The 112,733-nt window shown below is 54.9% G+C and carries 113 protein-coding genes and 1 tRNA gene (2 of these 114 running past the window's edge); 58 read left to right on the top strand and 56 right to left on the bottom strand.

The genetic code is table 11. The features are described 5' to 3' along the window. Positions 1-47, bottom strand: the 5' end (the start) of a protein-coding gene (locus MY069_RS01445; protein WP_482795297.1) for a class I adenylate-forming enzyme family protein. 1,645 nt of this gene lie to the left of the window's left edge; the window shows 47 of its 1,692 coding nt (coding positions 1-47); the start codon lies at positions 45-47; its stop codon lies off the left edge, out of view. A 125-nt stretch (positions 48-172) separates the two neighbouring features. Continuing rightward, a complete protein-coding gene (locus tag MY069_RS01440; RefSeq protein ID WP_482795296.1) occupies positions 173-2,077 on the bottom strand; it encodes a DUF3604 domain-containing protein in 1,905 nt (634 codons plus the stop codon). A gap of 205 nt (positions 2,078-2,282) precedes the next feature. On the opposite strand from MY069_RS01440, the gene MY069_RS01435 reads away from it, so the two are divergent. After that, a complete protein-coding gene (locus MY069_RS01435) occupies positions 2,283-3,494 on the top strand; it encodes an acyl-CoA dehydrogenase family protein (RefSeq protein WP_482796738.1) in 1,212 nt (403 codons plus the stop codon). Between the two features lie 68 nt (positions 3,495-3,562). Here the strand turns inward: MY069_RS01435 and MY069_RS01430 are convergent, their stop codons facing one another. Further along, entirely contained in the window at positions 3,563-4,795 is a 1,233-nt protein-coding gene (locus MY069_RS01430) for a lipase family protein (protein WP_482795295.1), read from the bottom strand. 136 nt (positions 4,796-4,931) lie between these two features. Continuing rightward, positions 4,932-5,324, bottom strand: coding sequence for a hypothetical protein (locus tag MY069_RS01425; protein WP_482795294.1), 393 nt, complete (start codon positions 5,322-5,324; stop codon positions 4,932-4,934). A 210-nt stretch (positions 5,325-5,534) separates the two neighbouring features. Here MY069_RS01425 and MY069_RS01420 point away from each other — a divergent pair, with 210 nt between their 5' ends. Together MY069_RS01420 and MY069_RS01415 are read left to right on the top strand one after the other, a co-directional pair. Continuing rightward, complete coding sequence (locus MY069_RS01420) at positions 5,535-5,762, top strand: tautomerase family protein (RefSeq protein ID WP_482795293.1); 228 nt, start codon at positions 5,535-5,537, stop codon at positions 5,760-5,762. Positions 5,763-5,809: 47 nt separating this feature from the next. After that, a complete protein-coding gene (locus MY069_RS01415) occupies positions 5,810-6,532 on the top strand; it encodes a methyltransferase family protein (RefSeq protein ID WP_482795292.1) in 723 nt (240 codons plus the stop codon). A 61-nt stretch (positions 6,533-6,593) separates the two neighbouring features. On the opposite strand, the gene MY069_RS01410 is transcribed toward MY069_RS01415, so the two are convergent. Together MY069_RS01410 and MY069_RS01405 are read right to left on the bottom strand one after the other, a co-directional pair. After that, the gene (locus MY069_RS01410; protein ID WP_482795291.1) at positions 6,594-7,325 is read right to left on the bottom strand and encodes a response regulator; all 732 of its coding nucleotides are present in this window, start codon (positions 7,323-7,325) and stop codon (positions 6,594-6,596) included. Further along, positions 7,325-9,181, bottom strand: a complete 1,857-nt coding sequence (locus MY069_RS01405; RefSeq protein ID WP_482795290.1) for a hybrid sensor histidine kinase/response regulator — start codon at positions 9,179-9,181, stop codon at positions 7,325-7,327. The genes MY069_RS01410 and MY069_RS01405 overlap by 1 nt, the downstream gene beginning before the upstream one ends. A gap of 138 nt (positions 9,182-9,319) precedes the next feature. Here MY069_RS01405 and MY069_RS01400 point away from each other — a divergent pair, with 138 nt between their 5' ends. Continuing rightward, positions 9,320-9,676: a group I truncated hemoglobin gene (locus MY069_RS01400; protein WP_482795289.1), complete on the top strand. Its 357-nt coding sequence runs from the start codon at positions 9,320-9,322 to the stop codon at positions 9,674-9,676. 3 nt (positions 9,677-9,679) lie between these two features. Then, entirely contained in the window at positions 9,680-10,681 is a 1,002-nt protein-coding gene (locus MY069_RS01395) for an adenylate/guanylate cyclase domain-containing protein (protein ID WP_482795288.1), read from the top strand. Between the two features lie 85 nt (positions 10,682-10,766). Here the strand turns inward: MY069_RS01395 and MY069_RS01390 are convergent, their stop codons facing one another. Together MY069_RS01390 and MY069_RS01385 are read right to left on the bottom strand one after the other, a co-directional pair. Then, positions 10,767-10,955 (bottom strand): hypothetical protein, encoded by a 189-nt coding sequence (locus tag MY069_RS01390; protein WP_482795287.1) that lies wholly within the window; start codon positions 10,953-10,955, stop codon positions 10,767-10,769. Positions 10,956-11,108: 153 nt separating this feature from the next. After that, on the bottom strand, positions 11,109-12,095 hold the full coding sequence (locus tag MY069_RS01385; RefSeq protein ID WP_482796737.1) for an agmatine deiminase family protein: 987 nt from the start codon (positions 12,093-12,095) through the stop codon (positions 11,109-11,111). A 310-nt stretch (positions 12,096-12,405) separates the two neighbouring features. Between MY069_RS01385 and MY069_RS01380 the strand changes: the two genes are divergently transcribed. From MY069_RS01380 to MY069_RS01360, 5 genes are all read left to right on the top strand, one after another. Next, positions 12,406-13,995: an MFS transporter gene (locus tag MY069_RS01380; protein ID WP_482795286.1), complete on the top strand. Its 1,590-nt coding sequence runs from the start codon at positions 12,406-12,408 to the stop codon at positions 13,993-13,995. Beyond that, a complete protein-coding gene (locus tag MY069_RS01375; RefSeq protein ID WP_482795285.1) occupies positions 13,992-14,873 on the top strand; it encodes an SDR family oxidoreductase in 882 nt (293 codons plus the stop codon). Before MY069_RS01380 ends, MY069_RS01375 begins: the two co-directional genes overlap by 4 nt. A 125-nt stretch (positions 14,874-14,998) precedes the next feature. After that, entirely contained in the window at positions 14,999-16,693 is a 1,695-nt protein-coding gene (locus MY069_RS01370) for a thiamine pyrophosphate-dependent enzyme (RefSeq protein WP_482795284.1), read from the top strand. Between the two features lie 10 nt (positions 16,694-16,703). Next, a complete protein-coding gene (gene hisC / locus MY069_RS01365) occupies positions 16,704-17,828 on the top strand; it encodes a histidinol-phosphate transaminase (protein ID WP_482795283.1) in 1,125 nt (374 codons plus the stop codon). Positions 17,829-17,839: 11 nt separating this feature from the next. Beyond that, complete coding sequence (locus MY069_RS01360) at positions 17,840-19,360, top strand: aldehyde dehydrogenase family protein (RefSeq protein WP_482795282.1); 1,521 nt, start codon at positions 17,840-17,842, stop codon at positions 19,358-19,360. On the opposite strand, the gene gcvA is transcribed toward MY069_RS01360, so the two are convergent. Beyond that, complete coding sequence (gene gcvA, locus MY069_RS01355) at positions 19,357-20,268, bottom strand: transcriptional regulator GcvA (protein ID WP_482795281.1); 912 nt, start codon at positions 20,266-20,268, stop codon at positions 19,357-19,359. The two genes, MY069_RS01360 and gcvA, sit on opposite strands and share 4 nt — an antisense overlap. 241 nt (positions 20,269-20,509) lie before the next feature. Between gcvA and manD the strand changes: the two genes are divergently transcribed. The 8 genes from manD (at position 20,510) to MY069_RS01315 (ending at position 33,412) form a co-directional block, all read left to right on the top strand. After that, positions 20,510-21,718, top strand: coding sequence for a D-mannonate dehydratase ManD (gene manD, locus MY069_RS01350; RefSeq protein WP_482795280.1), 1,209 nt, complete (start codon positions 20,510-20,512; stop codon positions 21,716-21,718). Between the two features lie 57 nt (positions 21,719-21,775). Continuing rightward, positions 21,776-22,927 (top strand): DUF819 family protein, encoded by a 1,152-nt coding sequence (locus MY069_RS01345; protein ID WP_482795279.1) that lies wholly within the window; start codon positions 21,776-21,778, stop codon positions 22,925-22,927. A 172-nt stretch (positions 22,928-23,099) separates the two neighbouring features. Then, on the top strand, positions 23,100-25,592 hold the full coding sequence (locus tag MY069_RS01340) for a TonB-dependent receptor (RefSeq protein WP_482795278.1): 2,493 nt from the start codon (positions 23,100-23,102) through the stop codon (positions 25,590-25,592). A 91-nt stretch (positions 25,593-25,683) separates the two neighbouring features. After that, positions 25,684-28,890, top strand: coding sequence for a S41 family peptidase (locus tag MY069_RS01335; RefSeq protein ID WP_482795277.1), 3,207 nt, complete (start codon positions 25,684-25,686; stop codon positions 28,888-28,890). A gap of 38 nt (positions 28,891-28,928) precedes the next feature. Further along, the gene (locus MY069_RS01330) at positions 28,929-30,227 is read left to right on the top strand and encodes an amidohydrolase family protein (RefSeq protein WP_482795276.1); all 1,299 of its coding nucleotides are present in this window, start codon (positions 28,929-28,931) and stop codon (positions 30,225-30,227) included. 134 nt (positions 30,228-30,361) lie between these two features. Beyond that, positions 30,362-31,936 (top strand): phytoene desaturase family protein, encoded by a 1,575-nt coding sequence (locus tag MY069_RS01325; RefSeq protein ID WP_482795275.1) that lies wholly within the window; start codon positions 30,362-30,364, stop codon positions 31,934-31,936. Positions 31,937-31,969: 33 nt separating this feature from the next. Next, positions 31,970-33,121: a nitrilase-related carbon-nitrogen hydrolase gene (locus MY069_RS01320; protein WP_482795274.1), complete on the top strand. Its 1,152-nt coding sequence runs from the start codon at positions 31,970-31,972 to the stop codon at positions 33,119-33,121. Between the two features lie 3 nt (positions 33,122-33,124). After that, positions 33,125-33,412 carry a hypothetical protein gene (locus tag MY069_RS01315; protein ID WP_482795273.1) on the top strand — a complete coding sequence of 96 codons (288 nt, stop codon included), beginning with the start codon at positions 33,125-33,127 and terminating at the stop codon, positions 33,410-33,412. Here the strand turns inward: MY069_RS01315 and MY069_RS01310 are convergent. From MY069_RS01310 to MY069_RS01300, 3 genes are all read right to left on the bottom strand, one after another. Continuing rightward, positions 33,409-34,341 carry a sugar kinase gene (locus tag MY069_RS01310; protein WP_482795272.1) on the bottom strand — a complete coding sequence of 311 codons (933 nt, stop codon included), beginning with the start codon at positions 34,339-34,341 and terminating at the stop codon, positions 33,409-33,411. The two genes, MY069_RS01315 and MY069_RS01310, sit on opposite strands and share 4 nt — an antisense overlap. Positions 34,342-34,343: 2 nt before the next feature. After that, the gene (locus MY069_RS01305) at positions 34,344-35,600 is read right to left on the bottom strand and encodes a flavin-containing monooxygenase (protein ID WP_482795271.1); all 1,257 of its coding nucleotides are present in this window, start codon (positions 35,598-35,600) and stop codon (positions 34,344-34,346) included. Between the two features lie 259 nt (positions 35,601-35,859). Next, positions 35,860-36,792, bottom strand: coding sequence for a LysR family transcriptional regulator (locus MY069_RS01300; RefSeq protein WP_482795270.1), 933 nt, complete (start codon positions 36,790-36,792; stop codon positions 35,860-35,862). A gap of 120 nt (positions 36,793-36,912) precedes the next feature. Here MY069_RS01300 and MY069_RS01295 point away from each other — a divergent pair, with 120 nt between their 5' ends. From MY069_RS01295 to dmpG, 10 genes are all read left to right on the top strand, one after another. Continuing rightward, a complete protein-coding gene (locus MY069_RS01295) occupies positions 36,913-37,317 on the top strand; it encodes a cupin domain-containing protein (protein ID WP_482795269.1) in 405 nt (134 codons plus the stop codon). Between the two features lie 5 nt (positions 37,318-37,322). Next, positions 37,323-38,141, top strand: coding sequence for an alpha/beta fold hydrolase (locus tag MY069_RS01290; RefSeq protein WP_482796736.1), 819 nt, complete (start codon positions 37,323-37,325; stop codon positions 38,139-38,141). After that, complete coding sequence (locus MY069_RS01285) at positions 38,138-39,343, top strand: Rieske 2Fe-2S domain-containing protein (protein WP_482795268.1); 1,206 nt, start codon at positions 38,138-38,140, stop codon at positions 39,341-39,343. The genes MY069_RS01290 and MY069_RS01285 overlap by 4 nt, the downstream gene beginning before the upstream one ends. After that, on the top strand, positions 39,336-40,211 hold the full coding sequence (locus MY069_RS01280) for an alpha/beta fold hydrolase (protein ID WP_482795267.1): 876 nt from the start codon (positions 39,336-39,338) through the stop codon (positions 40,209-40,211). Before MY069_RS01285 ends, MY069_RS01280 begins: the two co-directional genes overlap by 8 nt. 142 nt (positions 40,212-40,353) lie before the next feature. Continuing rightward, a complete protein-coding gene (locus MY069_RS01275; protein WP_482795266.1) occupies positions 40,354-41,619 on the top strand; it encodes a M20 family metallopeptidase in 1,266 nt (421 codons plus the stop codon). Beyond that, positions 41,612-42,553 carry a DODA-type extradiol aromatic ring-opening family dioxygenase gene (locus tag MY069_RS01270; protein ID WP_482795265.1) on the top strand — a complete coding sequence of 314 codons (942 nt, stop codon included), beginning with the start codon at positions 41,612-41,614 and terminating at the stop codon, positions 42,551-42,553. Before MY069_RS01275 ends, MY069_RS01270 begins: the two co-directional genes overlap by 8 nt. A gap of 9 nt (positions 42,554-42,562) precedes the next feature. Continuing rightward, complete coding sequence (locus MY069_RS01265) at positions 42,563-43,420, top strand: alpha/beta fold hydrolase (protein WP_482795264.1); 858 nt, start codon at positions 42,563-42,565, stop codon at positions 43,418-43,420. A gap of 38 nt (positions 43,421-43,458) precedes the next feature. Continuing rightward, on the top strand, positions 43,459-44,238 hold the full coding sequence (locus MY069_RS01260) for a 2-keto-4-pentenoate hydratase (protein WP_482795263.1): 780 nt from the start codon (positions 43,459-43,461) through the stop codon (positions 44,236-44,238). Continuing rightward, complete coding sequence (locus MY069_RS01255; RefSeq protein ID WP_482795262.1) at positions 44,239-45,183, top strand: acetaldehyde dehydrogenase (acetylating); 945 nt, start codon at positions 44,239-44,241, stop codon at positions 45,181-45,183. It begins immediately after the preceding gene. After that, complete coding sequence (gene dmpG, locus MY069_RS01250; protein WP_482795261.1) at positions 45,180-46,199, top strand: 4-hydroxy-2-oxovalerate aldolase; 1,020 nt, start codon at positions 45,180-45,182, stop codon at positions 46,197-46,199. Before MY069_RS01255 ends, dmpG begins: the two co-directional genes overlap by 4 nt. A 159-nt stretch (positions 46,200-46,358) precedes the next feature. Here the strand turns inward: dmpG and MY069_RS01245 are convergent, their stop codons facing one another. The 3 genes from MY069_RS01245 to MY069_RS01235 are packed head-to-tail and all read right to left on the bottom strand — an operon-like array spanning position 46,359 to position 50,641. Then, positions 46,359-47,048, bottom strand: a complete 690-nt coding sequence (locus MY069_RS01245) for a hypothetical protein (RefSeq protein ID WP_482795260.1) — start codon at positions 47,046-47,048, stop codon at positions 46,359-46,361. Next, positions 47,045-47,743, bottom strand: a complete 699-nt coding sequence (locus MY069_RS01240) for a LamG-like jellyroll fold domain-containing protein (RefSeq protein WP_482795259.1) — start codon at positions 47,741-47,743, stop codon at positions 47,045-47,047. The genes MY069_RS01245 and MY069_RS01240 overlap by 4 nt, the downstream gene beginning before the upstream one ends. A 36-nt stretch (positions 47,744-47,779) precedes the next feature. Further along, positions 47,780-50,641, bottom strand: coding sequence for an MAC/perforin domain-containing protein (locus MY069_RS01235; protein WP_482795258.1), 2,862 nt, complete (start codon positions 50,639-50,641; stop codon positions 47,780-47,782). 271 nt (positions 50,642-50,912) lie between these two features. Here MY069_RS01235 and MY069_RS01230 point away from each other — a divergent pair, with 271 nt between their 5' ends. Then, the gene (locus MY069_RS01230; RefSeq protein ID WP_482795257.1) at positions 50,913-52,130 is read left to right on the top strand and encodes an acetyl-CoA C-acetyltransferase; all 1,218 of its coding nucleotides are present in this window, start codon (positions 50,913-50,915) and stop codon (positions 52,128-52,130) included. A gap of 95 nt (positions 52,131-52,225) precedes the next feature. On the opposite strand, the gene MY069_RS01225 is transcribed toward MY069_RS01230, so the two are convergent. The 3 genes from MY069_RS01225 to MY069_RS01215 all read right to left on the bottom strand — a co-directional run bounded on the left by MY069_RS01225 (position 52,226) and on the right by MY069_RS01215 (position 53,135). Beyond that, complete coding sequence (locus MY069_RS01225) at positions 52,226-52,699, bottom strand: hypothetical protein (RefSeq protein ID WP_482795256.1); 474 nt, start codon at positions 52,697-52,699, stop codon at positions 52,226-52,228. Then, positions 52,641-52,925 (bottom strand): hypothetical protein, encoded by a 285-nt coding sequence (locus MY069_RS01220; protein WP_482795255.1) that lies wholly within the window; start codon positions 52,923-52,925, stop codon positions 52,641-52,643. Before MY069_RS01220 ends, MY069_RS01225 begins: the two co-directional genes overlap by 59 nt. Before the next feature lie 135 nt (positions 52,926-53,060). Further along, positions 53,061-53,135, bottom strand: a tRNA-Thr gene (locus MY069_RS01215). A gap of 71 nt (positions 53,136-53,206) precedes the next feature. On the opposite strand from MY069_RS01215, the gene MY069_RS01210 reads away from it, so the two are divergent. Beyond that, positions 53,207-53,338 carry a hypothetical protein gene (locus tag MY069_RS01210; RefSeq protein ID WP_482795254.1) on the top strand — a complete coding sequence of 44 codons (132 nt, stop codon included), beginning with the start codon at positions 53,207-53,209 and terminating at the stop codon, positions 53,336-53,338. Here MY069_RS01210 and MY069_RS01205 read toward each other — a convergent pair. Beyond that, complete coding sequence (locus tag MY069_RS01205; protein WP_482795253.1) at positions 53,335-53,712, bottom strand: lecithin retinol acyltransferase family protein; 378 nt, start codon at positions 53,710-53,712, stop codon at positions 53,335-53,337. The genes MY069_RS01210 and MY069_RS01205 overlap by 4 nt on opposite strands. 111 nt (positions 53,713-53,823) lie before the next feature. Here MY069_RS01205 and murA point away from each other — a divergent pair, with 111 nt between their 5' ends. The 4 genes from murA to MY069_RS01185 are packed head-to-tail and all read left to right on the top strand — an operon-like array spanning position 53,824 to position 57,361. Next, entirely contained in the window at positions 53,824-55,098 is a 1,275-nt protein-coding gene (gene murA / locus MY069_RS01200; RefSeq protein ID WP_482795252.1) for a UDP-N-acetylglucosamine 1-carboxyvinyltransferase, read from the top strand. A gap of 8 nt (positions 55,099-55,106) precedes the next feature. Beyond that, on the top strand, positions 55,107-55,559 hold the full coding sequence (locus MY069_RS01195) for a DUF2948 family protein (RefSeq protein ID WP_482795251.1): 453 nt from the start codon (positions 55,107-55,109) through the stop codon (positions 55,557-55,559). 2 nt (positions 55,560-55,561) lie between these two features. Next, the gene (gene hisD, locus MY069_RS01190) at positions 55,562-56,857 is read left to right on the top strand and encodes a histidinol dehydrogenase (RefSeq protein WP_482795250.1); all 1,296 of its coding nucleotides are present in this window, start codon (positions 55,562-55,564) and stop codon (positions 56,855-56,857) included. A gap of 15 nt (positions 56,858-56,872) precedes the next feature. Next, positions 56,873-57,361: a UPF0262 family protein gene (locus MY069_RS01185; RefSeq protein ID WP_482795249.1), complete on the top strand. Its 489-nt coding sequence runs from the start codon at positions 56,873-56,875 to the stop codon at positions 57,359-57,361. Here the strand turns inward: MY069_RS01185 and metC are convergent. Genes metC through MY069_RS01170 form a run of 3 tightly spaced genes read right to left on the bottom strand, consistent with a single transcriptional unit; the run spans position 57,358 to position 60,359 of the window. Next, a complete protein-coding gene (metC, locus tag MY069_RS01180) occupies positions 57,358-58,506 on the bottom strand; it encodes a cystathionine beta-lyase (RefSeq protein WP_482795248.1) in 1,149 nt (382 codons plus the stop codon). The two genes, MY069_RS01185 and metC, sit on opposite strands and share 4 nt — an antisense overlap. After that, entirely contained in the window at positions 58,503-59,348 is an 846-nt protein-coding gene (locus MY069_RS01175) for a sulfurtransferase (protein WP_482795247.1), read from the bottom strand. Before MY069_RS01175 ends, metC begins: the two co-directional genes overlap by 4 nt. A gap of 3 nt (positions 59,349-59,351) precedes the next feature. After that, positions 59,352-60,359: a cysteine synthase A gene (locus tag MY069_RS01170; RefSeq protein WP_482795246.1), complete on the bottom strand. Its 1,008-nt coding sequence runs from the start codon at positions 60,357-60,359 to the stop codon at positions 59,352-59,354. Between the two features lie 124 nt (positions 60,360-60,483). On the opposite strand from MY069_RS01170, the gene MY069_RS01165 reads away from it, so the two are divergent. Further along, entirely contained in the window at positions 60,484-61,005 is a 522-nt protein-coding gene (locus tag MY069_RS01165) for a cupin domain-containing protein (RefSeq protein ID WP_482795245.1), read from the top strand. Further along, positions 61,005-61,688: a DUF6134 family protein gene (locus MY069_RS01160; RefSeq protein ID WP_482795244.1), complete on the top strand. Its 684-nt coding sequence runs from the start codon at positions 61,005-61,007 to the stop codon at positions 61,686-61,688. Before MY069_RS01165 ends, MY069_RS01160 begins: the two co-directional genes overlap by 1 nt. A gap of 10 nt (positions 61,689-61,698) precedes the next feature. Here the strand turns inward: MY069_RS01160 and MY069_RS01155 are convergent, their stop codons facing one another. From MY069_RS01155 to MY069_RS01135, 5 genes are all read right to left on the bottom strand, one after another. Continuing rightward, complete coding sequence (locus MY069_RS01155) at positions 61,699-62,958, bottom strand: class I SAM-dependent methyltransferase (RefSeq protein WP_482795243.1); 1,260 nt, start codon at positions 62,956-62,958, stop codon at positions 61,699-61,701. Next, positions 62,955-63,773 (bottom strand): DUF1365 domain-containing protein, encoded by an 819-nt coding sequence (locus MY069_RS01150; RefSeq protein WP_482795242.1) that lies wholly within the window; start codon positions 63,771-63,773, stop codon positions 62,955-62,957. The genes MY069_RS01155 and MY069_RS01150 overlap by 4 nt, the downstream gene beginning before the upstream one ends. Positions 63,774-63,775: 2 nt before the next feature. After that, positions 63,776-65,092: an NAD(P)/FAD-dependent oxidoreductase gene (locus tag MY069_RS01145; protein ID WP_482795241.1), complete on the bottom strand. Its 1,317-nt coding sequence runs from the start codon at positions 65,090-65,092 to the stop codon at positions 63,776-63,778. Further along, positions 65,089-66,522, bottom strand: coding sequence for a cryptochrome/photolyase family protein (locus tag MY069_RS01140; RefSeq protein WP_482795240.1), 1,434 nt, complete (start codon positions 66,520-66,522; stop codon positions 65,089-65,091). The genes MY069_RS01145 and MY069_RS01140 overlap by 4 nt, the downstream gene beginning before the upstream one ends. Positions 66,523-66,614: 92 nt before the next feature. Further along, entirely contained in the window at positions 66,615-66,848 is a 234-nt protein-coding gene (locus tag MY069_RS01135) for a hypothetical protein (protein WP_482795239.1), read from the bottom strand. Here MY069_RS01135 and MY069_RS01130 point away from each other — a divergent pair. The 3 genes from MY069_RS01130 (at position 66,762) to MY069_RS01120 (ending at position 68,614) form a co-directional block, all read left to right on the top strand. Next, entirely contained in the window at positions 66,762-67,421 is a 660-nt protein-coding gene (locus MY069_RS01130; protein WP_482795238.1) for a hypothetical protein, read from the top strand. The genes MY069_RS01135 and MY069_RS01130 overlap by 87 nt on opposite strands. Further along, positions 67,418-67,609 (top strand): hypothetical protein, encoded by a 192-nt coding sequence (locus MY069_RS01125; protein ID WP_482795237.1) that lies wholly within the window; start codon positions 67,418-67,420, stop codon positions 67,607-67,609. The genes MY069_RS01130 and MY069_RS01125 overlap by 4 nt, the downstream gene beginning before the upstream one ends. A gap of 63 nt (positions 67,610-67,672) precedes the next feature. After that, positions 67,673-68,614 carry a radical SAM protein gene (locus tag MY069_RS01120; protein ID WP_482795236.1) on the top strand — a complete coding sequence of 314 codons (942 nt, stop codon included), beginning with the start codon at positions 67,673-67,675 and terminating at the stop codon, positions 68,612-68,614. Here the strand turns inward: MY069_RS01120 and MY069_RS01115 are convergent. Then, positions 68,611-68,985, bottom strand: a complete 375-nt coding sequence (locus MY069_RS01115) for a DUF6285 domain-containing protein (protein ID WP_482795235.1) — start codon at positions 68,983-68,985, stop codon at positions 68,611-68,613. The two genes, MY069_RS01120 and MY069_RS01115, sit on opposite strands and share 4 nt — an antisense overlap. Beyond that, positions 68,978-69,973 carry a phosphotransferase family protein gene (locus tag MY069_RS01110; RefSeq protein ID WP_482795234.1) on the bottom strand — a complete coding sequence of 332 codons (996 nt, stop codon included), beginning with the start codon at positions 69,971-69,973 and terminating at the stop codon, positions 68,978-68,980. The genes MY069_RS01115 and MY069_RS01110 overlap by 8 nt, the downstream gene beginning before the upstream one ends. Positions 69,974-70,047: 74 nt before the next feature. Between MY069_RS01110 and MY069_RS01105 the strand changes: the two genes are divergently transcribed. After that, positions 70,048-70,785, top strand: coding sequence for a DUF502 domain-containing protein (locus MY069_RS01105; protein WP_482795233.1), 738 nt, complete (start codon positions 70,048-70,050; stop codon positions 70,783-70,785). Here MY069_RS01105 and recG read toward each other — a convergent pair. Then, on the bottom strand, positions 70,735-72,804 hold the full coding sequence (gene recG / locus MY069_RS01100) for an ATP-dependent DNA helicase RecG (RefSeq protein ID WP_482795232.1): 2,070 nt from the start codon (positions 72,802-72,804) through the stop codon (positions 70,735-70,737). The two genes, MY069_RS01105 and recG, sit on opposite strands and share 51 nt — an antisense overlap. Before the next feature lie 118 nt (positions 72,805-72,922). Here recG and MY069_RS01095 point away from each other — a divergent pair, with 118 nt between their 5' ends. Further along, entirely contained in the window at positions 72,923-73,198 is a 276-nt protein-coding gene (locus MY069_RS01095; RefSeq protein ID WP_482795231.1) for an FAD assembly factor SdhE, read from the top strand. A gap of 107 nt (positions 73,199-73,305) precedes the next feature. Continuing rightward, positions 73,306-74,733 (top strand): pilus assembly protein TadG-related protein, encoded by a 1,428-nt coding sequence (locus tag MY069_RS01090; RefSeq protein WP_482795230.1) that lies wholly within the window; start codon positions 73,306-73,308, stop codon positions 74,731-74,733. Between the two features lie 80 nt (positions 74,734-74,813). On the opposite strand, the gene rplI is transcribed toward MY069_RS01090, so the two are convergent. The 4 genes from rplI to MY069_RS01070 all read right to left on the bottom strand — a co-directional run bounded on the left by rplI (position 74,814) and on the right by MY069_RS01070 (position 77,036). After that, on the bottom strand, positions 74,814-75,398 hold the full coding sequence (gene rplI, locus MY069_RS01085) for a 50S ribosomal protein L9 (protein WP_482795229.1): 585 nt from the start codon (positions 75,396-75,398) through the stop codon (positions 74,814-74,816). A gap of 12 nt (positions 75,399-75,410) precedes the next feature. Next, complete coding sequence (rpsR, locus tag MY069_RS01080; RefSeq protein ID WP_482795228.1) at positions 75,411-75,680, bottom strand: 30S ribosomal protein S18; 270 nt, start codon at positions 75,678-75,680, stop codon at positions 75,411-75,413. Positions 75,681-75,697: 17 nt separating this feature from the next. Then, positions 75,698-76,036, bottom strand: coding sequence for a 30S ribosomal protein S6 (gene rpsF / locus MY069_RS01075; RefSeq protein ID WP_482795227.1), 339 nt, complete (start codon positions 76,034-76,036; stop codon positions 75,698-75,700). A 181-nt stretch (positions 76,037-76,217) separates the two neighbouring features. Further along, positions 76,218-77,036 carry an isocitrate lyase/PEP mutase family protein gene (locus MY069_RS01070; protein ID WP_482795226.1) on the bottom strand — a complete coding sequence of 273 codons (819 nt, stop codon included), beginning with the start codon at positions 77,034-77,036 and terminating at the stop codon, positions 76,218-76,220. A gap of 117 nt (positions 77,037-77,153) precedes the next feature. On the opposite strand from MY069_RS01070, the gene fabD reads away from it, so the two are divergent. The 7 genes from fabD (at position 77,154) to gmk (ending at position 83,125) form a co-directional block, all read left to right on the top strand. Then, entirely contained in the window at positions 77,154-78,104 is a 951-nt protein-coding gene (fabD, locus tag MY069_RS01065; protein WP_482795225.1) for an ACP S-malonyltransferase, read from the top strand. A 16-nt stretch (positions 78,105-78,120) separates the two neighbouring features. Next, a complete protein-coding gene (fabG, locus tag MY069_RS01060; protein WP_482795224.1) occupies positions 78,121-78,858 on the top strand; it encodes a 3-oxoacyl-[acyl-carrier-protein] reductase in 738 nt (245 codons plus the stop codon). Between the two features lie 126 nt (positions 78,859-78,984). Beyond that, entirely contained in the window at positions 78,985-79,221 is a 237-nt protein-coding gene (locus tag MY069_RS01055) for an acyl carrier protein (protein WP_070959565.1), read from the top strand. 10 nt (positions 79,222-79,231) lie between these two features. Continuing rightward, positions 79,232-80,527: a beta-ketoacyl-ACP synthase II gene (gene fabF, locus MY069_RS01050; protein ID WP_482795223.1), complete on the top strand. Its 1,296-nt coding sequence runs from the start codon at positions 79,232-79,234 to the stop codon at positions 80,525-80,527. A gap of 57 nt (positions 80,528-80,584) precedes the next feature. After that, positions 80,585-81,610, top strand: coding sequence for an endolytic transglycosylase MltG (gene mltG / locus MY069_RS01045; RefSeq protein WP_482795222.1), 1,026 nt, complete (start codon positions 80,585-80,587; stop codon positions 81,608-81,610). Continuing rightward, entirely contained in the window at positions 81,610-82,491 is an 882-nt protein-coding gene (locus tag MY069_RS01040; RefSeq protein WP_482795221.1) for a YicC/YloC family endoribonuclease, read from the top strand. The genes mltG and MY069_RS01040 overlap by 1 nt, the downstream gene beginning before the upstream one ends. Next, a complete protein-coding gene (gene gmk / locus MY069_RS01035) occupies positions 82,481-83,125 on the top strand; it encodes a guanylate kinase (protein ID WP_482795220.1) in 645 nt (214 codons plus the stop codon). The genes MY069_RS01040 and gmk overlap by 11 nt, the downstream gene beginning before the upstream one ends. Here the strand turns inward: gmk and MY069_RS01030 are convergent. The 7 genes from MY069_RS01030 to plsY all read right to left on the bottom strand — a co-directional run bounded on the left by MY069_RS01030 (position 83,122) and on the right by plsY (position 91,291). Further along, entirely contained in the window at positions 83,122-83,985 is an 864-nt protein-coding gene (locus MY069_RS01030; protein ID WP_482795219.1) for an aldose 1-epimerase, read from the bottom strand. The two genes, gmk and MY069_RS01030, sit on opposite strands and share 4 nt — an antisense overlap. Next, positions 83,969-84,820, bottom strand: coding sequence for a 16S rRNA (adenine(1518)-N(6)/adenine(1519)-N(6))-dimethyltransferase RsmA (gene rsmA / locus MY069_RS01025; protein WP_482795218.1), 852 nt, complete (start codon positions 84,818-84,820; stop codon positions 83,969-83,971). The genes MY069_RS01030 and rsmA overlap by 17 nt, the downstream gene beginning before the upstream one ends. After that, positions 84,813-85,823, bottom strand: coding sequence for a 4-hydroxythreonine-4-phosphate dehydrogenase PdxA (gene pdxA, locus MY069_RS01020; RefSeq protein ID WP_482795217.1), 1,011 nt, complete (start codon positions 85,821-85,823; stop codon positions 84,813-84,815). The genes rsmA and pdxA overlap by 8 nt, the downstream gene beginning before the upstream one ends. A 7-nt stretch (positions 85,824-85,830) precedes the next feature. Beyond that, entirely contained in the window at positions 85,831-87,081 is a 1,251-nt protein-coding gene (locus tag MY069_RS01015) for a peptidylprolyl isomerase (RefSeq protein WP_482795216.1), read from the bottom strand. A gap of 112 nt (positions 87,082-87,193) precedes the next feature. Then, positions 87,194-89,488, bottom strand: coding sequence for an LPS-assembly protein LptD (locus tag MY069_RS01010; protein WP_482795215.1), 2,295 nt, complete (start codon positions 89,486-89,488; stop codon positions 87,194-87,196). Positions 89,489-89,579: 91 nt separating this feature from the next. Further along, entirely contained in the window at positions 89,580-90,662 is a 1,083-nt protein-coding gene (dprA, locus tag MY069_RS01005) for a DNA-processing protein DprA (protein ID WP_482796735.1), read from the bottom strand. Between the two features lie 32 nt (positions 90,663-90,694). Beyond that, complete coding sequence (gene plsY / locus MY069_RS01000; RefSeq protein WP_482795214.1) at positions 90,695-91,291, bottom strand: glycerol-3-phosphate 1-O-acyltransferase PlsY; 597 nt, start codon at positions 91,289-91,291, stop codon at positions 90,695-90,697. A 189-nt stretch (positions 91,292-91,480) separates the two neighbouring features. Between plsY and MY069_RS00995 the strand changes: the two genes are divergently transcribed. Next, the gene (locus MY069_RS00995) at positions 91,481-92,071 is read left to right on the top strand and encodes a TetR/AcrR family transcriptional regulator (RefSeq protein ID WP_482795213.1); all 591 of its coding nucleotides are present in this window, start codon (positions 91,481-91,483) and stop codon (positions 92,069-92,071) included. Here MY069_RS00995 and ruvX read toward each other — a convergent pair. Beyond that, positions 92,068-92,526 (bottom strand): Holliday junction resolvase RuvX, encoded by a 459-nt coding sequence (gene ruvX, locus MY069_RS00990; protein WP_482795212.1) that lies wholly within the window; start codon positions 92,524-92,526, stop codon positions 92,068-92,070. The two genes, MY069_RS00995 and ruvX, sit on opposite strands and share 4 nt — an antisense overlap. A 61-nt stretch (positions 92,527-92,587) precedes the next feature. Between ruvX and gatC the strand changes: the two genes are divergently transcribed. Then, complete coding sequence (gatC, locus tag MY069_RS00985) at positions 92,588-92,875, top strand: Asp-tRNA(Asn)/Glu-tRNA(Gln) amidotransferase subunit GatC (protein WP_482795211.1); 288 nt, start codon at positions 92,588-92,590, stop codon at positions 92,873-92,875. 3 nt (positions 92,876-92,878) lie between these two features. Here gatC and MY069_RS00980 read toward each other — a convergent pair whose 3' ends face one another. Beyond that, a complete protein-coding gene (locus MY069_RS00980) occupies positions 92,879-93,376 on the bottom strand; it encodes a DUF6491 family protein (RefSeq protein ID WP_482795210.1) in 498 nt (165 codons plus the stop codon). A 179-nt stretch (positions 93,377-93,555) separates the two neighbouring features. On the opposite strand from MY069_RS00980, the gene gatA reads away from it, so the two are divergent. Genes gatA through gatB form a run of 3 tightly spaced genes read left to right on the top strand, consistent with a single transcriptional unit; the run spans position 93,556 to position 96,901 of the window. Next, entirely contained in the window at positions 93,556-95,031 is a 1,476-nt protein-coding gene (gatA, locus tag MY069_RS00975) for an Asp-tRNA(Asn)/Glu-tRNA(Gln) amidotransferase subunit GatA (protein WP_482795209.1), read from the top strand. Positions 95,032-95,040: 9 nt separating this feature from the next. After that, positions 95,041-95,397 carry a hypothetical protein gene (locus MY069_RS00970; protein ID WP_482795208.1) on the top strand — a complete coding sequence of 119 codons (357 nt, stop codon included), beginning with the start codon at positions 95,041-95,043 and terminating at the stop codon, positions 95,395-95,397. Further along, positions 95,390-96,901, top strand: a complete 1,512-nt coding sequence (gatB, locus tag MY069_RS00965; protein ID WP_482795207.1) for an Asp-tRNA(Asn)/Glu-tRNA(Gln) amidotransferase subunit GatB — start codon at positions 95,390-95,392, stop codon at positions 96,899-96,901. Before MY069_RS00970 ends, gatB begins: the two co-directional genes overlap by 8 nt. Before the next feature lie 102 nt (positions 96,902-97,003). Here gatB and MY069_RS00960 read toward each other — a convergent pair whose 3' ends face one another. From MY069_RS00960 to MY069_RS00940, 5 genes are read right to left on the bottom strand one after another with little or no spacing between them, the layout of a single operon-like run. Next, the gene (locus MY069_RS00960) at positions 97,004-97,441 is read right to left on the bottom strand and encodes an HIT family protein (protein ID WP_482795206.1); all 438 of its coding nucleotides are present in this window, start codon (positions 97,439-97,441) and stop codon (positions 97,004-97,006) included. After that, a complete protein-coding gene (locus tag MY069_RS00955; protein ID WP_482795205.1) occupies positions 97,438-98,604 on the bottom strand; it encodes a GNAT family N-acetyltransferase in 1,167 nt (388 codons plus the stop codon). Before MY069_RS00955 ends, MY069_RS00960 begins: the two co-directional genes overlap by 4 nt. A gap of 6 nt (positions 98,605-98,610) precedes the next feature. Further along, positions 98,611-99,333 carry a glycerophosphodiester phosphodiesterase family protein gene (locus tag MY069_RS00950; protein WP_482795204.1) on the bottom strand — a complete coding sequence of 241 codons (723 nt, stop codon included), beginning with the start codon at positions 99,331-99,333 and terminating at the stop codon, positions 98,611-98,613. Continuing rightward, positions 99,326-99,784 (bottom strand): RidA family protein, encoded by a 459-nt coding sequence (locus MY069_RS00945; RefSeq protein WP_482795203.1) that lies wholly within the window; start codon positions 99,782-99,784, stop codon positions 99,326-99,328. Before MY069_RS00945 ends, MY069_RS00950 begins: the two co-directional genes overlap by 8 nt. Positions 99,785-99,843: 59 nt before the next feature. After that, positions 99,844-101,124 (bottom strand): DNA polymerase IV, encoded by a 1,281-nt coding sequence (locus tag MY069_RS00940; protein ID WP_482795202.1) that lies wholly within the window; start codon positions 101,122-101,124, stop codon positions 99,844-99,846. 114 nt (positions 101,125-101,238) lie between these two features. Here MY069_RS00940 and MY069_RS00935 point away from each other — a divergent pair, with 114 nt between their 5' ends. Continuing rightward, positions 101,239-101,631 (top strand): response regulator, encoded by a 393-nt coding sequence (locus MY069_RS00935; RefSeq protein ID WP_482795201.1) that lies wholly within the window; start codon positions 101,239-101,241, stop codon positions 101,629-101,631. A gap of 53 nt (positions 101,632-101,684) precedes the next feature. Here the strand turns inward: MY069_RS00935 and rpmG are convergent, their stop codons facing one another. From rpmG to MY069_RS00910, 5 genes are all read right to left on the bottom strand, one after another. Next, positions 101,685-101,852 carry a 50S ribosomal protein L33 gene (gene rpmG / locus MY069_RS00930; protein WP_070959537.1) on the bottom strand — a complete coding sequence of 56 codons (168 nt, stop codon included), beginning with the start codon at positions 101,850-101,852 and terminating at the stop codon, positions 101,685-101,687. 84 nt (positions 101,853-101,936) lie between these two features. Then, positions 101,937-102,662, bottom strand: a complete 726-nt coding sequence (locus MY069_RS00925) for an NUDIX hydrolase (RefSeq protein ID WP_482795200.1) — start codon at positions 102,660-102,662, stop codon at positions 101,937-101,939. Next, positions 102,659-104,905: a ribonuclease R gene (rnr, locus tag MY069_RS00920; protein ID WP_482795199.1), complete on the bottom strand. Its 2,247-nt coding sequence runs from the start codon at positions 104,903-104,905 to the stop codon at positions 102,659-102,661. The genes MY069_RS00925 and rnr overlap by 4 nt, the downstream gene beginning before the upstream one ends. Positions 104,906-104,944: 39 nt before the next feature. Continuing rightward, positions 104,945-105,700: a M23 family metallopeptidase gene (locus MY069_RS00915; RefSeq protein ID WP_482795198.1), complete on the bottom strand. Its 756-nt coding sequence runs from the start codon at positions 105,698-105,700 to the stop codon at positions 104,945-104,947. 24 nt (positions 105,701-105,724) lie between these two features. Beyond that, entirely contained in the window at positions 105,725-106,201 is a 477-nt protein-coding gene (locus tag MY069_RS00910) for a GNAT family N-acetyltransferase (RefSeq protein ID WP_482795197.1), read from the bottom strand. A gap of 289 nt (positions 106,202-106,490) precedes the next feature. Between MY069_RS00910 and MY069_RS00905 the strand changes: the two genes are divergently transcribed. Next, positions 106,491-107,327, top strand: a complete 837-nt coding sequence (locus MY069_RS00905; RefSeq protein WP_482795196.1) for a helix-turn-helix domain-containing protein — start codon at positions 106,491-106,493, stop codon at positions 107,325-107,327. 15 nt (positions 107,328-107,342) lie between these two features. On the opposite strand, the gene MY069_RS00900 is transcribed toward MY069_RS00905, so the two are convergent. Further along, on the bottom strand, positions 107,343-107,699 hold the full coding sequence (locus MY069_RS00900; protein ID WP_482795195.1) for a hypothetical protein: 357 nt from the start codon (positions 107,697-107,699) through the stop codon (positions 107,343-107,345). 15 nt (positions 107,700-107,714) lie between these two features. Further along, positions 107,715-107,939, bottom strand: a complete 225-nt coding sequence (locus MY069_RS00895; protein ID WP_482795194.1) for a hypothetical protein — start codon at positions 107,937-107,939, stop codon at positions 107,715-107,717. 133 nt (positions 107,940-108,072) lie between these two features. On the opposite strand from MY069_RS00895, the gene MY069_RS00890 reads away from it, so the two are divergent. Both MY069_RS00890 and MY069_RS00885 read left to right on the top strand, forming a co-directional pair. Then, the gene (locus MY069_RS00890; protein WP_482795193.1) at positions 108,073-108,621 is read left to right on the top strand and encodes a hypothetical protein; all 549 of its coding nucleotides are present in this window, start codon (positions 108,073-108,075) and stop codon (positions 108,619-108,621) included. Positions 108,622-108,734: 113 nt separating this feature from the next. Next, positions 108,735-110,171, top strand: coding sequence for a type II secretion system protein GspD (locus MY069_RS00885; RefSeq protein ID WP_482795192.1), 1,437 nt, complete (start codon positions 108,735-108,737; stop codon positions 110,169-110,171). A gap of 11 nt (positions 110,172-110,182) precedes the next feature. Here the strand turns inward: MY069_RS00885 and topA are convergent, their stop codons facing one another. Then, on the bottom strand, positions 110,183-112,733 hold the 3' portion of the coding sequence (topA, locus tag MY069_RS00880; protein WP_482795191.1) for a type I DNA topoisomerase. It continues 14 nt past the right edge of the window; the window shows 2,551 of its 2,565 coding nt (coding positions 15-2,565); the start codon falls outside the window, past its right edge; the stop codon is at positions 110,183-110,185.

Genomic DNA, 112,733 nt, shown 5'->3' with positions numbered 1-112,733 from the left:
GGTCCCGTAAGCGTCTCACGCGCCGTCTGAAGTTCTTTATAATGCATAAACGTAGCCCATCTTCTTATACTACAGGCCTACGCCGTGAGCCGAGTAGAGGAAGACATCACGTCGAGGCAAGCGGGCGGAAGGCTCGATCGAGCCTTTCATCCACTTGTGATCCTTCACAAGATCACGGTTGCGGCGCGATCCAAACCGGAGAAGACCAAGCTCGTTCTTGTAGTGTCATAGGCAATTCTGGATTTGGCGGTGTGCCAGCCCGAACCGCGTCCCATGTGCTCCAACGGCAGGTTGGGTTCTCTAAGACACGGACATAATATGCGCTGCTCTGAGTTGGGTCATAAGCTGGATCCTGCCAAAGCGCTTTGAGTTCAGCGACGCCGGTTCCTGGCTCGGTCGAGCAGTCGCTCGTGTCAACTGATGCGCCATTGTCGGCGCAGCGATGCGAGTCCGGATCAGGGGCGCTACCATCCGAGCATGCGACGTCGTAAACGGCTTCTTTAGCAGCGCCGTTCTCAGCCCAAACTTTGACGATTTGCAGCCGCTGAAGAGGTGCGGAAATGGGGTCTCGAATGGCCCATGCTAAGAGACTGGGCGCGTCTTCTGCGGGCGCTGTGAGATTGCCGCCCATTGCGACGCCATTGGCATAGGCTTGTTCAAGCAAATCCGGAGCTGTTAGAATATCTTGATCATAGTCGCCCGCAAATAAACGAACTTTCAGGCGGGGGCCGGTGGTCCCGAAAGTCTCGCGTTTGCGCATACCGTTGAACACATCTTCGCGCGTATTGGCTTCCGCCCAAACACCAATCAAACCTGATGCGCTGAATTTAGCGCCGGTCAGAATTCGGCGATTAGTGGCGTCTGGTACGTCTGCCCAATCTGTATAGCCATCCGGCGGTACTGAGCTTCTTTGTTGGGGATTTGCGCCGTCGGTGGGAAATTTGCCCCAATGCGTTTCTTCACGCAGGGTCGCGGCCGCAATATGCGTATCGCTGGAGCCGATAAAACCGAATTCATAAGGATTCGCGCCGAGCTCGTCACCCAAAGCAATCCCGCGCGCCAAAGACGGCCTGACAAAGTCGCCAACATTCACAGTGGATTTTGCGCTGCTTCCAATGAAGTAATCATATTGCTCGAAATCCGCCCATTCATCCGTCGGAGAAAAGATCGGATGAGTTTCCGACGTGCCTTTGATCTGTGTGATTTCAACAATCGGCTCGTTGCGCAAACGAGTCAGTGCATAGAGCTTGCTGAGCGGCTCGCCATCATAGGTCTGAAGCGCAAACATCTCTCCGTTTGAGCCGTTCGAATTATGCGGAATGGCCAAGGAGTCGATTCCGTCCTCGCGCTGACCGTCCATCCAATCCCACAAGTCTTCTGGATTGGTCGAGTCGAGTGTTGAAAAGATTTGATCTGGCGCTTGGTCGCGGAAGATCACATTTCGGTGGAGGTTGGCGGCAGAGCCTTCCTCCTGGCTGACGACGGTCATCGCGGTAAATTCATAGCCAGCAAATGTTGTGAACTCGCCAGGCTTATAGTGACGGTCCGCTGCATTTATTGTTTCCGCCCAGATTTTGTTCATGTGGCTCTGGTCACGGATTTCTTCGATCGGTTGCCCTGTTACGAAGGAGATGCCGATGCTGGCAAATGTATCTGCTGACGCAGCCGCATCATCGCCAAAAGCGGCTTGTGCCGTCAGAGTTCTCGAGAGGGGATGATTTGGGTCGTCCATAAACGGAATGACCCCGAGATACTCGCCATGATCGGTCACGGCGAGAAAATCGAGCGGTGGACCCTCGAGTTGAATGTCATAGCCGCCATCATGCGGGATTTTCTCGCCTTTGGCGAAACGATAGGCGTCGTCAGGCGTACGGCGTGTCGCGAAGATGTAAGCGTCAAAACTATTCCGCGTATGGACGTGTAGATCGCCAAAATAAGCGTTCTTCGTCGGTGATCGCTCAATCATGTTTTCCGCTTCGGCGACGGGAACCGGCTCTGTCGGTTGAGCCGTCTCGGTCGGCGCAGAACATCCCGTCACGATGATACCCGCGAGTGCTGTAAGACTTACCTTCTTCATTTTGACCTCCCATCGCCATGTCGTTCACAACGTGCGCTGCATTTCGCCTTTTGTCCATGTTGGCCAGAATTTCGCTCGTGATCGGAGCCTCCTCGTTTCCCCGGCGCGCCCACTTGTGATCCACGCTAGCCGGTCTACAAATCACGTCGACGTTTTTGGAGGATTTTCCGTGCATACCGATACACCCGACCTTTTCGACCTCGCCATGTCAGATCAAGCGCGACCGCTTATGGATGCGGTGCTCAAACATATCGAAGACAATGTTGTGCCGATCAGCGAGGAGTTCTTTGCGCTGGATAAAGAGAAAGAGGACCGGTGGACCTGGCACCCTCGCCAATTGGAACTGCTCGAGGGCGCGAAGAATAAGGCGAAAGAATCTGGGCTTTGGAACTTCTTCTTGCCAGAAACCGAATATGGCACTGGCCTGACCAATCTCGACTATGCCTATATCGCGGCTGAGCTTGGCAAATATCCGCTGGCGTCAGAGTCGCTGAATTGTAGCGCGCCAGATACCGGGAATATGGAAGTTCTGGAACGTGTCGGTACGCCTGAGCAGCAAGAGAAATGGCTCAAGCCTTTGCTGAATGGCGAGATCCGTTCCGCCTATGCGATGACGGAGCCAGCCTTGCCGTCTTCTGACGCCAAAAACATCTCCACTAGCGCGGTGTTAGAGAATGGCGAATGGGTGATCAATGGCGAGAAATTCTATATTTCTGGCGCCGGCGACCCCCGCTGCAAGATCATGATCGTGATGGTCAAAACCAGCCCTGATGCCGCGCCGCACAAACAGCAAAGCCAGATCCTCGTGCCGGTCGACACGCCGGGCGTGAAAATCCTTGAAGGCATGCAAGTGTTTGGCGAAGATCACGCGCCGCGCGGACACATGCATATCGTGTTCGATAATGTCCGGGTACCAGAGGAGAATATTCTACTCGGCGAAGGCCGCGGGTTTGAAATCTCTCAGCTTCGCCTCGGGCCAGGCCGCATTCACCACTGTATGCGCTCGATTGGTAAAGCCGAACGGGCGCTGGAGCTGATGGTCAAACGCGGCGCCACGCGCGAAGCTTTTGGCCGGCCCTTGATCAAGCTCGGCGGCAACCTCGAAAAAGTCTCCCGTGCCCGGATCGAGATCAACGCGATGCGCTTGGCCGTGCTTCAAGCGGCGAAAGCCATGGATGTGCTCGGCAACAAAGAAGCACGCGTCTATGTCAGCGCGGTAAAAGCGATGGTGCCGGAAAAGGTCTGTCAGATCATCGATGATGCCATCCAGATTCATGGCGCGACGGGGATCTCACAATGGAGCCCGCTCGCAGGACTTTATACCGACATGCGGCACCTACGCTTCGCCGATGGTCCTGACGAAGTTCACCACATGGTGGTCGGCCGCGCCGAAGTGCAACGCTATGGGCTCTGGTAAAGGCGCGACCGCCCCACTGGCTCGAGCATCGGTCAGTGCTGGCCTCGCCGTCTTGCTTGATAATCAAATCAAAACGGTAAAGCGTCACAGTTGCCAGCGATCGTATCGCCGCTGAATGCTGCAGACGCAAACGCTTTTGACTTCGTTTGGGAGTGATTCAGCACGGTCAGGTGATCAAAACCGTCAAACAAATGGGCTTCAATCGCCGACCCAGCCGCACATGCGGCTTTTACAAATCCGGATTGCATGCGCGGGGGCGTATCGCGATCGTCTGAACCGACTCCGACAAACACAGGAACAGACAGTTGAAGTGACGGAAACTGCATGCGCTCGAATGCCTGCCGCAGAGGCTCTGTTGGCGCAGTAGTGAAGGTTTTGTCGTAGGTTAGTCCTGCCTCGGTGATCTTTGCCCGCATGTCTCGATTGCAGATTTCTGTGACCGCGCGCGCAAGTGGTAATGCTTGTTCTGAAACATAGTCTTCTACCGCAAAGTTTGGGTCGATTTGTTCAATGAGCGTCAGAGCCAGAAAATTGTAACCCAGCATCGGATCGACCACATCATTTGGACGCGCTGCCTGAACTGCGAGGAGCGCATCGGGTGTGAAAAATGGAACACCGGTTGCGATCACCGCGCGAATATCGATCTCCGGCGCATAGGTTGGCGCATATCCAGCCGTCGCGATCGCAGCGCCTGCGCCTTGCGATTGCCCCGCAAGGACAACATGGTCGGAAACCGGAAAGTCCGCTGATTGGACCGCGCGAATGACATCCAGATTGCTGTACGCTGCCGGACGCGTTGCAAGATAAGGGTGTGTCCCTTTGGTCCCTAGGCCTTGATAGTCTGAGGCGACGATCGCGTAGCCCTCATTTAACCACTCTGAAAGATGCTCATCATGAAATGGGACATAGCCAGTCCACGTCGGTGCACACTTATCGGCGATCCCGACGGTTCCGTGGGACCAGAGCAGTAAAGGCCATCCGCCTTCTGGCGGCTCGCCTTCGGGAAAAAACAATGCCCCTGACACGACAAGCGCACCGGTGCCCGCAAGGCCATCACTGGATGAATAGAGTAAGCGGATCGCTTTAGCCGCATTTGGAACCCGTTGCTCTGCGTTGAGCGTCTCTTGCCGAAGCAATTGACCGGGCGCGGGTATTTCATCTGAGAAGGTGTAGAAGTCCGAAACGCCCCCATCGCCTAATGTAAAGCGAGGATCCAAATCGGCGGCGTCCCGTGGACCGAGGCTCATCGCGCATCCGGCAGCTAAAAATCCGAGAAAACAGGCGAAAAGTATTCGGGTCATTGCGATCGGGCTCCAGGTTATGCGTTTGTTGCAATGAGGAGCGGTGTTGACCTTACTGCCGTCAACCAAAATTACTTCTATGCGCGATTTCAAATGATGGCTTTTAGATCGCCGAGAGGATGTTTGGACACTCTGGCTAACTTTGAGCGCGCAACTCCGATCTTCGCAGATAGTATCCGGCAATGCCGCAAACCAATATCCCAAGGTTGCCGACGAAATCTATAAGCATCAGGGGCGTGAACATCTTCACGACGAACACAAAATACCAATTAAAAATAAAGAATGGCAGCGAACCGACCAATCCGAAAATGAGAAATGTCCTCGGCGAGAATGTGGAAAATGCAATCACAGTGGCCACAAGCACCGCCTGAGCACCGAAGCAAGCCATTAACAAAGCGGATGTCCCTGATAAGTGCTGGAAGTCCGGTCTCAACACCAGCGATTCCACGTGATGCGGGGCGATGAGGCACCAAGATCCCAAGATCAAGAATATGGCAGCGAGCGCGTATTGAACGTATTTGGCAGTCATCAGAACCTCAAACTTCGACGGTTCACGCGTCAGTATAGGCAATCAGGCTAGCCTTCAATCCGTCCCTTTTGAGTGTCGTAACATTGAAGTCGGCACACTGAAACAATTGAAACACGATTGGCCCTCTGCAGACATCCAGCAGAAATGTGGCTGACCTATCACAGGCTCATCAGCGATGTCGCTGAGCAACCATTTATAGGAGGCAAGACCATGCCACTCGTAACCATTGATTTGATCAAAAACGTATTCACCCCTGCTCAAAAGCAAGAGCTCATTGAACGCGTCACGGACGCCATGATTTCAGTTGAAGGCGAGACGATGCGTCCCGTGACTTGGGTACGCATCAACGAAGTCGCCGAAGGCGATTGGGCGATTGGAGGACAAACTCTGACAGCGTCTGCCGTGCACGCCATGGCGGCCGGTGAGCAAGCGGCCTGACGGCATTCAATTCAAGGCGCTAAAGCGCGCAAATTTTGGAGGGATCCATGTCGAAAACTATAATTCTTATATACGGCGTCGTGTCTTACTTTATCGGGGTCGCCGGGCTTCTCAGCATTATCGCCGTTCTCGCCGGACTGGCACCTTATGGCTTTTTGTGGGGTGGTCAGGCGATCGCTGTGAACGCTGTGGTTTGGAACTTAGCACTGGTTGCCATTTGGGGATTCTTTCATTCCTACATGGCGCGGCCGAGCTTCAAAGCCGTGCTGACCAAAATCATTCCAGAGCCGGCGGAACGCCCGACTTATGTATTGGTTGCTGGGATCACCAGCCTCCTACTAACAGGATTGTGGATCAATATCCCAGGTGTGATTTGGTCAGCGAATGGAAGCGTCGTGATCTATTCGCTTCTGGCGGTGTTCTGGTTCGGTTGGGCGTTCACCTTCGCGTCGACTTTTGCGATCAATCACTTCGACCTCTTTGGGCTGCGCCAGGTCTATGTTCACTTTAAAGATCAACCGCGTCCGCCCCTGACCTTCGTGAAACGAGCCATGTACAAGTACATTCGCCATCCTATTCAAACAGGGGTCATGATTGGGATTTGGGCAACGCCTTTGATGACCAATACGCAGATCATCCTGAGCCTCGGTTTCACCGCCTATATCTTCATAGGATTGTGGTTTGAGGAACGAGATTTAATCCGGGAGCATGGCGAGGAGTATCTCGCCTATAAGCAAGAAGCCGGAATGTTGCTGCCCAAAATAGGATAGTCATTCCTTCTCAGCTTAAACGATATGAAGCCGGCCCTCGAAACAAAGAGGGTCGGCTTTTTCAGTCGGCTTGATCAAAGATATAACCGAGGCCGCGAACCGTGCGGATCAGAACTGGATGGCTCGGATTGCGCTCTATTTTACGTCGCAGACGGGAGATGCGAATGTCGATGCTCCGATCGAATGGATCCCAATCTCGATCATGCGCCATCTGTAGAATTTGATCGCGATTGAGCACGCGGCCGCGATGTTCGACAAATGCACGAAGCAGGCTGAATTCCATCGCCGTCAATGGGATATCCTCGCCATCGCGGCCTGTCAGTTTGGCGCCTTCTAAGTTGATCGTCAGGCCATCCACGAGAACATCACCATCCGTTTTCGGATCAGCGGAAGCATTGCTCTGTGCGCTGCCGCCGCGGCGCATAACGGCCTTTATTCGCGCTTCGAGTTCGCGCAGATCCACGGGCTTTGCCAGATAGTCATCTGCGCCTAATTCCAATCCTACGACGCGATCAACGGTGTCGCCGGCCGCGGTTGACATGATGATCGGGAGAGACATTTCGGTTCTGAGGCGCCGCAGAACGGACAAGCCGTCTTCACCTGGCATATTAATGTCTAGGATGATGAGTTGAATATCGTCATTTTCTTCCAGCGCGGCGTCGAGCGAGCTGCCACTTTCAGCCGTCGATACGGTGTATCCGCGGCGTTGCAAATAAGTCGACATCATATCCCGAATGTCTGGTTCATCGTCGCAGACGAGAATGTGGACGGGGTTGGCATCATTTTCGGCCATTACGCGCGCTCCCCAAGGCTTGTGATCAGATCAATCAGTTCCGATGGCGAAAAGGGCTTCTCCAGGATTGGTCGATTGGACAGCGACTTATATTGCGACAAAGCATTCCCCATGGAGTCTCCCGTGACGAAACATGAGCGGTCTCGATAAACCGGCCACTGAGCGTCTATTTCGAGCATCATATCGATGCCGTTTAGCCCTTGCATTTTGAGGTCGCTGACAATGACATCAAATTGCTGTCCCCTTGTTAGAGTGGCCAGGGCGTCATCGCCGCTTTCGCAATGCGTCACCGAGATATTCTTGCTGCGCAGAATGCGCGTGATCATATCAGCAACATCTTTTTCATCTTCGACCAGGAGCACGTTCATCGGCATCTCTTGTGTCGAGGTTCGCGCGGGTTGGTCGGGCGCGATCGCGGCGTTGGCGGCAGCAACGCGCGGCAAACTGACGGTAAAGCACGCACCGCCTCGCGGGTTGTCGCTGAGTTCTAGATTGCCGCCATGAGCAGAGGCAATGCGGTGGCTGATCGACAGGCCTAAACCTGTGCCTTCGCCAACAGGCTTGGACGTGAAAAAGGGCTCGAAGATGCGGCCTCGAATCTCTTTCGGAACGCCTGGTCCGTTGTCCGAGAACACGGCGGAAATCATTCCGGTGGCCGGGTCGATACGTGTCGAAATATGGACTACGGCACCCGAGACACCCTCAAGGGCGTGTTCAGCATTGGTCAAAATGTTGATCAAGATTTGCGCAATTTGATCCTCATCGACGTGTATTTCCGGAAGCGTATCTGCGAGGTCAATTTCCAACGTGACGCCGGCCTGTCGCAAGCTGTGACCGCAAACGTCTAACGCGGTCATGACGATCTCGTTCATGGATGCCGGTACCAAGGTCATGGGCTTTTGACGTGCGATCGCGAGAAAGGTTTTGACGATCCGGGCGCAGCGCTCCGCAGAGTGGGAAATTTTATCGAGCGGCGCTTTCAGGGAGGGATCGGTAACGTCCTCTTGCAACATCAAGGCGTGTCCAACGACGACGGAAAGGGGATTGTTCAGTTCGTGCGCGACGCCCGCCAATAGGCCACCCATAGCCGACAGCTTTTCGTTTTGGTGCGCGATGTCCCGGATGCGAATAAGTTCATCGCGTTGGGCGTGAAGTTGCGTCAGATCATAGGCCGAGGCCAAGATCACTTTCTCCTGTTCGTATTCGATCAACCGCGCGTGTGAGATGACGGGTACACGTTTGCCATTCCTGTCGAGCAAGTCGCACTCGAAGTCGTCGACGGCGCCGGTTGGCAGTAATTCTGCCAGGAGCTCAGAGCGTTTGTCAGCGTCGGCATATAGCGTTCGAACATTGTCCAAAGTGCCAAATTGCCCGGTGCTGTAGGGCGTTTGATAGATTACTCGCCCATCATCGACGCTGCTCATCAAGATGTTGGCGGTGCAGGCATCGAGCACGTTTCGCAAAAGGGCCTCAGTTTCCACTCTTAAGGCATCAGCTTCATAAGCGTCGGTCACATCAGATGCGGTGAGGATGAAGCCGCCCTCTGAGAGCGCCCGCGCGTTCAAGCGTACGCGTTGACTGGTGCCATGCGTCACATCTTGGGAAAAAGGTTCGATGAGACCGCCAATCAGCTGGAAGTTCAATTGATCAAAACCCGCGCCTCGCCTTTTGCGTTTGGCTTCATCCATAAACAAGCGCCACGCGCCGCCGGGGATCAAATGCGATGTCGCCCCGTCGAAAATCTGGTGGAACGGACGGTTGGCCAAGACTAAGGCATAATCGGCATCAAATACCGCAATCCCGTCCTGTAAGGAGTCGATCGCTCGGGTGAGAAACGCCGCCGTATCGCTGGTCATAATAGGTCCCTAGTTGGGGCTAATAGGTTCCAGGTATTGATAATTGTTCCCATCTAAGCGCCCCTATCTTTTTCAAAATGACAATAGTAAGAAGTAGTTAAAGTGCAAAGCGACGGACTTTGTATCGGGGACAATCACATGGCCAACTCGCTGTTTGAAAAGTATGGTGGCTTCTCGACCATACACAGCATCGTCATTGAGTTTTACAATAACGTCTTGGATTCCGACGTTGTGGGCCCGTTCTTTGACGGTACTGATATGGAAAGTCTTATCGACCATCAAACCAAGTTTATTTCGTTCTTGCTGGGCGGCCCCGTCTCGTACCCAGATGCAAAGCTGAAAGCGGCGCACGCGAATTTGGATATCCAGGACCCGCATTTTGATACGATCAAAGCCCTGTTGGGTGAGACCTTGGTCGCCTTCGACGTTGAGCAGGCGGATGTTGAGGCTGTACTGGAAAAGATCGAAACCTACCGATCTGTGATCGCGGCCTAAGCGATGGCCATTGCATCGATCAATGAACAACTCTTGCGTGCCGTCGGCGTCGGCATTGCGCTGTTCGATGCAAAGACGGGAAATTTGCAGTTCTGCAATGACGTGTTCGGCGAGTGGTTTGACGAGGCTGGGCCGGGTATCCCAATCCAAACCCTGTTTCCAGAATTGGATTTCGCGGAGCTGAAAGCGAACATACAAGCAAGCGGCCGCCAATCCGGTGAACTCAGCTTTCGCCGCAACCGCCGGACCTTGGTTCTTGCGCAAATCATTTCGCAAGCAACCGTCGGCGATGAATCTGTCTATGTGATGGAATGCCAAAACGTCACACGGATCCGTGAGCTTGAATCCATGCTCGCGAGCTATTCCAAAATGGTCGAGCGCAACACACGCGAAATCAAAAAAGAAAAAGACCAGGTTGAAGAGCTGTTGCTGAACATCCTGCCGCGTGGGGCTTATGACGAATACAAATCTTTCGGTGTGATTACACCCAAACGCTATGAAGATGCGTCGGTGCTGGTCCTGGATTTTGTGGGTTTTAAAAAAATGGCCGAACAATTGGCGCCAGCCAATTTGGTCAGTGAGTTGAACGAGCTGTATACAGCATTTGATCAAATTGGTGAGCAGCTCGGGTGCGAGCGCATCAAAACCAATGGTGATACGTATTTTTGTATTGCGGGTTTGGAAGATTCTGAGCTCGATCATCGCGCGTCGATCATCAAAACAGCGTCTTTGTATCGCCAGTTTTTGAAGAAACGGAATGAGAACTCGGAAGTCGATTGGGTTTGCCGGATTGGCTTGGGAAGCGGCGCCGTTATTGGCTCTGTTGTCGGCGTGAAGAAATATGTGTTTGATGTGTTTGGGCCAGCGGTCAGTGATGCCGTCGCAGCCAATGCTGGCGCTGGCGATTTCGAGATTATCGCTACTGATGCGTTCGCTGCAGAAGGTCCGCACGCCGCTCAATTCGCGCCCTCTAAACCTGGCATGAAGGTTCTGATCGCGGACTGATGGGTGCAGGTGAGACCTGAGCCCATCAGCCATCGAAATTTATCTGCATGAACATGTTGCGACATAGCAAAACAAGCATTGCAGATTAGTGGCGACCAGCGAGGCGGGCGCGGCGGCGGCGACGGCTCACCAAGATGCCTGGACGCTGCGTTTCCTCTTTGGCGGGCTCAACGATTGGCGCAATGACTTCGTTCGGCTGAACAGGGCGCAGATGCGTTGGTGTGATCTCAATGACTGGGATCGGCGAATAATCAGTTTGGACTTGGTTCAACATTGGGTTTCTCCATATTCATGTTCACGGCAACAGCGCCGATGAGATGAATTTAGAAGATCAATGTTTCTGCTGAACGTCGCCAAGCTCAGAGTTTTGTTTCAATTGTTTCAGAACCTGGCTGAGACTGTGTCGAAACAGCCGTCTCAGCGGTTTTCAATCGAAAATATTGGCCAGTATGGTGTGCGCGAGTTCGCCGCGTGTTTGCCACGACATGCATCTAACGCCGCCGCCCATTTTGCACACTTGGCTCGATTGTACTGGAACGACTTCACGGTCCGTCCAGCTTCTAACGCTGGCCAGCGCCTCGGTGTCTTCTGGGATACCAAACTGGGGAAGATAGATCCGCGACGGGGTCACAAGCATATTGGTGTAGAGGCCACAGGCCGAGCCAAAACGTTGGTCATAGATCTGACTGCCATCATAAGGCGTGACGATTTCATGCAGCACGACGCCCGGTAATCCCGCTTCTAGATCGGCTTTGAGATCCGCCGTGTAATCGGGATCTTCCGGATAGGAATTTATCACCAGTGTGTTGTCGCCAACAAAGGCCACGACGCCGTCTGCATGCTCCAGCCCGCCTTGTTCATCAGCCTCGATAAAAGCGATCTGTTTGACGCCTGTGGCTGTTCTAATGCGTTTGCGGGCCTCAGCTTCGCTGAGTTTGTTGTCGCGCAAAAACTTTCGGCTGACGACTGCATTACCAGCATAATCATCAACGAAATTTCCGCCATCATTCAGCAGGTCACTCTCCGGAACGACGCCACCGGCAGCTTCAATAAGTTCGGCCAAAGCATCTTGGACATAATCGGCTTCGGATTGACCTTTGCGGCCACCGCCTTGTCCTGCAGCTGTATATCGGAACATCACTGGATTGATGGCATTTAGGGGGCTGAAGTCTCGCATCCAAATGTCTAGCATTTCCACATTCACGACTTTGTCGGCGCCAAGGTCGTCGACATAGGCCTGATAATCTTGCGACCCGGACAGGATAAGAACATGATCGCGGCCCGCGATCTGACGGGCATAGGAAATGTGGAAGTCGTAAATATCCCGGCGCACCGCCGCATAATATTCATCTCCATCCGGCGGAGCCGCCAATACGATTAATTCTTTTTCGCCATCTGTCACATGTTTCGCCATCTCGCCGTCCTCGATCGGGGCACATGATGCCAAGGCAAACAGGATTGCCGGTAGAATAATATCGCGCATGAGAGCCTCCACCAAAGGCCGTATACTTTTGCTTTCGGGAAGTCACTCGTCTGGGCGCTTTAATCTCATCAAACTCGGCCCATTCTAGCGGTTCCAGTATCGAACAACCGCGAACGCATTAGAGCTGGTAATGCCTCCCATAACGACAAACGATTTGAGCGATCATCGGCGCTACGGAAAACTTCTCCTAATTGAGGAGTATGGCGGGTTGAGCGCGGAACAGAAAACCAAAAAAAGGCGCATGGCCCTGGTCATTACCGCTTCTACAGCGGGGACAGCGTTCGAGGGGTACGACTATTTTCTATTTGGCGCGCTTGCAACGATCTTGTCGGCGAAGTTTTTTAGCGGCGTAGACGAAACCAGCGCCTTTATCTTCACGCTCCTGACATTTGCGGTGGGCTTTATCACTCGGCCGCTCGGCGCCATCGTGTTCGGGCGGATTGGAGACCGTATTGGTCGTAAACAGGTGTTCCTGATCGCGATTGCGTTAATGGGTGTTGCGACGGTTGCCATTGGACTTTTGCCGACATTTGAACAGGTTGGCATCGCGGCGCCGATCCTGCTCTTGGTCTGCCGGCTCCTGCAAGGGTTTGCGCTGGGCGGCGAATATGGCGGGGCTGTGATTTATGTCGCTGAACATTCCTCGCATGAGCGGCGCGGATTCAATACAAGCTGGATTCAGACCACGGGCGCGCTCGGACTGATTTCAGCCCTCAGCGTCATCCTCATCGTCCGGCGCTCCATGGGTGAAGCGGCCTTCCAAGACTGGGGGTGGCGAATTCCATTCCTGCTCTCAGTGTTCCTGCTCATAGGTACAGTTTGGCTGCGCCTAAAACTGGCAGAAAGTCCGGTCTTTGAGAAAATTCAGGAAGAGGGCGGCGTGTCCGAACACCCGGTGCGGGAGTCTTTCTTAGAGTGGCGTAATCTGAAGATTATCCTGCTGGCTTTGTTCGGCCTGGTCATGGCGACGGGCGTGATGTTTTACGCTGGCCAGTTCTTTGTACAGTATTATTTGGAGCGAATTTCGAAGGTATCACCGGACGTGGTCAATGGCTTGATCGTCGCGTCAGTGGCGCTGAGCGCGCCGCTATTCGTGGTTTTCGGCGCCCTGTCAGACCGGATCGGTCGCAAGCCAGTGATGCTGACCGGTATGGCGGTGATGGTGATCGCCTATTTTCCTGCATTCTCAGCACTCTCGAACGCGGCAAATCCAGCATTGGTTCAAGCTGAGCAGTCGCACCCTATTAGCATTCACGCGGCACGTGGAACGTGTTCCTTGCAGTTCGATCCCCTTAATTTGCGGGAATACTCCAAGCCGTGTGATGTCGCTCGCCGCGCGCTTTCAGGTCTCGGTGTCAATTACACGCTGAAACTGGATTCCCCGACAGATGCGTCTGAGCTGCGTGTGGGTGAAGTAAGACGCATCGACCTTGCCCGCCAGCACATCGATTCAGATGAGCTCGAGACCGAGTTGCAGGCCGCGCTGGCGATCGCAGGTTATCCGGAAACGGCCGATAATGATGAGGTCAATTACCTTCAAATCGTCGGCATCATCATGTTGTTCGTGGTCTGTATCGCCGCCATCTCAGGTCCCCAAGCGGCGGCTCTAGCAGAACTCTTTCCGGCGCGTATTCGGTATACCGCACTGTCATTTCCCTATCATGTTGGTCTGGGTTGGTTTGGCGGCTTCATGCCAGCCATTGCGTTCACGATCATCGCGCAAACCGGGAATACGATGTCAGGACTGTGGTACCCATTCGTTATCACGCTGACTGCGCTGATAATCGCCGTACTGTTCTTGCCCGAAACCAAAGACAGAGATCTGGTGTGACGCAGAAGCGTACCCGTCGGATTGTTTTGATCACCGGATGCTCGCGGGGAATCGGCTTGGCGAGCGCCATTGCCTTCGCTGAGAATGGCGACAAAGTCTATGCATCTGTGCGGGATATCGATCGCGCCAGTGAACTCCGAGACGCTGCGAAACGCCATGATGGGAACATCATCCCTATCGAGCTTGATGTAACGAAGCCTGCGACGATCAAAGCCGCAATCGACCACATTACGTCGCATGAGCGCGTACTCGATATCGTCGTGAATAATGCCGGGACTCTGCAGGCCGGAGCGTTTGAGAGCCTCACAGATGCCGATATTCGGGCGGTTATGGAGACGAATTTCTTCGGCGTTCTGAACGTGACTCGCCAAGTGCTCCCGACGATGCGGGCACAATCTCGCGGATTGATCATGATGATGAGTTCGGTTTCGGGTTGGGCTGGTCTTGCGGGAGATTCAATCTATGCCGCGAGCAAGTTTGCGCTGGAGGGATTCACCGAAGCAATTCGTCACGAAGTTGCGCGCTGGGGCATAAAACTCGCGTTAATCGAGCCTGCAGGCTTTCGCACGGATCTCATTTCGCGGGGACTAGAGGCGATGCCTGGTGATGTCGATCCATATGCCGAATTCAATCAGAGGCTTCGCCAAAACTTAGCGCAGAATGCGAAGCGCGGCGGAGACCCCGACGAGGTGGCTCGACGACTGATCGCGATTTCAAAGTCAAGCAGTGAGCAATTTCGTTGGCCGGTTGGAGGTGTCGCTGAGCAGGTCCAATCTAGTTTGTTTGCTGGCGATGACACGCAGCGAGACAACCTTCTCAAATCAGCCGCTCAAATCGAGTGGTGGTTGGGTTCCGGTGGTGCCGAAGGCTCCAATTAGCTTCGATAATCAGAACCATGAGATTATTCGATTTGAGTTTTGAAAGGATATTGAGGAGCCTGTCTGGGGAGGATCTTAGGAGACGAGGATCCAATAAAGGGTTTGATTGAAAGTGAGCAATGTAAATGCTTGATGCTGTGCGAAAGAATGCAAGCAAAGACACGCAGAACAATACGCGCCGCGAGAAAGGCGCTGATGCTTTGTTGCAAAGTCTGCAGGCGAATGGCGTCGATACCGTTTTTGGGCTGCCAGGCGGTCAACTAAATGATTTCTTTGACGCCATGCAGCGGGCGGGTGACAAAATTCGCTATGTCGGGTCGCGCCATGAGCAAGGCGCCGCCTATATGGCGTTCGGCTATGCGAAATCTACGGGAAAAGTTGGTGTGTACACCGTGGTCCCGGGACCGGGTGTGCTGAACACCGCGGGCGCGATGTGCTCAGCCTATGCCAATAGCTCGCCAGTACTGTGTGTGACGGGGCAGATTCCATCTCACGCGATTGGCAAAGGCGTCGGTGAGCTGCATGAGCTCCCAGATCAGCTCGCAACATTGCGCTCAATGACGAAATGGTCAGAGCGCATTTCTCATCCGAACGAAGTCGCTCAAAAGGTTCATGACGCGTTTCGCGAGTTGAAGTCGGGGCGGCCGCGCCCGGTGGCGCTTGAGATGCCGCCGGACATCATGGCGCAAACAACTCGGGTTGAAATCGGACGCGTCTATGACGAAGCCGACGCTCGGGTATTTGACGAAGATCTCGTGAAGCAGGTCGCGAAAGCTTTGGCCGCTGCGAAGAAGCCGATGATCGTGGTCGGTGGCGGCGCTCAGCATGCGAGTGAAGAAATCTTGCACCTGGCAGAGATTGCTCAGGCGCCGGTCGTGTCCTTCCGCAATGGCCGGGGTGTGGTCAGCGACGCTCATTATCTCGGACAGAATTTTGCTGCCGGGTATGAGCTTTGGAAGGACACTGATTGTGTCATCGGTATCGGCTCCAGAATGCAGCCCTATTTGCAGGAATGGGGGATCGATGATGACATGACATTGATCCGGATTGATTGGGACCCGACCGAGATCAATCGTATTGTCAGAGCCGATCTCGGTATTTGCGGCGACGCGAAAACAATTGCCGGAGCATTGGCCGATGAGCTCTCCAAAACGGCTGGCAAGCGCGCCTCTAGAGAAGAGGAATTGTTTGCCCTCAAAGCGCGTGTGGCCCAGCTGCTCTCGTCGGTTCAGCCGCAAATGTCGTATTTGCAGGTGATCCGTGACGTGCTTCCGGAGAATGGCATTCTTGTCGATGAAATCACGCAAGTCGGCTTTGCCTCATGGAACGGGTTTCCAGTTTACAATCCGCGCTCTCTCATAACCTGCGGCTATCAAGGCACGCTCGGCTATGGCTATGCGACCGCGCTTGGCGTGAAGGTCGCGAACCCCGACAAGCCGGTTGTGGCGATCGCTGGTGATGGCGGCTTCATGTTCAATGTGCAGGAACTGGCGACCGCGGTTCAATATGGCATCGATATGCCGGTCATCGTGTTCAATAATGGCCGCTTCGGAAACGTGAAACGGCATCAGACGGAATGGTATGACGGGCGATATATCGGCTCCGACCTACAGAATCCGAAATTCGCCGAGATGGCGACAGCGTTCGGAATGGAGAGTTTCAAGGCAAATTCTCCAGAGTCTTTGAAACCCGTGCTGCAAAAAGCGCTCGCATTGGGCGGGCCAAGTCTCATTGAAGTTCAAGTTGATGAGATGAGCTCGCCTTGGCCGTTCATCTTGCGGGATCGCGTTCGTGGTGTGAAAGCGCGTCACGCGATTTAGGGTAGGGCGAATGAGCATCAACAAACACGAAGCAGACGCGGCGCTGGCCGAACTCCTCCCGAACGAACCAGTGCGCTCTCTTGCGCCCTATAAGCAGGGCAAATCGGAAGCAGCAGGGCATTCTGATCCGATCAAAGTGTCATCAAATGAATCGCCGCTTGGTGCGTCTCCACGCGCGCTTGAAGCGTATCGCAAAGTTGGCGAGAGCCTGTTTCGGTATCCGAATGGCGCGCAAACGGAGTTGCGAGAGGCGTTAGGTGACGTATTCGATCTCAATCCAGAGCAAATCATCTGCGGCAATGGATCAGAAGAGGTTCAATCCCTGCTGATCCGGGCGTTCGTCGCGCCTGGCGATGAAGTCATTGTGAGTGAACATGCCTTCGTGATGGCGCGCATCCATGCCACGGTACAGGGCGCTAAAATCGTCGACGCACCGGAACCCAATCACCGCACAGATGTGGATGAGATTCTGAGCCGGGTGACCTCGTCGACCCGTATGATCGTCCTCGCCTCCCCAAACAATCCGATCGGGGACTATTTGCGGAAACCGGAATTTGATCGCCTCGTAGCTGCGGTGCCGCCACATGTGATTATTGTCTATGACGGCGCTTATGCGGATTTTGTGACCGAGCCGGACTTCACTCACGGGTTTGAATACGTTTCGAAGCATCGCAATGTCGTCGTGACTCGGACGTTTTCAAAGCTCTATGGCCTCGCGGGTCTGCGCATTGGTTGGATGTATGGCGACTCGTCGGTGATCGAGCCGATGCAGCGCATTCGCACGCCGTTCAATGCCAATATAGCGGCGCTCGCGGCGGCGGAAGCGGCCGTTCGCGATGTCGATCATGCCGCCCGGGTGAGGGAGCACAATTCGGTTTGGCTGAAACGGATTCGCAGCCATCTCGAACAGATCGGGCTGGAGGTTTTTCCAACCGTGGCAAACTTCTACCTCATCCGTTTCCCGGATGAAGGTCCGCACACGGCGCAAAAGGCGTATCAGCACTTAATGGCGGCTGGCATCATTCCGCGCCCAGTCAATGCTGGTGGGCCGTCTGGGAGCCTGCGTATTACGGTTGGGCTTGACCATGAAAACGAAGCTGTCCTGAATGCCCTGACGGCATTTATGGAGGCCTGAAGCGAAGAGTGATGGTGAAACACAGCCAGTTAGATTTCGTCCAGGCGCGCACGAAAAGCTATATTCAAGGCCCTCATCGGTTTCAGATCGGAGGAAAGTCGATCACCCCGATGGCAACGGCTGAGTTTCACATCTCAGACCCGTCAACAGGCGAGCTTTTGTCTGAATTTGCATCAGCAACGGAAGCTGAAACCGATGCTGCCATCAGCGCCGCCCGTCATTCCTTTGATACAGGGATTTGGCGCAATGAGTCCCCAGCTCAGCGCGCGCAGGTGCTCTGGCGGGTTGCGGAGTTGATCGAAGAAAACCGCCAATTGCTCGGTGAGCTCGAGGCAGTTGAAGGCGGCAAACTGATTGGCGCGGCTCTGCACGGAGAAGTCTGGGCTGCTGCAGAGGCGTTTCGGTATCATGCCGGTTGGTGCACGAAGATCGAAGGTAAGACGTTTAAGCCATCAATCCCCGGACTGGATTTGGAAGGCACGACGCGCCTGGAGCCGATTGGAGTGGCGGGTTTGATCACACCCTGGAATGGCAGTCTGGTCATGTCCGCTTGGAAACTTGCACCGGCGCTCGCAGCGGGTTGCTCGGTGGTTTTGAAGCCATCAGAGAACACGGTCCTGTCAGCCTTGCGATTGGGCGAGCTTTTGGGCGAGGCTGGCATTCCAGCGGGTGTCGTCAATATTGTCTTGGGCGATGGCCGCTCTGTCGGGGCTCAGATTTGTGAAGACAAGAGGGTCGATAAAGTCTCATTTACGGGGTCGACCAGTACTGGGCGCGCTTTGATTGATGCGGCCAGGGGCAATTTGAAAAAGCTATCTCTGGAGCTTGGTGGTAAATCACCCGTGCTCATCTTCGATGATGCCGATATAGGCGCCGCAATTGATGGGGCCGCGGAGGGCATATTTTCGAATGCCGGACAAGTCTGCGTCGCCGGCTCCCGTATCCTTGTGCACGCCTCGAAATTTGATGAAGTGGTCGCAGGCATTGCCGGGCGCGCCGACGCTTTGGCAATCGGCCCGACCATGGACGAAAACAACTCGCTTGGGCCACTGATCTCCGAACCTCACAGGAATTCCGTAAGCAATTATGTCGAGCGCGCGCGGACGCAGGGCGTTGAAGTGGTGACCGGCGGGAAACTGGGCGACGGCGACGGCTATTTCTATCAACCTACCGTACTAATCGATCACGATCGGACATCATGTGCCTGGTCGGATGAGATCTTTGGCCCGGTCGCGACAGTGACTCGGTTTGAAACAGAGGCCGAAGCCCTGGCGCTCGCCAATGATACCCAATATGGGCTTGCGGCCAGTGTTTGGAGCGAGAACACGTCCCGGGTTCAGCGCGCGACAAGGGATTTGCGCGCTGGGATCGTCTGGGTGAACTGTCATGGCATCCCAGACATGTCGATGCCCATCGGCGGCTACAAGCAATCAGGGTGGGGGCGGGAGCATGGCTGGAACGGTGTCGAGGCCTTTCTCGAGCACAAATCAATCATGCAACGGGTGATGCCAGATCCCAGCCTCGAGTCTTAAGCCGTTTTCGCAACAGCCCCCTCGAACACGTCAGACGTCTGAGCCGCTTGATCTGCCAGCCACTCATAGAATGATCTTATCCAAGGTTTCTCCGCCAGATCTTTCGGGCAAACCAAGTAATAGGAAAAGTTCGATTTCAGCATGGTCTGGAACGGCGCAATCAACCGCTTTTCCGCCAGATCATTGGCGACCAGGAGACTGCGGCCGAGCGCAAACCCGTGACCGGCAATCGCGGACTGAAATACCAGATGCGAGTGGTTATAGTGCATGCCCTTCTTGGCACCTTCCGGATCGCCGCCCGCTTCCTCTAGCCAATTAGGCCATCCGATTACCATGCGGTCGTGGATGAGTTCGAAATTCTTGACATCATTGACGTCAGAAAGAGCGCTGTCCGCGTCCAAAAGAGTGGGGCTGCAAACCGGGAAGATAAATTCATCTGCAATCTTCTCGACACTCAGGTCAGGCCAATTGCCATCACCATACCGAATTTCCACGTCGATTTCGTCGCTCTTAAAATCGGAGAAAGCGCTGTGGGTAAACAAAGTCATCGGAATGTCAGGCACGCTCGCCTGATAGGCCTTAATCCGCGGTGCGAGCCATTTGGTGGCGATCGAGTCATAGGTTGCGATATTGAGAGACTTGGATGCGTCTTCGCCGAGAACATGGCCTGTGGCATCGGCGATGATCTTGAACGCTTCGGTTAGCGGCTGGGCATAGGCTTCGCCCTCTTTGGTCAGTTTGATCGACCTGTTCATTCGTAAGAACAGCGTGACTTGAAGCCATTCTTCGAGTTTGCGGACTTGGTGGCTGACCGCCGCTTGCGTGACGTGTAGTTCCTCTGCCGCCTTAGTGAAAGATAAATTGCGCGCGACGGCTTCAAACACTCTCAACGCTATCAGAGGCGGCATTCGCTGCTTCATTTCAATCAGGCTTTCCGGTTGTTTTTAGATGGATTTTGTGCCGTTCGCATAAGCCCACCTTATGAGTGAGATGACGGACAATCAATTGCTTTGAGGGCTGGATTCTTTTTTAAATTCGAAGTGTGTTCAGACGACCACGTCTGGATCCACCAAGCTCCGAAAGCCCGCAGCCCCAATGTCTGCCTTTTGGAAATGAACAGAACGAAGGCAGCATGAGGCAAGGCTCCTAATGAAAATCACCAACGCCAAGGTTATTGTCACCTGCCCAGGTCGGAACTTCGTCACCCTCAAGATTGAAACCGATCAAGGCCTCTATGGGATTGGTGATGCGACGCTCAACGGACGTGAACTTGCCGTTGTTGCCTATTTGCAGGAGCATGTTGTGCCATGTCTGATTGGGCGGGATGCCGGTCAGATTGAAGACATTTGGCAATTCCTGTATCGCGGTGCTTATTGGCGACGCGGCCCGGTAACCATGTCGGCCATTTCCGCTGTCGATACCGCCCTTTGGGACATCAAGGCGAAGGCGGCGGGCATGCCGCTCTATCAATTGCTCGGCGGCAGAAGCCGATCTGGCGTGATGGTCTATGGCCACGCCAATGGCACGACGATCGAAGAGACCACCGCGGAAGTCGCGAAATATATCGAGCTTGGGTATAAGGCGATCAGGGCGCAAACTGGCGTGCCTGGCTTGGACACGGTCTATGGCGTGTCGAAGGACAAAATGTATTACGAGCCAGCCGACGCTGACCTGCCGAGCGAAGCTGTCTGGTCTACGCCCAAATATCTCGATCACGCACCGAAGCTGTTCGAAACGCTGCGAGAGACGTTTGGCTATGAGCCGCACTTCTTACACGATGTGCATCACCGGCTCACGCCGATCGAAGCGGCTCGACTAGGAAAGTCACTAGAGCCTTATCGGCTGTTCTGGATGGAAGATGCGGTGCCGGCCGAAAACCAGGACAATTTCCGCCTTATTCGCCAGCACACGACAACGCCGCTTGCCGTCGGTGAAGTGTTCAACACGATTTGGGATTGCAAAGACCTGATCGAAAACCAGCTGATCGACTATATCCGAACCACGGTGGTGCATGCGGGCGGGATCACGCATCTCAAGCGAATTTTCGACTTTGCCAGCCTCTATAATGTCCGATCAGGGTGTCACGGCGCAACCGATCTGTCACCGGTTTGTATGGGCGCAAGCCTGCACCTTGGGCTCGCCATTCCGAACTTTGGTGTGCAGGAATATATGCGCCATACCGAGGAAACCGATGCTGTGTTCCCGAGCAACTATACGTTCGCAGACGGGTCCCTCTATCCAGGCGAAACACCGGGGCACGGGGTCGATATCGACGAAGAGCTCGCCGCTAAATATCCTTATAAGAGAGCCTATCTACCCGTGAACCGTCTTGAGGATGGCACTTTATGGAATTGGTGATTTAACAGAAGCGAAGACACAGAGACTCAAAAGGGTCCGTATTTGGGAGGAATATTCATGGCCGACATTTTTCAGGCTCCGCTGCTTGATGGAGGGAATGTGTTTGCCATGGCCACGCTTGTCCTCGGACTCGCTTGGTTTGGGTTCTGGGTCGATCAAACCGAATTTGGCAAAAAAACATCTGGCGTCGTTTGGGTACTGATCGTGGCCATGGCGCTATCGAATTTGCGCTTGGTTCCATTCTCATCTCCGACATATGATTTTGTCGGGGCTTATCTGGTGCCAGCGTCAATCCCACTCTTGCTTTATAAAGCCGATCTTCGCCGCGTTTTTCGAGACGGGGGACCCGTTCTGCTGGCCTTCTCGATCGCCTCGATCGGCACAATTCTTGGCGCCATCACGGGCGTAATGCTGCTCGACCTCGGTGATATCGGTGCAAAAGCGGCAGGCGCGTATACCGGCGGGTGGATCGGCGGAGCGGTCAATCTTGTCAGTGTTAGTCGCGCGGTCGAGATGACGCCGGCAGAAAGTACGGTCGTGATTGGCGCCTCCAGCGGGGTCAGTATTATCATGCTGATGTTCTTGATGGCATTCGCATCATTTAGCTTTGTGAAGCGCTTCATTCCATCGGCAATTATCGATGAAGCCAAGGAGCAAACGGAAGCTGGCGACGACAAGGCATTCACGGTCGAGTTTAAACTGCCAACTATTTCCGGAGCCTTGGCGCTGAGCTTTTTGATCTGCGCGATTTCCGAAGTCGCCGCCCAAGCGATAGGGATGCCGCATTTCTCAATTCTGATCATCACGGCTGTGACGCTCCTGCTGGCAAATTTGTTTCCTAAAGTGGTTGGTGAGTTCGAGGGCGATTTTCAGCTCGGCATGTTTATGATGTATCTGTTCTTCGCCGCTATTGGTCTTGGCACCAATGTCACAACATTCTTGAGCGATGCGCCTGTCCTGTTCTTTTATGGCTTACTGATTATGGGCGTTCACTTCTTGGTCGTGCTCACCGCTGCGAAAATTTTCAAGATCGATTTGGCGCAAGCCATTGCCGGATCCGGGGCCGCTTTGGTGGGACCTGCCGTGACCGCAGCTATTGCGTCGACGCAAGGATGGCGCCGGCTCGTCACACCATCGATAATGTGTGGTGTATTGGGGTATGCGCTGGCGACATTTATTGGTGTCGCAGTTTCGGCGATATTGTCATAAAGCCCTGATTAATAAACGAATAAAGTCGGATTAATCGTGCGCGATTTCCCATTAGATCGAGTTATGCGCAGCATGAAAAACTATGATTTGTGGCGCGACTTTCCTGCTCGTAGCATCGCGATAACCCCAGCTATTCGGGGGCAGAAAAATCGTATATCGGGAGGAAGTACGAATGAAATCAGACTTGCGGAATAAGCTGCTGATCGTCGCGTCGTCATTTGCTGTTGCGACCAGCTTGAGTTCAATGTCACTCGCCCAGGAAGCGGACGCGGATGCGGAAGCCTCCGCCGAGAATGAGCGACAGCTAGATGTCGTAACCGTTCACGGGCAAAGAAAAGAACAAACCATTTTGGAAGTTCCGATCAGTGCCAGCGTGTTTACGGACGACTTGATCGACACGGCTAACGTTCAAGAAGCTGACGATTATTTGCTGCAAACCCCGAACGTAACCTTCTCGAAATCAGGCCGGAATGGCGCGCGCGAGATCGTCATTGCTATTCGCGGTGTTTCTGATGTTCGTGGCGGCGAAAAGGTCAATAGCATCAGCGCCTTCGCGACGTATTTCGATGAGTTAGGCCTGGCACAACTTTCAAGCGGTCAAGCCAACCCGCCGACATATGATGTTGAAAGCATCGAAGTTCTGCGTGGACCGCAAGGCGTATTTTTCGGACGGAACTCAGAAGGTGGTGCGATCAATATTCGGACCAAAAAGCCTGAGCAAGATTTCTATGGCCGAATTGATGCCGGTATGGGCAGCTTCAACACGTTTGAGCTTGCTGGTGTCGTCAATGGCGGGATCACCGACACGCTTTCCGGTCGTCTGACGGTTCAAGCAACGACAACTGATGGTCCGCTGGAAAACCGTCACCCTACAGGGGGTGATACCGGTAATGATTATTTGGCGATGCGCGGCCAATTGCGCTGGCAGCCTTCGGATGCAACGACAGTAGATCTGTCTATCAATCGGATCACGGACAATCAGGATTACACGCCAAAACTGGCGACCTGCATCAATCCAACTTTCGGGTTCAACCCCTTCGACCCAAATGTTGTCGGCCAAATTGGTTGCTATGATTTCCGCGGCGAATTTTCCGATCGCGTAAATAGCGGTGACATCACATTGCCGGATGGCGTCTCACTTTCGAGCATATCAGACAATGATGATTTCATTTTCCAGAACACGGCAGAATTCACAGACAACACTGCGAGCATTCTCACTGCTCGCGTCGAGCATGATTTTGGCGATGTGACCCTGGTTTCTGTGACCGGCTATTCGGACAGTGAAACAGATCAACTCGTCGATTTGGATAAATCAGGGTTAGATAGTGTCGACCGTGCTGGAGCCTTCGAAACAGAAGCGTTCAGCCAAGAGTTTCGCTTAGGGCCATCTAATCCAGGGCGCCTTGATTGGACCGTTGGCGGCTTCTTCTACGATGAGAGCGCGCAAGCAGAAAATAAGATCATCATCAAAGACCTGATCGGGCCATGGCTTCGAACGGACTATGCCAACGAAAACATGATCCTTCAGGAGCGTGACGGCTGGGCCATCTTCGGCAACATTGAGTATGACCTGACGAGCGAGTTATCTGTCATAGCAGGTCTCCGCTACTCTGAAGACAATGATGATAATGAATGGTCAAACGTCTTTGCTGCCTGTCCGCGCATTCCATTGGGTGATGCTCGCGCGCCAGGGTGCGAGTTGCGTCCGGATCAAGTGCTGAACGTGCCCGTGCAAGTGGCTGGCGATGGCACGGTCTTCACATCGGGTGGCCGGAGCTCTCAAACGCTCGGCACCGCGGGTGAGAACAGTTCCGAGGATATCTCTCCGCGCCTGGCTTTGAACTGGCAACCGAACAACGATGTGTCGGCCTATGCGTCGATCGCGAAAGGCTACAAGCCAGCCGGTGCTCGCGCGAACCCAGATTCTGGTTTCTCCAATGTCAGTGTCTTCGACAAGGAAACACTGTGGAACTATGAGATTGGCGGTAATGTCTATCTCGCTGACCGGACAGTCCTCGTGCAAGGCGCTGTGTTCTACATGGATTGGCAAGATCTTCAGGTTGAAACACGTCAATCATTCTGCCGTGTCGGAACTGAGTTGATCCCGATTGATGAGTTCACCGGAACCGATTGTACCATCACGCCTGTCGACAATACGTTCAACGCAGACAAAGCGACGTCTAAGGGCGCAGAATTCTCAGTCACTGCACGTCCAACGGATCAGCTAACCATTTCGGCGGCCGCAGGATATGTCGACGCAAAGTTTGAAGAGTTCATCGCAAACCTTCGCGGGACAGATCAGGATTTGTCTGGCGAGCGTCTCGGGCAAGCGCCGAAATGGACGGCCTCTGCAAATGCGCAATATGACTTCCCATTCTGGGGCGGCGAGGCCTTCGTTCGAGGTGAATGGTCATATCGCTCAAAAGGTGCGGTTGGCATCGTACAAGCCGCCGGCAATACATTCCCGCAAGAGGTTCCTAGCTTTGATGTTGTGAACTTCCGTGTTGGTCAGGAATGGGACGGCATTCGAGTTATCGCATCTGTCGAAAACCTCTTCGAAGAAGAGTATTTCACAGGCGTAGATGGCTTTAGTTGGGGCGGAACCACCTTGGATTACAATCCACGACGGTTCTCCATCCGCCTCACTAAAGAGTTCGGCCAATAGTTGAAATGGCCTAACCTCCGCTGACTAAAGCGCCCTGGCACATTCCTCCGCCGGGGCGCCTTTTTTTATTCTGAAATTCTGGGAACACGAAATGACTGTGAAGACTTACATCTTGGGTTTGTTATGGGTTGCGAGTTTGTCCATGATGGCAAGTGCCGCTCAAACGGCAGAACAAACCCGGCTGTTAAGGCATCCGGATGTGTCGCAGACCCAAATCGTATTTTCTTACGCAGATGATTTATGGTTGGTCGACCGGGCTGGCGGGCAAGCGACGCGACTGACGTCTGCAAAGGGCGTTGAAACGCATCCGAAATTCTCGCCAGATGGCAAGTTCGTTGCGTTCACGGCGCCTTATGCTGACGGCAATGAAGATATCTATGTGCTGCCTGTGACGGGCGGGGTGCCCCAACGTGTGACCCGACATCCTGCATATGACAAAATGATCGATTGGCATCCGGACGGGTCTCGCATTCTTTACGCGAGCGACATGAACAGCGAGCGTAAGCGCTACAATCAGCTGTTTGTGATTGAACGTTCCGGCGGGATGCCAGAACAATTGCCAATGCCATATGGCGAAATGGCGGTTTTCTCTCCCGATGGAACCTCAATTCTCTACTCATATCTCAAGGATTTTCAGAACCAGCCGGATCTAAATCGAGAGACGTTTAAGCGCTATAAAGGCGGGCGTGCACCCGATATTTGGCGGTATGATTTTGCGACGAAATCATCGAGTCGACTGACGGATAATGAGTATTCAGACTCCGCGCCTATGTGGACCGATCAAGGGATTTTCTTTCTGTCTGAACGAGATAGCCAGCGCTCAAATATTTGGACCATAGACCCGTCCGGCGAACCGGCCGCACGTCCAGTCACGCACATGACAGAAGATGATGTCACGCGGCCATCGGCGGGACCAGGCGCCATCGTCTATGAGTATGATGCCGACCTCTATTTGCTTGATTTGACGTCTCGTGCGTCGACGAAGGTCAATATTAGCGCGGTCGCCGATCATCTTATTTTGAGCGATCTAAAACGGAATATCGGCGACCGAATTCTCTCAACAGACCTATCTCCGGACGGGCAAATTGCATTGTTTTCCGCGCGCGGGGAACTGGTTTCCTATAAAAGCGAAAGCAAAGTGACGCGTCTCCACGCGCCCAATAGCGGTATCGCTGATCGTTATGCGAGCTATTCGCCCGACCAGAAATCGATCGCATATGTGAGCGACGCTTCCGGCGAGTATCAGCTTCACGTCCGAGACTTGAGCAGCAATACCGTCCGACAGCTCACACATTTCGATTCTGGGTTATTGTACCGCCCGTTTTGGTCGCCCGATGGGAGCAAGATCGCGATATCGGATAGTCGCCAGAAGCTCTACATTATTGAGGTTGTGTCCGGGGCGATGACCGAGATCGACCAAGGCCTCTGGAATGATCATTTCGGCATGGAAGCCTTCTCGGTGAATTGGTCACCGGATAGCCTTTGGCTGACTTGGTCCCGAGGAACCGAAAACCGCAATCAGGTTATTTTTGCGTACAACACTTCGGAAAAAGCCAAGCACGCTTTGACGTCTGGCTATTACAATGATGCCCATCCGGTTTTCAGCGAAGATGGAAACTACCTCTATTTCCTGACGCAACGACGGCTGAACCCTATCTATTCGGATATCGATTTCACTTGGGCATACGCAAACTCGACCGTCCTCGCGGCCATGCCATTGCGAAAAGGTTTGCCCGCCCCAGGGGGCACTGAGGCGGTGGATCCGCAGACTGATATTCAAATTGATCTTGATGATCTGGAAGCGCGGATCGTTTTGCTTGATGCGCCTTCTGGCGCCTACACCGCCTTATTCTTCGACAATGGAAATCTGATTGTTCACCAACGTGCAAATGCAGGAGATTTGAGCGGAAAATCCATGCTTGGATTGGTGAATCCTGACGGCGGAAACGTCACGAACGTCGCTGAAGGGGTGGACCGCTTGTTGGATGTCGCCAGCGGGACGGCGCTGGTTCAAGCGCGCGGTGAGTATTTCCGCGTCAAATTGGCGGCGGATCAAAAACTCAATCAGGCCCTGCCAGTGAAAGACTTCATTGCGCCTTACGATAGGCAGGCTGAAGCGCAGCAAATCATATGGGATGCATGGCGGTTCCAGCGTGATTATTTCTATGATGATGGTCTGCACAAAGCCGATTGGAACGGGGCGCGCGATCGCGCATTGGCGCTCGTTCCGCATATTATCACGGAGTCTGATCTCAGCTTCGTTATCCGCGAACAAGCGGGTGAATTGTCTGCCGGACATGTCTGGGCGGTTGGCAGTCCGCGTGTGCGCTACACCTACAATAAAACCGGATTGCTCGGCGCCGATTTTGAACGGCAGAATGGCGCGTTCAGGCTATCCAAAATCTATGATGCAGGTCCGCGATCTGCAGAATGGCGATCGCCGCTGCATGCGCCAGGAATTGATGTTGATGAGGGTGACTATCTGCTCGCAGTGAATGGCACGCTGTTGGCCGATGAGAAGGACCCTTGGGGGGCGTTTGAGGGGGTATCTGGCAAGGCTGTCGAGCTCACGGTAAGCGCGACACCGCGGATGCAGGATGCCCGCACCGTTGTTGTCGAGACACTTGAGAATGACGACAAGCTTCGCGAACTCGCTTGGGTCGAAGCTAATCGGCAATTCGTTGACGCCGCTTCGGATGGTCGGATCGGCTACATCTTCGTTCCGGACACCAGTCGCAACGGCCAAGACGAATTGATGCGCCAGTATCGCGCTCAATATACAAAAGAAGCCTTGGTGATCGATGAGCGATTCAATAGCGGTGGGGCCTTAGGGGACCGCCTGGTCGAACTCTTGAATCGGCCCCCTCTCGTCTATTTCAGCGTCCGCAACGGCCGGGATTATCCTTTGCCAGAACTCAGCCATCGCGGACCGAAAGTGATGCTCACAAATGGCTGGTCCTATTCAGGCGGTGATGGGTTCCCATTATTGTTTAAGCAGGCCGGGGTCGGGAAACTGATTGGCACGCGCACTTGGGGCGGATTGATCGGCCCAGCGATGAGTGTGCCTTTTGTCAGTGGTGGGCGGGTCGCAGCGCCGCCGCAGCGTGTCTACACCCCCGACGGGGAATGGGCTGGAACGCATGGGGTTGTCCCAGATGTGTTCCTTGAAAACGACCCAGGCGAACTGATGAAGGGGCGAGATCAGCAATTGGAATATGCAGTTGAGGATCTATTGCACCAGCTGGAATCGCTGGCGCCCCGCCAATATCCGACCTTCCCATCTGAACTCCCAGACTAAAGGCCCAGATTAAGGGCCTAGACCAAAGGTAAAGTGTCATGAACTTGAGAACGATTTGTAGCCTACCGCTGATGTTGATTGCGCTATCATGTGCGGCGATCGCCTCGCCTGATGAGACAGAGGTCGAACCGGACGAGTGGACGATTATTCATGCCGGGACATTGATTGCCGAGCCTGGGAAGTCGCCTAAGTCGCGCCAGACAATTATCGTCAAAAATGACAGGATTGATCGAATTGCATCCGGGTATAAGTCCGCCTCAGATCTTCCCGATGCAAATGATGCCAAGGTGATTGACCTTAAATCGTCTTACGTGATGCCCGGGCTTATGGACGCGCATGTGCACCTTGGTCTTGGCGGTGAGTTTGGCCAGGACCGGCCATCAGAGCGCGGCAAAGATACTTACCGACTGCTCGATGTCCAAGCGAATGCGGCTAAGACTCTAGAGGCTGGGTTCACGACGATTCGTAACGTTGGCAGCTATGATTGGGCCGTGTTTGCGATGCGAGATGCGGTGAAGGCTGGCGATGTGATCGGGCCGCGGATATTCTCAGCGGGCCACACGATCGAGATCGGCACGTTCAGCAGCATGGGTTCTGGTGCCTGCTATGATGTCACCTCGTGCCGCAAAGCGGTTCGGCGGCAGATCGATATGGGGGCTGACTGGATCAAGGTTTACACAACCTGTAGCGGATCAAAGCCATGCGGGCGAGAATTTGCGCCTGCTGTCTTTTTGGAAGACGAACTGCAAACGGTCATCGACACCGCCGCCTCATTTCAAATTCCCGTCGCTGCCCACGCTCATGGGACCGACGGCATCAATAAAGCGATCAAAGCTGGTGCGCGCTCAGTGGAGCATGGGTCATACAATAATGAAGAGTCGCGTCGGTTGTGGATTGAGAACTCGGCTTATTATGTTCCAACGCTTGCCGTTCAAGACAATATCATCCGCGACTATGAGACCGCCGGAGACGATATGAAGCCTGTCATGGAGGGATTCATGGCCGAGCATCCAAAACGCGTCGCAGCCGCCCATGAAGCGGGTGTCCAAATCGCGGCAGGCAGCGACGCAGGCGTTGTGCCCCATGGGGAGAATGCCAATGAACTCATCTGGTATGTGAAGATCGGAATGACCGAGGCTGAAGCCCTACGAGCCGCAACTGTTGTGAACGCCGAGTTGCTGAAAAAGGAAGATGAACTCGGGACCATCGAGGCGGGCAAATATGCCGATATCATCGCGATGGATACGAATCCGCTCGAAGATATTGAGGCTCTAAAGGACATCACATTCGTGATGGCGGCGGGAAATGTCGCCAAACACGACCATGAGCGGGAGTAATGTGAACCATCAAGACTTGTCATTTGTTGGGGCTCGCGGCGCCAGATAACAAGATTAGGGGAGGTTCTGATTATCCGGTCAGCCGGACATCGCTCCCATTCTAACCATTGTTTAGGGATGCAAAGAACAACCAGATGAGTCGTTATGATGTCGTAATTGCCGGCGCCGGCGTGAATGCTCTCTCCTGCGGGGCCTTGTTGACGAAGTACGGCCTGAAAGTTTGCCTGGTCGAACGCAATCCTTGGGTCGGTGGCGGTGCCGTGACGCGGGAGGTCACCGAGCCTGGTTTCAAGCATGACCTGTTCGGATCATCGCATGTATGGATCCAAGCCAATCAGGATTTTAAAGACCTACTCGAACCTGAATTGGTCAAGCATGGTCTCAAATACATTCCCTCTACAGACCACATGACGGGACACCCGGACAAAGCCGGCGGACCCGGTATTGTGATCTATCGGGATATCGACAAAACGGTTGAAAGCATTGCGCAATATTCTGAGGCGGATGCGAAAAAATATCGCGAAGTCTATGATCATTTCGCGGCCGTGAAAGACGGATTTGTTAAAGCCTTTTTCTCTCCACCAGCAGCGCCATCCACAACAACGCGCGCGCTTGAAACGAGCAAGGAAGGCTTATTGCGGTTGCAGGAATTCAATCTCAGTGCCCGCGCCTGGGTCGAGTTCAATTTTGAGAATGAGTTCGTAAAATCTGTGATGTTGAACTGGGCGCTAGCGCCGCAGATCCTTCCGGAACAGGAAGGGGCAGGGCAGTCCTTCTATATCATGATCCCAGCCGTTCATGTCTACGGTCAGGCGATCCCAGAAGGCGGAAGCCAAGAGCTGCCAAATTCGATGGTCCGGTATATCGAAGCCTGCGGCGGCCGGGTCATAACTGGCGCGACTGTTGAAGAGATCATCATTGAGGATGAAGAGGCACGCGGCCTAAAGCTCGATAATGGCGAGGCGATCATGGCCTCTCGCGCCGTCGTCTCGTCTCTTGACCCGAAACAAACCTTCCAAAAACTTTGTGGCGAAGACAAGCTCGATCCGGAGTTTTCCAATGCAGTGAAACGGTTCTCCTTCGGCAAGGTCACAATTTGCCGGATGCATCTCGCCCTGAGCGAACCTCCGGCCTTCTTGAATGGCGAGGATATGAGCCAATGCTCATTCCACCGTATCGTCGACTCCATGCCGCAAATGATGCAGCAATATGCCGACATCTCGCTTGGCAAACCGCCGCAAGATCCTTTCCTGTGGTCGGCTTGCTGGACCCTGCTGGATCCGACGCGGGCGCCGGAAGGCAAACACACGCTGATCTTTGATACCTATGTGCCGAACTGGCTGGCCGACGGTCGCAAGTGGGAAGATATCGCGGAAGATTATGCGCACAATGTATTGCTGAAGAAGCTCCAGCAATACGCGCCAAACATCAATGATGACACCATTCTCGGCAAATATATCGAAACCAAGGAAAGCCTTGAACGCGCCAATCTGTCCTTTGTTGATGGCACAACAAATGGCGGCGAACGTATCGCGGCGCAGCTCGGCGCGTTTCGCCCATTCCCGGGTTACGCCCATTATCGATCACCTATCAAAGGGCTCTACATGACGGGGCCACATTGCCATCCAGGTGGCGGCATCTCCGCCGGTGGCACTGTCGCCGGAAATGTAATGCTCGAAGATTTTGGTCTGAAGCCAAAATCGAACTGACACGAAATCTAGAACTCAAGAAAGCGGTCTGACATGACGAAGAAAATCGACAAATACACGGCTCTGGTCATCCAACCTCATGTTGAGGTTGCCGAAGATCGTGATGGGATCAAAAAGAATCTCGAACGGGTCTGTAACATGATCGACTTTGGGGCTGGCTATTTTTGGGAATTGCCTGCGCGCCTCGTCGTCTTGCCTGAATATTTTATGCAAGGCGTGACGACGCCGGGCAAAGGCGAGCACGGCATTGAAGGCTTTATGAAGAAGGCGATCACGCTGGACGGGCCTGAAATGCAGCGCCTTGGTGAGAAGGCGAAAGAGTATAATCTCTATATTGCCGGTGGCGGCGTCATTGAGCAGGTGCCGGAATTCCCAGATCGATGGTTCAACACGGCCTTCATTATCGGGCCAGATGGCAATGTCGCGCTGCGCTATCACAAATGGCACATTCCGGCCTCCATCGGTCTCGGGACGAGCCCGCACGATATTTTCGATGAGTATTGCGAAGTGTTCGGAGGCGACATCAAGGACCTGTTCCCGGTCATCGATACAGAGATCGGTAAGCTCGGCACGATGACCTGCCATGATGGCTGTACACCCGAAGTGAGCCGCGCGCTGGGGTATAATGGCTGCGAGGTGATCTGCCATCCGGTTGCCTTGCAGGAAGTCGAAGGCGTGTCCGAGCCGTGGGATTTCTGGATGTTCACCCGCCGGGCGCGGGCGCATGACAATATGGCTTATGTGCTGGGCTCCAATTGGGGCACGGTCGATTATGATTACTACCCGCGTTCCTTCTGCCCCGGCGGATCGTTTGCGATCGATTATACCGGCATGGTGATGCGCCACGTCCCTTATCCAAGTGAACAGGTCATGGCCGCGACCATAGATATCGAGTCGCTTCGCGAGCACCGTTCACGCTGTAATCACAATACTTGGGTCGACGTTCGGACAGAAGGCTTCAAGCAGATTTATGAAAACCCGATCTATCCAGCCAACCAATTCCCTAGCGGTCGTCCGCCGAAAAACTTAGCCGACAAAATGGGCCCCGTGCGGGACGTGTTCACCGACTTGTATGGACGCGGACAGTTCACACCGCCAGCCGGTCACAGCGTTGAAGATATGGCGAATATGCACGCGCGCCGGGTAAAATTCGCTCAAGACATCGGGACCTTGCGTAAGGACTAGATCATGCAGGTAAAAAGCCCACTCGCTGATATCGATTTCGTGATTGGCGGTATGCGCAAAGAAGGACGTAATCTTGTCTTCAAGAGCGACCCTTCAAGCTCGTTAGAAGCGACGGTGAAGATGAGTCCAGGCGATGCCTGGACCATGATCAAGGCGTTTTTCAAGAGCCCGTCGGCTATTGGATTTGCATTATGGCTGCCATTCTCTTGGATGACCGGAGGCGGGCAAAAGTCGGATGATGCAGGCGAGGCTGCGCACCCGTTTGAATCCGTAAACAATCCCTGGGTTTAGGGTCTATCTGGCATCAGGGCGGGGTCTATAATTGCGCCTCTTTGGGTCACGACCAAACTGGCGAGTCTGTGGCCCGCCTGTGCGGCGTCTTGAGGGGATCGTCCTTGAGCGAGCGCGGCGAGGAACCCGCCATTGAAACTGTCGCCTGCCGCGGTGGTGTCGGTGACATTCTCAGCTGCGGGGTAACACATTTCAGTCGTCCATCCGATTGGTGCCGGGCCGAGTGCAGACCGTTTGAGCGCGCCAAAAGCGACGCCATATGTTTGCAACCGATCTAGAACAGCCTGCTCGTCGGCATCGCCAAATAACGCCATCTCGTCATCAAGCGACGGCAATGCGATGTCGCACAGGCGCCAGGCTTGCGCGGTCACCTCGCGTGCAACGTCCTGACTGGTCCATAGGTTCGGGCGATAGTTAGAATCGAAAATGAGGAGCCCCCCCTGGTCCCGAAACGATTTGATCGCATTGAACAGAAAGGCTCGCTGCTCGGCATCGAGAATGGCCAGACTGATGCCCGACAGATACCAGGCGTCGAATTGAGCCAGCGCCTCCATATAGGCGGTGCTGTCATCGGCGAACAATTGGCGGGCGGCTGATTGCTCACGCCAATAAAGAAATGAGCGCTCACCAGATTGATCATTTACAATCGCGTAGCATCCCGGAAATTTGTCGCCGACACGGCGCACCAATGCCGTGTCGATATTTTCTAATTGGATCACTGAGATCATCCGCTCAGAGACTTCATCGGTGCCTAGCGCGGTCGCGTAAGCCACGCGTAAATCCTGAGATGCAGATCGCTTGGTATAGATCGCGGTGTTTAAGCTATCGCCTGATACCGAAACCTCTGCCGCTGTGGTTGTTGTGCCAGACAGTCGTAATTCCAGCATACACTCGCCGATACAGGCCATAGATTGAAATCGCCTGTTCACACCTATGCCCCATCTACCTCATAGGCATTGTAATTTGTGCGGGTCGCAATGTGGTCAGCAATGAATTTCGCATCATGCCAGACACCACAGATGAATGAAGACTTGCGCGCTGTCTGGAGCGGTAGGCCGAGGAAGAAAAGTCCTGGTTGATCAGAGATCCCGCGATGGTGTTTCGGCTTTCCGGTCTCGTCGAGTGCGCCCGCTTCAAGCCAGGAGAAATCCTGCGCATATCCCGTCGCCCAGACGATCGATGTCACATTCTCTTTGTGGAGATCAACTTGCAAAATCGGGTTGGTGACGCAGTCCGGCATAGGACCTAGATTGTGGGCGTCTTCCTCGAGTGGAAGATCAAGTCCGAACCGGTCTACATATGCGTCCGCTTGTTCCAAGAATGAGACATAGTCTGCGTCAGCATGCGCCATATTCTCTGCAAGATCATCGGCGAGCGTCAATGTCCCATTATCGTAGCCGCTGGTCAGTCCGAGCAGGGTCACCCCATCTGCAGCCAATGCTCTGAAATCGACGGTCTTACCGCCATCGACACCACTCACCGCGATGGCAACATGGCGTCCGCCCGACGGTGGGGGCAGGGTATCCCACTTGCCGAGAACTCCGAGCCACCAAACACAATCCCGGCCGCGATAGGCGCGCGGCGGACGTTCGGTTGGTCCCAAAGAGAGGAACACAGATCTGCCAGAGCGTTGAAGTTCTTCCGCGATTTGCGCCCCAGACGACCCACCGCCGACCACGAGCACATTGCCTTCTGGCAGCTGTGCCGGGTTTTTATAGTCTGCTGAATGGATCTGCATCAGGTCAGCGCTGTTCGGAACAATCGGCGGAATAACCGGCGTTTGAAACGGCCCCGTCGCAGCGACGACATTTTCGGCTTCAAACAGACCGTCTGATGTTTCGATTGTGTAGTGCAGCGTGTGAGGCGCGCGATACACGCGCTCGACATTCACCCCGCATCGGACGGGCACGTTAAACTTTTCTGCGTAGGCCTCGAAATATTCAACCACAGTGTCTTTCGAAACAAATGAGTGCTGATCGCTGACATTGAACTTCATGCTCGGGAAACGATCGTGCCAGGCAGGGCCGTTTTGAACGAGTGAATCCCAGCGTTCACTGCGCCAGCGTTCGGCGATCCGATGTCTTTCCAGGACAATGTGGGGCACGCCTGAATTACTCAAATGCTCGCTGAGCGCGAGACCCGCCTGACCGCCTCCGACGATGACCGTGTTGGTTTTCGTCACCTGCATTCCACCCTCGCAACATCATGACTTGAATATGCCCGATCAGGACAAACATCGCGCGGGAGGCCGTCCACAATCAAGGCTGTTTGATCTGACCTAGCCAGACGCAATTTTAAAGTAAAACTGTATAAAATAATGTTTGTGATGACTCTTATTGATGGGTGCGGTCAGTTGCGAGGTCGCGGTCATATAAGCGCTGCGATCGTTGGCAATACATTGGAAAGAAGGGCAATTTCTAACTCGGACCCGTGCCCGCTGCGAATGGCTATTCGAGCAAAAGCGTTCCCGGCCAATCGCCGTTCTCGTGCACCTGACTCACGGTTTCGCGCAGTACATCCATGACCGCAACGGTCGCCGGCGTCAGTTGTTCGCGAGAAGGGTAGGCGAGATATAGCGTCGAAGTGACTTTTGGATTCACGATCCGTCTGATCGATAGATGACTGCTCTTCATGCGTCCATGAAGCGCGGACATCGGCAGAATGGATGGACCAAATCCCGATTCGATCAGCTTGATAGTCGGGTGCAAGGCGCCGCGATGTGGGGAGCGGGTGATCGAAAATCCTTTCTCGCGAGCGATAGGTTCGAGAACGCCAAGCACGCCATGGTGCGCCTTGGGGAGCATGAGAGGCAGGCCTTTCAAGTCTGAGAATTCGATCGGCTGGCCATTTGAGTCACCCTCGTCATTTGCGGCTGTGACCAGGAACATCTCTTCTTCGATAATTGGTTGTGCGATGAGGCTTTCTGAGGGGGGCAGCAAATAGTTGACCACCAGATCGAACCAACCTGCATCCAGCCCCTGCAAGATGCTGCCAGCTAAACCTTCTTCAAGGTTAAGCTCAATGTCAGGGAATCTAGAACCGATATTCTTATTAAGAGGGACAGTGAGAATTTCCAGCGCGCTCGCCGTCATCGCGACAGAGACAGCGCCTTTTGGGGCGCCGCCAATCGTCGAGATGGCCTCTTTCGCGCGATTATACTGGTTTAGAATCCCGTATGCATGATGCAGAAAAATCTCCCCTGACTGGGTGAGCTTGATGCCGCGTCGACTGCGTTCAAACAGCGTCGCGTTCAATTCGTCTTCCAGGCGTTGGATGCTTTGGCTCAGCGCCGGCTGAACAATATGTAGCCGGTTCGCTGCGGTGGAAATACTGCCAGCTTCTGCAGCATGGATGAAGTGCTGTAAGCGTCTGAAATCCATGGTGAAAATAACCAATAACAGATATAACAAAAAATGATATATAGCATCAAACCATAATATTATACAATAAGGAACATTGCTTAGATACTCGCCCCATCGACAATCTGATGAGGCCGAGCCATGGCTGGACGAAAAGACAATGCGATCGAGATCGAGCAGCACGATGTCTTCAACGTGCAACAGCTGACCCGAGACACACCGATCGAAGAAAAAGTTGGCGCGGATCTGGTGACGATGGACCCCGGAATGTCATCCAAACCCCATCGCCACAACTTTTCCGAGACCGTGCTCTTCTTCACCGCAGGCAGAGCGACAGTCCATGTCAATTTCGAACCCATTGATGTGGTCGCAGGCGACCGTCTGTTAATTCATAAGGGTGAGTTCCACAGCGTTGATACACCAGCCGAAACAGGCTGCGCGTTCTTGTCAGTGCAAACCCCGCCAATTCTTTCGAAAGCAACAGGATTCCGCGACTTCGAAACGCACGAAGCCGCTATTGCCACAGGCTCGATCGAGAAGGCGTGATCGAGATGTTAGGGCGCCATTACCTCGACAACGGACACGGCGGACAGTTGCACTACGCGCGTGCGGGGCTTGGACCCACAATCATATGTTTGCACCAAACCCCGCGCAGCTGGGATGAGTACCGTGAAGTCATGCTGCTCTTGCAGGATCAGTTTCAAATCATCGCCATGGATTTGCCAGGTATGGGCGGCTCGTCGAGCCCTGAAGAGGGCGCATCGATCGAAGCGTATGCGAAGGCGGTTATCAAGCTGGTCAAGACGCTCGCATGCGGCCCCGTCATTCTGTGCGGCCACCATACAGGTGGTGTCGTCGCGATCGAGGCGGCCGCGAAGGCGCCTGATCATTTCGGCGCGCTTGTTTTGTCGTCAACGCCTTGGGTGGATGCAGAAGAACGGGCGGCGCGAAAACACAAACAACCGATCGATACGGTCTCACATAAACGGGACGGGACGCATCTCGTTGAGCTGTGGCGCCAGCGCAGCGAGTATTATCCCGAGCAAGTTGAGTTCATGGATCGCTTCATCGCTGACGCGATGGCGTGTGCCAATCCGGCGGAGGGGCATATCGCGGTTGGTCGTTACGAGATGGAAAAGACGGCCCCACTGATCTCGTGTCCGATCTTGCTCGTCGAGCATTCCCAAGATCCTTTTGCCTGCCGCCACTCAGAGCATTTGCGGGAGGCGTTCCCCGACGCAGACGTCGAAAGAATTCCAAGTGGACGTATCCCCTTAGAGGCCACAGCAGATCAATTTGCACAGATCGTTCGGGCTTGGGCGCGCCAACATTTTCAAACAACAACTCAAAGAGAAGGGGTCACCTCATGACTGAACTTCTTCGTCACCCGGATATTGATCCCGAGAAAGCGGCAGCTGAAAAACGCCGGAAACTAGACTTCGGTCGCGATTGGAGCGCCTTTCCAGACTATGAGGCGGCGAAACAAGGCCTCCGCGACTATTGGTATCCGGTCCTTTGGGCGCGCGAGCTCAAGAAAAAGAAACCCAAGGCGGTTAAACTGTGCGGCGAAAATATTTTGCTTCAGCGTGATGCGGACGGCAATCCTCGCGCCCTTCATGACCGTTGCCCCCACCGCGGTGTACGCCTTTCGCAAGGCAAACAATGGTGGCCAAATACGGTGTCCTGTCCGTATCACGGTTGGACGTTCGATCTTCGAGATGGCGAGCTAAAAGCCGTCATCACGGATGGCCCGGATAGCCGGATGTGTGGCAAAGCCGCGGTGAAAACATACCCCGCCGAAGAACGCATTGGCCTGATTTGGGTGTTTATGGGGGATGGCGACCCGCACCCGCTGCAAGAGCAATTGCCAGCCGAGCTGGTAGATCCACCAAAATACGCTGTTGGCGGTCGTATTCAGGACCGCAAAGGCGATTGGCGGCTTTATGCTGAAAACGGGTTCGATGAAGGGCATGCCAAATACCTGCACCGCACATCGATCTGGCGGATCATGAAAGTCATGCCGACATGGAACAAGATCCATATCGAACGGCATGGACGGTGGCTCTATCGCGTTGAAGATGAGCGCCATTGGGAGGCGGAGTATCCGGGCCTCGGAAAATGGACGAACGAGCGCTGGTTCAAGATCAAGCCAAAGCAGCGCCAAGGCAAATTCATGGGCAATACGGGCGGCGGAAAGACCAACCCGTATATCAAAGAGCGCGACTTTCCAGGCTTCGCCTCTTTGTCTCTGCCAGGCGTCCTGCGCATCGCGTATCCGCAATTCATTCACTATGAATTCTATGTGCCGATCGACGTTGATGAAACGAAATATGTTGGCGTGATGATCCAGTTCAAAAAGGGTCTGAGCAAGTGGCTGTATTACCTCCACTACCTCACCGCGATCCGCTGGATGTTCCATGGCCACTTCTCGAGCCAAGACCATTGGATGGTTGAAGAAACAAATGCCCCGCCGGAACGATTGTACCGGCCGGATGTGTCCATTCTAGAATGGCGCAAGCTGTTTACTGAACCAAATCCTTTTCAGAATGAGGAGGAAAAGGCGGATGCTTAACCTCAACCCAGGTCCGGCGCCTGAAGGACGAATGATCCAAGCCGGAGATGACGAATATTATACGATCGAGCTTGGTAGCGGCGAGCGCACAATCTTCTTGCTGCATGGCGGCGGGCCAGGATGTACCGCCTGGTCGGATTTCGCCGTCGTCTCAAAGATGTTCGCGGAACATTATCGCGTCATCATGCCCGATTTGCTTCAATATGGACGGTCCTCGAAGAACACTATCAAAGGGCCGATGTGGGACTATCATAGCGGTTCGATCACCAAATTAATGGACAGTCTCGGCGTCGAGGAAGCTGATTTCATCTGCAATAGCTGGGGCGGGACGATCGCCCTTCGCCTGGCATCACGCTTTCCGGACCGCGTCCGTTCGCTGACGATCACAGGTTCGATGCCCGTCTTCCGTGGTCCGCTTTGCCCGCTCCCTGAGGGCGGACGCAGAGGGCGGAATGCGCGGGACATTTATTATGGCGGCGACGAAGGGCCGACGCTGGACAAAATGCGTGCGCTGATGGCGCGGCTGGAATGGTATAATCCAGACCTCATTCCCGAAGAGACAGTGAAGATGCGGTTTGAGCAAAGCCTCAATCCTGAGGAAATGGCGCTTGCGGCCATGTCGGACAATCCGCGTGGTGAGTGGCAGGAAATGGAACCTGTGCTCAAAGATGTCGCGTGCCCGACCCTGTTTTGCTGGGGGCTGCAGGATGATTTCCTGACGCCAGACTATCCGCTGATGCTGATGAACATGGTCCAGCGGGGGCAGTTGCACCTGCTCGACGCCTCATCTCACCATTTGCAAGAGGAACGACCGGAACACTATTTCCACATCGTTCACGGCTTCCTCCAGCAACCAATGACGCATTGAGGGGAGCAGCCGATATGAATCCTATCCGTTTTCTGAAGAACATTTTCGTAGATATCTTGCTCAAATTATCCGGCACCTGGGTCGGTGCTCCGAAGGACAATCCTTGGCCAGATACGCCTCACTGGAAAGAGGAGTAGCCTTTTTGCTGTCTCCCGCATCCATTGATGATTTAATCTCGGACGAAGGGCTGACCGAGACGCTTTGCGAGCTCGTGGACACGCCGTCCCCGACGGGCGAAGAGGCCGAGCTGGCGCGCAAGATTTGCGCGCGCCTCGAGCGGTATGCGGTTGCATCTGAGATTCAGCATCTGAACGGTCGGCAAGCAAATGCGCTTGGACGGATCGAAGGAGACGGAGATCGGTCGCTCCTCCTGTACGCGCCGCTCGATACAGTGACGAGCAATTCTGCCGACGAAGATTTACCCTGGGCTGGAGCCGAACTCAGAGACGACATGCGCGCGAGCCCTTATGTTCGCGACGGACACATCTTTGGGCTGGGCGCGCACAATCCGAAGGGTCATGCTGCCTGTATCCTTGAAACGGTTCGCGTTCTTAAAAAGATGGGTGTCGATCTGGCGGGAGATCTATTTGTCGGGTTCGGCGCGGGCGGTATGCCGACGCATAGCCGCGCCGGCATGCCCGCAGACACCGGACACGGGGTCGGGTGCGCCGCGCTGGTCAAATCATTGCCCAAAATGGATGGCGCGATCATTGCCAAGTCCGGAACGTCAGTGACCTGGGAAGAGGTTGGCTTTCTATGGTTCGAGGTGACGGTCGCCGGAAAACATAATTATGTCGGTGCGCGACACCTGATGCCGTATGACAACGCCATCGCAAACGCGGCGAAGCTGATCCTGAAACTGGAAGACTGGTTCGAGGACTATGCAGAGCGACACGCATTCGGGTTTTGCCGCCCGCAAGGAACGGTCTCGCACATGTCTGCAGGGTGGGAGCGGATGCCAGCCTTTACGCCAGAATGCGCAAAATTCTTGATCGATTTGCGCTTCACGCCAGAGCAGAAATCCGCAGATGTTGAGCGCGAGTTTGCTGAGGCGCTGGCGCAAATCAGCGCCGAGCTTGGCTTGGAAACCAGCTACCGCTGCACGCAGACAATCAATGCGTCTCGAACCCCGCCAACCGACCCAGTCGTCGCCACCGCGATCTCGGTCTGGGAAGAGTTGCATGGGCGACCGCACGAACCGTTCACAGTCATGTCCGGTGCAACGGACGCGAACATTCTCCGCGGATTGGGTATCCCAACAGCCCGTATCGGGCTGGCCAAGGCCAAGCTACCAGACGTCGACTTCGCGCTCGGCATGAATTGCGTCGCGATTAGCGAGTTGCGGCAGCTGACCAAATTTCTCGTGCTCAGCACGCTCGATTATCTTGGAGGCGCGGCAAATGGGTAAAGTTACGATGGGCATTGGCGCGTCGCACACGACGCTCATGAACACGCAATGGGCGAAGGTCGATCATCTTGATGAAGCGCACAGTTTCAAGAACGCGCTCGAACAAGCGAGCCAAGCGCTGCATGCGAACAAACCGGATCTCGCCATCATTATCGGTTCCAACCATTTTCGCGGACATTGGCTCGACCTGATGCCGAGCTTCGCGATTGGTGTGGATGAAATCATATCGAGCGGCGAACATGGCACGCCGGAAGGGCAGCAAAAGACCAGTCCGGAACATGCGCTCGCAATCGCCAATGACTTGCTCGCAAGCGGGTTCGATATGTGTTTCTCAACACGTTTTGTTATCGATCATGGGATCAGCCACGCCATTCAATACTTGACCAAGGAACACCAGATTCCGGTGGTCCCAATCATGGTCAACAGCTTCGCGCCGCCGCTTCCGAGCCTGGCGCGTTGTCTGGAATTAGGCGCCGCAATCAGAGATGCCGTCGAACGGCTTCCTAAACATCTGAATGTCGCCGTGATCGGCAGCGGAGGCTTGTCACACCAATTGCCATTCCCAGATTGGCGCGCGCCCAAATCAGACAATGACGACTTCCTTGTCGACAGTTGGAAAAACGGACGCGGTGATTGGCAACGGTATGAGAAGCGTCGCCGTGCCATCATTGTCAATGCTCCGCCTGATCTGAACGAGGAATTCGACCAGGATTTTCTTGCCGCGCTGTGCGACGGAAAAACACGAGACTGGGCGTCCGGTATATCCGAAGACGAGCTTGTCGAAACCGCGGGCAATGGCGCCAATGAAGTTCGCAATTGGCTGATCATGCATGCCGCAACAAATTTTGCTCAAGGGCAAACACTCGCTTACGCGCCGATGCCGGACTGGCTCACGGGTATGGGCGTTTTCATGTGTCAAACGAATGGAAATTAGGAGATCGAAATGACGATATGGGGAGACCTTTTGGGTCTGGAATTCGAAGTAAAACATGTAGACGCCAAAGGCGTAAAAACGCGTGCGCTGATTGCCGGAGACGGCGAAGACGTGATCATGATGCATGGCACGTCCGGTCATATGGAGGCGTTCACGCGAAACATCCGGGCGCATGTCGAGGCAGGGTTTCGCTGTCACTCCATCGATGCGCTGGGCCACGGGTTTACCGGCAAGCCGGACTATAATTATGAAATCCCACGCTATGTCGAGCATGTGGTCAATTACATGGACGCGATGGGGATCGATAAAGCGCACTTGGCGGGCGAGAGCCTGGGCGGCTGGACCGCTGCGATCTTGGCGCTCAACCATCCGGAACGCGTGCGTTCTTTGCAGCTGATCGCGGCCGGGGGCACCAAGGCCAATCCTGAAATTATGGAGCGGATCAAGAATTCGACCACGGCGGCGGTGATGGAAGACGATATCGATCTGACGCGCAAGCGCCTGCAATTGCTGATGCATGACAATGCTGATGCGACTGAGGAGCTCGTCGAAACGCGTTACACGATTTATCACCAGCCGGACTTCCAGAACAATCTCCACAACCTGCTCTGCTTGCAGAATATGGAAATTCGCCAGCGCAACATGATGCAGCCCGAACAGTTGCAACAAATCAAAGTGCCAACCTTGATCATCTGGGGCCGCAACAACCCATTCGGCGAAGTCCCAGAAGCCGACAAGATGCACGAGAATATCGCCGGTTCGAAACTCGAGCTTTTTGATGAGTGTGGACACTGGCCACAGCACGAATGCCCTGAGCTCTACAACCGGATCGCGATCGCGTTTCTCCAGGAAAACAGCGGCAACTAGGAACCAGCAACTGGCTCCAAACGAGACGAGGACTGCACGTGACACAGCATGAAGACATGGCGAGCGCGCTACGGGCGGCGTATCAGGGCCAGACCATCCCGCCACTTAGGCCGGGATTGGATCCAACCGATATTGATGGTGCCTATGCGGTTCAGGCGATCAATACCGAGTATTGGATCGCTGAAGGGCGCGCCATTACGGGGCGCAAGATTGGTCTGACATCTAAGGCTGTGCAGACGCAGCTCGGAGTCGATCAACCTGACTTCGGTGTCCTGTTCGACGACATGCACGTTCGGAGCGGCGACACCGTAGATGCGAGCCGATTGATCCAACCAAAGGCAGAAGCTGAAATTGCGATCGTGCTCGGGGATGACATTCTTGATCCAAACTGCACGCCAGAGGCATTTGCTGCGGCGAGCGATCACGCCGTCGCTGCGATCGAGATTGTCGATAGCCGTATTAAAGACTGGGCCATCACGTTCGCAGATACGGTCGCCGACAATGGCTCCTCGGCGCTTTATGTGCTCGGGGATGACAAGCGCAAGCTTGACGGACTCGATCTCTATTCCTGTGGGATGGTGCTCGAGGTTGACGGTGAGGTCGCCTCGTTAGGGGCAGGCGCTGCTTGTCTTGGTCATCCGTTAAAAGCCGGAGCCTGGCTGGTTCGAACTTTGGGCGCGCGCGGGATCGGGTTGAAGGCAGGCGATGTCATTCTAACCGGCGCCCTCGGTCCGATGGTCACCCCAGAGCCCGGCCAGACCATCGCAGCGAAAATTGGCGGCGTTGGGTCATGTCAGTTTACATTGTGTGAGGCATAGATGAGCGCCAAAGCGAATGTTGCAATCATCGGGTCCGGCAATATCGGCACCGACTTGATGATCAAAATTATGAACATGGCCGACAATCTTGAGCTGTCGGCTATGGTCGGGATCGACCCGGAGTCTGACGGGTTGAAGCGCGCAGCAGGACTTGGCGTGCAGACCACATCTGAGGGAATTGATGGCCTGTGCAAGATGGATGCGTGGAGCGATATCGACATCGTGTTCGACGCAACATCCGCTAAGGCGCACGCCTATCATAATGAGGTGACGTCCAAGGCTGGCAAAGTCATGGTTGATCTCACTCCGGCTGCGATCGGGCCCTATGTGGTCCCTGTGGTCAATGGTGATGAAAACCTGGACCAGTCTAACGTGAACATGGTCACATGCGGCGGTCAGGCGACCATTCCGATCGTTGCTGCTGTCTCTGAAGTTGCGACAGTTCACTATGCAGAGATTATCGCCTCGATCTCCTCTAAGAGCGCAGGGCCAGGCACCCGCGCAAATATCGATGAGTTCACCGAAACCACCTCGGCCGGCATCACCAAAGTCGGCGGTGCGGAAAAAGGCAAAGCCATCATCATTCTCAACCCGGCTGAGCCGCCAATGATCATGCGCGACACGGTGTTCACCTTGTCGTCCGGCGCTGACGAGAAAGCCATCGAAACGTCGATTTTGAATATGATCGAGCGGGTCCAAAAATATGTCCCAGGCTATCGCTTGAAACAGGACATTCAGTTCGAGCGGTTCGGTGCGAACAATCCGATTCATATCCCTGGGCACGGCAGTTTTGAAGGCATCAAGGCGACCACAATGCTGGAGGTCGAAGGCGCCGCGCATTACCTGCCCGCCTATGCCGGTAATCTCGACATCATGACCTCCGCGGCGATGGCGACCGCGCAGGAAATTGTGCGTAAACGCAGCACAGGTAGGCCAATTCAATGACGTTCGATCCAACCCAGACACCGCTTTACATTCAAGACGTGACGCTCAGAGATGGCATGCACGCCATCCGCCACCAATATGGCCTCGAAGAGGTGCAGGCGATTGCCAAAGCACTCGATGATGCCGGCGTGGATGCGCTCGAAATCGCCCATGGGGACGGCTTGAACGGCTCGTCCTTCAACTATGGCTTCGGCGCGCATACGGACCGGGATTGGATCGCGGCGGTTGCCGATGTGACCAAGAATATCCGCCTGACGACGCTTTTGCTGCCTGGCATCGGCACGGTGCATGACCTCAAAGAAGCTTATGACCTCGGTGTTCGTTCCGTTCGCATTGCGACGCATTGCACTGAAGCCGACATCTCGAAACAGCATATCGCGGCGGCGCGCGATCTCGGCATGGACACGGTTGGGTTTTTGATGATGAGCCATATGATTGAACCGGAGGCGCTGGCTGAACAGGCCAAGCTGATGGAGAGCTATGGCGCAGAATGTATCTACGTCACTGATTCAGGCGGGGCGCTCGACATGGACGGCTATAAGGCGCGCCTCGAAGCCTATGACCGGGTCTTGAAGCCGGAGACAGAGCGCGGAATCCATGCCCATCACAACCTGTCTTTGGGTGTGGCGAACTCGATTGTCGGCGTGCAGGCCGGTGCCGTCCGCATTGATGCCAGCCTGGCCGGAATGGGGGCAGGGGCAGGGAATGCCCCTCTAGAGGTGTTCATCGCTGCCGCCGACCGTAAGGGATGGAAGCATGGCTGCGACTTGTTCAAACTGATGGACGCTGCCGAAGAATTAGTGCGCCCACTCCAAGACCGCCCGGTGCGCGTTGATCGCGAAACGCTGAGCCTGGGCTATGCCGGCGTTTACTCGAGCTTCTTGCGCCATGCCGAGAAAGCGGCCGAGGATTACGGCATTGATGTAAGATCGATCCTAGTCGAGCTCGGCAACCGCCGGATGGTCGGCGGACAGGAAGACATGATCGTCGATGTCGCGCTCGATCTAACGAAGTAAGGGGCAGCGTGTGTTGTCAGCTTGAAGCGACCCTGCTTCCAGCTGACAACACAGCATTTCTTTTCTGCGCACAGGTCGGTGGCTGGTCCACGTGGAACCATAGAGATGTCGCCTCCCTTTTGGCGATCTCGTCTCATGCCACCTCTGTCCGTTGCAAATCTATTCAGACGGTTTCGCTGATTTAATGTTGCGCGTTTTACCGTGCATATAGGTTCGCCGTGTGTTGCGGTTCTGCGGTGTTGGGACCGCCGACACGTTTCCGATGGCGCGATAGGCCGCCCCTTGCGCCCCAGCATTATAGGGCACCGTCTGAGCTTGCTGAACAGGAACGCCTAAACGATTACGCCGGGTTCTTTGGAGTTCGACACTGGCATCAGACTCGCGTCGTGCTCTTGGTGGCTGTGGCCCTTTTTTCGCGGATTTCGCGCGTTTGCGCTTACCATCGGCCCCGCGCTTGGTTGTCCGCTTAGGGCTGCGGCTGGTTGGTACTGGAGGTCGATTGGTTTCCATGCTCCAGCGCCGGGTCGCACTGCCTTGCTCGCCTGCGACACCGCGGTCCGTGTTGCGGAATCTTACTCTGCGGGGCGCAGTATTGGTCCGTCCCATCGAGGTTCCTGCTGCCGCGCGAGCATTGCGAATGTTTGTGTTCGCAGCCCTTCGAGGGGTTCTCACATTACGGACACTTGCGGGTGGTTGGGCGAATCGGACGGCTTTTGGACGTCCGTTCGTGGCATTTGGTTTTGGTTTGGCGGCTGGGGGCTTCGGTTGAGCATCTGCTGAACCCATCGACATGGGCGAGATAGATAGCCCGGCTGCCAGCACGAGTGTTGCGATCAAGGACCGGGTCATTGAGCCTCCTCCTCTTCAACGTCGCCTTCAATCACCAAGACATCGAGATCCTCGAAATCGCTGACCACTTGCAGATAATCGATGTCTGGGTGGTTGCCCTGCGCTTCAGATAGAACGTCCTTATAACGAAACTCGTCGATCACTTCTGGCTCTACCGGAATCCCCCAAATGCGGAGCGCCGCGATCGCGCCTGTAAACGAACCGATTTCGCCATTCGCAGAGCCGACCCAAATTGCAGACGGTAGCGTATCCGCAGGTGTAAATTCATCAACGCCAATGACTTCGCCGTCGACGATGAGGGCAATTTCTTCTGCATAGAAATTAAACGCGACATGGTGCACCTGACCGTCGGTGAAATCGAAACTCCAGACAAGTTCATCATCCCCGCTGACAATTCCAATACCGTCGCGGCCGCGCAGCAATGAGATCAGATAGGCTGACCCTTCTTGACCAGTGGCAGAGAGAACAACCGGATCAAAGTCAGGGGTTTCAGTCCAATCGGGCTGCACCCAAAACTCAATCGTGCCGCCGCCGACGATTGAGAATTCGGGATCAGCGATCAGTGTTAAGCCATTGCTGCCATCGAGCTCTAAAAAGTCTGGTTGCCAGGCCAATTCAGCGTCCTGAGCAGAAGCGGGGATCGGCGCGATCGCCAATGAACTGAGCGCTAGAAGCCCTACTAAGTGTTGTCGCATGTGTCGTCTCCTGTTTGGGTCTCCGAGTGAGTTATATCAACTCGGATTATTGTCTTGCTCAGCTTGGGCCGCGGTTTTGAGGGCGGTCCTTTTTTGTCGATAAGTCGCGAGTAATGCCGCGGCTTCGCGATCTGGGATTGGCATGAATGTCAGCTCTTTGCCGACCTGGTTCCAGTGCGTTTCGTCGTAAATATTTGTGTTCCGCTCAAACGAGCCGCCTTCAAAATCTAAAGGCTCATAGAAGGACAGCTTCAAGCTCCCATCCGGCTTCAGCGCGATTTCGGGCATCGCCTTGCCAGTCGCGAATAATTCGTCGGGATCTGCGCCCATCAAAATGGTCGGCGCAACGCCTAATGGCGCGTCTTCACCGAAGAGACACTGCACCAATTCTAAGTTTAGTTTTTCTTTGTGAGTCAGATTTTCCTTGGCGGCATATTTGGGAAGAGCAGAGTGGAGCATTGTGCCGACAAACCATTGGATGAAATGAAGCCGGTGCCGAGCATCCAAGGGGTCAACATTGTGAAAAATAAGTTCTGAATACCCTGCAACCTCATTCAAGTCTTTGGCTGAGCGCTGTTGGAGTGCTGCTTCGTCAATGCATTGAAGGGTTGCCGGCATTCCGTCATCAGAGATCACAACCACTGACGCAAACTCATGTGCGACGTCCGCCCAGTCGTCCGTATCCCCTTGACCGCTATCGGTGATCTCTTGAGACAGGACCACCAGGCCGGGCCACTCAGATGAGCGCCAACCGCCGGATAAGCGACCGGCCTCGGCTTGAGCCACATCGTCTTCGGTCCATCGGCGCAGGATGATAGGCGGAGCGTTTTGATCTTTCGAATGGCCGTTCAGAACGACCGATCCATCCGGTAGAGCGGTCCAGGACACATCTCCCTTCAGGCGATGCTGCAAGCTAGCGCGCTCGACAACGCTATTGGGAACTAAACCCTGGCTTGATGCCTCATAAGATCTAGCGGGAGAATCGACCTGCCGATAGGCGCCGCTCTCAATGCGCTTTTGTAAGAAGGGACGATCTTCGTTTTTGATGTCTTCATAATTCGCTGGGCGCACCATCATGTGTTGTAGCTGAACCCAGGATGACCCGTTTATTGATCTGACGCGCATTTCGCTTTCGACGAAATTTTTGGGCGTGAAACTAAAGACTAAGGCGGGGTATTTCTCGGTAAAATAGTCACCGTCGAGAACCGTATTATAGATCGGCCACTTGCTCAGTCCCCCAGCGCGCAAATCGAGATAGTCTTTGATCTTCGCTCGCAGTTTGGTTCTGACAGTTTCATAGACATCTGGCTGTCCGGGATAGTTCAGCGGATTGAGCAATTGATCCAATGGCCGTAGATCGAGCAAGATCGGCGCCGCACGATCACCGGCAGCGTAGCCTTTCTCATCCCATGATCCATTGCCGCCAACGGCTCGGAACATGGATCGTTCTTCTCCCGTCATATTCGTTGTTGCGGTGCCCAGCTCAGCCGCGAGGGACGCATATCCAGAGACCGCACCTTTTACAGCCTCGATTTCACCCTCTACCCGAGCTGAGGCGCTGACGTCGATGCGTTCATAGGTTTCAGATTCTGAGAGTTCGACGCTGAGCTCGGCGTTGGCACCATAGGTGACCGCATAAGGGTAATGGGTCCCGAATTTTGTGATGATGTCTTCATAATAGCGAACATCTTCATCGCCGTATCGGCGAGCATCCTCGATCGCTGCCCGAAAATCATTAGAGAGCTCAATATAAGGATGATCGACGACAATCGCGTATTTCTTGGTCATCGAATAACCAACAGCCCGAGACGAATATTGGTTCGTACGCATATCCGTTGCGATCGAAGCGGTAACATCAACCCCGGCACTCGCACTAGGCCCGGGAATGATGGCCGTATTCACGCCAACCCGCGCTTTACCGCCAAATGCCGCCGACAGTGCCGCCTGCAATTGCGCCTCGGTTCGTGCAAACTCGCGCGTGTACAGCATACCTTGGTCTGTCGCAGGAACCAGATCGAACCCGAGCGGAACCGTTCGCTTTTCTAAGATCCGATATTGTCGCCCGAAGACTTCCTTGAACACTTCCTTTTTTGCGGTGCCCACAAAATCAAATGGGTCAGCCGAGGAGATGTCATACCCCGACCGTGAGACGACGACATTGTCGAGATTGGCATTATAGACAAAGGGCGCGTCGATATTGAAATCATTGGTATCGAACGATGCGATCAATCCTGGGCTAGGGCGCCGATAAACCGTATTGTTCATGCGTAAACGAACAAAGCCATTGATGTCGACGTCAATGATTAGCTCCGTCCCCAAGCCTGAATCTTGCTGCGCGGTGTAGACTTTGCGCGGCCCGCGGATCTTGAGCGCCTCTGAGAGCGGCGTGTCGTCATCGCTAATAAAGGTCGTGCGGACACTATTATTGAACGCATCGATGACGCTGATTTCCCGCGCTGTGTCTGTGCCGGGAAGAATGACGACAAGGTTTGTGTCTGTATAGTTTCCGTGCGCTAAGTTTTTTAAATTTTGCTGATCTCCCGCCCAACTGCTGATTTCGATACTGTCGTCAAACTTAATCAGGGAATCATCTTGCCAAACCCCGTCGAGCCGAGCCCAGCACGCCTCGTTCGCTTCCCCGGTGCCAACGACATCCCGAGCGGATTGGCCTTGCAGGATCCGCGTCGTTTTCTGAGTTTCGACTTGGAAGGCTGGAGGGAGTCTTTGGTAAGACTGTGCGTCTGAGGGGGCGCGATTGTCGACGGTCGCTAATTGGATGTCCGCACAGCCGACATAGGCTTGGGTATCGGAATTTTGCGCCAAAGATACAGGGGATGCAGCAAGACCAATGCCTATTAGAAGCAAACAATAGGAGCTCGGTCGCGTGATCACTGGCATGATTTCTCTTCCCCTAACGCGGTTGATTTCCACGCTTTGTTTTCTTCTAGGAAAACCCTAGGTCGACTTTCGATGAAGCGCAATCTGTAGACAAATTTGGGTCAAACTATGTCTGAGGGGTTCATGTTCGTGTCAGCCAACTGGACAAAACTGAATTCGCCCCGCAGCTATTTTCGATGACATTGCGTTCGCGCAGACATCCCACCTGTTCGACAACGAGATCTAATGCAACAAGTAGGGCAACCGCGCATTCTGATGGAGATGATACAAAATGACCGCATTCGACGACGTTGTGATCTGTGAGCCATTGCGAACGCCTGTAGGGGCATTCGGAGGCGGCTTTAAAACGGTGCCTGCACATCATTTGGCGACGCGTGTGATATCCGAAATTCTGGAGCGGACCAATTTACCTGGTGAAGCCGTTGACGATGTCGTGTTTGCGAATTGCTACCCAACCATGGACGCGCCCGCCTTGGGGCGAGTGGTCGCGCTGAATGCTGGCCTGCCAGTGACGGCCGGAGGGCTACAACTCGATCGTCGCTGCGGATCTGGACTGCAAGCGGTCATCTATGCTGCGATGACTGTGGCGACCGGCGGCGCAGAAGTAATTGTTGCGGGAGGCGCAGAAAGCATGAGCCGCGCGCCATTTTATTCTTCCGAAATTAGATGGGGCGTGAAGTCACCGAACATACAGCTCGAGGATGCGCTCAGCCGCGGTCGCATCACGGCTGGGGGCGAGCATTATCCAGTACAGGGCGGGATGATCGAAACGGCGGAAAATCTTCGCAAAGAATTTGGCATTACGAGAGACACTCAAGACCATCTGGCCGCAAGATCGCAGGCCCGCGCTGCAGCAGCGATGGAAAGCGGCGCGTTCGCGGAAGAGATCGTACCTGTCACCGTCAAAGCGCGTAAACAAGATACGATCATTGATACTGACGAGCACCCACGTCCGGGCACCACAGTCGAGAAACTGTCAGCGCTTCGGCCGATCATGGCGCACTCAGATCCTGACGCGACGGTGACGGCGGGCAATGCATCAGGACAAAATGATGGAGCCGCCGCATGTCTCGTCGCCTCCCGCAGCGCTGCGGAAAAATACAATCTCAAACCGATTGGGCGCCTGGTGAGTTGGGCGCTTGCCGGGGTTGCACCCGAGACGATGGGAATTGGTCCCGTGCCTGCCACGCACAAGGCGCTTGATCGGGCCGGGCTCAGCCTAGCTGACATGGATTTGATCGAATTGAATGAGGCCTTCGCCGCGCAAGTCCTCGCCTGTACAAAAGCGCTCGAGCTCACCGATTCTGACTTCGATCGCATCAATGTAAACGGATCGGGAATTTCACTTGGCCACCCTGTGGGCGCCACCGGCGTGCGCATTCTAACCACAATGCTGCGAGAGATGGTTCGGCGCGAGGCGCGATATGGTCTCGAAACCATGTGCATTGGCGGCGGGCAGGGGCTGGCCGCTGTGTTTGAACGACTTTGAGTGAGGTTGCTTACCAGGATGGTCTGAAGGGGCCGATATTAAGTATGCTAGCAAATAGACGAGGCTAAGGTCTGGTGCGCGGGCAAAAGGACCGATCAGCCTTGAATGATGAATCGCAAGCCGAGCAAGGCGCCGTTTTTACGCGTCTCGATGACATCATCACTTCGGATATCTGAAACAAAGTTCGTTGCATCAGCTGCTTCAAAGCGCGCGAAACCCTCGAGCGTCAGCTGATCAGATATTGGCCGCGCGGCGACGCCCTCTACACCGCCATAGGAATAGCTCCCATCATCAGACGAAACGATTCCGCCTCGAACAATCCCGGTTAGAGTCCAAGTACCTGATTCAATTGATGGACCGATGGCCGCTTCCAGACCATGGATCTCTGCATCGACATCATAGAACGCGGCGAGAGTCGGCGAAAGCGCGTGTTCAACGCCCATTTCGACCGCCAGTTCGAGACTGGCGTCTTCAGTAGAGCCTGGATAGGTCAGGTAATTCGCGCTGGTGTCAAAAGCGATGCCAGAATTTTCGAATGCGAATCCGATCGAAAAAATTAACCTCTTCATCGAATGCACTGGCGTCGCTGCCGAGTGGGGTAATGCGGTAGATGCCGCCATAAACGTCACCCAAATCGAGAGAACGGGTGAGCGTAACACTGGTTTCATTATTTAGCGTTGCGAGCGACTCACCCCGGTCGATGAGGCCCGATGAAACGCTGGTGCTCGCTTCGGCGCTCCATCCTTCAGCAGTTGCCACTGGCGTTCCCGCCAGCACCATGGCGGCACAAATCATCCCGCATCCTCTTTTACTTACTCGCATCGCTGTTTTTCCTGCATACGCCTTTACAGCGCATCCTTTATCGGGAGCGCTCTGAGATTGGAAGTGTCCGCTCAGCAGGAAAAACCGCATTTCATCAATGATTTGGAGTGGTGCCGCGAGGGAGAATTGAACTCCCGGCCTCATCATTACCAATGATGCGCTCTACCACTGAGCTACCGCGGCCTTTTGTGTTGCCGGGGATTAGCTTATGAAGATGCAGATGAAAAGATGGTTTCTGGACAAAGACTGCAATCATGGCTGACAAAACCAAGACCCCCGAACGTGATGCGCGGCTAAAGTCGGCTTTGCGGGATAATCTCAAGCGGCGCAAAGCGGCGTCACGTAAGGCGCAACCGGCGGCAAAACCGGCGCCCTCTAAGTCTTAGCGCCGTCCGCCAAATACCATATCGGACAGCGTGCGTAGGGTCGCGGACGCCACTTGCACCGAAGTTGGCTTCTGCCTGTGGCTCCAGCGAGTAAAGTGTGCGCAGTTTGATTCGTGTAGGCTATAGGATCGTCCTTTGGCTTTGCGGGCGCGAGACACCGCGGCGGCGCCTTGTAAAGCGTCCGTCCGCTCGCACAATCGGACCCGCCGGCCATTCGCGAACGCGCTAAAGCTTTGCTCGACAACGCCGCCATGTTTCCGTGAGTTGGAGATAACCGTGCCGGACGCGGTCACAATGCCATAATGAGAAAGGCCGATGCCGAAGGGAATCGCAACGACGTCGCCAGGTTCAAAGCCATAAGATCGTGCAGTCATGCTTCTCATATATCGATATTCGATAATTTGTCAAAACCTTTGCCCGGCGCGTTACGAAGCTGCCGCAATTGCGCCTTTCGTTCGCCGTGCGCACCGGTATAGAACCCAGATATGGACAGTTTAAAAATTACGGGCGGGCGGACGCTTAACGGCACGATCCCGATCTCTGGAGCTAAGAATTCTGCGTTGAAACTGATGGCGGCAGCGTTGCTGACGCGTGATCCATTGACGCTGACCAATATGCCGAACCTCGCCGACACACGCTTTTTGAGCCAGCTGCTGGCGAGCCTGGGTGTCGAAGTCTACTGGCCGAAGGGCGATAATGAGTGCCGGTTGAATGCGGCTGAGTTGACCTCAACCATCGCGCCTTATGATCAAGTCCGGAAAATGCGGGCGAGCTTTAATGTGCTCGGCCCGATGCTGGCCCGCGAAGGACATGCGACTGTATCGCTCCCCGGCGGTTGCGCAATCGGCGCCCGGCCAGTTGATCTCCATTTGAATGCGCTTGAAGCCTTAGGGGCAGATCTGAAAGTAGAGGCCGGCTATGTAAAAGCTGCGGCTATTCACGGCCTGAAGGGCGCGAAAGTGGTGTTCCCGTTCGTGTCTGTGGGTGCCACCGAACACGCGATGTTGGCCGCGACGCTTGCGAAAGGCGAAACGGTGCTCGAGAATGCCGCGCGTGAGCCAGAGATTGCGGACTTGGCCGATTGTCTCAACAAAATGGGCGCCAAGGTTAGCGGTGCGGGCACGGCGACGATCCATATCGAAGGCGTTGAGACGCTCTCCGGAACCCAGCATTCTGTGATGCCTGATCGGATCGAGACCGGGACATATGCGATGGCAGCCGCCGCAGCCGGTGGGGATGTCACGCTCGAGGGCGCGCCGGTCAAAGCGCTAGGCGCAATGATTGACGCGATGCAGAAATGCGGCGTCACGGTCGATGCTGATCAAGACGCGGGGACAATTCGCGTGCGGCGCAATGGATCAGCGCTCCAAGCGATCAATGTTGATACTCAACCCCATCCGGGGTTCCCGACCGATTTGCAGGCACAATTTATGGCGCTGATGTCGGTTGCCGAAGGCACCAGCGTTATTCGCGAAAACATCTTTGAAAACAGGTTCATGCACGCCCCGGAACTGTCCCGCCTCGGCGCAGACATTCAGGTGCGCGGCAAAGAGGCGATCATCAAAGGTGTTAAACAATTGCGCGGGGCGCCGGTCATGGCGACGGATTTGCGCGCCTCTGTCTCACTGGTCATCGCTGGACTCGCTGCCGAAGGTGAGACACAGGTGAATCGGATCTATCATTTGGATCGCGGTTTTGAACGTTTAGAAGAGAAACTCTCTGGGTGCGGCGCTCAAATTGAGCGCGTCGACGGGGAATAGAGGCAGATATGGCTGAGGGCAGGGCATTGCGATTAATCGCAGAAGAGACGGCTGACTTGGAAGTGATTTCAAGCGCGGTCCAAGATGCCGTTTTGAAAGCCGAGAATCTCAAATTCGATCGGAAACGGCGACGGTTCACGCTCGAAGTAAACCGGTTCCAGTGGGAAGACTCAACCTCGAAGCGTGGCCCTCAAGGCCGTGTGCGAAGCTTGCTGGCGTTTGATGGCGTTTTGGGTGTGAAAACCCGCGCTATCACAAAAGCGGATCCTGACCTGGTTCTATCAATCCTCGCCGTGTCATTTGACCCCGCCGCTGAGCCTCCGGGCGGGACGATCAAAATCCTATTTGCGGGCGACGGCGAGCTTGCGCTTGAAGTTGAGGCGATTGATGCCACTTTGCTCGACAGCGCATATGAGTGGTCGACCCGGCAGCGCCCGGATCATGATAAGAAACGGCGATAGGCATGGCTCGCACTTTTGATGCTCGCAAAGCGGACTTTGCGTCAGAATTTTCTGCATTCCTCGCTGAGCCGCGCGGCGCAGTCGACAACGTTGCTGAAACCGTTCGCGATGTGGTTGCCGACGTGCGCTCAAAAGGCGGTGAAGCGGTGGCGCGCTATACGGCGAAGTTTGATGAACTGGTCCTCGATCCGACAACTCTGCAGTCAGATAATGTCGACTTGCATCGCTTGGCGCACGCCTGTCCGGAAGACTTAAAAGCCGCCGTGGATTTTGCCGCAGCGCGGATCGCTGCTTATCACGAAAAGCAGCGACCAGCGGATCATCAATTTACCGATGAAGCCGGCGTCCAGCTGGGATGGCGCTGGACGGCGCTGGATAGCGTCGGCGTGTACGTGCCAGGCGGCCTGGCATCTTATCCAAGCTCTGTCCTAATGAATGCCGTTCCAGCAAAAATTGCCGGCGTCGAACGGGTCGTCATGGTGGCGCCAGCGCCAAAAGGGCAACTCGCGCCTGCCGTTGCTTATGCCGCTTTGAAGGCGGGCGTCGATGAGTATTATCCGATTGGTGGCGCGCAAGCGGTTGCCGCTTTGGCGCATGGAGCAGGGCGGCTAAAGCCTGTGGACAAAATTGTCGGGCCAGGAAACGCCTATGTTGCCGAAGCAAAGCGCCAAGTCTTTGGTAAAGTTGGCATCGATACAATTGCTGGACCGTCTGAAATCCTCGTCATTGCCGATGAATCCGCTAATCCAGACTGGATCGCGGCAGACCTGTTGAGCCAATCAGAGCACGATGCGAGCTCGCAATCGATCTTGATTGCGACAGACCAAGCTGTGGTTAAGTCTGTGGAAGAGGCTGTGGAAAACCAGTTAAAATCGCTCTCAACTGAAGCGCGCGCGCGTCAGGCTTGGGACACGCATGGCGCGTTTATTGTGACGGAAACGCTAGCGCAAGCCGCAGATGTGGCGAATGAGATTGCCGCGGAACACTTAGAGCTAGCGATTGCAGATCCAGAAGGCCTCCTGCCGCTGATCAAGCATGCGGGCGCGGTCTTCTTAGGGCATCACACACCCGAAGCGCTGGGCGATTATGTGACTGGATCAAATCACGTTTTGCCGACCAGTCGCGCGGCGCGATTCAGTTCAGGGCTCGGTTTGTATGACTTTCTAAAAAGAATGAGTGTACAAAAGGCGAGTCCGGAAGGATTCGCCGCTTTGGCGCCCGCAGCGCTCCGCCTCGCCGAGGCTGAAGGTCTGCCGGCACACGCGCGGTCGGTTTCGATCCGGACGAATAAAAGCTAGATCGCGAAAGAGCTCATGGCCGAACACAGACTGGTCAGCGTGGATATTGATGATGCAACGCTTGCGGCGTCGGGGCCGGATGCGGAGCATGAGCGACGCGTCGCGATTTTCGACTTGCTAGAAGAGAATAGTTTCGAAGTCGATGGCAAAGACGTCGGCCCGTACGCTCTCAAACTTTCGATGCAAGAGAGAAAGCTGGTCTTCGAAATCAAGACAGAAGAGGGCGAACCGGTCCATATTTTCTTGTTGTCGATGACCCCGTTTCGAGGGGTCATCCGCGACTATTTCATGATCTGCGAGAGCTATTATGATGCAATCCGCAGTTCGACCCCGCACCAGATTGAAGCGATTGATATGGCCCGGCGCGGCATCCACAATGAAGGCTCAGACCTCGTGGCCGAACGGCTTGAGGGCAAAGTTAAAGTCGATTTCGACACTTCGCGCCGACTGTTCACGCTGATCTGCGCGCTCCATCAGGGCCAAGTGCGCGGGCAAGTGCGCTAGGCGTGCATCACCGCGAAAGCTTGTTCTAAATCTGCGATGAGATCATTCGGATCCTCCAATCCGACATGAATGCGGAGCAGTGGACCTTTGCGATCATGAATCCGGTCGCCGTCGATCCGTTCGAGTTGATCATCGCAAGGGATGAGCAGGCTCTCAAACCCGCCCCAAGAAAAGCCCATACCAAACAGTTTCATTGCTTCGAGGAACGTATCGAGCTGCGCGTTTGGCGTTTCTTTCAGGATGACCGAGAACAAACCATTCGCCCCCGTGAAGTCCCGTTTCCAGAGCGCATGATCTGGGTGGCTCTCAAGGCCCGGATGCAAAACGCAATCGACTTCGGGGCGTTCGGCCAGCCATTTAGCGACCTGGTAGCCGCTGTCTTCATGTTGTTTCAGGCGCAGGTGCAGACTGCGCAGTCCGCGTAGTCCCGCATAAGCGTCATCGGGGGCCAGGCTTATGCCCCAATCCTCGCTACACATCGCGATTTTGTTGGCCAGCCGCGCGCTATTGGTCAGGACCGCGCCGCCTAAAGCATCCGCATGGCCAACTGGATATTTGGTCAGCGCCTGCATCACGATATCGACCCCGATGTCGAGCGGGCGGATCAAAACCCCCGCGCCCCATGTGTTGTCGAACAGGGTCAGGAGATCACGTTCCTTGGCGAGGGAAACCAAAGCCGGGGTATCAATGATGTCCATGGTGAGGGAGCCGGGCGACTCTATCAGGATCGCTTTGCTCGTATCTTGTACCAGATCCGCAATATCAGCGCCGATGGTCGGATTATAGCGCGTGGAGCTAATCCCCATTGCCGAAAGACGCCGGGTGCAGAACCGTCGGCTTGGTCCATAGGCGCAGTCGGGGATCAGAATGTGGTCACCCGCTTCGAGGACAGCACCAACCGCAAGCGCGATCGATTGCAAGCCATTGGACGTGAGGCGGCAATGCTGCGCGTTTTCCAGCAAGCACAACGCCGCCTCGAGCTCGCGATGCACAGTCAGGCCCATGCGGCCATAGACTTTGCCATCGCCATAAAGGATTTCCCGGGTCGGCAGCAGCACCGTCGAGCCGCGCTCAACGGGCGGGTTTACGGTCTTAACTGGCCCCCGTCCGCTGCGCGTGTGGATGATTTTGGTTTCGTCTTTCATGGCATCGTCGCGATCGGATTATCAGAGTTCGCGGCCCACTCGCTCCAGGAGCCATCGTACAGCGCCGCGTGCCAATTACCTGCGCGCGCCAGGGCGAGGGTGATCACGGCGGCGGACACACCCGACCCGCATGAGGTCACGACTGGCTCGTTCACGAACGCCCCAACCACGGCGCTCAGCTCAGTTTTCGATAGCATGGTGCCGTCCGCGTTGAGCAAGGCTGTTGCCGGCACACAAAAACTTCCCGGCATATGTCCAGATGGGAGATCAACGCGCGGTTCGGGACTGATGCCATCAAATCGGCCTTGTGCGCGAGCATCGAGGATTTTTGCGTCAGCGGCCGCGATATGGCCGCGCATCGCGCTTTGATCACGGACAAGCTCGGGTCGATAGGTCGCTGAGAATGATGTCGGTACGGGTTCGCTCGGGTTAGTTTCAATGCCCCCGCCAACTGATTTCCAAGCCTTTAGGCCACCATCCAAAACCAACACATTGTCATGTCCCATCGCGCGGAACATCCACCACGCTCGCGCAGAGGCGAAGAAGGAATTGCTATCATAGACGATGACGCGCGTGTCGTTCGAGATGCCGAGCGCGCCGACTTTTGCCGCGAAAACATCCTCTGGCGGCAGCATGTGCTTCAGTGTGGTCGTCTTGTCCGCGATATCGTCAATGTCGAAATAGCGCGCGCCAGCGATATGCCCGTTTTGATAACAGGTCTTGCCGTCGGGCCGGTCTTTCAAAAAGGGCGGCACCCATGTCGCATCCAGCACGCAGACCTCCGGCGACGAGATCATGTTTTTTACTGCGTCAGCGGAGATCAGCGGATCTGGGCGGCTCATGATTTAGGCTTCCAACCACGCTGGCACAGGTAGGTCTTTTGAGCGCAAGAATTCCGGATTGAACAGCTTGTCCTGATAGCGGTTTCCATAGTCGCAGAGAATGGTCACGATCGTATGGCCAGGCCCCATGTCCTTAGCGAGTTTGACCGCGCCGGCGAGATTGACTCCAGCCGATCCGCCTAAGCAGAGGCCTTCATTTTCGATCAAGTCAAACAGGATTTTGAGTGCCTCGCTATCATGAACGCGATAGGCATAATCGACGGTGAGATCTTCCAAGTTCGCGGTAATCCGGCTCTGGCCAATCCCCTCTGTCATTGAAGTCCCTTCGGACTTAAGCTCACCAGAGGTGTAATACTCGTATAGCGCCGCGCCGCCTGGGTCAGCGATGCCGATTTTGACTCGGCCGTTAGATTTGTCCCGGAGCGACATTGCGGTGCCAGCGAGCGTGCCGCCGGATCCAACCGCGCAGATGAAGCCATCCACTTTGCCGCCGGTTTGCTCCCAAATCTCGGGACCCATCGTTTCATAGTGCGCTTTGCGGTTCGCCTGATTATCGAACTGATTGGCCCAGATCGCGCCGTTCGGTTCGCTCTCATTCAGCTCTTCGGCCAAGCGGCCTGAATAGCGCGCATAATGGTTCGGGTTGGAATACGGGACGGCATCAACCTCAACCAGTTTTGCGCCAAGGTTGCGGACCGCATCCTTTTTCTCTTTCGACTGTGTGCGCGGCATCACGATGACGACTTTATAGCCGAGCGCTGCGCCAACCATGGCGAGGCCAATGCCGGTATTGCCAGCCGTGCCTTCAACGATTGTCCCACCCGGCTTCAGACGCCCAGAGGCCTCAGCATCGCGGACCATTCCGAGCGCGGGCCTGTCTTTGACGGACTGTCCGGGGTTGAGGAACTCGCATTTTCCGAGGATTTCGCACCCCGTCTCTTCTGAGAGCTTATTGAGCCTCATTAAGGGCGTGTTTCCGATCAAGTCTAAGACGGAGGTCGTGATGGTCATATTGGGCCTTTTCTCGTTCTGCGGCACGCTAGGCTTTGCGCTGCAGGAATTCAACTGGGTTCGGTGATCCAAATGGGGATGACGTGCGTACACTGCTATAGAACAGACTTATGAGTTTTGCTGAATGAATTCTGACGCTTATCACGCATTTATGCTCGATCATGCGAGCGGCACCTTATCTACGGATATGGCGCTGGCTGCAGAGCTGCACATTCTCTTGTCTGAAACCGGCAAAACGACCTCTGACATTTGGCAATCAACACGCGACGCGATTGGCCTACGGGTCAAGGATGGTCGGGCGATAGAGCATGAATGTTTGCCAGAAGCGCTCGAACTCGCGCGCGGCAATTTTGAAACCGTGCCTTGGAAGAAAGGCCTGTCGGGCGTCCACTATGCGAAGCGCGGCAAGGGCAAAGGCAAGCTTATGCGTCTAGATCCCGGACAAGCGGCCCCAGAACACAGCCACTCCGCTTTGGAGGCTACCGTTGTGCTTGAAGGACAATTTGAAGACGGTCACGGATTCTACAAACGCGGCGACTTGGTGCTTGGGCGCCCCGGTGTGAGGCACAGGCCTGCCGCCCATGGGGACGAGATGTGCATTTGTTATGTGGCGCAAGATGCTCTGTCATTCTGGAGACTGAGTTGATGAAACGAATTGCGATTGCGGGTGTTTTGGGGGCCTTTATCGCATTTGGCGCGCAAGCTGAACAAACTGCTGAATTAGCGTCTATACCGGCGCCTTGGGTGGCTTCTGATGGTGCGGTGATCGACTTTACAGTGCTACGCAAAGGAAAACCCTTCGGCAGCCATGTTCTGAGTTTTGAACGCGACGAAGCCGGACAATTGACCGTTTCCACCGATGTCGACTTGCAGGTCAAATTCGGCCCAATCACAGCCTTCCGCTATCGCTTAGACAGCGTCGAAGAGTGGATCGATGGCCAGCTTGTTTCGCTGTCCGGTAAATCCAATAGCGACGGGCGCAAAGGCGCAGTGAACGCGAAATCGAATGGCGATGAGCTGGTCGTCGATAGTACGAAATTCGATGGTGTCTTGCCGCTAACAACCATTCCTTCAAGCCATTGGAATCGGTTGCAGGTCTATCAAGCCCAAATGTTATCAACTGAAACCGGCGAAGTGTTGGACATTGAAGTTGAAAACCTGGGAGAAGCTGTTGTTCAAGTCGACGGCCAGGACGTTGAAGCCACACATTACCGCCTGGTCTCAGATCTGACTGTAGATCTCTGGTACGATAATCAATCGCGCTGGGTGAAACTGGCCTTTGAAGTGCGCGGCCAAGATATCGAATACGTGCTCAACCAGCTCTATTAGCGCTGCGCTTTTAGGGTTTAGCCAGTGTGAAGTGGCCGACATTGATCCGGCCATTGTCAAAACCAGCTTCGCAATAGCTGAGATAGAAGCGCCACATGCGGCGGAACCGTTCATCAAATCCCAATGGCGCGATCTGGCCCCACTTCTCTTCAAACGCCTTCGCCCAAATTCGCAGGGTTTTCGCATAGTCGGGTCCGAAATAATGGGTCTGTTGGATCTGTAGTCCGGCATCCGTCACCTGTTCGCGCAGCGCCAGTTCACTCGGCAACATCCCGCCTGGGAAGATGTAGCGCTGAATGAAGTCAGCGCGCTTGCGATAGCGCGGAAACAGTGAGTCCTGGATGGTGATGATTTGCAGTGCTGCTTTGGCGCCGTCGTTCAAGCTCTCGGAGACTTTTGAGAAATAGCTCGGCCAATAGCTTTCACCGACCGCTTCGAACATTTCGATTGAGGCGACGCCGTCATAGCGGCCTTCATGATCGCGATAGTCTTCCAGCCGGATTGTGACTTTCTCACCGAGTCCCTCGCGCTGCATCCGTTTGAGCGCCCAATCGCGCTGCGAAGGCGATATGGTCAAACAGGTCACGTCGGCGCCGCGCTCTTTAGCTGCATATTCCGCAAACCCGCCCCAGCCGCAGCCAATCTCCAAAACTGATTTGCCTTCAGACAGCGAAAGCTCATCTGCAATGCGGGCATATTTGGCGGTTTGTGCCTGCTCAAGGCGCATACTCTGATCCGTATACAGCGCGGAGGAGTAGGTCATCGTCTTGTCGAGCCAAAGCTCGTAGAACTCATTGCCGAGATCATAGTGCGCCTCGATATTGCGCTTCGATCCGGCTTTCGAGTTACGATTGAAGACATGGCGGATCATATTCGTCATCCGAACCATGAAGCCGCCCACCGCAAGCTGTCCCGCGGCCTCGAAATTTTCAGAGAAGAATTCGAGTACCGAAGTCAGGTCCGGCGTCGACCATTCTTGATCCATATAGCTTTCAGCAAAGCCGACATCGCCGCCTGCAATGGCGCGATTGGCGAAATCAAACTTATGCACCCCGACAACCGCATTCGGCCCAGGCTCACCATGATCGAAAAGGACGCGCCGACCGTCTGGCAGATCGAACCGGATTGTGCCGCGCTTGGCCCTCAAAAGCATCATCCCCGCGAGCCTAAATCCAGCTGGGATCCCCGCCAGCCTGCGCAAAGCGTCGGCAGACGCATGGATCAGACTGGTTTGCTGTTCAATGTCGTGATCGAGGGTGGTGAAGCTCATGCCGTCGTCTCCGATATAGGTGCTGTCTTAGGCGCAGCACTTCTTGGGGTTGCAATCGTTGTACGCACGGACGACTGCTTTGGTTTTGAATGATATTTGGCACCCTTCAGCCAGAGTTTGAGGGCTTGCCAATGGATGGCAAATGTAACCCCCAGGCTCGATAAGGGTTTGGTGATGGCCAGGCCCACAAAGGCTGCATTGGTTGCCGGTACCGTTTTCGCAGAGATTGTTGCGACGTGCGATTGGCCGGTTCTGGTTTGTGTCGCTACCACCAGACTCAAATGTTCTGATGTTCGTTTCAGCGTAAACTCATAGGCGCCCGAAATGTCGAAAAAGGGCGAGACGTGGAAGACTTTATCGGTGTCGTGTTTATGGCGGTTTTGTTCCGGCGTCGCGGCGACATAAGTATGGCTCTCACCGAACGTGTTATTGACCTCATACAAGATCCCGCGAAGCGCGCCGTCTGGGCCGTGACCCAGCCACAGGGAGATCGGGGCGAATTTATAGAAAGCGTGGCGAGGGAATGTGACCAGCCGTATTGCGCCCCCCTTGAGGTCGATGCCGCCTTCTTCAAATTTCTGCTCTGCCCAGGGGCGCAGCGGGGCATTTTCGCGCGCGCCATGGTCTTTCCGGTTGAACGAGAACAGATCTGAGCGATCAACAGAGAAGCGGCGGGTTTGCTGATCCGCTTCGTCTAAGCGATCGATGTCGATATCGATCAGGGCGAGCGCATATTTGAACCGATGCGCAAACGGAATCGACCGTTGATGCACAGTATGTCCTTTGAGGATCTGAAGGGCCGGCTGCTCCGTCACAATTAAAGGGCTCCAACCGCGACTTTATCAGTTTTCGGCATTTCCGTCACGGCGGCGCTGATCTCGACGCCTTCCGGTGACCATGGCACCTGGCCGCCCAGTGAAAGGGCGCAGGATAGACCTGATTTCAAACCGTCTTCATGGAAGCCGCTACCCATCCAGGCGCCGGCCAGCCAAATGCGATCTTGGCCTTGCTCGCGTTTTAGGGCGCGAACAGCGGCCTCGGCTGGCGCATCAAATTGCGGATGGGCCTTTTCCATACTCGCAAAAGTGAGATCGGCAGCCGGCGGCTTTTCAGGGTTTAGTGTCACGAAAAGCGGCTTGTCATTGGGCAGACCTTGCAGCCGGTTCATCCAGTAAGTGAGGCACATTTCTGGCGTGTTTTGTTTGATCACATTCCAACTTGCCCAGGCCGCTTTCTTCTTTGGCATGAGGCTGGCGTCGCGATGCAAATAGATCGTGTTTGGCCGGTATCGGAGAGATCGTAATAGGAAGGATTTGCTCTCAAACGCAGGATCCAAGAGCTGAAGCGCTGTATCCGAGTGCGTCGCGATGATCACATCATCATAGACCGAGGTTGGCCCATTGATCAGATCGATCCGGACCTTGTCGCCAAACGGACGAACGGATTTAACACCGGCACCGAGCTTTAATCGATCTCCGAGCAAATCGACGAGCTTGCTGACATAATTGCGGGATCCTCCCGACACGGTCCGCCATTTTGGGCGCTCCTTATGCATCAGTCGGTGGTTTTCAAAGAATTGGAAAAAGCTGATCGCCGGATAGTCCATCATTTCCGCTTCAGGCGTCGACCAAATCGCGCCGCCCATAGGTAGGATATAATTGTCCAGGAAATCCTGATCGAAGTCGTGCTTGCTGAGCCATGACCCGAGCGACACATTCTCGATCTTGCCAGCGTGTAACTCTTCACGAGCAAGATCGTTAAACTTCAAAATAGTACGCCAGAACCGATGGAACTTCGGGCGGAACAGATTGCGTTTTTGCGCGAATATCCCGCTCAGTGTAGAGGCCCACTCATATCCATCGGGATTAGAAACCGCGAAGCTCATATCGCTCGCTTCGGTTTCCACGCCGAGCGCGTCAAAGAAGCCAATCAAGTTCGGATAGTTCAGCGCATTATAGACGATAAAGCCGACATCGACGCTGAGTGGCGTGCCATCATAATCGACATCCATTGTATGCGCATGGCCGCCAGCGCGATCATTGGCTTCATAGACCGTGATCTCGGCTGTATCTTTTAAGGCATAAGCGGCGCCTAATCCTGAAATTCCAGATCCGATAATGGCGATTCGTTTCATGCAGCTTCGCGCCTTTCTTTGAGGGTCGCATAAGCCGCTAGCGCGCGTTCGCGCCCGGCTTTATGATCTATGATTGGAAGAGGATATGTCTCGCCGAGCTTGATGCCCGCCTCGTGCAAGATGAACGGCCCAGCTTCCCAAGGCTGATACAAATATTTCCGTGGCAGGCGCGCGAGTTCGGGGCACCATTTGCGGACATAATCGCCGCTCTTGTCAAACTTTTCGCCTTGCGTGATCGGATTAAACACGCGGAAGTAGGGCGCTGCATCTGCGCCAGATCCGGCGGTCCACTGCCAGCTCGCGCTATTGGAGGCCGGGTCAGCGTCGACCAGCGTATCCCAGAACCATTCCTCGCCATGCCGCCAGTGAATGAGCAGATGTTTGGTTAGGAAGCTTGCAACAATCATCCGAACGCGATTGTGCATCCAGCCTGTGTGCCAAAGCTGGCGCATGCCCGCATCGACAATGGGATAACCCGTCAGACCTTTTTGCCAGGCGATCAGGTCTTCGCGGTCTTCGCGCCACGGCATCAAATTGAAATCAGGTTTGAAATTCTCGGTGGCGAGGTCTGGATTGTGATAGAGCAAGACGTAAGAGAAATCGCGCCAAACCACTTCTGACAAAAAGTGATGGCCGCCTTTCTCATCAATCTCACCCGCATCCATTTTGGACTTGGTGGCGCGCCAAATTTGGGCGGGTGAAATTTCACCAAAAGCGAGGTGGGGGGAGAGGCCAGATGTGCCGTCTTCCAGGTCTGGCCGGTTTCGGTCGTCTTTATAAACAGAGACACCGCCGTCTAAAAACCTCGCAAGCCGCGCCTTTGCGCCCGCCTCGCCGGGCGTCCAAAGAGCATTGAAGCCTTTCGACCAATCAGGCCGTGTCGGGTGGAGTTTCCATTCTGAGAGCTCTTCTGACCGAACCGTGGGAGAGTTAAGCTGCGCTGGTGCCGCAATTCGCGGCGGCATTTGATAATTGGCTTGAACCGAGCGCCAATAGGGCGAGTAGACTTTGTAATATCCACCAGAGCCGGCTTTTTGACTCCAAGGCTCAGTGAGAACAGATCCGTTAAAGCTCTCAGCGGAGATGCCTCTATCTTTCAAGTGAGACTTGATCTCGGTGTCGATGTCACGACCGGGTTGTTCGTATCGCCGGTTCCAAAACACAGCCTTCGCGCCGGTTTCGGTGATGACCTGATCCAAGATTTCTTTGGCTTTTCCGGAACGGAGGAGCAGGCGCCCCCCGATCTTCTCAAGATCACTCGCAAGCGCGCGAAGCGACTTATCGAGCCACCATTGTGTGGCGGCGCCCATCGCGCGACCTTCTTGCATTTCTTCCAACACGTAGAGGCAGACTACATTGCCGCCCGAAGCCGTAACCGCCGCACCAAGAGCCGAATTGTCATCGAGGCGCAGATCGCGGCGAAACCACATAATCGCAGGCGCTGTTGATGACTTAGAAATGACCGATCCTCCACGCGCTTAGGCTGTATAGTCTTGATACGACACACTTTCCGGATCGGATTTCAAAAAATGTAGGAAACTGCAGTCGCGCGATTCTGGTGGTGGCGCCTGGCCGTGAAACGGATTAGGCAAGAGCGATGACCAAGACCGTGATCTGTATGAAGTGGGGCGAGCGCTACCCGGCGCATTTCGCCAACCGGCTCTACAATATGGTGCGCCGAAATGTGACCGGTGACCTCCGTTTCGTCTGCTTCACTGATGATAAAGAAGGGCTGCTGCCGGAGGTTGAATATCAACCGCTGCCGCCAATTGAGTTGCCTGAAAAATATCGCTGGTGGCCATGGCGGAAAATCTCTCTTTGGCAAGCCGGACTGGGCGGTCTCGAAGGCGAGGTATTGTTCCTAGATGTCGATCTGATCGTTACGGGAAATATGGATCCGTTCTGGGAGTTCCATCCCGGCGAAATGTGCATCGCCGAGAATTGGACGCAAAAAGGCATGGGTATCGGAAACACCTCTGTCTACAAATGGACAATTGGTGAGCACACAGAGATCTTCGAGAAATACATGCGTGACAATCAGCCGATCCACGCTGAGTTTCGCGCAAGCCAGCAATACGTATCGGCAATGATCCCAGACAAAGTCTATTGGCCAGAAGAATGGTGCGTGAGTTTCAAACACTCGCTGATGCCGAAATTTCCGATGAACTGGTTCCAGACGCCAAAACTACCGCCAGAAACAAAGATCGTCGCTTTCACAGGACGGCCAGATCCGGATGAGGCGCGAGACGGCAAATGGCGAGCGCCATTGCATAAGAAAATCTACAAACATGTGCGGCCCACGCCCTGGATCGAAGAGCATTGGCGGTGAGCGCGAGCGAAATAAGCGCGAGAGATGCTGCAATAGCTTTGCTCACGCAATATGGCGAAGATGCGAGCGTGATTGCCACCCTACGCGCAGCCGAAGTTGCGGCCATGGGTGATGTCGATGCGCTCGCCCGCTGGGATGCCGTGATTTCCTTCCTGGAAGAGGGGCCCGCGCCAAAACAGTTAAGCTAAGAGATGTCAGTGATTAACGCCTTTGTGACTTCGCTTTTTAGACAAATCGCTTAGACACATTGCATGTCTGGCACTGTTCTTATTGAAAAATTTCAAGATCCACGCGTCACTATTAAAGGTGAGCCGCGCGCAACAGTCTCCTACAATCAAACCAAGACGCTTTGGTTCAACACCGGTACGCTGTGCAATATCGAGTGTGTGAACTGCTATATTGAAAGCTCGCCAACCAATGACCGGCTGGTCTATCTAACGGTCGCGGACGTCGTTCCATTTCTGGATGAGCTGGATTCCGCTGGAGAACGCGGGATCGAAATCGGGTTCACCGGTGGCGAACCTTTCATGGCGCCGGAAATGCTCGACATTTTGGAAGTTGTGCTGAGGCGCGGCCATTCGGTCCTGATGCTGACCAACGCCATGCAGCCGATGATGCGGCCAAGGGTCAAAGGCGGCTTGATGCAGTTGCGAGAAGACTTTGGTGAGAAGCTCACAATGCGGGTTAGCCTCGACCATTTTTCCGCTGATTTGCACGATCAAGAGCGCGGCCAAGGATCTTATGACCTGGCCATGAAAGGCCTTCGCTGGCTCTCTGAGAATGGCTTCAAATTGGCCCTCGCTGGCCGCACGATTTGGGGCGAAGACGAGCAACATTCCCGCATTGGCTATGCCGATGTCATCTTGCGAGAGAAACTCGCAATTGATCCGTCAAATGCCAGCGAGTTGGTATTGTTTCCCGAAATGAAGCCGGATGGCGATCCGCCGGAAATTACGACGGCCTGTTGGGGGATTTTGGATAAAGATCCAAATGAGCTGATGTGCGCGTCGCAACGCATGGTGGTGAAGCGCAAAGGGGCGAGCAAGGCCTCCGTCGTAGCTTGCACGCTGCTTCCCTATGACGAACGTTTTAATCTGGGTGAGACGCTAGAAGGCGCACGCCAGGACGTGTCTCTAAATCACTCTTATTGCGCAACCTTCTGCGTGCTCGGCGGCGGCAGCTGCTCCGCTTAGCTTTTCGCTGTCTTCAGGCCTGAATAGCGCGGTTGATCAATCTCGACCTGCGCCATGGTGGTCGTTTTCAAATGTGCCAATAGACCAGGCGTATCGGCGGTCATTTCTCCAGATCTGATGAGCGCGCTCAGCTTTTGATTGAGCACTTCAGTACTTTCATCGCCCGCTGCGTCCAGCAGGTCGATCAAGCCTTGGCGCTCTTCCAGATCGGCTTTCGGTCGCTGTTCGAGATCGCGCAACACGGTGGCCAGCACATTGCTCGCCACGCGCGCATGAAACGCCGCATGCCCAGTCAGTTCCGGTCCGGCGGTCTCATCGATGAAGGATTTCACCGCTGTGACCAATTCTAACACGCTCGGTTGATCATGCATGTGCGGTCTCCAATAGGTTGATGAGATCGATTTCCGTCTCAGAGACACGCCGACCGATCGCCGCGCGCTCGACACTGGGATCGGCGCCAGAGCGGAAGGCTTCATACATGATCATGCACATGATCCCCCATTTCAGGGTGCCGAGCATCTCCCACCAATCAATGTCTTTCGCGGTGAAAGCCGAGCCGGCCTGGCCATTATAGACCGCTAATAGATCTTCGAGTTGTCCGAAACCACCAACCCGATTGTGACTCTGACCGAAACGCCACGAATTGACGCAGAGCCAAGCGATATCTTCTCGCGGATCTCCTAGATGTGCGAGTTCCCAATCGAGAACAGCGACCAAGCCGTTCTCATCAATCATCAAATTTCCCAGCCGAAAATCACCGTGGACCAGAACCGCATCAAGCGGCTCCGGCGCGTTTGATTTGAGCCATTGTAGAGCAAGCTCAAAGACTGGGCGCGGGACATCAAACCCGCGGTAGATGTCTTCATATTGGGCGATTTGTGCGCACCCATCGCTCTGCTGCAATGCTTTGGGCAGCCCGTCCAATTCTATTGAGTGGATATTCGCGAGCGCATCTCCGCATTGCGCCGCAAGTGCAGAACGGGCGCTTGTAAATTCGTCATTGCGGAGGATTGGCCGGGCGATGGTTTCACCCAGCACGCGGCTCATCAGAAACCCATCTCCAATACCATCCTCGGGCGCTAGGACGTGTAGAATTTTCGGAACCGGAACACCGGCCTGTTCGGCGGCCTCTATCAGTTTCGCTTCAGTAGGTAATCCAATGGCTGCTGATGAGCGGGCTTTGCTGGTGCCACCTGGCGCGCGGCGGAGGATCGTCGATTGTCCACTGCCCGCCAGGGCCCAAGTTTCCTGACTAGCACCCCCGGAGAGACGCTCGAAACGCTCTAAAGCGTGGGATTCTCCAAAAACTCTTGTGAAAAGAGCATGAAGTCCGGTTTCAAAATCAGATTTGTTTCCCATCTTCGCCACAATTAACGTCAAACTAGGTAACGCCAAGCTATAACGGCGCGGTAGGCGAGGCTGAGGATTAAGCAATGTCGAAGGGTAAGACCCCTCAAGAGATGATTTCTGACGTGAACAAGCCCAAACCATTGGGGCTTTTTGCATGGCTGCGGGGACGCTTTTTTGCCGGGATGGTGATTGCTGCGCCTTTGGCCGCAACCTTCTTCATTCTGCAGTTTTTAATAACGTTCATTGATAACCGAGTGAAGCCGCTCCTGCCGCCGCTGCTGCAACCTGAAACCTATACCAATTATGCCATTCCAGGATTTGGCGTCCTGGTCTTGGTCATCGCATTGACAATTCTCGGCGCCGTGACAGCGAACTTGATTGGGCGATCCCTTTTGGCCGCCACCGACCGAATTCTCAGCCGTATACCGCTTGTTCGGAACGTCTATGCAGCGTTGAAACAGCTGACCGAAGTGCTCGCCAATAACCAACAAGCGAGCTTTGATCGCTGTGTCATGGTCGAATATCCCAAAAAGGATTCGTGGTGCATCGCCTTTGTTTCGTCCAACGCCAAAGGCGAGATTGGAACAAAGCTTGGCACGACAAAGATCGGTGTCTTTGTGCCGACCACGCCGAACCCGACATCAGGGTTTCTGATTTATGTCGAAGAATCTGAGACGATTGCGCTCGATATGACCGTCGAAGAAGGCGCCAAGATGATTCTGACGGCGGGACTGGTCGTACCGGACTTTGAGCCGGATGGTGCCTTAGAATCAGTCGCTAAACCTGAGATCGGGACTGAGAAGCTGACTGAGCAAGCCTAAGCCATCGGCACGGGCTTTAGAGATTTCATCCGCCGATTCCACTGCACTTTGGGCATCTTTGCGCGCGATATCGATCAGGTCGGAATGTTCCGGTAAATTGATCAGGCGGTAGTCGACGAGGCCAGACTGGGCCTTGCCGAGCAGATCTCCCGGCCCGCGTAAACGGAAGTCGGCTTCAGCGATCTCAAACCCGTCCTCAGTCTGGCGCAGCGTATCTAACCGTTCTCTCGCCATTTCAGTCAGCGGCGCGCGATAGAGGAGCAAGCAGAAGCTCTTCTTGGATCCGCGGCCAACCCGGCCGCGCAATTGGTGTAATTGCGCCAGGCCAAAGCCTTCGGCCCGCTCAATCACCATGATGGTCGCCTCGGGAACGTCAACGCCGACTTCGATGACGGTGGTCGCCACTAAGACTTGGGTTTGCCCCGTTCGGAACGCCTCTAAGGCCGCGTCTTTGTCTTCGCCTTTCAACCGGCCATGCACGAGTCCGACGTTTGTCTGTAGCGCGTCTTGAAGCATGGCGGCGCGGGCAACGGCGGAACTTGAGTCTTCTTCATCGGCATCGACCCGTGGGCAGACCCAGAAAACCCGCTCGCCGCGAGATAGGGCGCGTCCGACTGCATCGACCGTATCGCCGAGCCGTGTGTCAGGGATCGCACGCGTTTCGACCGGCTGTCGACCTGCGGGTTTTTCGTCGAGGATTGAGACGTCCAGGTCGCCATGGACGGTTTGCGCCAGCGTGCGGGGGATCGGCGTCGCTGACATGACCAACATGTGCGGGGCTTTGCCCTTGCTCATCAGTTTCATGCGATCAGCCACGCCGAACCGATGCTGCTCATCAACAATCACCATGGCGAGCCGTTTGAAGCTGACGCCCTCTTGAAACAGCGCATGCGTTCCTGCGATGACTTGGATTGTGCCATCTGCTAGGCCCATAAGCGTGGCTTCACGGGCTTTTCCCTTGTCGCGACCGGTGAGTACAGAAACCCGGTAACCGAGAGGAGAGAGCAGAGCGTCCAGTGTGTCATATTGCTGGCGCGCCAAAACCTCAGTTGGCGCCATGAACGCCGTTTGAAACCCGCCCTCTGCAGCTTGTACAGCGGCGAAGGCGCCGACCAGCGTTTTACCGGCACCGACGTCCCCTTGCAGCATGCGTCGCATCGGATGGCTCTCAGCAAGGTCTGCCATGATCTCTTTGGTGGATCTGATTTGGGCGTCTGTGGGTTTGTAGCGCAGGGTTTTGACGAGGCGATTTAGCGCCTCACTCTGGGGCGGAACCGAGTTCGCCGATTGCGAGCGACGTGTGGTGCGCACGCGCGCGAAACTGAGCTCCCGAGCAAGCGCTTCATCATAGGCAAGGCGGGTTCTGGCGTGATGGATTTTCTCTTCGTCAAACGCCTCTGGGGCATGAACCCAAGTCAGAGCGTCGACGAAACTCGGCCAATTTTGGGCCTCTAGAAGATGCGGATCGACCCATTCTGGCCAGCTCGCGTCGACAAATTCCAAAGCGGCCTTGGCGGAGGCATGGACGCGCTTATTGGTGAGGCCTGCCGTCAACGGGTAGATGGGTTCAACTGGTGGCGGCAATTCACCCTTGGCAGGATCCATGATGAAATCAGGATGGCTCATCTGGCGTTCACCCTGCCATTCGGTCACTTTACCCGAAACGATCCGTTCCTTCCCGACTGGAAATTGGCTTTGCAGCCAACGACCATCGGCGCGGAAGAAAGTCAGCGTCAAAAACCCGGACCCATCAAACATCTGCACCCGTGTCGGTGCCCGGTCATTATAGGGGGCTTTGACCGCATGAACCTCGCCTCGCACCGTCGCGACTTCATCTGGAATGAGGTCATCGAAACTATCGCGCGGACGTCGGTCTAGCCAACGCTCGGGCATATGCAGCAAGAGATCCCAAATCGCTTCCCCTCCGACCAATCGCTCGAGCAAAGGCTTCAGCTTTGGTCCAATGCCAGGCAGGGCGTTCAACTGCTGAAACAGAGGAAAGAGACGCTCATCACGCATAAAACCTTTATGCGACGATCTGAACCTTGCTTACAAGGGGCTGCTGCGCCCGCGACAGGTTATCCCTGTGCAGAATGAGTGCGCTGATCTATCTCTGGTGTGAGTAGGAGAATTTGCCATGAGCAGTGCTGAGTTGGACGAACGTCGCAGGAAGCTGAAATTTCGGGCATGGCGACGCGGGTTTCGCGAGATGGATTTGCTCATGGGGTCGTTCGCTGATGCTCATATTTCAGGATTGAACGATGATGATCTTTCGGAGTTTGAGCGCTTGCTGTCGACGCCGGATTGGGAAGTCTATGCCTGGCTGATCGGGCAGAAAACGGTGCCCGGGAATTTCCAAAGCGACTTGCTTACTCGGATGATGGAGTTTCGCTATGAAGCCCATGCGGGCTAGTCGGAAGGTTTCAGAAATTCATCAAATTTGATGTAAATTCCCACATGCAACCTAAGGTGGATATTATTCATTCTTAGGTAGGTCATTCCCCAACGTGGGATGACAAAATGTTAGATAAGCTATTCAAAAACGAACGCGGCAATGTGGTTATGATCTTTGCCTTGGCATTGATTCCAATCCTCGCCGTGGCCGGTTCTGCGATTGATATATCGCGCATGCAATCAGCTAAGATCCAAATGGCCTCGCTTTTGGACCAAGCGGTTCTAGCGTCTGCGAACTTATCCTACACGGACGATCCAGAAGTTTTGATCGAAGACTGGATGAAGTCGCAAGTTAGCCAGTTTGGCTATGATCCAGATGATCTGGAGGTGACCGTCGTCTCAAACGTCAACCTCAATGCGAAAGATGTCTCTGCAACAGCGCGCCTGACCTTGGACACGGCCATCATGTACATTTTTGGTCAGGACCGGGTGACGATTGAGGTTGAATCCCAAGCAGTTCAGTCGATTACAAATATCGAGATCGCGATGGTCTTGGATATTTCATCCTCTATGCGGGGCAATCGCCTAACCAGTTTGAAGACCGCGTCGACCGACTTTATCGACATCATGCTGACCCCCGACACGCTGAATACGACCTCCATCAATGTTGTGCCGTTCGGCGGAACCGTGAATATCGGTGACAGCTTGTTTGCCAAATTCGCGGTTCAGACGACCGATTCATCGACCATTATCGATCCCGATGAGGACGAGTATGATATCGGTACCAATGTCGAAACCACTCCCTTCCGGTTCTCGGATGGAGAGACCTGTATCGAGGCGGTTCAGGACGATTATGACACGGAAATGATCCCTGACTTCAGTCGCGGCCAGGTTCCAGATTTCTGGCGCTGGTGGAATAATCACCCGTGGTGCCCGGAAGATGCGAGCGCGGTATTTTTGAACTCAAACAATCCAACCGCATTGAAAAACCACCTGAACGGAATGGTCCTGTCAGACGGCACGGGAATGGATATTGGAACGCTTTGGGGGCTGAAAGTGCTGTCACCGAGCTTCCGGGGCGAACTTGGAGGCGATTTCGCTGGCCGACCGCTGGAATATGACATTCTCGAATCGCAGAAAGTTATGATCATCATGACCGATGGGGCGATCACGGCTCAGAACCGCCCCGAAGATCCTGCAATCGGCAATGTTCACACCAACCGCCCGACAAATCGAGAGCCACACACCAATGCGATCTCGAATCAAGGCAACCGTCAGAACATGCAGACCACGCGCGGTCGGGGCAGTGCAACAACCTCAGCGATGAATGATAGCGGCGTTGGACGCTTTAAAAAGGCGTGTAACGAAGCCAAATCCCGCGGTGTTCAAGTCTTCACGATCGGGTTCCAAATCAGAGCTGGGTCTCTACCAGACCGGATCCTGGAAGAATGCGCGACCAGCATTTCTTACTATTATCACGTGGAGGGCTTGGACCTCAGTGCCACGTTCCAATCGATCGCGGCCCAGGTGAATGCTCTGCGGATTACGCAATAAGCTTCTAATCTATATCTCAAAGAAAAAGGCCGCCCAGAAACGAGCGGCCTTTTGAATTTTTGGGCTACTGTCAAGCCGACTTATTCGTCACCTTCAGGCGCCGTATCGAGCTCAGCGGCTGCTTCAGCCATTTCTGAAGCTTGCTCTTCCGCTGCAGCAGACTGTTCCGCTTGCAGCGTCTGGATAATGTCTTCACCAGCGGCTTGACGCTCTGCTTCATCTTCAGAACGTGCGACGTTGATGGTGACGTCAACACGAACTTCAGCGTGAAGGCGAATGCCAACTTCATGTAGGCCGAGCGTTTTGATCGGCGCATTCAGGCGAACCTGCTCACGCTTGATTGCATGCCCAGCATCGCCGGCAGCTTCGACGATATCACGTGCAGACACGGAGCCGTAAAGCTGTCCTGTAGCGCCAGATTGGCGGATTAGGATGAACGTGTTGCCATCGAGCTCTTCGCCAGACTTAGTCGCGGCGTCGCGCGCTTCCGCGTTGCGCTTTTCCAGCGCATCACGTTCCGCTTCGAACCGCGCACGGTTCTGGTTGTTAGCGATCAGCGCTTTGCCCTTTGGCAACAAGAAGTTGCGAGCAAAACCGTTCTTGACGCTAACCTCGTCGCCGAGGCCGCCAAGATTTTCCACGCGTTCGAGGAGAATAACTTGCATTGTCTGTCTCCCTTATTTCACGGTGAATGGCAGCAGAGCGAGCATGCGAGCCCGTTTGATCGCTTTTGCCAGTTTGCGCTGGTTCTTGAAGTTCACAGCGGTGATCCGAGACGGAACAATTTTGCCCTTCTCAGAAATATAGCGCTGCAGAAGCTTCACGTCTTTATAATCGATTTTCGGAGCTTTCGCGCCGGAAAACGGATCAACCTTACGGCGACGGCCAAACGAGCGGCGTGCCGGAATGTTGGTGATGTTCATGCCCGAAGTGTTTCTAGAAGCCATGATGTCTATTCCTTCTTCTAGTCGTCGCGACGATTTTTACGGCTCATCATCGGAGAAGGGTTCTCATCGAGCTCTTCTACTTTGATGGTCATATAGCGCATGATGTCGTCGGAAATCCGGTGCTGACGCTCCAATTCGTGGATCGCTTCAGCTGGTCCGTCGATGTTCAGCAGGGAATAGTGTCCCTTGCGCTGTTTATTGATCGGATAAGAAAGGTTGCGGAGACCCCAATATTCGGACTTCGCGACTTTCGCGCCTTGCTTGTCGAGGAAGGTCGACAATTCTTCCATCAAACCTTCAACTTGTGCAGGTGAGATGTCCGGCCTCGCAATGAGGACGTGCTCGTATAGTGCCATTATGTCTTTCCCAAAGTTCTGGTTTGCGGCGCAGATGGGCGGGAAGACCCTTCCACGATGGCCCCTCTTGCTCGGCTCATTCCGAGGGCGAGGACCGCAAACCGTGCGAAGCGCGGCTTAAAGCGCAGACAAAGGCGAAAATCAAGTCCGTTCTTGCAGAGTGGAAATACCTGAAGCGCCTTTATTCATCGACCATTAGCTTAATAATCTTGGCAGCCGGAGTTCCGTCTTGCGTAAAGTCAAAACTGCCTTGATCGAGTAGCTCTCGTCCGGCCTTGTAAACTGCATCCATAGCGAGGATCCCGAGCGACCCACCGAGGCTAATTCGTCGGACTCCCATATTGGCCAATTGGGCGATCGGGACGAGCCCCTCTTTAGGGCCACGCAGGACATTGATAGGACGATCGACTGAATCAAGCACGCTTCGAATATCGGCCAGACTGCGAAGGCCGGGAGCATAGAGAACATCCGCGCCCGCTTCTTGATAGGCTTGCAGACGTTTGATGCTGTCAGCGAGATCTCCATCACCCGTGAAGTGGTTTTCCGCACGAGCGGTCAAGACAAACGGAAACGGTAGGCTATGGGCGGCTTCGGCGGCAGCTGCCACGCGCTCTTTCGCGAGCTCGATGTCATATAGTTGCCCCGGTGTGCCTGTGAAATCCTCGATCGAGCCGCCAACGAGCCCTGCATCGGCGCCCAGCCGGATCGTCTCTGCACACGCCTCTGGTGAGTCTCCAAATCCGTTCTCGAGATCCGCGGAAACCGGGAGATGGGTTGATCGGCAAAGCTCGCCGACATGGGCAATCACCTGATCGCGACTGAGTTCATAATCATTCACGCCGGTCGAGCGAGCAAAGGCCGAACTCGTACTCGCCAGAGCCTTGAATCCCATATTGGTCATCAATTTTGTGGTTCCGACATCCCATGGATTAGGAATGATAAAACACCCAGTGTCATGCAGCGCCTGGAAAGCTTCGCCTTTGGACTTTTGATCAATCATCTTGCGCCTCCATTCGTCATCAGGAAAGTAAACCGTGACCAAAGCGAACGCCACCTGATACTTGCGCATATCGGCGCAGCGTCTTAAGCGGGCGCCAAATCGAGTATAGGAGCGCATATGAGCAAGTTTGCGTTTATCTTCCCCGGACAGGGCAGCCAGTTCATCGGGATGGGCAAAGACCTCGCCGACAATTTCGCGTCTGCGAAAGCTGTTTTTGAAGAAGTAGATGCGGCCCTTGGTCAGGACTTGTCGGGTCTGATCTGGTCCGGGTCTGAGGATGAGCTGAAGCTCACCGCCAATACCCAGCCTGCATTAATGGCCGTCAGCGTCGCCGCGATGCGCGCTCTGGAAGAAGCCCATGGCATTGGCGCTGATAAGGCCGCTTTTATAGCGGGCCACTCGCTCGGTGAGTATTCCGCGCTTGCATCGGCTGGCGCGATTTCAGTTGGCGATTGCGCGAAAGTGCTGCGGATCCGGGGCAATGCGATGCAAGACGCTGTCCCCGCCGGAGAAGGGGCCATGGCTGCGCTTTTGGGCGCGAGCCCTGAACAGGCGGCTGGTCTGTGCGCAGCAGGTGCATCTGAAGGGCCTTGCGAGATTGCGAATGACAATGCGCCGGGTCAAATTGTGATTTCAGGTGCCAAGGCCGCGGTTGAACTGGCGATTTCTGGCGCAAAAGAAGCCGGCGTGAAGAAAGCGGTTCTGCTGCCTGTGTCCGCGCCCTTCCATTGTTCATTGATGCAGCCGGCTGCGGATGCGATGGCGGAAGCTCTGTCCAACATTAAGATCAAATCACCTTCTGCGCCGCTTGTGGCGAATGTCACCGCGGCCGCAGGATCAGATGCCGGTGCGATCCGCCAGCAATTGATTGATCAGGTTACCGGACAGGTTCGATGGACCGAATCGGTTCAATTCATGGCCGCAGAAGGCGTAGAGGTCACCATCGAAGCTGGCGCCGGAAAAGTTTTGAGCGTGATGAACCGCCGCACGGTTCGTTCGCTCGAGGGCCTCACCATGGGTACACCAGAAGAAATCGAGGCCGTCGCAGAACGGCTAAACGCTGAATAAAGGCAGGAGAGCGAATATGTTCGAACTGAGCGGAAAAACCGCGCTCGTCACAGGCGCAACGGGCGGCATTGGCGAAGCCATCGCCCGCACCATGCATGCAGCAGGCGCAGAAGTCGTTCTGTCAGGACGCCGGGTTGAAAAACTCGAAGCTCTTGCCAGCGAACTCGGCGAACGAACGCATATTGCGCCTTGCGATCTTTCAGATCCAGAGCAAGCCGATGCGTTAGTCGGCCAAGCAATCGAAGCCGGCGGCAAGCTAGATATTCTCGTCGCCAATGCTGGGGTGACGCGCGATAAGCTGCTCATGCAGATGAAAGATGAGGATTTTCAAGACATTATCCGTGTGAATTTGGAAAGTTACTTCCGGCTTTGCCGCAAGGCCGTACGTCCAATGATGAAAGCGCGTGGCGGCCGGATTATCGGAATTGCATCCATTGTTGGGGTCACCGGAAACCCAGGCCAATCGAATTATTGCGCATCAAAAGCCGGCATGATCGGCTTCACCAAATCGCTCGCCCAAGAAGTTGCGAGCCGCGGAATAACGGCGAATACAATCGCGCCCGGATTTATCGAATCACCGATGACGGATGTGCTGCCAGACGCTCAAAAGGAGCTGCTTCTGGGCCAAATTCCGTCTGGGCGCCTTGGGGTTGGAAAAGATATTGCAGCGGCAGCTGTATATCTCGCCTCTGACGAAGCTTCATATATGACGGGACAAACCCTACATGTGAATGGCGGAATGGCGATGATCTAGGGGATTGCCCCATCGTCATTACACTTTCCGCAGTATGCAGGGCTTGGCGTTGTCGCAAAGTGTGTGCTAACGGCAACACCATGGCCCACAGAAGCCTATCCATCAGACAATATCAGAGAGGTATCCATGTCTGACGTTCTTGAGCGTGTTAAAAAAATCGTTGTCGAAAATCTCGACGTTGAAGGTGACAAAGTTGTAGAGAGCGCAAGCTTTATCGACGATCTCGGCGCAGACTCACTCGACCTGGTCGAGCTGGTCATGGCGTTTGAAGAAGAATTCAACATTGAGATCCCTGACGACGTGCAGGAAAACATCCGCACCGTTGGTGATGCGGTCTCTCACATCAACGCCCATATCGGATAGAGGTTGATAGATGCGCCGCGTTGTCATCACAGGAATCGGAATCATTTCGCCCCTCGCTGCAAATCGAGAGGCGAGCTGGGAGCGTTTAATCGCTGGGGAATCTGGAGCAGGACCGATCGATACATTCGATCCGGAAAACACTGCTTGTAAGATTGCTTTCCAAGTCCCCTACAAAGATGGCCGCGGCGGCGGATCTGAAGACGACCCGCATGCGTTTGACCCAGATAGCGTGGCAAGCGCGAAAGAAAGACGACGCATTGATGAATTCATCCTGTATGCGATTGGCGCGGCTGAAGAAGCTGTCCAAGATTCAGGTTGGGTTGCTGAAACCGATGAGCAACAAGAGCGCACAGGCGTTCTGATTGGATCGGGTATTGGCGGTCTGCAAAGCATCTATGACTCGTCGATCAATCTATACGAGAACGGGCCGCGCAAAGTGAGCCCTTTCTTCATTCCCTCGGCATTGATCAATTTGGCCTCAGGCCAAGTTTCGATCAAACACGGCTTTAAAGGCCCGAACCATTCGGTCGTTACAGCTTGTGCGACCGGCGCCCACGCCATCGGTGATTCAGCGCGTCTGATCCAATACGGCGATGCGGACGTCATGGTGGCTGGCGGATCTGAAGCTGTGATTTGTGAGCTAGCGATTGCGGGTTTCTGCTCAGCCAAAGCGATGTCGACCAAATATAATGATGAACCCAAACGTGCCTCGCGTCCTTATGATGAGGGTCGTGATGGTTTTGTTATGGGTGAAGGTGCCGCTGTTCTCGTGCTTGAAGAATATGAGCACGCCAAAGCCCGTGGCGCTAAAATCTATGCTGAGGTGGCCGGATATGGCCTCACGGGCGATGCGCACCACATCACAGCTCCTGCGGAAGGCGCTGAGGGCGGTTACCGCGCCATGAAAATGGCGGCTGGTCATGCCGAGCGCAATCCAGGCCTCACGCTTGACCAAATCGACTATGTCAACGCCCACGGCACCTCGACACCACGCGGTGATGAGGGTGAAGTCGGCGCCGTTGAGCGCCTATTTGGCGACCACTCGAAAAACCTGTCTCTGTCTTCTACGAAATCTGCGGTCGGGCATTTGCTCGGCGCGGCTGGGGCGATTGAGACGGCGTTCTGCGCCTTGGCCATCCGCGATCAGGTCATGCCGCCGACTTTGAACTTGGACAATCCAAGTGTTGAGTCGCCGATCGATTTGATCCCGCACAAAGCTAAGAAGGCTCCGGTTCGCGCCGCAATGACCAATTCATTTGGTTTTGGCGGAACCAACGCATCCTTAATTTTGAAGCAGGTTGACTAGTCGCCCGACTAAAGCGACCAAAATAACGCTGGGGCCCTGAGTTTTGAGAAGGTCTAAATGCGTTTTATAAAAGCACTCTTCGCGCTGGTTCTGGTCGGCGCCATTTTAGGTGGCGCGGCGATCGGATATGGCTGGTTCTGGTTGCAAGGCGAAGTCGCAAAGCCAGGCCCCCTTAGTCAAGAAATGGAATTTACGATTGAGCGGGGGGAAGGCCTTGCCAGCGTTGCTAACCGGCTTGAGAGCCTTGGCCTCATTGAAGATAGACGGATCCTGCGTCTGCAGGCGCGATTGGATGATGTTGAGAGCGACATCAAGGCGGGCTCCTATGTTGTGCCGGCCCGGGCCAGTGTCGTGGAAATCCTCACTCAATTCGTCGAAGGGAAGGTGATTGAATTTCGCCTCACCATTCCTGAGGGCCTGACGACGGCACAAATCCTACGCCGGGTCGAGGCGGCCGATGATCTTGTTGGCGATATGCCGGAACGGAGTTTCGAAGAAGGCGTTCTGCTGCCTGATACCTATGCGTTTGGGGCTGGAACAACGCGTACGCAGTTCATTGAGCGGATGGAGGCGGCCCAGGACGCGTTACTCGAGCAATTGTGGGATGACCGGCAAGATGGTTTGCCCATCACGACGCCGTATGAAGCGGTCATTCTCGCCTCCGTGGTTGAGAAAGAAACGGCCAGTGCCGATGAGCGCCCATTGGTAGCGGGTCTCTTTGTTGGCCGCTTGAAAAAGGGCATGCGTCTAGAGAGCGATCCGACGATTATTTACGGCGTTTCCCAAGGCGAACCACTTTACAATCGCCAGGGACAGCGCCGCACGCTGTATCGCTCCGAAATCGATCGCAAGACCGACTGGAATACTTATCAAATCGACGGTCTGCCAAAGACCCCGATTTGTAATCCCGGACGGGACGCGATTGCTGCCGTGCTCAATCCACCGGAAACCGATTATGTGTTCTTCGTTGCTGATGGCAGAGGTGGACATCTCTTCGCGAAGACCTATGCCGAGCATCAACAGAATGTGGCGGCCTATCGCCGCTTTGAGCGGGGCGAGATTGCCCGCGAACGGGAGAATTGATGGCCTTATCAGGGATGACCGGCTTCGCGCGAGAAAGCGGCGAAGCGGCATGGGGAACATGGAGTTGGGAAGCGCGCAGCGTAAACGGTAAGGGCCTTGATGTGCGCTTAAATGTGCCGTCTGGGCTCGAAGTGATTGAGCAAGCGATGCGCAAAGCCGTCAGCGCTCAGTTTCATCGCGGCAATCTGCAAATCGGGTTGCGGATCGAGCTGACGGGATCTGACAAGATTGCGGTCAATGAGTCTGTATTACAGACCCTGGTAAAAGCCTATGAGACGGCAGATGGAACGATGGCGACTGGACCGGCGCTCGCAACGCTGATGGGCATCAAAGGCGTTGTGGAGGCCCAGTCGACGTCAATAAGGGATTTGGCGAAGATTGATGGTGCGGTCGATGCCTTAATCGCATCAGGGCATAAGCTGATCGAAGGCTTAGCGTCAGCGCGCGGCAAAGAAGGCGAAGACGTGCACGGCATGCTAACCGGACATTTGTCCGAGATGGCGAATTTTACTAAACAAGCCACTGAATTTGCTGAAGAACAAAGGAAATTGATCGCAGATAAATACCGCGAACGGATCGCGGAGTTTGACAGTGAAGGCGCGGTTTCGGACGAACGTTTGGCGACGGAAATCGCCGTATTGGCGGCGAAAGCAGACGTCACGGAAGAGCTTGATCGCCTTGGCGCTCACATCAGCCGGGGCGAAGATCTGTTGAAAAGCGATGGCGCCGTTGGCCGAGACCTTGGATTTCTGGCGCAAGAACTGAACCGAGAAGCCAACACGCTTTGCTCAAAGTCTGCATCCTTAGATTTGACGAATGCCGGTCTTGCGCTCAAAAGCGTGATTGATCAGTTCAAGGAGCAAGCCGCGAATGTCGAATAGCGCTGACCAAGACCCGCGCCGTGGCCTCATGCTGGTCATTTCCAGTCCGTCAGGTGCTGGAAAGACCACGCTCGCGCGCATGCTCATGAAAGAGTTTGAAGACGTTGTGCTGTCGGTCTCTGCCACCACCCGCGAAGCGCGCCCGAACGAGAAAGACGGGATTGATTATCATTTCCGAACTGAAACCGAGTTTCGCGAAATGATAGCTGGCCGCGAGTTCTTAGAATGGGCGAAAGTCTTCGATCGTTACTATGGCACGCCGCGCGCGGACACGGTCGCGCAACTCGAGATCGGCAATGACGTTCTTTTCGATGTGGATTGGCAGGGCGCTGACGCTTTGCACGATCAGATGCCGAATGATTGCGTCTCGGTCTTTGTATTGCCGCCGAGCATTGAAGCGCTCGAACAGCGCCTCGCGGCCCGCGAAGGGTCGACGCCGGATATGGTCGCGCGCCGGATGCGGGATGCCCAAGCTGAGATCTTGCATTGGCGGCGATATGATTACTGTATCGTCAATGACGATTTGCAAGAAGCGTATGAAAAGCTCCGCCGAATCCTACTGGTTGAGCGCACAAAACGTCTGCGTGAACACAAGCTCGAAGATCACGTCCGGCGTTTGCTGGGCGAGCTCTAGCGCGCCACAGTTAGCCTAATTGTACCGCGTAGCGTTTCACCTGGCGCGAGCCAGCGTTGCCCTGTCACATCGTCTGCAAGCGCACCGTTCACCGCATTCGGCGCATGCGTGATCGGCTCAGCGCAGAAATAGTCTTCGCCGGGCGGCACATAGATCGTCGCATTCGCAAAGACTGGATCTGAGACCATCGTCACAGCGTGTGTGGGCCACGACATCCGAATGACCGGCTCAGCAACTCGAAACGCTGTGTCCAACTTTAAATCTTCCACTCGGCGCCCTGGCGTTAAATCGGCCTCAGGCTCGATCGGCACCGGTAGGTTTTCACCGGTCTCTTCATTTGGCTGCCATTCGTGCGTGGTCGGAAGCTTGAGCGTTGCGTCTTTGCGATAGAAATAGGGATGCCACCCTAATCCTGCAGGCATCGCATCTGGGCCTTGGTTGGTGAGCTCCATGTCTAGGACTAAACTCTCATCCTCCAACTGGAATGTCTGCGAGGTGGTATAAGTCCAAGGCCAAGCATCGGCGTCGTGAACATGAACAAGCCGCGCGCTGGTCTGCGTTTGATTCTCGATTTTCCACGCTGTCTGCCATCCAAAGCCGTGGATGGAATGGGGTTCGGGAGGCAGGTTTGGATGCAATTGGATCTGGTTTCCGCTGACATGGCAGCGCCCATTATGAATTCGCCCAACATAAGGAACCATCGGAAAAGCCGAATAGTTGCGGGGATCAAAAGCCGGTCCGATGCGCGACGGCGCAGACCGGAGGATCTCTAAATCGTTATGTTTGAAGCTGCTCACCGACCCACCCGCGGCAGGATCGAGCTCTAATGAGAGGTCCCTGTGATCAAGCCTTATGCGCATGCTGCGCCTCCCCAAACTTACCTGCCAAAGCTCGAAACTGAATCTGGGTGAGCGTTTCGGCGCGTGCGGTTGGATCTATGTCGCAGGATTCTAACCATTGCACAGCGTCAAGCTGGACGGTTTTAGCGAGTGGTTTGAGTGATGCTCGCAGCATTTTTCGCCGTTGCCCGAAAGCTGCAGTTGCCACTTTCTCGAGCGCTGCGAGATCTTTGACACGCGCGTTTTTGCTTAAGGGCCGGAACACCGCCACAGCGCTGTCGACTTTCGGTGGCGGACGAAATGCACCAGGCGGTAGCGTGAACGAGATCGCGGCATCGCAAACCCCGGCGGTAAGAACCGCAAGGCGACCATAGTGACGGTCGCCGGGTCGCGCGCACGTCCGCTCGGCCACCTCCTTCTGAAACATCAAGGCCATCTCGCCGCGCCAGTCGCCGGCTTTGAGCCAATCCACTAAAAGCGGTGTGCCGACATTATAGGGTAGGTTGGCGATAATCATTACCGGCTGCGTGGCTTCGGCTACGGCGTGAAGGCGCTCCCATTCCACTTTGCGCGCATCATGTTGCAGCACGCGCAATCGTCCGCTTTCAGCCTCCGGCCAAGCATTCAACGCGGCGGCAAATCTTTCATCCGCTTCGACGCAGGTGAGGGTTTTCGCGCCGGCATCCAGAAGCGCGCGTGTCAGCCCGCCGGGCCCCGGACCAACCTCGATGACATCACGACCCTCAACTGAGCCTGCCGCGAGCGCGGTGCGCCTCAGGATATCTGGATCGAACAGGAAATGCTGTCCCAGCGCTTTGCGCGCGCGGGCTTGAGTCAGGTCAGGGCGGTCAGTCATGCGACTGCGCTCGCTGTTTCGCCATTTTGTCGGCGAGCCTCAGCGCCGCGATCAAACTGTCAGGGCGACAAGTGCCCTCGGCCGCGGCCTCATAGGCCGTGCCGTGATCAGGGCTGGTGCGGATAATGGGCAGACCCAGCGTCGTGTTCACGCCGCCCCACATGTCGAGTGTTTTCACGGGGATAAGGCCTTGATCATGGGTCATCGCGATGACGGCGTCGAAGGCGCCGGACAGGGCCTCATGAAATACGGTATCGCCGGGACGTGCATCAGAAATATCGACGCCGCGGCTTCTCAGTGCTTGCGCAACCGGATTGATAATATCGCGCTCTTCGGAGCCGATTGTTCCGCCTTCACCCGCATGCGGATTGAGGCCGGTAAATGCCAATCGCGGCGAGGCGATACCAAAATCGTGTTGCAGGGCCTGATGGGTGATTATGGCCGTCTTTGTCAGCGTATCCGGAGTCAAGTGATCGAGCACGCGCATCAAGGGCACGTGGATCGTTGCCAGCGCAACATTGAGCCCGCCGCCGACGAGCATCATAACCGGTTTGATCGACTTGTCTGGCGTTGAGCAAAGGTCTGCGATGTATTCGGTGTGGCCGGGAAACGTAAACCCTGCCTCATATAGGATGGCTTTGCTAATCGGATTGGTCACGACGGCCGCTGCGTCTCCGCTGAGGCAAAGCTTTGTGGCGGTGGCGATACTCTCTGTGATCGCGCCCGCATAGTCCGAGCTGGGATGACCAGCTTTAACACGATCACCGGCTTCCATCTCGATCGGCAGGACGGGCAGGACAGATCCGAATGCTGAGCGCACATCGCTTGGTTTGGAGATTTCCGTGACCGGCACGTGACCCGCGAACAGGCGAGGGTCGGCGATGACGAAAAAGGGCGGGAGGCCCAGCGCGTCGCGGTCCTTCCATGCAGATACGGTAATTTGTGGCCCGCACCCAGCAGGGTCCCCCATCGTGACCGCGAGAGGTGTCTTAGCCCCGGTCACATCCAAACTACTGTCTTCGGATGATCGTCGCTTCGCGGCGAAGATTTCGCAGGCTGCGCTCTGAAATCATGCCGAGTTGTTCGCTGTAAAGGCGATCTTCGATCTGATCCCGATTTGGTAGCGCTTCAACATTGTCGCGGCGGCCGCAGACAAACATCGCGGCAAGGGTTCCTGACTGCGCGAAAATATCCGTTGATGAACCAATTTCGGTGTTGAGCACCATAGAGCGCCCTTCAGGGCCGAGGTCTTCGACATCTAGATCGTTCAGCCCGACGGAGCGCAAATTGGAGTCGGCGCCGACCACATCCTCAATCGCGTCGCAATCTTCGATCTGATCAATCGCGGCTTGCAAGCTTTGTTCGGACCCATCATTCACCGTCACGCGCGTGACATCGACCATCGTGGTCGAATCAGAAGGATCGCGCTTGCTACGGACATTAATCAGATAAACACCATCTTCTACGGCAATCGGTTCCGTTAGACCTGGTCCCGGCAGTGCAGAAATGGCGGCTTTGCGGGCATCATCAAACTCATCGAGCACGATCCAGCCCATATCACCGCCTGTCGCGGCGGTTGGCGCGGAAGAGAATCGCTGCGCCGCCACTTCAAACGGCGCGCCGGCCCGCAATTGCTCCAAAATCGAATTCGCCGCGAGAAGCGCTTGTTCTTTATCGGTTTCCAAGGGCGCGTAGAGGAAGATTTCTGAGGTGAGATATTGTTCTTTTTTGGCGTCGGCCTGCAAACGTTTCAATTGTTCAGAGATTTGGTTGTCCGAAATCCGAATACGCGAGCCATACAGGCCGCCCATAATCCGGCGCCAGGCAATATCAGCGCGGGTTTGTTCTTCAAGACTGTTCGGGTTTACGCCAGACTGGATCAAACTCTGCATTAGCGCGTCGCGCGACACCCCAGATTGCGAAGCGAGCCGATCGATTGAGTTTGCAATATCGGCATCGCTGACCTGCACCTCATATTCTGCCGCTTCTTGTAGTTGCAGCGTTTCATCGATTAGCTGTTCAAGCGCTTGTGTGGTGAATTGTTGGATCTGTTCTTGGGTTGGCTGTTGCCCGCCCAGGCTCAAGAGCAGCAAGCGTGCGCGTTGTCTGACATCGGTAAAAGAGATCGGATCGTCATTTACGACCGCCACAATGCCTTCAATTTGCTGCACTTCAGGCGCAGCGGGAGCGACCTCTTGTGCTGACAGCGTGGCGCATCCGGCGAACGCCATAATTGAAGCAAGCGTGATTGATCGAAGCATACTCTATCTCCTGCAGGTCCCAGACCCACGTAATCTAATGCGCGAAACATAACGTCTGCTGAACAATGCGCAACGGACGTGGCTGTAATGTGTCGAGACTGCGATGGATACTCTAATCGACGTCGGCTGAGCCGAAATCTCCCAGCGTTTTTAAGGCGAATCGGAACTTGATGGAATCCTCGGGACCGAGATCTCGGTCGCGTGCCTCTGACCGCTCGAAGAAAATTTCAAAGCGTGAGCAGTCATCTTCATAGGCAACCCCCACGGTTTGGCGGATATCTGCAGGATCACTGATCCGTCCATTCAGGTTTGAACGCCCCGAAATGTCGCGGTTGAGACTGTAGAGAAGGTAGTAATTATCAGTGACTTTGAAGTCGGCTGAGACTTCGATGCCCTCATCGCTAAAGCCAGAATCTGTAACGTCTCCAGAAATGCTGTAATACCTTGTATTGCTACGGAAACGCCAAAGATTTGTTCTGAGCCGCGCATCAATTCGGTTCAGAGCGAAACTGTCATCATCGAGACGGACGCGTGTTTCAATTGTGAGCCCTTTTCCAAAATTCGCCGAGATGCCAGCGACCCAGTCCGAGACCGTACCATCCAAGTTCGATCCGACATCAAAAACCGGATCTGACGTATCCCGCCAACGCCGACCGCCGAGGGCCGAGATCGACATGCCGTTTTTCCACCGCGCAGAAATAGAAGCGCCGAGAGACGCTTTGCTGCCGCCCTCATAAGTGTCGAAGCCAGAGGCAGCATTCGCTTCGAACAAGGAGGTTTCGTCTAGCTCATAAAATAAGCTGTCTTCCACCGGAATATCTGGGTCATTGGTCCCTGCGGTACCGTAAGCAACAAGGGCTTCGGGTTCGATGATGATGTCGACAGATTTACCAGGCCGATAAAGCGGATAAGACACGCGTGTTCCGAGGGTTGCGACCCCGCGCGACACATTCGACGCACCGCTGGGAACATTGTCGAGTTGATAATAGTCGAACCGCCCTTCGGCGAATGGGGAGAGCAAGAGGCCATTATTCATGACATGCGACGTCGACCAATCCGCTCCCGTCGAGGCGCGATAGCTATCAACGCCCAGCTCACGCTCGAGAATGGCGGTTGAGCCTGATAGCGCCAGCTGACCGAAATCACCGAAATCATAGAGCTTCTCACCAAACATCAGTGGCAGCGCCCGCGGCAAACGCGCATCGCTATCGCCTTCACGATTGGTTTCGAAGGTCAGTAAGGCGCTTTCAACATACCAATCGGTGCTTTGCGCTTGGGTATAGAGTTGGTTGAGCAAATAGCGCGGTTGTCCGGCATAGAGCCCGCGTTTGTCATTTTCGCCCTCAATATCGTAGCGGCGGGTATAGAGGTCATCGCTCACTTGCTCGAGGGCAAAGCCCCAGCGCCAGCCGGGTCGAATCGCAAAGCCGCCTTCCGCAAACAAGTGGCCGCGAAACTCGTTATCGCCGAACTTTTCACCGTCTGAATCAAATTCTTGTTCTTGGGTGAAGCTGAAATTCGCCGACAACGAACCAGACCAGAACCGCTTGCGATATTGCATCTCGACCAGCGGATTAACATTGGCCATGACTTTCGGCGAAATGGTTAGATCTTGGTAGGGCGAGATCGCCCAATAATAGGGTTGTTCGTAAAATACGCCGAGTTTCGATGAGGTTCCGAAGTCTGGCTGCAAGAGGCCAGAGCGGCGTTCAGAATTTGGATCTGGGTGCGCGAAGAAGGGCAAATAGAAGACCGGGACACCGGCAATCTCAAGCACCGCATCGCGATACGACATCATTTGCGCTTCTTCATCCAACACCGCGCGCCGCGCTCGCAGCGCCCAGGTTGGGCGGTCATTCTCGTCGCAAACTTCGCACGAGGTATAAACAATCTTATCAAGCGCGTTATAGCCCTCGGCGGTCCGGACCGCAGATTCCGCAACCGCCAGACCGCCATCTGGCATCCGCGTGGAATATCCAATGACGAAGCCGTCTGCGAGGCTGGAATCGGTTTCAATCTCGTCGGCAAAGCTCTGTGATCCATCTGCATTGATGATCACGATATTGCCCATGGCGCGGACTTTATCGGTGTTGCGGTCATAGATGAGCCGGTCCGCGATCAGGACCCGGCCTTCATATTTCGCTTCAACATTGCCTTCGGCAACAACCGTATTCTCGTCTTCATTGACGAAGATATTGTCCGCATCGAGCACCACCGTGCCGACCTGGCGCGATATTTGTTCGGCATCATCGATGGGCGCATCTTCGACAGGTTCTTGTACGATGACGTCTTCAGCCGCTTCCTGAGTGGTTTCTGGAATGGGATCTTCGGCCGGTTCTTGAGCGAAAGCTGCTTCGATTTGCGCAACGCTTGCTGCCAAAAGCAGAAAACAAGTCCATTTGCGCATGCCGTGGCTCCGTACTCTAAGGTCCATTCCGCTTAGAACGTGCGCTTGCCAGCGTCCAGTGATGCGAACCCGCTTACGCGTTAAATAGCAGTCAGCTGTGGCTTTCCAGCGCCAATGAGGCAAACCCGCCGGCATAGGTCACCGCCATGCCAGAGAGTTCTAGCTCGACCAAGATCATCGCGCATCTTGCATATCCAATGTTCGCGACCCGTGCGATTTCAGCGATCGGCATCGGGTTTGGACCGAGCGCGAGCTTCACCGCTTCGACTTGATCGGCTGGGAGCGGTTCGGTCGCATCGAAATCTTCGAAATCGGTTGGCGGCGGCGCCTGAATGGAACGCATAAGGGGCGCAGCGAGCGCTTCGATCACGTCTTCAGCGTTGCGTACGAGGATCGCGCCTTGGCGAAGGAGTCGGTTGCTCCCAGCGGACCGGGCTTCTAGCGGCGAGGCCGGCACCGCCATCACTTCCCGGTTCTGTTCCAGCGCTGTGCGGGCTGAAATCAGAGATCCAGAGCGCTCCGCCGCCTCGATAACGACGACGCCTTCGGACAGGCCCGTAATGATTCGGTTACGGCGAGGGAAATCTTTCGCGGTGGCGCGGTGGCCGATTGGGCTTTCGCTGACCAGTAAACCGTATTGGCCTATCGCGTCATAGAGGCGCTGATGTTGCGGCGGGTAGATGTGATCCAAACCGCCCGCCAAAACGGCAATAGTTCCTCCTTCTAGGCTGGCGGCATGGGCTTCGCCATCAATCCCGCGCGCCAGTCCAGATACCACGGCATAGCCAGCCTTTGACAGATCGCTAGCGATGTCCCGCGCCATCTTTCGACCCGCAGCCGAAGCCTGGCGCGCGCCGACAATGGCCACCGTTCGCTGGGTGAAAATGTCCATTCGCCCTTTAACGGATAAGACCGGCGGCGGCGGAGAAAGCTGTTTTAAAAGAGGCGGATAATCTGTCTCTGCGGCGCACAAGATCCGTCCGCCCATTTTGTGTGTTTCTTCGAAATCACGCGCGATGTCTGCTCGTGCAGCGACCGCTTTCGCGGCTCGCCCGCGTGTGAGCGAGGGCAGGGCGTCGATCGCATTGGATGCCGACCCAAACTTTGCCAGGAGTTGGAAAAACGTGACCGGCCCAATGCGCGGTGTGCGCGCCAGCTGCAACCAATCGAGGATTTCTTCTGTGCTCAGTCCCCCAAGACTGTTAGCTATTTGGTTTTACTCCCAAATTTAGGCTCAGTCCCCGCGAGAAGCCGTTTGATGTTTTCGCGATGTGTCCAAAACACCAGCACACTTAATCCTAAAAGCGTGGCGGCAGCAAATTTCGTCTCGCCGAGTAGATAGGCGCCGAACGGAACAATCGCTGCGGCGACCAAAGCCGAAAGGGACGAAATTCTCGTCAGAGCGAACAGGCCGAGCCATATCGGCGCGCCGACCGCTAAAGCCAGTGGAGAGGCGAAGACGAGCAATCCCGCATATGTCGCCACGCCTTTGCCGCCCTTGAAGCCGAGCCAAATCGGATAGCAATGGCCCAAAAAGGCGATGGCTCCAGCAATCAATCCGACATTGCGTTGCCCGCTGACGGTTGCCATCAGCCAGACCGCAAGACCCGCTTTAAAACTATCGAGCAAGAGCGTTGCCAGCGCCAAGTCCTTGCGACCTGTGCGCAAAACATTGGTTGCGCCAATATTGCCGGAGCCGATCTCTCGAATATCCCCGAGACCTGCCACTCGTGTGATCAGCAGCCCAAACGGGATGGAGCCGAGCCCATAGCCCACAATTATTGCAGCCAGATACCAAATCATGCTCAGCCCTCATTCATTGCGGCTCATTGAACGCGCACCGCTCGATGCGTCAAGGGACCGACAACCTTCGTTCAGATGTGAGACTTTGCTTGCATCGCTTGTCAAATGCGCCCCATTTCTTATGAAGCCAGAAGCGGAAACAATACGAAACCGTAATGATCGCACATTTGTACTAAAGGGTCGAAAGACATGTCCGAAGCAGGCACGCGAAAATCTGGCCCAAGAGGCGCTAATCGCGAGCGTATTCTGCGTGCGGCCTTGGAAATCATCTCGACCAAAGGCGTCGACAAAGTGACTCATCGTGCAGTCGCAGCAGTAGCGGGCGTGTCGCCTGGCACCACAACCTACCATTTTGCAACGCGCGAAGATCTCGTGCGGGATGCGTTCTCGCTTTATATCGATGATTATCAGCGCACCTTGGTCGAGACGCTGACCAATCGCCCCGTAGAGACCAAAGACGATTTCATTCGGTTTCTTGGCGGTATGACAACGCTCAGCCCAGCGCAGTCTGGCTTAGAAGCTATCGAATATGAGATGGTGCTGTTCGCTGGGCGCGATGATGCGATGCGGATGCGCGTGGCCGCTTGGTCGCGAACGCTCGAGAGCTGGTTGTCGGATCCATTGGAGCGATTAGGAGCGAGCCGCCCACTGGAAGCAGCGCGGATGTTGGTCGCCTTATCTCGCGGCAGCGAGTTCGAGGTTCTATCGCGCAGTCAGGAAATCCATCGCGATCAATTCGCCAAACGGCTCGGCGCCTTGCTCGACGCCGTGTTGCGCTAGCCAGCGTTAGCTAAACGATCTAGCGCGGTTTGCAGGATGATTGCCGCCGCTGACGCGTCAATCGCTTCAGCGCGCCGCGCCCGGCTTAGATCCGCATCAATCATCACCCGCTCAGCCTCAGCGCTGGATAAACGTTCATCCTGAAAGGCTAGGGGGACATCGCGGAATTGCAGAATATTATGGACCAGCGCTTTCGCCGCCTGGACGCGCGGGCCGGAGCTGCCATCGAGATTTAGCGGCAGCCCAACAATCAGGCCGCAACAGCCGCGCTCATCATAGAGGTCAAACAGCGTCTCCAGAGATGGCCGCAGCTTGCGTCCTCGCGGAATAATCTCAATCGGGGTCGCAATCATCCGCAAACCGTCAGAGGCGGCGATGCCAATTGATTTAGCACCTGGGTCAATGCCGAGCAGGGGGCCGGATTTCGGAAACTGGGTGAGGTCGAGTTCAGGCATGGGCTTGTCTTCCCGCTCACTGGCGCGTATCGCTGCGCCGGTCAATCGGAGTTGCCAGTCGATGAGTGTTACCAAAGACGATGTTCGCAAAGTTGCGCGCCTGAGCCGGATCGCCGTGCCTGAAGATAAGCTCGAAACCCTCGCGGGTGAGCTAAGCGGCATTATGGGCTGGATTGAGCAGCTCAATGAAGTTGATATTGAAGGCGTCGAGCCGATGACCTCCGTCGTCGCAGCGAAACTGCCAATGCGCGACGACGTGGTCAGTGATGGCGGCATTCAGGACCAGGTTTTGGCCAACGCACCGAAGACCGATGAAGGCTTCTTCGTTGTGCCGAAAGCCGTCGAATAGAGGCTATTTGGCCTCTGCCGTTTCGACGTCTTCCGCTGGTTCATCAGAACCCTCAGACTCGACATCGCCTTCTTTGTCGGCATCCCGATCCCATTCATAAATCGCTTTAACGCGGCAGGATTGTTGGATCCCGCTGCCAGAATGATTTCCAAACGGCGAGTCGAAAGCAAACAAGCGATCGCCTTTGGTCAGGCAGCTCGAGGTCGAATCGATTGCCAAGCCTTGCGCCCAGTCCAAGTCGAAACAGCCCGGAAAGGTCTCGATCAAATAGTCGTCTAATCCTTCGCTGACGACGACGGCGCGTTTGGTGGTTTCTCCAAAGCCATCAATCTGGCTCGCGAAACAGAGCCGTTTAACTTCGTCGCCGCGCCGTGGATCATTCGCGAAAACCTGTTCGGCTTTCTCTTTTTCGCGCGCTTCGAGTTGTTCGGGTGTGAGGTCAGTGGCACATGCCGAAACGACAAAGAGCGTGGCGGCAAAGGCTATACGGTGGGACAACATAGCAGCTCCTTTGGCTGTGATAGATGATACGGTTACGCTGGGAGCTTTCCAATCAAATCATAGTGACCCTGAATGCAAGACAACGATGAACTGGAAACAACCGCGTTTAAAGCTTGTATTTAGCCCCCAAGGCGGCATACGAAGTCGCCTGAATTTAAGATTTGAAGACGGGAGCTCGCATGAGCGATCTGACAAAACTCACTTTAACGTCAGCCTTAGATGGTTTGGACAAAGGCGACTATTCTAGCGTCGAGCTAACGCAGGCTTTTGTTGACGCGATTTCGGCCTCAAATGCCTCACTGAATGCCTATGTGGTTGAAACCCCAGATCAGGCGCTTGCAATGGCCGCTGACTCAGATGCCCGGCGGGCAGACGGCAAAGCGGGCCGACTTGATGGCGCCCCGCTCGGGATCAAAGACCTCTATTGTACCAAAGGCGTCCGCACCACGGCGTGCTCAAACATATTGGGCGAGTTCACCCCGACTTATGAAAGCACTGTGACCCAGAATCTGTGGGACGAAGGCGCTGTTATGTTGGGCAAGCTCAACATGGATGAGTTCGCGATGGGCTCGTCTAACGAAACCTCACGGTTTGGTCCGCCGTCTAATCCATGGCGCCGAGGCGGAAGTAATGCAACGCTGACCGCTGGTGGATCCTCGGGCGGTTCAGCAACTGCCGTGGCAGCCGATATCTGCCTGGCGGCGACAGCGTCCGACACGGGCGGCTCCATTCGCCAACCCGCTGCATTTACAGGAACCGTAGGGATCAAGCCCACCTATGGCCGAGCCTCGCGCTGGGGCATGGTCGCGTTTGCGAGTTCCCTCGACCAAGCTGGCCCTATTGCGAAGACCGTCACGGATGCAGCGCTTCTCACAGAAGTCATGTGTTCGCACGATGAGAAGGACTCAACCTCGCTCAATGTCGAGACGCCAGATTGGGTGTCAGAGGTTCATAAAGGCGTGAAAGGCATGAAAATTGGCGTGCCGAAAGAGTATCGCGTTGATGGCATGCCGGAAGAGATCGAAAAGCTTTGGCAACAGGGCATTGAATGGCTCAAATCGATGGGCGCAGAGATCGTCGATGTCTCGTTGCCACACACGAAATATGCGCTGCCGGCCTATTACATCGTGGCGCCGGCGGAAGCCTCGTCAAACCTCGCTCGGTATGACGGTATGCGTTATGGCGCCCGGGAAAGCGGCGATGGGCTAATCGGGACCTATGAAGGCACGCGCGCATCAGGGTTCGGCGCTGAAGTGCAACGCCGCTTGATGATCGGGACTTATGTTCTCTCGTCAGGATATTATGACGCCTACTATTTGCGCGCCCAAAAAGTTCGGACGCGGATCCTTCAGGATTTTGAAACCGTGTTCGAAACCGTTGATGCGCTGCTCACGCCAACCTGCCCAAGTGCCGCTTTTGCCTATGGCGAGAAGACCGATGATCCGGTTCAAATGTATCTCAACGACATTTTCACGGTGACGGCGAACCTTGCGGGACTGCCTGGCATTTCGGTGCCAGCTGGCGTCGACAATGACGGTCTGCCCCTAGGGCTTCAGGTGATTGGCAAAGCGCTGGATGAAGCGGCCTGTTTCCGCGTCGCTGGCGCAATTGAGGAGGCGGCAGGGTTTGTCGCAAAGCCGGAGAAGTGGTGGTAGACTAGCGCGATGAGCCGACGCTTTCTCATCCTGATGGCATCGATCTTTGTCATATGCGTGGGCATCATGCTGCTCGCGGCGTTTAATTTCGGAGCGGATCCATTTCATGAACGGTCGCGCCATATTTGGGCGATGACCTTGATTGCGGCGGCCTATGTTGCTTTCCGAATTGCGATGATTGTTGATCGGTATTTGGAGAAAAAAGAATTCCAGGAGGGCACATCCTTTATGACAGGTTTGCCGATCTTTGGACGAAAAGAACACGCCATCGATCGCCGCCTCGCGGAAAGACGGGCACGGGTTGAAGCGGCTGAGAAGCGCGCTAAACACACAGACGAAACGAATGAGGAAAAAGGCGATGAGTGATCGTCCGACATATACGCTAAAAGGCGACACGGGTGACTGGGAAGTCGTGCTCGGGCTTGAGGTTCATGCGCAAGTCGCGTCGAATGCCAAGCTGTTTTCAGGCGCCTCAACTCAGTTCGGTGCAGAGCCGAACCAAAATGTCTCCCTGGTCGACGCGGCGATGCCTGGCATGCTGCCCGTGATCAATAAGTTCTGTGTTGAGCAGGCGGTTAAAACCGGCCTCGGCCTGAACGCTCAGATCAACAAATATTCACGCTTCGATCGCAAGAATTATTTCTATCCAGATCTGCCGCAAGGCTATCAGATCAGCCAGTTTGCGCACCCAATCGTCGGCGAAGGCGAGATCGAGGTAGATGTGGAGCCCGCGCATGGCGACCCGGCTTATGCGTTTTCTGTACGGATCGAGCGCCTTCACCTCGAGCAAGATGCGGGCAAGTCGATCCACGATATGGATCCGACCGCGACTTATGTCGATTTGAACCGGTCCGGCGTTGCCTTGATGGAAATTGTCTCGAAGCCAGATATCCGCACGCCCTTGGAAGCTGCTGCTTATGTCAAAAAGCTGAAATCCATCGTGGTTGCGCTTGGGACGTGCGACGGTGATATGGAAAAGGGCAATCTGCGCGCAGACGTAAATGTCTCGATCTGTAAAGCTGGTGCCTATGAGAAGTTCCGCGAGACTGGCGATTTCAGCCACCTCGGCACGCGTTGCGAAATCAAGAACATGAATTCGTTCCGATTCATCCAAGCCGCCATCGAGTACGAGGCACGGCGACAGATCGAAATCGTTGAAGGCGGTGGTGGGGTTGATCAAGAAACGCGCCTCTATGATCCTGACAAAGGCGAAACCCGCAGCATGCGGTCAAAAGAAGATGCGCACGATTATCGCTACTTCCCGGATCCGGACCTGTTGCCGCTTGAAATTGATGATGCCTTCATTGAAGGGATCAAAGTCAACCTGCCGGAACTGCCGGATCAAAAGCGCGCGCGGTTCGAAGCCGATTATGGCCTTTCACGCTATGATGCTGGGGTTTTGACCGCAGATGCGGAAAGCGCTGATTTTTACGAGACGGTTGCGACAGGTCGTGATCCTAAGCTGGCGGCAAACTGGGTGACGCAGGAGCTGTTCGGCTATCTCAACAAAGCCGAACTTGAACTTGCGACGAGCCCTGTCTCGGCTGTCCAGCTTGGCGGTTTGATCGATCTAATCAGCAGCGACGTGATCTCAGGCAAAATCGCTAAGGACGTGTTCCAACGCATGATTGATGGCGAAGGCGATCCAGCTGACATTGTCGAGAAACATGGCCTGAAACAGGTCACCGATACAGGCGCGATTGAAGCGATTGTCGACGAGGTCATCGCTTCAAATCCGGATCAGGCTGCGGCGGTCAAAGAGAAGCCAAAGACAATTGGCTGGTTCGTTGGCCAGGTCATGAAAGCCTCTGGCGGCAAAGCGAATCCGCAAGCCGTGAACAAGATCTTGCGCGAGAAGTTGGGGCTTTAAGAGCTCACGGACCGAAACAGCCCTCATCCTGAGCGAAGTCGAAGGACGAGGGCGGAGCGGCTCGGAGAATCATCCTTCGACTTCGCTCAAGATGAGGCTCGTTCAATCGAGGTGAGAGCGGATCTTCGTGGCGAGCGCTTCAAGCTCGCCCATATCTGCCATCTGTCCGCTTGCGTGACCCGCGAGTTTCTTGTCGATCCAGCGCGGAATAACATGGAAATGGAGGTGGAAGACGGTTTGCCCAGCGGGCGCGCCATTAAATTGGGTAACAACGACGCCATCTGGCGTCAGCGCTTTCTCAACGGCGCGGGCAACCGTTTGAACACGCTCCATATAGGCACCCAGCTTGTTAGTGGGCATGTCTAAAAAATTGCGAACCTCAACGTCTTTTGGAATAATCAGCGTATGGCCTTCGGCTTGCGGGAACACATCCATGAAGGCGAGCGCGACATCGTCTTCATAGACTTTCACGCTCGGCATCTCTCCGCGCAGGATCTTTGCGAATATATTATCGGGGTCATAGGCGGCGTGCAGGGTCATGTTGGATCCTTTTTAAACGGCGTGCGTTTTTCCAAATAAGCAGATTCATGTTCAACGGCTTGGCGTTCGCGCTCAAGATAATGGTCGATGGCCTCTCTCAGGCCCTTATGCGCGATCCAATGGGCTGAATGCGTTGTCACAGGGGCATAGCCGCGGGCGAGCTTGTGTCCGCCTTGAGCGCCAGCTTCGACGGAGCGCAGGCCGTTCTCGATCGCATAATCGATGGCTTGGTAATAGCAGGTTTCAAAATGCAGGAAGGGGCGGGGGTTGGAACAGCCCCAATACCGTCCATACAAAGTATCTGAGCCGATTAGGTTCAACGCGCCCGCAATCGGGACATCACCATCATAGGCCATGATCAGCAGGATCTTATCCGCAAGCCTTTCACCAAGCAGGGTGAACGTGTCTCGGTTGAGATAGGGATAGCCCCATTTGCGCGAGCCGGTGTCCATATAGAACTCAAAGAACGCGTCCCAATCCTGTTCCGTGATGGCCTCGCCAGTCAGGTGTTTGAACGTCAATCCCGCCTGCGCTTTTGCGCGCTCCTTGCGCAGATTTTTGCGTTTCGCGGATGACAAGGCTGCTAGGAAATCTGAAAAATCCGCATAGCCATCATTGTGCCAATGAAATTGCTGAGCGGTGCGAACGAGGAGGCCGGTTTCACCCATTTGATTGGCGAAGTCCGGCTCGACAAAATTGATGTGTAGAGACGAAAAATCGTTTTGTGCTGCGATCTGGATGGCTGCCGACAAAAGCGCATTCTCGAGGCGGCCCTGGTCTGGCCCAGGCGGGACCAAAAATCGGCGCCCGGTCACGGGCGTGAATGGCACCGCGCTCAACAGTTTTGGAAAGTATGAGCCGCCAGCACGTTCATACGCGTCAGCCCAACTGTGGTCGAACACAAACTCGCCTTGGCTGTGGGTCTTTGCGTAGAGCGGCATGGCAGCGAGCACGTCTTCTCCTGGCCCTTCCACCAGTATATGACACGGCGACCAGCCGGTTTCGGGTTGGGCAGCGCCAGACGATTCCATCGCTTCTAGAAATTCCCAGGTGAGGAACGGATCGAAGGGTAGGGATGGCGGATTTGCGAGGCGGTTCCAGGTCTCTGGGGCAACTTCATCCAGCCCAGAAATGATACGCGCTTTGAAAACCGTCTCGTCCATATTGTTCTATGTATTGAAAATATGGCGTTTTGCGAGCGCTGGATCGAAACCTTCGAAAATTTGACTTTCCGTGAGCGATGCGAGCGTCTCGCACGCCTCCGCACTTTTCACCGTCCATGTGATTAGTGGCAGAGTAGTGCGAGCCTCCTGAAGCGAGGCATTTTGCGCATCGCCCGTGTGACAGGCGAGGTAATCGACAGAGACCTTTGGCGTTGCGGCCAGGTTTTTCGTGGCATTGCCCTCACTTGGCGCAATCAACTGTCCGCGCATGATCGTCTCGGGAATGCTCGCCACGGCCAGGGTCGAGAAACTCATCATCGCCGCTGGACCTTCATGAGCGTCGATCAGTGCTGCTACAGCAGCGCAGAAGACGACTGGATCAGTCTCGCCATCGATCTTTATCTCGCACAGCAGGGGTGTTTGTGCTGGCCAGTCTGACAGAAGGTCTTCGAGCCGAATGATTTCGCCGCCGCCTCTCAAGGGGAGCTCCACCAAGTCACTGGCGCGTCTTTCCTCAACTTTGCCGGTTTCCTGGGTCATCCGATCAAGCGTCGGGTCGTGGAAGATGATCGGTACGCCATCAGCAGACGGGCGAACATCAAACTCGATCCCGAGCCCTTGCACGGCAGCGGCTTGGAATGCTGCCATGCTGTTTTCCGGCAGACCGTCATTCGTCCAAAGCCCGCGATGGGCATAGGCAAAGTCTTGAAGCTGGAAGCGCTTAGCCAATTTCGAATATGCCGTCGACTTCCACCGCAACGCCTAGCGGGAGCACGGGGCTAGCTACGGCGAACCGCGCATGACGTCCGGCGTCGCCAAACACGTCAACCATCAGGTTCGAGCAGCCATTGATGACTTGCGGGATCTCCACAAAATCGGGGTGGGCGTTCACGAACCCGCCCAATTTCACGACGCGTTTGATCCGGGACAGATCACCCACCGCCGCTTTGCATTGTGCGAGCAAGTTTAAACCGCAGAAGCGCGCGGCGGCTTGGCCTTCTTCCACGCTCATATTCTCACCCAAGCGGCCGATGACCCGTCCGTCCGGACCGGCACTCACTTGGCCAGAGACGAAAAGCTGCTGGCCGCTAATGACGAAGGGGACGTAATTGGCCACCGCGGGCATCGGCTCTGGCAATGTGATTCCAAGGTCTGCGAGACGGCTTTCAGGGGTCGACATACTAGCACTCCATAATTTTCGCCCAGCTAGCGCGCCTGCCTGCCCATGTGCAAGCCTGATTACGATTTACGGGCTTTTTCTGCCGCTAGTTTGATCGAGCGACCCGTCATCACAGAGGCGTTTCCGAACTTCGATCTTGCTGCATCACTGGCGCGTTCTGCTTTCGCGCGTTTTTCGACGCCGGGGTCAATCAGGTCGCGGGTGTCAAATTTCGCTTCCTGGAGATGTGATAGGCCAATACCAATCAGTCGATACGCGCGCTCGCCGGTGCTTTCCCGCTTCAACATAGGCTTCATGACGCGGAACATGGCGTTTGCCAGATTAGTGGCCGCTGGCAGCGTTGCGGACCGGGTCAGCGTCCGAAAATCCTTGGTCTTAAGCTTTAGCGTAATGGTCGAGCCTTCGACATTGTGGCGTTTGGCCCGAATGGCGGTCTCTTCACAGACTTGCCACAACCGATCTTCGAGAATGTCATAGGAACGAATATCGGTTTCAAAGGTACGTTCCGCCGAAACGGATTTGCGAATCGTATCGGTGCGTACTGGCCGATTGTCGATGCCTTGCGCGCGTTGATGCAGCCACAGCCCGGTCTCGCCATAATGGCGGATAAGCTCTCGTGCTTCGCTGGTCTGCAAGTCACCGACATAGCGATATCCGTCTCGTTCTAGCTTCTTGGCGAGCTGTTTGCCGACGCCATGCAGGAAGCCGACAGGCTGCTCCGCGAGAAATGCCATCGCCTCAGATTGGGCGATCAGCGCAAAACCCCTCGGCTTATCTAGTTCACTCGCCGTTTTTGCGAGGAATTTGTTTTCTGAAAGCCCAATCGAAATCGTGATGCCGATATCTTTCTCCACCTCTCGTGCCAGCCGGCTCAGGGATACCGCCGGAAAAGCGCCAGAAAGGCGGGTTGTGCCGGACAGGTCCAAAAACCCTTCATCAATGCTCAGCATCTGCACGCGGGGGGTGAGCGAGCGGAACTTTTCTTGGATCTGTTTCGAGGCGGTGGAGTAAGCCTCCCGCCTTGGCCTGATCACGATCGCCTCTGGGCACGCTTTAAGCGCCTTAAACATCGGCATCGCAGACCGCACGCCATTCAGCCGCGCGATATAGCAGCAAGTCGTCACCACGCCTCGTTTCCCGCCGCCGACAATTACGGGTTTGTCTTTCAGGTCTGGATTGTCGCGCTTCTCGATGGCTGCGAAGAAGGCGTCACAATCGATATGAGCGATGCAGAGGGTTTCAAGCTCCGGGTGCGAAATGATGCGATAGGATCCGCAGGTCTGACACTGATCAATTGTGTCAGAGACATGGGCATCGCAGTCTCGGCACAGGGAAGGCATATTTGTTCATGCCATGTTCTTGGGTGTGGAGCAATTGGAAAAGAATCGTTAACGAAGCTATTGTTACAAGCAAGCGGGGCAAATGAACGCCTTGTATGATTCGGAACCGAGCGCATGGCAGAGCCGATCTCTCGCAAAGTCCTGATTGTCGAAGACAATGCGTTGAACATGCGCCTGTTCAGCGACTTGCTGGAGGCGAGTGGCTACGAGACGTTGCAATGTGTGGACGGCGCGAAAGCTGTCGGCATCGCGCTCGAAGAGAAACCGGATCTGATCGTCATGGATATCCAGCTACCTGAGGTTTCAGGCCTCGATATTACACGCTGGCTGAAAGACGATGAGCGGACCTCTGGCATCCCTGTCCTAGCTGTCACTGCGTTTGCCATGCGGACAGATGAAATGCTGGTCCGGGAAGCGGGGTGTGAGGGCTATCTCTCGAAACCCATCCAAGTGCGCTCATTCCTGAAAACCGTTGACGAACTCGTGTCCAGCCAAGCTGCGGCATAAAAAAACCGAGCACGTGGCTCGGTTTTTCGTAATCTATTCAAGGCGTAGAGATCTTATTTGATCTTACCTTCTTTGAACTCGACATGCTTTTTCGCAATCGGATCATACTTCCGCTTGACCATTTTCTCGGTCATGTTGCGTGGGTTCTTTTTCGTGACGTAGAAGAACCCGGTGCCTGCAGTTGAATTCAGGCGAATTTTAATCGTTGCCGGTTTGGCCATAACGGTGCGCCTTTAATTTAGGGCTGAAACTCGAAAACGCGTCTAATGATGGGTTGTGAGGCTGAAGTCAACCGCTCTCTCGCATCAAATTCGGTCGGCTGAGTGACCAGACCGCGTCCACCTCAAAAATGGTGGTCCCAATTCGTCTTTTTTGGCGAGCCGTTCTTCGATTTCACCAAGCATAAATCGGGTCACATTCGGTAGATCGAGCGCCAAGGCGTCGCGCAGCGAGACCCATTGCAGATCATGCAGTTCGGCGCCGTCGAGCGGCGGGCGGTCGTCGATCAGAATTTTTTCGGCTTCTGCCATGAAGAAGCGGGCATCAAACCGCTTCGGGCGATACGGCGGTGTCACAGCCCGGCCGATGAAGCGTAAATGCTCCAAACAAGGCGCGATATCCATATCATATAAAGGTTGCCACCCTTGTGGCGCTTTGCTCGGCATTTCAGCTTGCCGACCCAGCAAAAGGCCTGTTTCTTCGAACGTTTCGCGAATGGCGGTCAGGGCGAAAGCACGCGGAAGGCGGCGGGCTTGGTATTGGAGGCGCGCAGCTTCAAGATCTTGCAGTTCGCTATAACTGACGACACGTCCATCTTGAGGATCAACCCTCCCGCCTGGAAAGACATATTTGTCGGGCATAAAGTCATGGCGACCGGATCGCTTACCCATCAACACGCGCGGTTGAGTTTGGTCGCGGCGGACGAGGATCAGCGTCGCGGCATCCTTCGGGCGAGGGCTCGGCTTGTTTTCTAGAATGACTTCGCCGGCATCTTCGCGGTCATAAGCCGTGCCTAGGTCAGGTTTACTCATCGCCGTTTTTTGCCTTTTCCGCCTGATTTTCCGCGTCCCCGGTTCTTGTTGCCAGAGCTTTTACTGCGATCAAAGCGCTTCCCCCGCGTCCGAGGCTGTAATTTCTCGCCTGGTTTACGGGGCTTTGGGTCGGATGTCAGTTCGACGAGCAAGCCGCCCTCAAGTGGTGTCACTTCGCGCAGTCGCACAGTGACAGACTGGCCCAACTCATAGCGTTTGCCGGATTGGTCGCCGATAAGTGCTTGGGCGGCCTCGCGATAGCCCCAATATTCGTCAGAGATCCTGGAGGCGGGACAGAAGCCGTCGGCGCCGGTTTCTTCCAGTCGGATGAAGAGGCCCGATGCAGTGACGCCGGTAATCCGTCCAGGAAACTCCGCGCCGACTCGGTCAGCGAGGTAATGGGCAAGATATCGGTCCGTCGCGTCGCGCTCTGCAGCCATGGAGCGGCGTTCGGTTTGGACCAAGTGTTCGGCAGTTTCGTCTAGCTGGACCGCTTGTTTCTCATCCAGTCCGTCAGGTCCAAATTTCAACGCCTTTATCAGAGCTCGATGCACAATCAGGTCGCTATAGCGCCGGATCGGGCTGGTAAAGTGCGCATACTTTTTCAAGTTGAGCCCGAAATGACCGATATTTTCGGGGCTGTAAATGGCTTGGCTCTGCGTGCGTAAAATGATCTCAGACACTGCTTCCGCTTGATCGGTTTCAGCAAAATCAGAAAGCAGGCGATTGAAGCGATTGGTCTGGGTCTTTTCACCTAAGGGCCACTTCACATCGATGGTCTTCAAGAACTCCGCCAAAGCTGCAATCTTCGCATCTGAAGGCGCATCATGGACGCGATAAAGCAGGGGTGTGTTTCGGGTCTCGAGTTCTTCGGCCGCACAAACATTGGCTTGGATCATAAACTCTTCGATCAGTTTATGCGCATCAAACCGTTCTTTTGTCCGAATCCCCGCAACTGTACCATCTGTTGCGATTTCGACTTTGCGTTCGGGCAGATCCAGTTCAAGCGGCGCGCGCCGCATCCGCGCCTTCGAGACCGCCTCATAAGCCGCCCAGAGTGGTTTGAGCACGGTGTCCAAGAGCGTTGCAGCTCGATCACTCGGATTTCCATCAATCGCTTGTTGCGCCTCTTCATACGAGAGCGCCCCGGCCGACCGCATTACAGCGCGCAAGAAGCGGTGTTTGCGTTTGGTGCCCGATTTATCGAACTCGATCTCGACCGCCATACATTGGCGATCTTGTCCCTCTTTCAAAGAACAGGCATCGGCGCTGAGCTCAAACGGAAGCATTGGTACGACCCGATCCGGGAAATAGGTTGAATTGCCGCGTTTCAACGCTTCTTGATCGAGTGCGCTGCCAGGCGTCACAAAGGCCGCGACATCTGCGATGGCGACAATCACGCGGTATCCCTCCTCCAGCGCTTCGGCATAGACCGCATCATCATGATCCCGCGCATCGGCGGGGTCGATTGTGATCAGGGGCGTCTCGCGCAGGTCGGTGCGTTCTACGTCCGCCGGTTTTGCGGATTGGGCCTGTTCCAGCACGGCCTCTGGAAAGTCGGTGGGAATATCATAGGCCGCGATTGAGATAATAGAGGCCGCGCGCGGATCTTCTCGGCGCCCGAGGATTTGTGCGATTTCAGCCCGCACCGGGCCATAGCCGCGTTGTGGGAATGGGGTCGCCATAACCAGATCGCCATCTTCGGCGCCGTTTCGGTCGGCCTCGCGAATGTGCAGCTCGTGTTTGATCTTACGGCTCGCAGGTTTGACTCGGCCGCCGCGATCGGTGCGAATATAGACGCCGGTGACTGGCCGTTCTTCGTCGCGCGTTTCAAACAGTTTCATCAGACGCGCAGTCCAGACGCCATCGGTCTCTTTCAGGCGCGCGAGACCGCGATCACCGACCCCTGGCGCTGGGCCGCGAGATTTGCCCGAATAGCCGTCATAGAGCAATTGTGGACCATAAGCGCCTTGCTTGCCAAAGGCGCGCGCGATCAGTTCACCATTCTCGTCTGTTCCTTCAAACCGAATGACAGAGGTCGGCGGCGGTGTATCAGATTGTGCCCAAGCCCGGCGACCTGTCTTGGTCAGCGTGCCATCGGCTTCTAACTCTTTGAGAATGGCGCGTAGAGTCTGGCGTTCACGCCCTTTGACTTTAAGGCCGCGTGCGATTTCTTGTTTGGTGGTGGCGTCCGGGTTGTTTTTAAGAAACGCGAGGACGGTATCTCGATCTGGAAAGCTCATTGCGCGCGCCATACAGGAAGTTGCGGCGCTTGGCTCGTGCTAATTTTCAGACAGGCGCGCAAACAGATTAAACGGCGTCAACGCAAACGATCCCGCCGGCTGCGTCCATTCTCCGACCAGCACTTCATAATGGAGGTGCCGAGGGATGCGGTACGAAGCGGTATTTCCCATTATTCCGAGAGGGGCTCCGACGCTGAGTTCGTCACCTATAGCGATACCAGCGCTGAAGCGCTCAAGATGGGCATAGCGCGTAAACACGCCAGATTCGTGCTCCAGCACGATCATATTACCATAGTCATCGCGATATTCTTTCTCGCGAACAACTCCATCAGCGGCAGCATAAATCTCGACCGCGTTTCGATGGTGGAAGTCGACGCCTTTATGAATTCTTTCGCCTCGCAGCCCGAAGCCGGATGAGAAACAGCCCTTTTCAATCGGGGCCATCGCAACATTGACCCCATTTACGGAGATGAATTGACGATACCCGGTGATCTCAAGGCCCTCATTCGTGTTCGGCGCGTGAGATACGGACATTAAGGCGCAAATGGAAAGCGTATCGGGGAAGGGGAGGTCGGTTTCAGGTGCGGGCGGGTCTTGCGCGACGTCGATGTCTGGAAGCCTAATCTCGAGCGGACCTTCGATCAGCGGGGCTTGTTGATCGGTGGACGCTTCCTCGGTGCCGCTGGCATCTGTTTCTGTTTCTTTTTCGGACTTGAGAAGCTTTGGCAGAAAGAAAAACGCGATTGCCACTGCGCCAACCAAAATCCAGTTTCCGATTACACTCTTAAGCGCCATGACATGCCTCATCCGCCCCGGGGTCTAGGTTTTCTCATCGAGATTCAGCCTCATCTCGAGTATGTAACGGTCAAATCCAGCTTTCTCATAAGCCCGAACGGCCGCATCATTATCGGGATAAACGGTCAGATGGATCTCTGGGAGATCATTCGCCTTCGCCCAGGCGAATAAGTGGTCCAGCACTTTCTTGTTCACGCCTCGTCCGCGAAAGTCGGGTTCAACATAGAGAAACCCGATATAGGCATGGAATGGCGGATGAACGTAATGCCGGGAGGCCTTCTTTGCGGCATATCCCGAGCCGATTAACTGTCCATCTACCTCCGCAACTGCGACTTCGCAGTCTGGCGCTTCAATCATCGCACCGACATCATAATAGCTGATCGGATCGGGCTTTAGGGTGTGATCATAAGGCCGTTCGGCCGTGACGATACCTTGCTCAAACCGTAGCAGTGTCGGCAGATCGCGTGGAGTGGCAGGGCGTATCAGGATCTCATCACTCATCTTAAGAGCTTAAATCTCAGACCGCCAACTCGTCTAGTTTTAATCGCGAAATACCTTGATGCGAAAGGATTTAACTCGTTCAATGTTTTAAATAGCACGCGAATACAGAAATGCATTATGTAATTATAAATCGAATCTGTTCTATACTCATCCCATCGTTGCAAAGAAGAAGGGCACCATTTTACTAAGTCTGCGTTATAAACCGTCGCTCAATATGGAGCGCGGGGACAAATTGATCGACGGGAAAATGAAGAGGGGTTTTGACAAAAAAACCTATCGGACCTGGCGTATGAATTTAAATCTAGAGCTGTTAAAGCTATATCGATGCAAACAATTAAATGATCTCCTCGCGCAAGCAGGGGGGCTGTTTACGAAAGCAGGATTTGAGCATGTCTCGCTCGATTGGCGTCCTGCACCTGGCCCTGTTCAGGCGATGCGCGAAAACCTATCTCCTGTGTGGGATAATTTTGAAGACAGTTTAGGAGACGATGCCGAACGTTTAAGATCGGATCTCGTTCAAATATGGGAGACCGCGCTTGAAGCCGACCCAACCTCCATACGGAATTTCTTGGCCTGGCAAATTGCACAAGATGACGTTTATTCGGCGGCGGCATTCGAAACCCCGATCTGCTCGGAATTGCTTGGCGCGATTTCCAATTACCAAAACCCGCCATGGGTCGATTGCCTGTCCCAAGCCGTCTCTTCGGAGCGGGATCGCGTACTTCTCCTCACAGCGAGGACTCGCCAGCCGATTTGCCCGCAGCGCAACGAGACAGCGAGCCTGATCTTCGACACATTTGTGGCGGCATACCGCTATTTGCGCAGTCAATCACCGACGATCGGAACTGCGCCAGATCAGGTAGCATTGAACAGCGCACTTTCCAGTCGCGAGATCGAGTGTTTGCAATGGTTAGCGGTCGGGAAAACCATTTCCGAGGCCGCCTGCATTCTCGGCATATCGGAGCGCACGCTTCGCTTTCACGTCACCAATGCACGTGATCGGTTGGGGGTGAGTACAACGATGCAAGCGGTGGTCGCAGCGGCCTTGCGGTATGGTTTCGATCCGAGTGATCCCAGACGGTCGATCTACACAGCCTGTCGGGGACCTCTCAACTTGTTTGCCTGAGGCGTTCGTCGAGACCTATTTTTCTGAGTACACGATGGTCGCGTGCCCGCTAATGTGGTTGCCATCGACGGTCAGGCCCTGGGCGGGATCGCTCTTGGTGTAGCTGTTATGCGTGGATTTATCGATGTGTTTATAGTGATTGGTGCCCTTACCGCCGCCATGATCAAACGCCCAGTTTGAGGTATAGGTCGTGATTGGTTTGGTGCCGGCAACGCCGCAATATTCAAAAAACTCCACCGTCGCTTTATAATAATTATTGCGGACTTCCTCGCCCGAGCTGTCTTTGTACCAGGCGTAGACCTTGCCAATAGTCGGCGTGCAAACGCCGCATTTGGGGTCACATTTCGCACCGGTCGCTTGCACCCCGACCACATCATAGGTGCCAGCTTAGATCGTGTGAGAATTCACTGATTTCTTATTATAAGTCAGCCGAGCATGCTTGGAGTGACCGTCCTGAAGCCGAAAGGTGAGGTCTGTGTTTGTATCATTGGTGATGCGCAGCTCGAAAATGGAGGCTTCGGCCATGGCAGCAGGAGCGGTGAGCGTTAGAGCAGCCAGACCCAGCAATATGGTTTTGCCCAACAACGCCTGTTTGAGAGGGGATCGAGCCATGAGAATCTCCTTGTCCGAAACGCAATAAGGCAAGCGATTTTTTGTCCGTTCGCAAACTGTCCAATGTGACAGTCGATACCTTACCGATCGTGTTTTATCGAAAACCCATGGGGACAAGACACAAGGGATTACTATGCCTAGGATTTTCCAAAAAGCCGGCTTCGTTCTTCTTTCGGGCGCGATGATTGCCGGCGTCACTTCGATTGCTCCTGCCAATGCGTCGAGCGTGAACAAAGAATATGTCCACTCATCATGCGAAGGTGCGAATGCCGTTTGCGGCGTTATCATTATGGGGAATGCTGGTTCGTTTTCCGTCGATTGGGTCTCAGTTAGTGCCCGCGATTCGCAGCCAGGCGGCGACGCCACCCATCCTAAATGTTCTGAGGTCAACAAGAAACTCGATTCTGACCTCTTGCAGAACAAGTATGATAGATTCATCGTGCCTGCAGCCTGCGCCTATAAGCTGAAGCTCAAAATCCACAGCGGAAACAGCAAGGACCAGAACCTTTACTTGACCCCCGGATGTTCGATCGTGACCGTAGTGAAGGGGACATCGTCGTCTAATAGCTGGAAGGGCAATGAAGTCGCGGCGTTGAACGAAAAAGTGTCGACCAATTCTGATGGCGTTCCCATCGATAAAAACGGTCACAAGTGCGGCAAGCAAAGCAGTGCAGGCTTTTAGAGCGGCCGCCGCAATTGCGTCCGGTTTAAGCGTAAAGCACTAACTTTGAGAGGGGTCGGCATTTGGTTATGACTGACAGCAAGCGATTGGCTCGTCATGAGCGACGTAGAGGAATGACGCATTGGCTCCCAGCTTCATTTGTCTTCGCCCTCGCAAGCTGTATTGCCGACCCTAATCTGCAAGGTCGCGGCGACCAAAACGCGCTTTTAGACGCCTATCGTGCGCAGTCAGAACGAAGCGCCGCGGCTCAGGAGCTGCAAAAAGTACAGTCCATTCAACGCCTGGACGTCACCACGAATGCGGCGGGCACCGAGGTTCTTCTATCGGTTGATCTGGTCCAAGCGGATTTAAGGGCGGTGCTCACCGAAATTCTTGAAAGCCCGCTCATTCAATATGCCTCGGAAGCGGTATCCTTGAATGGCAGCGTCTCGGCGCGCTTTTCGAATGTGCCGCTGATTGACGGTATGAACGCTCTCTTGGCCTCATCTGGTGTATTTGCTGAGGATGTGAACGGCGTGCTGACCTTCCAGACAGGCCTAGGCATCGATACGACTGGGGACAGTCTGACACCGATTAATGGCTTCATCAGCCGCGAAGTGGCGGTGAAGCATCTCGCCTCCGCCGATGTCGTCGAACTCATCTCTGAATTATTCCCCTATGCCGAGTTTTCTGACGAAGAGGGTCTCGCCGCCAGCAGCGTGGAAGAGACAAATTCTGTTTTCCTCGCGGGCCCCGCGACAGAAGTCGCCCAGGCCCTAAACATCATCGCCCAAGCTGACCGTCCGGTGGCGCATGTGATCATCGAAGCCCTTGTGGTCGATATCAATACATCGACGGTTGAATCACTCGGCTTAAACTTCGAAGACGCTGCCAGCGGAAAGTTCAGCATTGCCAGTCTCATCCCCGGGCAAACCGGCGGCAATATCGTAGCGACTTTTTCAGACTTGGCCTCTGATTCAGCACAAGTCACCGCCACGATTGACTTCCTAGCGGCGCGCAATGCAGCGCAAGTCCTCGCCCGACCATATATTGCGACCCGAAGCATGCAGACCGCAAGCATCGCGATCGTCGATGATCAATTCGTGCGAGTCAGCACGGCGGACACGTCCGTGGTCAGCACAGACTCAATCACGGCTGGGATCTCAATGGAGATCACGCCAGCGGTCATGGCGGACAATTCAATCCGCGTCGATCTCACGCTCGAAGATTCGCGATTTGGGGCCACGGCCGGGGAAGTATTGCTGACCAAACAACGTAATGCGGCCTCCACCTCGATGATTGTTGGGTCAGGGCAAACCATCATGATTGGCGGTTTGAATTCTCGCTATCGAATATCTGCCAAGTCAGGCATTCCATGGCTTCGTCATGTACCGATATTGAATGCTTTTGCGAGTGACCAGAGCGCGCTCGAAACGCGCACGCAATTGGTCGTCTATGTGACGCCTTATATCTGGATCCCGGGCATGGAAACGCCTTTACCGCTGCAGGGCACGCCGGATCCCAATATCTCAAAATTGGTCAGCCTCGAAAAAGGCGGCCGGGCGGATTAGCCCGCCTCAGACTATTTCTTCGCTGCCGCTTTCTTTTTCGCGGGCGCTTTTTTCTTGGTCGTACGCTTCTTCTTGCCGCCTTTAGCTTCTTTTGCCGCTAAGAGTTCAAGCGCCTGATCAATATTGATACTGGCAGGCTCCATATCCTTAGGCAGCGTGGCATTGGTCTTCTGGTGCTTGATGTAAGGCCCGTAGCGGCCGTCCAAGACTTGCACCGGATCCCCGCTTGAGGGGTGCGCGCCAAGATCTTTCAACACTTTCGCTGCCCCGCGACCACCGCGGCCACCGCCAGCGCGCTTATCCGCGATCAGTGACACGGCTCGGTTGAGACCGATCGTGAACATCTCTTCGACGCTCGACAGGTTCGCAAATGTCCGTTGGTGCTGCACATAAGGGCCATAACGACCAAGGTTCGCCAGGATCGGCTCTTCGTCTTCAGGGTGTTTCCCGACTTCGCGCGGCAAGCTGATCAGCATGATTGCTTTGTCGGCATCCAGCTCTTGCGGCGACCAGCCCTTTGGCAGGCTTGAGCGTTTCGGCTTGTCTTCGCCGATATCCATTTCAAGGTATGGTCCGAACCGGCCGGATTTGAGCATGATTGGTTGACCCGTATCGGGGTGAACCGCAACTTCCTCGCCGTCCGGATTGATCGCATTCTCAGCCTCTTCTTGGGTTGAGAAGGGTCGTGTGAATTTACATTCGGGATAGTTGGAACAGCCGACAAAAGCGCCATGGCGACCGAGCTTCAAGCTCAACTCACCGACCTTGCAAAGCGGACATTCGCGCGGCTTTTCTTTGATATTGCCATTCTCGTCGACCGGCGGGAAGACGTGAGAGCCGAGCGTCTCATTAAGGACGTCCAGAACTGCTGAAACGCGCAAGTCTTTGGTCTCATCAATTGACGCGGTAAACTGGGTCCAGAACTCACGCAGGAAGGCTTTCCAATCGAGCTTTCCATCAGAGATGATGTCGAGCTTCTCTTCGAGATTGGCGGTATAATCGTATTGGACATAGCGCTGGAAAAAGTTCTCGAGGAACGACGTTACCAGGATCCCTTTGTCTTCGGGAATCAGCTGTTTCTTCTCGATCCGGACATAATCGCGATCCACGAGGGTCGACATGGTCGAGGCATAGGTGGAGGGGCGCCCAATCCCGAGCTCTTCAAGTTTTTTGACGAGCGAAGCCTCAGTATAACGCGGCGGCGGGTTGGTGAAATGTTGCTCAGACTTGGCTTCAAGCAGGTCAGCGTGATCGCCTTCTGAGACTTTCGGCAGACGCGCTTCAGCGTCCTCATCCTTATCAGTATCGTCCCGGCCTTCTGTATAGAGCTTGATAAAGCCGTCAAAGATCAGAACCTGGCCCGTCGCGCGCAGGGTTGCCGTTTTGTCTTTATTGAGCAGGTCAATCGTAGTGCGCTCAAACTTTGCCGGTTCCATTTGTGAAGCTACAGCGCGGCGCCAGATCAGCGCGTAGAGCTTCCACAAATCGCCGTCGGACTGTTTGTAATCGTCTGGGCGGAGGCTGAAATCGGTTGGGCGGATCGCTTCGTGCGCTTCCTGAGCGTTTTTTTGCTTCGAAGAATAACGGCGCGGCTTCTCAGGCAAATACTGCGCGCCATAATTGCCTTGAATATGTTCCCGCGCGGCATGATAGGCCTCTTCAGCCATGTTGACGCCGTCGGTCCGCATATAGGTGATGCGGCCTTCTTCGTAGAGTTTTTGCGCCGCTTGCATGGTCCGCTTGGCTGAGAAGCCGAGCTTGCGGGAGGCATCCTGCTGCAGCGTAGAGGTAATAAAAGGCGGCGGCGGGTTGCGCTTCACCGGCTTTGCTTCAACGGTCTCAACCGAATACCCGCCAAGCTTAACCGCCTCGAGCGCAGATTGCGCTGCTGCGGCATCTGGCAGGTCAAACTTTTTCAGCGTTTTGCCATTCAATGCATGCAAGCGGGCTTCGAAATCTGTTCCATCAGGCGCACGGAGCTTTGTGCCGATTGTCCAATATTCTTCTGGCTTGAATCGTTCGATTTCGAGCTCACGGTCGACCACGATACGCAGGGCGACGGATTGAACACGACCCGCGGAGCGCGACCCAGGCAGCTTCCGCCAAAGCACCGGCGAGAGATTAAACCCAACCAGATAATCGAGCGCGCGACGGGCCAGATAGGCGTCGACTAGTTCTTGGTCGATCTCACGTGGATTTTCCATCGCGGTTGTAACAGCAGACTTTGTAATCGCGTTGAACACGACCCGCTCAATCGGCGTGTCTTTCTTGATTGCCCGGCGCTTTTTTAGCGCGTCGAGCAGGTGCCAAGAGATCGCTTCCCCTTCGCGGTCCGGGTCGGTCGCGAGGATCAGTTTGCCGCCAGCTTTTACCGCCTCAGCGATTTCGCGAATGCGGGCCTGACTCTTAGAGTCAGCTTGCCAGATCATCTCGAAATCATTGTCTGGATCAACAGAACCGTCTTTCGATGGCAAGTCTCGGATGTGCCCATAAGAGGCGAGCACTTTATAGTCTTTCCCGAGATACTTGTTGATTGTCTTCGCTTTGGCGGGGGACTCAACA

Source organism: Hyphomonas sp. ske169, from assembly GCF_056850855.1.
This window is presented reverse-complemented; position numbering and strand designations above follow the sequence as displayed.

What these genes read in the sequence shown, in the direction of transcription:
- MY069_RS01435 (WP_482796738.1), top strand. Translation starts at nt 2,283, where the DNA reads ATGTCAGATCAAGCGCGACCGCTTATGGATGCGGTGCTCAAACATATC.
- gatB (WP_482795207.1), top strand. Translation starts at nt 95,390, where the DNA reads ATGAGTGATCGTCCGACATATACGCTAAAAGGCGACACGGGTGACTGG.
- MY069_RS01240 (WP_482795259.1), bottom strand. Translation starts at nt 47,743, where the DNA reads ATGCGACAACACTTAGTAGGGCTTCTAGCGCTCAGTTCATTGGCGATC.
- MY069_RS01405 (WP_482795290.1), bottom strand. Translation starts at nt 9,181, where the DNA reads ATGACCAGCGATACGGCGGCGTTTCTCACCCGAGCGATCGACTCCTTA.
- MY069_RS01155 (WP_482795243.1), bottom strand. Translation starts at nt 62,958, where the DNA reads ATGAGCTTCACCACCCTCGATCACGACATTGAACAGCAAACCAGTCTG.
- MY069_RS01385 (WP_482796737.1), bottom strand. Translation starts at nt 12,095, where the DNA reads ATGGCGAAACATGTGACAGATGGCGAAAAAGAATTAATCGTATTGGCG.
- MY069_RS01090 (WP_482795230.1), top strand. Translation starts at nt 73,306, where the DNA reads ATGTTAGATAAGCTATTCAAAAACGAACGCGGCAATGTGGTTATGATC.
- MY069_RS01280 (WP_482795267.1), top strand. Translation starts at nt 39,336, where the DNA reads ATGCTTAACCTCAACCCAGGTCCGGCGCCTGAAGGACGAATGATCCAA.
- MY069_RS01285 (WP_482795268.1), top strand. Translation starts at nt 38,138, where the DNA reads ATGACTGAACTTCTTCGTCACCCGGATATTGATCCCGAGAAAGCGGCA.
- MY069_RS00910 (WP_482795197.1), bottom strand. Translation starts at nt 106,201, where the DNA reads ATGAGTGATGAGATCCTGATACGCCCTGCCACTCCACGCGATCTGCCG.
- mltG (WP_482795222.1), top strand. Translation starts at nt 80,585, where the DNA reads ATGCGTTTTATAAAAGCACTCTTCGCGCTGGTTCTGGTCGGCGCCATT.
- MY069_RS00980 (WP_482795210.1), bottom strand. Translation starts at nt 93,376, where the DNA reads ATGTTGTCCCACCGTATAGCCTTTGCCGCCACGCTCTTTGTCGTTTCG.
- MY069_RS01320 (WP_482795274.1), top strand. Translation starts at nt 31,970, where the DNA reads ATGACGAAGAAAATCGACAAATACACGGCTCTGGTCATCCAACCTCAT.
- MY069_RS01175 (WP_482795247.1), bottom strand. Translation starts at nt 59,348, where the DNA reads ATGAGCCGCCCAGATCCGCTGATCTCCGCTGACGCAGTAAAAAACATG.
- MY069_RS01395 (WP_482795288.1), top strand. Translation starts at nt 9,680, where the DNA reads ATGGCCATTGCATCGATCAATGAACAACTCTTGCGTGCCGTCGGCGTC.
- MY069_RS01425 (WP_482795294.1), bottom strand. Translation starts at nt 5,324, where the DNA reads ATGACTGCCAAATACGTTCAATACGCGCTCGCTGCCATATTCTTGATC.
- rpsR (WP_482795228.1), bottom strand. Translation starts at nt 75,680, where the DNA reads ATGGCTTCTAGAAACACTTCGGGCATGAACATCACCAACATTCCGGCA.
- MY069_RS01205 (WP_482795253.1), bottom strand. Translation starts at nt 53,712, where the DNA reads ATGACTGCACGATCTTATGGCTTTGAACCTGGCGACGTCGTTGCGATT.
- plsY (WP_482795214.1), bottom strand. Translation starts at nt 91,291, where the DNA reads ATGATTTGGTATCTGGCTGCAATAATTGTGGGCTATGGGCTCGGCTCC.
- MY069_RS00925 (WP_482795200.1), bottom strand. Translation starts at nt 102,662, where the DNA reads ATGAGTAAACCTGACCTAGGCACGGCTTATGACCGCGAAGATGCCGGC.
- MY069_RS01400 (WP_482795289.1), top strand. Translation starts at nt 9,320, where the DNA reads ATGGCCAACTCGCTGTTTGAAAAGTATGGTGGCTTCTCGACCATACAC.
- rsmA (WP_482795218.1), bottom strand. Translation starts at nt 84,820, where the DNA reads ATGACTGACCGCCCTGACCTGACTCAAGCCCGCGCGCGCAAAGCGCTG.
- MY069_RS01115 (WP_482795235.1), bottom strand. Translation starts at nt 68,985, where the DNA reads ATGCATGATCAACCGAGCGTGTTAGAATTGGTCACAGCGGTGAAATCC.
- MY069_RS01230 (WP_482795257.1), top strand. Translation starts at nt 50,913, where the DNA reads ATGACCGCATTCGACGACGTTGTGATCTGTGAGCCATTGCGAACGCCT.
- MY069_RS01340 (WP_482795278.1), top strand. Translation starts at nt 23,100, where the DNA reads ATGAAATCAGACTTGCGGAATAAGCTGCTGATCGTCGCGTCGTCATTT.
- MY069_RS01315 (WP_482795273.1), top strand. Translation starts at nt 33,125, where the DNA reads ATGCAGGTAAAAAGCCCACTCGCTGATATCGATTTCGTGATTGGCGGT.
- MY069_RS00915 (WP_482795198.1), bottom strand. Translation starts at nt 105,700, where the DNA reads ATGGCGCTTAAGAGTGTAATCGGAAACTGGATTTTGGTTGGCGCAGTG.
- MY069_RS01415 (WP_482795292.1), top strand. Translation starts at nt 5,810, where the DNA reads ATGTCGAAAACTATAATTCTTATATACGGCGTCGTGTCTTACTTTATC.
- MY069_RS01295 (WP_482795269.1), top strand. Translation starts at nt 36,913, where the DNA reads ATGGCTGGACGAAAAGACAATGCGATCGAGATCGAGCAGCACGATGTC.
- metC (WP_482795248.1), bottom strand. Translation starts at nt 58,506, where the DNA reads ATGAAAGACGAAACCAAAATCATCCACACGCGCAGCGGACGGGGGCCA.
- MY069_RS01270 (WP_482795265.1), top strand. Translation starts at nt 41,612, where the DNA reads ATGGGTAAAGTTACGATGGGCATTGGCGCGTCGCACACGACGCTCATG.
- fabD (WP_482795225.1), top strand. Translation starts at nt 77,154, where the DNA reads ATGAGCAAGTTTGCGTTTATCTTCCCCGGACAGGGCAGCCAGTTCATC.
- MY069_RS01105 (WP_482795233.1), top strand. Translation starts at nt 70,048, where the DNA reads ATGTCGAAGGGTAAGACCCCTCAAGAGATGATTTCTGACGTGAACAAG.
- MY069_RS01165 (WP_482795245.1), top strand. Translation starts at nt 60,484, where the DNA reads ATGAATTCTGACGCTTATCACGCATTTATGCTCGATCATGCGAGCGGC.
- ruvX (WP_482795212.1), bottom strand. Translation starts at nt 92,526, where the DNA reads ATGCCTGAACTCGACCTCACCCAGTTTCCGAAATCCGGCCCCCTGCTC.
- MY069_RS01380 (WP_482795286.1), top strand. Translation starts at nt 12,406, where the DNA reads ATGGCCCTGGTCATTACCGCTTCTACAGCGGGGACAGCGTTCGAGGGG.
- MY069_RS01120 (WP_482795236.1), top strand. Translation starts at nt 67,673, where the DNA reads ATGTCTGGCACTGTTCTTATTGAAAAATTTCAAGATCCACGCGTCACT.
- MY069_RS00970 (WP_482795208.1), top strand. Translation starts at nt 95,041, where the DNA reads ATGAGCCGACGCTTTCTCATCCTGATGGCATCGATCTTTGTCATATGC.
- MY069_RS01245 (WP_482795260.1), bottom strand. Translation starts at nt 47,048, where the DNA reads ATGACCCGGTCCTTGATCGCAACACTCGTGCTGGCAGCCGGGCTATCT.
- MY069_RS00890 (WP_482795193.1), top strand. Translation starts at nt 108,073, where the DNA reads ATGCCTAGGATTTTCCAAAAAGCCGGCTTCGTTCTTCTTTCGGGCGCG.
- rpsF (WP_482795227.1), bottom strand. Translation starts at nt 76,036, where the DNA reads ATGGCACTATACGAGCACGTCCTCATTGCGAGGCCGGACATCTCACCT.
- hisD (WP_482795250.1), top strand. Translation starts at nt 55,562, where the DNA reads ATGGCTCGCACTTTTGATGCTCGCAAAGCGGACTTTGCGTCAGAATTT.
- MY069_RS00960 (WP_482795206.1), bottom strand. Translation starts at nt 97,441, where the DNA reads ATGACCCTGCACGCCGCCTATGACCCCGATAATATATTCGCAAAGATC.
- MY069_RS01210 (WP_482795254.1), top strand. Translation starts at nt 53,207, where the DNA reads ATGGCTGACAAAACCAAGACCCCCGAACGTGATGCGCGGCTAAAGTCG.
- MY069_RS01410 (WP_482795291.1), bottom strand. Translation starts at nt 7,325, where the DNA reads ATGGCCGAAAATGATGCCAACCCCGTCCACATTCTCGTCTGCGACGAT.
- MY069_RS01345 (WP_482795279.1), top strand. Translation starts at nt 21,776, where the DNA reads ATGGCCGACATTTTTCAGGCTCCGCTGCTTGATGGAGGGAATGTGTTT.
- MY069_RS01195 (WP_482795251.1), top strand. Translation starts at nt 55,107, where the DNA reads ATGGCTGAGGGCAGGGCATTGCGATTAATCGCAGAAGAGACGGCTGAC.
- MY069_RS00940 (WP_482795202.1), bottom strand. Translation starts at nt 101,124, where the DNA reads ATGCCTTCCCTGTGCCGAGACTGCGATGCCCATGTCTCTGACACAATT.
- MY069_RS01030 (WP_482795219.1), bottom strand. Translation starts at nt 83,985, where the DNA reads ATGCGCATAAGGCTTGATCACAGGGACCTCTCATTAGAGCTCGATCCT.
- MY069_RS01110 (WP_482795234.1), bottom strand. Translation starts at nt 69,973, where the DNA reads ATGGGAAACAAATCTGATTTTGAAACCGGACTTCATGCTCTTTTCACA.
- MY069_RS00955 (WP_482795205.1), bottom strand. Translation starts at nt 98,604, where the DNA reads ATGGACGAGACGGTTTTCAAAGCGCGTATCATTTCTGGGCTGGATGAA.
- MY069_RS00995 (WP_482795213.1), top strand. Translation starts at nt 91,481, where the DNA reads ATGTCCGAAGCAGGCACGCGAAAATCTGGCCCAAGAGGCGCTAATCGC.
- MY069_RS01070 (WP_482795226.1), bottom strand. Translation starts at nt 77,036, where the DNA reads ATGATTGATCAAAAGTCCAAAGGCGAAGCTTTCCAGGCGCTGCATGAC.
- gatA (WP_482795209.1), top strand. Translation starts at nt 93,556, where the DNA reads ATGAGCGATCTGACAAAACTCACTTTAACGTCAGCCTTAGATGGTTTG.
- fabF (WP_482795223.1), top strand. Translation starts at nt 79,232, where the DNA reads ATGCGCCGCGTTGTCATCACAGGAATCGGAATCATTTCGCCCCTCGCT.
- MY069_RS01140 (WP_482795240.1), bottom strand. Translation starts at nt 66,522, where the DNA reads ATGTGGTTTCGCCGCGATCTGCGCCTCGATGACAATTCGGCTCTTGGT.
- MY069_RS01220 (WP_482795255.1), bottom strand. Translation starts at nt 52,925, where the DNA reads ATGATTTGTGCCGCCATGGTGCTGGCGGGAACGCCAGTGGCAACTGCT.
- MY069_RS01145 (WP_482795241.1), bottom strand. Translation starts at nt 65,092, where the DNA reads ATGAAACGAATCGCCATTATCGGATCTGGAATTTCAGGATTAGGCGCC.
- MY069_RS01265 (WP_482795264.1), top strand. Translation starts at nt 42,563, where the DNA reads ATGACGATATGGGGAGACCTTTTGGGTCTGGAATTCGAAGTAAAACAT.
- MY069_RS00895 (WP_482795194.1), bottom strand. Translation starts at nt 107,939, where the DNA reads ATGGCTCGATCCCCTCTCAAACAGGCGTTGTTGGGCAAAACCATATTG.
- MY069_RS00885 (WP_482795192.1), top strand. Translation starts at nt 108,735, where the DNA reads ATGACGCATTGGCTCCCAGCTTCATTTGTCTTCGCCCTCGCAAGCTGT.
- MY069_RS01225 (WP_482795256.1), bottom strand. Translation starts at nt 52,699, where the DNA reads ATGAAGAGGTTAATTTTTTCGATCGGATTCGCATTCGAAAATTCTGGC.
- MY069_RS01055 (WP_070959565.1), top strand. Translation starts at nt 78,985, where the DNA reads ATGTCTGACGTTCTTGAGCGTGTTAAAAAAATCGTTGTCGAAAATCTC.
- MY069_RS01430 (WP_482795295.1), bottom strand. Translation starts at nt 4,795, where the DNA reads ATGACCCGAATACTTTTCGCCTGTTTTCTCGGATTTTTAGCTGCCGGA.
- MY069_RS01040 (WP_482795221.1), top strand. Translation starts at nt 81,610, where the DNA reads ATGGCCTTATCAGGGATGACCGGCTTCGCGCGAGAAAGCGGCGAAGCG.
- MY069_RS01420 (WP_482795293.1), top strand. Translation starts at nt 5,535, where the DNA reads ATGCCACTCGTAACCATTGATTTGATCAAAAACGTATTCACCCCTGCT.
- MY069_RS01160 (WP_482795244.1), top strand. Translation starts at nt 61,005, where the DNA reads ATGAAACGAATTGCGATTGCGGGTGTTTTGGGGGCCTTTATCGCATTT.
- MY069_RS01235 (WP_482795258.1), bottom strand. Translation starts at nt 50,641, where the DNA reads ATGCCAGTGATCACGCGACCGAGCTCCTATTGTTTGCTTCTAATAGGC.
- manD (WP_482795280.1), top strand. Translation starts at nt 20,510, where the DNA reads ATGAAAATCACCAACGCCAAGGTTATTGTCACCTGCCCAGGTCGGAAC.
- murA (WP_482795252.1), top strand. Translation starts at nt 53,824, where the DNA reads ATGGACAGTTTAAAAATTACGGGCGGGCGGACGCTTAACGGCACGATC.
- dmpG (WP_482795261.1), top strand. Translation starts at nt 45,180, where the DNA reads ATGACGTTCGATCCAACCCAGACACCGCTTTACATTCAAGACGTGACG.
- gmk (WP_482795220.1), top strand. Translation starts at nt 82,481, where the DNA reads ATGTCGAATAGCGCTGACCAAGACCCGCGCCGTGGCCTCATGCTGGTC.
- gatC (WP_482795211.1), top strand. Translation starts at nt 92,588, where the DNA reads ATGAGTGTTACCAAAGACGATGTTCGCAAAGTTGCGCGCCTGAGCCGG.
- MY069_RS01305 (WP_482795271.1), bottom strand. Translation starts at nt 35,600, where the DNA reads ATGCAGGTGACGAAAACCAACACGGTCATCGTCGGAGGCGGTCAGGCG.
- MY069_RS01335 (WP_482795277.1), top strand. Translation starts at nt 25,684, where the DNA reads ATGACTGTGAAGACTTACATCTTGGGTTTGTTATGGGTTGCGAGTTTG.
- MY069_RS01185 (WP_482795249.1), top strand. Translation starts at nt 56,873, where the DNA reads ATGGCCGAACACAGACTGGTCAGCGTGGATATTGATGATGCAACGCTT.
- MY069_RS01360 (WP_482795282.1), top strand. Translation starts at nt 17,840, where the DNA reads ATGGTGAAACACAGCCAGTTAGATTTCGTCCAGGCGCGCACGAAAAGC.
- recG (WP_482795232.1), bottom strand. Translation starts at nt 72,804, where the DNA reads ATGCGTGATGAGCGTCTCTTTCCTCTGTTTCAGCAGTTGAACGCCCTG.
- MY069_RS01130 (WP_482795238.1), top strand. Translation starts at nt 66,762, where the DNA reads ATGGTGCGCCGAAATGTGACCGGTGACCTCCGTTTCGTCTGCTTCACT.
- rplI (WP_482795229.1), bottom strand. Translation starts at nt 75,398, where the DNA reads ATGCAAGTTATTCTCCTCGAACGCGTGGAAAATCTTGGCGGCCTCGGC.
- MY069_RS00905 (WP_482795196.1), top strand. Translation starts at nt 106,491, where the DNA reads ATGAATTTAAATCTAGAGCTGTTAAAGCTATATCGATGCAAACAATTA.
- MY069_RS01440 (WP_482795296.1), bottom strand. Translation starts at nt 2,077, where the DNA reads ATGAAGAAGGTAAGTCTTACAGCACTCGCGGGTATCATCGTGACGGGA.
- gcvA (WP_482795281.1), bottom strand. Translation starts at nt 20,268, where the DNA reads ATGCCGCCTCTGATAGCGTTGAGAGTGTTTGAAGCCGTCGCGCGCAAT.
- rpmG (WP_070959537.1), bottom strand. Translation starts at nt 101,852, where the DNA reads ATGGCCAAACCGGCAACGATTAAAATTCGCCTGAATTCAACTGCAGGC.
- MY069_RS01325 (WP_482795275.1), top strand. Translation starts at nt 30,362, where the DNA reads ATGAGTCGTTATGATGTCGTAATTGCCGGCGCCGGCGTGAATGCTCTC.
- MY069_RS01170 (WP_482795246.1), bottom strand. Translation starts at nt 60,359, where the DNA reads ATGACCATCACGACCTCCGTCTTAGACTTGATCGGAAACACGCCCTTA.
- fabG (WP_482795224.1), top strand. Translation starts at nt 78,121, where the DNA reads ATGTTCGAACTGAGCGGAAAAACCGCGCTCGTCACAGGCGCAACGGGC.
- MY069_RS00935 (WP_482795201.1), top strand. Translation starts at nt 101,239, where the DNA reads ATGGCAGAGCCGATCTCTCGCAAAGTCCTGATTGTCGAAGACAATGCG.
- MY069_RS01255 (WP_482795262.1), top strand. Translation starts at nt 44,239, where the DNA reads ATGAGCGCCAAAGCGAATGTTGCAATCATCGGGTCCGGCAATATCGGC.
- MY069_RS00945 (WP_482795203.1), bottom strand. Translation starts at nt 99,784, where the DNA reads ATGTCGACCCCTGAAAGCCGTCTCGCAGACCTTGGAATCACATTGCCA.
- MY069_RS01370 (WP_482795284.1), top strand. Translation starts at nt 14,999, where the DNA reads ATGCTTGATGCTGTGCGAAAGAATGCAAGCAAAGACACGCAGAACAAT.
- MY069_RS01390 (WP_482795287.1), bottom strand. Translation starts at nt 10,955, where the DNA reads ATGTTGAACCAAGTCCAAACTGATTATTCGCCGATCCCAGTCATTGAG.
- MY069_RS01300 (WP_482795270.1), bottom strand. Translation starts at nt 36,792, where the DNA reads ATGGATTTCAGACGCTTACAGCACTTCATCCATGCTGCAGAAGCTGGC.
- MY069_RS01015 (WP_482795216.1), bottom strand. Translation starts at nt 87,081, where the DNA reads ATGCTTCGATCAATCACGCTTGCTTCAATTATGGCGTTCGCCGGATGC.
- MY069_RS01010 (WP_482795215.1), bottom strand. Translation starts at nt 89,488, where the DNA reads ATGCGCAAATGGACTTGTTTTCTGCTTTTGGCAGCAAGCGTTGCGCAA.
- rnr (WP_482795199.1), bottom strand. Translation starts at nt 104,905, where the DNA reads ATGAGCTTTCCAGATCGAGATACCGTCCTCGCGTTTCTTAAAAACAAC.
- hisC (WP_482795283.1), top strand. Translation starts at nt 16,704, where the DNA reads ATGAGCATCAACAAACACGAAGCAGACGCGGCGCTGGCCGAACTCCTC.
- MY069_RS01095 (WP_482795231.1), top strand. Translation starts at nt 72,923, where the DNA reads ATGAGCAGTGCTGAGTTGGACGAACGTCGCAGGAAGCTGAAATTTCGG.
- MY069_RS01330 (WP_482795276.1), top strand. Translation starts at nt 28,929, where the DNA reads ATGAACTTGAGAACGATTTGTAGCCTACCGCTGATGTTGATTGCGCTA.
- MY069_RS01290 (WP_482796736.1), top strand. Translation starts at nt 37,323, where the DNA reads ATGTTAGGGCGCCATTACCTCGACAACGGACACGGCGGACAGTTGCAC.